Source organism: Neorhizobium sp. T6_25 (assembly GCF_002968555.1).
Lineage (GTDB): Bacteria > Pseudomonadota > Alphaproteobacteria > Rhizobiales > Rhizobiaceae > Neorhizobium.
This window is the reverse complement of the sequence record NZ_PVBL01000012.1, coordinates 1-115343: the sequence shown is the minus strand read 5'-3', so window position 1 is coordinate 115343 and position 115343 is coordinate 1. Positions and strand designations below refer to the sequence as shown.

At 62.6% G+C, this 115343-nt stretch carries 91 protein-coding genes, 1 tRNA gene, 2 pseudogenes and 2 riboswitches (1 of these 96 running past the window's edge); of the genes and pseudogenes, 58 read left to right on the top strand and 36 right to left on the bottom strand.

Annotated elements, in window-relative coordinates; all coding sequences use genetic code 11:
- Nucleotides 1-4551: the 3' portion of an alpha-2-macroglobulin family protein gene (locus C5L10_RS17655; protein ID WP_105430727.1), read on the top strand. Its footprint begins 897 nt before the window's first position; only the last 4551 of its 5448 coding nucleotides appear in the window; its start codon lies beyond the left edge, outside the window; the stop codon is at nucleotides 4549-4551.
- A gap of 16 nt (nucleotides 4552-4567) precedes the next feature.
- Nucleotides 4568-6649 carry a penicillin-binding protein 1C gene (gene pbpC / locus C5L10_RS17650; protein ID WP_105430726.1) on the top strand — a complete coding sequence of 694 codons (2082 nt, stop codon included), beginning with the start codon at nucleotides 4568-4570 and terminating at the stop codon, nucleotides 6647-6649.
- Nucleotides 6650-7525: 876 nt separating this feature from the next.
- Here pbpC and C5L10_RS17640 read toward each other — a convergent pair.
- The 5 genes from C5L10_RS17640 to C5L10_RS17620 all read right to left on the bottom strand — a co-directional run bounded on the left by C5L10_RS17640 (nucleotide 7526) and on the right by C5L10_RS17620 (nucleotide 12937).
- Nucleotides 7526-8380, bottom strand: coding sequence for a dipeptide ABC transporter ATP-binding protein (locus C5L10_RS17640; protein ID WP_245448030.1), 855 nt, complete (start codon nucleotides 8378-8380; stop codon nucleotides 7526-7528).
- Nucleotides 8377-9234 carry an ABC transporter ATP-binding protein gene (locus tag C5L10_RS17635; RefSeq protein WP_105423287.1) on the bottom strand — a complete coding sequence of 286 codons (858 nt, stop codon included), beginning with the start codon at nucleotides 9232-9234 and terminating at the stop codon, nucleotides 8377-8379. The genes C5L10_RS17640 and C5L10_RS17635 overlap by 4 nt, the downstream gene beginning before the upstream one ends.
- A 2-nt stretch (nucleotides 9235-9236) precedes the next feature.
- Nucleotides 9237-10103 (bottom strand): ABC transporter permease subunit, encoded by an 867-nt coding sequence (locus tag C5L10_RS17630; RefSeq protein ID WP_046637453.1) that lies wholly within the window; start codon nucleotides 10101-10103, stop codon nucleotides 9237-9239.
- Between the two features lie 77 nt (nucleotides 10104-10180).
- On the bottom strand, nucleotides 10181-11185 hold the full coding sequence (locus C5L10_RS17625; protein ID WP_046637329.1) for an ABC transporter permease subunit: 1005 nt from the start codon (nucleotides 11183-11185) through the stop codon (nucleotides 10181-10183).
- 156 nt (nucleotides 11186-11341) lie between these two features.
- Nucleotides 11342-12937, bottom strand: a complete 1596-nt coding sequence (locus C5L10_RS17620; protein ID WP_046665194.1) for an ABC transporter substrate-binding protein — start codon at nucleotides 12935-12937, stop codon at nucleotides 11342-11344.
- A gap of 530 nt (nucleotides 12938-13467) precedes the next feature.
- On the opposite strand from C5L10_RS17620, the gene C5L10_RS17615 reads away from it, so the two are divergent.
- The 6 genes from C5L10_RS17615 to C5L10_RS33715 all read left to right on the top strand — a co-directional run bounded on the left by C5L10_RS17615 (nucleotide 13468) and on the right by C5L10_RS33715 (nucleotide 20200).
- Nucleotides 13468-14901, top strand: a complete 1434-nt coding sequence (locus C5L10_RS17615; protein ID WP_105430725.1) for a M20 family metallopeptidase — start codon at nucleotides 13468-13470, stop codon at nucleotides 14899-14901.
- 133 nt (nucleotides 14902-15034) lie between these two features.
- Entirely contained in the window at nucleotides 15035-16390 is a 1356-nt protein-coding gene (locus C5L10_RS17610) for an aspartate aminotransferase family protein (RefSeq protein ID WP_105430724.1), read from the top strand.
- 75 nt (nucleotides 16391-16465) lie between these two features.
- Nucleotides 16466-17926 carry a cardiolipin synthase gene (gene cls / locus C5L10_RS17605; protein ID WP_105403814.1) on the top strand — a complete coding sequence of 487 codons (1461 nt, stop codon included), beginning with the start codon at nucleotides 16466-16468 and terminating at the stop codon, nucleotides 17924-17926.
- A gap of 63 nt (nucleotides 17927-17989) precedes the next feature.
- Nucleotides 17990-18820: an endonuclease/exonuclease/phosphatase family protein gene (locus C5L10_RS17600; RefSeq protein WP_105430723.1), complete on the top strand. Its 831-nt coding sequence runs from the start codon at nucleotides 17990-17992 to the stop codon at nucleotides 18818-18820.
- Between the two features lie 89 nt (nucleotides 18821-18909).
- Nucleotides 18910-19884 carry a threonine/serine dehydratase gene (locus tag C5L10_RS17595; protein WP_105430722.1) on the top strand — a complete coding sequence of 325 codons (975 nt, stop codon included), beginning with the start codon at nucleotides 18910-18912 and terminating at the stop codon, nucleotides 19882-19884.
- A 178-nt stretch (nucleotides 19885-20062) separates the two neighbouring features.
- Complete coding sequence (locus C5L10_RS33715) at nucleotides 20063-20200, top strand: hypothetical protein (RefSeq protein WP_172717064.1); 138 nt, start codon at nucleotides 20063-20065, stop codon at nucleotides 20198-20200.
- Between the two features lie 98 nt (nucleotides 20201-20298).
- Here C5L10_RS33715 and C5L10_RS17590 read toward each other — a convergent pair whose 3' ends face one another.
- Nucleotides 20299-21462 (bottom strand): M20 aminoacylase family protein, encoded by a 1164-nt coding sequence (locus C5L10_RS17590; protein WP_245448029.1) that lies wholly within the window; start codon nucleotides 21460-21462, stop codon nucleotides 20299-20301.
- A gap of 433 nt (nucleotides 21463-21895) precedes the next feature.
- Between C5L10_RS17590 and C5L10_RS17585 the strand changes: the two genes are divergently transcribed.
- Nucleotides 21896-30400 carry a GH36-type glycosyl hydrolase domain-containing protein gene (locus C5L10_RS17585; protein ID WP_105430721.1) on the top strand — a complete coding sequence of 2835 codons (8505 nt, stop codon included), beginning with the start codon at nucleotides 21896-21898 and terminating at the stop codon, nucleotides 30398-30400.
- A 106-nt stretch (nucleotides 30401-30506) separates the two neighbouring features.
- Here the strand turns inward: C5L10_RS17585 and C5L10_RS17580 are convergent, their stop codons facing one another.
- Nucleotides 30507-32279: a glucan ABC transporter ATP-binding protein/ permease gene (locus tag C5L10_RS17580; protein WP_105430720.1), complete on the bottom strand. Its 1773-nt coding sequence runs from the start codon at nucleotides 32277-32279 to the stop codon at nucleotides 30507-30509.
- A 311-nt stretch (nucleotides 32280-32590) separates the two neighbouring features.
- Between C5L10_RS17580 and C5L10_RS17575 the strand changes: the two genes are divergently transcribed.
- The 6 genes from C5L10_RS17575 (at nucleotide 32591) to C5L10_RS17550 (ending at nucleotide 41619) form a co-directional block, all read left to right on the top strand.
- Nucleotides 32591-33331, top strand: coding sequence for a LuxR family transcriptional regulator (locus C5L10_RS17575; protein WP_105430719.1), 741 nt, complete (start codon nucleotides 32591-32593; stop codon nucleotides 33329-33331).
- 119 nt (nucleotides 33332-33450) lie between these two features.
- Nucleotides 33451-36912 (top strand): pyruvate carboxylase, encoded by a 3462-nt coding sequence (gene pyc, locus C5L10_RS17570; protein WP_105430718.1) that lies wholly within the window; start codon nucleotides 33451-33453, stop codon nucleotides 36910-36912.
- A gap of 248 nt (nucleotides 36913-37160) precedes the next feature.
- On the top strand, nucleotides 37161-38351 hold the full coding sequence (locus C5L10_RS17565) for an MFS transporter (protein WP_105430774.1): 1191 nt from the start codon (nucleotides 37161-37163) through the stop codon (nucleotides 38349-38351).
- Nucleotides 38352-38477: 126 nt separating this feature from the next.
- Nucleotides 38478-39728 (top strand): flavodoxin-dependent (E)-4-hydroxy-3-methylbut-2-enyl-diphosphate synthase, encoded by a 1251-nt coding sequence (ispG, locus tag C5L10_RS17560; protein WP_046626272.1) that lies wholly within the window; start codon nucleotides 38478-38480, stop codon nucleotides 39726-39728.
- A gap of 3 nt (nucleotides 39729-39731) precedes the next feature.
- The gene (hisC, locus tag C5L10_RS17555; protein ID WP_105430717.1) at nucleotides 39732-40796 is read left to right on the top strand and encodes a histidinol-phosphate transaminase; all 1065 of its coding nucleotides are present in this window, start codon (nucleotides 39732-39734) and stop codon (nucleotides 40794-40796) included.
- Nucleotides 40797-40959: 163 nt separating this feature from the next.
- Nucleotides 40960-41619, top strand: a complete 660-nt coding sequence (locus tag C5L10_RS17550; protein WP_105430773.1) for an OmpA family protein — start codon at nucleotides 40960-40962, stop codon at nucleotides 41617-41619.
- Nucleotides 41620-41648: 29 nt separating this feature from the next.
- Here the strand turns inward: C5L10_RS17550 and C5L10_RS17545 are convergent, their stop codons facing one another.
- Both C5L10_RS17545 and C5L10_RS17540 read right to left on the bottom strand, forming a co-directional pair.
- Complete coding sequence (locus C5L10_RS17545; RefSeq protein ID WP_105430716.1) at nucleotides 41649-42290, bottom strand: LysE family translocator; 642 nt, start codon at nucleotides 42288-42290, stop codon at nucleotides 41649-41651.
- 19 nt (nucleotides 42291-42309) lie between these two features.
- Nucleotides 42310-43224, bottom strand: coding sequence for a polyprenyl synthetase family protein (locus C5L10_RS17540; protein ID WP_105430715.1), 915 nt, complete (start codon nucleotides 43222-43224; stop codon nucleotides 42310-42312).
- Nucleotides 43225-43354: 130 nt separating this feature from the next.
- Between C5L10_RS17540 and mtgA the strand changes: the two genes are divergently transcribed.
- The 4 genes from mtgA (at nucleotide 43355) to C5L10_RS17520 (ending at nucleotide 45704) form a co-directional block, all read left to right on the top strand.
- Nucleotides 43355-44101, top strand: coding sequence for a monofunctional biosynthetic peptidoglycan transglycosylase (gene mtgA / locus C5L10_RS17535; protein ID WP_371411947.1), 747 nt, complete (start codon nucleotides 43355-43357; stop codon nucleotides 44099-44101).
- A 75-nt stretch (nucleotides 44102-44176) separates the two neighbouring features.
- Complete coding sequence (locus C5L10_RS17530) at nucleotides 44177-44824, top strand: glutathione S-transferase family protein (RefSeq protein WP_105430713.1); 648 nt, start codon at nucleotides 44177-44179, stop codon at nucleotides 44822-44824.
- A 149-nt stretch (nucleotides 44825-44973) separates the two neighbouring features.
- The gene (gene rpmF, locus C5L10_RS17525) at nucleotides 44974-45159 is read left to right on the top strand and encodes a 50S ribosomal protein L32 (protein ID WP_038546808.1); all 186 of its coding nucleotides are present in this window, start codon (nucleotides 44974-44976) and stop codon (nucleotides 45157-45159) included.
- 137 nt (nucleotides 45160-45296) lie between these two features.
- On the top strand, nucleotides 45297-45704 hold the full coding sequence (locus C5L10_RS17520) for a hypothetical protein (protein WP_046637345.1): 408 nt from the start codon (nucleotides 45297-45299) through the stop codon (nucleotides 45702-45704).
- Between the two features lie 14 nt (nucleotides 45705-45718).
- Here the strand turns inward: C5L10_RS17520 and phaR are convergent, their stop codons facing one another.
- Nucleotides 45719-46294 (bottom strand): polyhydroxyalkanoate synthesis repressor PhaR, encoded by a 576-nt coding sequence (gene phaR / locus C5L10_RS17515; RefSeq protein WP_046665178.1) that lies wholly within the window; start codon nucleotides 46292-46294, stop codon nucleotides 45719-45721.
- Nucleotides 46295-46554: 260 nt separating this feature from the next.
- Between phaR and C5L10_RS17510 the strand changes: the two genes are divergently transcribed.
- On the top strand, nucleotides 46555-47736 hold the full coding sequence (locus C5L10_RS17510; protein ID WP_105430712.1) for an acetyl-CoA C-acetyltransferase: 1182 nt from the start codon (nucleotides 46555-46557) through the stop codon (nucleotides 47734-47736).
- A 141-nt stretch (nucleotides 47737-47877) separates the two neighbouring features.
- Nucleotides 47878-48606 carry a beta-ketoacyl-ACP reductase gene (locus tag C5L10_RS17505; RefSeq protein ID WP_046665176.1) on the top strand — a complete coding sequence of 243 codons (729 nt, stop codon included), beginning with the start codon at nucleotides 47878-47880 and terminating at the stop codon, nucleotides 48604-48606.
- Between the two features lie 251 nt (nucleotides 48607-48857).
- Here C5L10_RS17505 and C5L10_RS17500 read toward each other — a convergent pair whose 3' ends face one another.
- The gene (locus C5L10_RS17500) at nucleotides 48858-49115 is read right to left on the bottom strand and encodes a YMGG-like glycine zipper-containing protein (RefSeq protein WP_046665175.1); all 258 of its coding nucleotides are present in this window, start codon (nucleotides 49113-49115) and stop codon (nucleotides 48858-48860) included.
- A 41-nt stretch (nucleotides 49116-49156) separates the two neighbouring features.
- Nucleotides 49157-49312, bottom strand: coding sequence for a DUF3309 family protein (locus C5L10_RS17495; RefSeq protein ID WP_007775119.1), 156 nt, complete (start codon nucleotides 49310-49312; stop codon nucleotides 49157-49159).
- 724 nt (nucleotides 49313-50036) lie between these two features.
- On the opposite strand from C5L10_RS17495, the gene C5L10_RS17490 reads away from it, so the two are divergent.
- The 5 genes from C5L10_RS17490 (at nucleotide 50037) to C5L10_RS17470 (ending at nucleotide 56343) form a co-directional block, all read left to right on the top strand.
- Nucleotides 50037-53249 carry a helicase-related protein gene (locus tag C5L10_RS17490; RefSeq protein WP_245448032.1) on the top strand — a complete coding sequence of 1071 codons (3213 nt, stop codon included), beginning with the start codon at nucleotides 50037-50039 and terminating at the stop codon, nucleotides 53247-53249.
- Nucleotides 53250-53254: 5 nt separating this feature from the next.
- On the top strand, nucleotides 53255-53668 hold the full coding sequence (locus C5L10_RS17485) for an RNA-binding S4 domain-containing protein (RefSeq protein ID WP_105430710.1): 414 nt from the start codon (nucleotides 53255-53257) through the stop codon (nucleotides 53666-53668).
- A 202-nt stretch (nucleotides 53669-53870) separates the two neighbouring features.
- Complete coding sequence (gene fdxA, locus C5L10_RS17480) at nucleotides 53871-54209, top strand: ferredoxin FdxA (RefSeq protein ID WP_046637350.1); 339 nt, start codon at nucleotides 53871-53873, stop codon at nucleotides 54207-54209.
- 387 nt (nucleotides 54210-54596) lie between these two features.
- Entirely contained in the window at nucleotides 54597-55169 is a 573-nt protein-coding gene (locus C5L10_RS17475; protein ID WP_046605164.1) for a CarD family transcriptional regulator, read from the top strand.
- Nucleotides 55170-55476: 307 nt separating this feature from the next.
- Entirely contained in the window at nucleotides 55477-56343 is an 867-nt protein-coding gene (locus C5L10_RS17470) for an RNA polymerase factor sigma-32 (protein ID WP_037081362.1), read from the top strand.
- Between the two features lie 14 nt (nucleotides 56344-56357).
- On the opposite strand, the gene C5L10_RS17465 is transcribed toward C5L10_RS17470, so the two are convergent.
- The gene (locus C5L10_RS17465; protein ID WP_080950993.1) at nucleotides 56358-57872 is read right to left on the bottom strand and encodes a M48 family metalloprotease; all 1515 of its coding nucleotides are present in this window, start codon (nucleotides 57870-57872) and stop codon (nucleotides 56358-56360) included.
- Nucleotides 57873-58196: 324 nt separating this feature from the next.
- Between C5L10_RS17465 and C5L10_RS17460 the strand changes: the two genes are divergently transcribed.
- Both C5L10_RS17460 and C5L10_RS17455 read left to right on the top strand, forming a co-directional pair.
- The gene (locus C5L10_RS17460) at nucleotides 58197-58709 is read left to right on the top strand and encodes a helix-turn-helix domain-containing protein (protein WP_105430709.1); all 513 of its coding nucleotides are present in this window, start codon (nucleotides 58197-58199) and stop codon (nucleotides 58707-58709) included.
- Nucleotides 58706-60121 carry an MATE family efflux transporter gene (locus C5L10_RS17455; protein ID WP_105430708.1) on the top strand — a complete coding sequence of 472 codons (1416 nt, stop codon included), beginning with the start codon at nucleotides 58706-58708 and terminating at the stop codon, nucleotides 60119-60121. Before C5L10_RS17460 ends, C5L10_RS17455 begins: the two co-directional genes overlap by 4 nt.
- Here C5L10_RS17455 and C5L10_RS17450 read toward each other — a convergent pair whose 3' ends face one another.
- From C5L10_RS17450 to C5L10_RS17425, 6 genes are all read right to left on the bottom strand, one after another.
- Entirely contained in the window at nucleotides 60122-60829 is a 708-nt protein-coding gene (locus C5L10_RS17450) for an ATP-binding cassette domain-containing protein (protein WP_105430707.1), read from the bottom strand.
- A complete protein-coding gene (thiP, locus tag C5L10_RS17445) occupies nucleotides 60822-62441 on the bottom strand; it encodes a thiamine/thiamine pyrophosphate ABC transporter permease ThiP (protein ID WP_105430706.1) in 1620 nt (539 codons plus the stop codon). Before thiP ends, C5L10_RS17450 begins: the two co-directional genes overlap by 8 nt.
- A 4-nt stretch (nucleotides 62442-62445) precedes the next feature.
- A complete protein-coding gene (gene thiB / locus C5L10_RS17440) occupies nucleotides 62446-63456 on the bottom strand; it encodes a thiamine ABC transporter substrate binding subunit (protein ID WP_105430705.1) in 1011 nt (336 codons plus the stop codon).
- Between the two features lie 39 nt (nucleotides 63457-63495).
- Nucleotides 63496-63603: riboswitch (TPP riboswitch) on the bottom strand.
- Between the two features lie 77 nt (nucleotides 63604-63680).
- The gene (locus tag C5L10_RS17435; RefSeq protein WP_046637357.1) at nucleotides 63681-64130 is read right to left on the bottom strand and encodes a response regulator; all 450 of its coding nucleotides are present in this window, start codon (nucleotides 64128-64130) and stop codon (nucleotides 63681-63683) included.
- Nucleotides 64131-64289: 159 nt separating this feature from the next.
- A complete protein-coding gene (locus C5L10_RS17430; protein WP_105430704.1) occupies nucleotides 64290-66113 on the bottom strand; it encodes an ABC-F family ATP-binding cassette domain-containing protein in 1824 nt (607 codons plus the stop codon).
- A 3-nt stretch (nucleotides 66114-66116) separates the two neighbouring features.
- Nucleotides 66117-66773: a thiamine diphosphokinase gene (locus C5L10_RS17425; protein WP_205837062.1), complete on the bottom strand. Its 657-nt coding sequence runs from the start codon at nucleotides 66771-66773 to the stop codon at nucleotides 66117-66119.
- A gap of 95 nt (nucleotides 66774-66868) precedes the next feature.
- Here C5L10_RS17425 and C5L10_RS17420 point away from each other — a divergent pair, with 95 nt between their 5' ends.
- From C5L10_RS17420 to C5L10_RS17400, 5 genes are all read left to right on the top strand, one after another.
- Nucleotides 66869-67708, top strand: a complete 840-nt coding sequence (locus C5L10_RS17420) for a MoxR family ATPase (protein WP_105430702.1) — start codon at nucleotides 66869-66871, stop codon at nucleotides 67706-67708.
- A 53-nt stretch (nucleotides 67709-67761) separates the two neighbouring features.
- Nucleotides 67762-67839, top strand: a riboswitch (SAM riboswitch).
- A 58-nt stretch (nucleotides 67840-67897) separates the two neighbouring features.
- On the top strand, nucleotides 67898-68818 hold the full coding sequence (gene metA / locus C5L10_RS17415) for a homoserine O-succinyltransferase (protein ID WP_046637362.1): 921 nt from the start codon (nucleotides 67898-67900) through the stop codon (nucleotides 68816-68818).
- An 11-nt stretch (nucleotides 68819-68829) separates the two neighbouring features.
- On the top strand, nucleotides 68830-70011 hold the full coding sequence (locus C5L10_RS17410; protein ID WP_105430701.1) for a VWA domain-containing protein: 1182 nt from the start codon (nucleotides 68830-68832) through the stop codon (nucleotides 70009-70011).
- Between the two features lie 83 nt (nucleotides 70012-70094).
- A complete protein-coding gene (locus C5L10_RS17405) occupies nucleotides 70095-71117 on the top strand; it encodes an aldose epimerase family protein (protein ID WP_105430700.1) in 1023 nt (340 codons plus the stop codon).
- Nucleotides 71118-71417: 300 nt separating this feature from the next.
- Complete coding sequence (locus tag C5L10_RS17400; protein ID WP_105430699.1) at nucleotides 71418-73544, top strand: methyl-accepting chemotaxis protein; 2127 nt, start codon at nucleotides 71418-71420, stop codon at nucleotides 73542-73544.
- A 63-nt stretch (nucleotides 73545-73607) separates the two neighbouring features.
- Here C5L10_RS17400 and C5L10_RS17395 read toward each other — a convergent pair whose 3' ends face one another.
- The 5 genes from C5L10_RS17395 to C5L10_RS17375 form a co-directional block, all read right to left on the bottom strand.
- Nucleotides 73608-75413, bottom strand: coding sequence for a PAS domain S-box protein (locus C5L10_RS17395; RefSeq protein ID WP_105430698.1), 1806 nt, complete (start codon nucleotides 75411-75413; stop codon nucleotides 73608-73610).
- Nucleotides 75414-75634: 221 nt separating this feature from the next.
- Nucleotides 75635-75709: transfer RNA gene (locus C5L10_RS17390), tRNA-Gly, on the bottom strand.
- 193 nt (nucleotides 75710-75902) lie between these two features.
- Complete coding sequence (locus C5L10_RS17385) at nucleotides 75903-76556, bottom strand: Isoquinoline 1-oxidoreductase subunit (RefSeq protein WP_105430697.1); 654 nt, start codon at nucleotides 76554-76556, stop codon at nucleotides 75903-75905.
- A 13-nt stretch (nucleotides 76557-76569) separates the two neighbouring features.
- Nucleotides 76570-78723: a xanthine dehydrogenase family protein molybdopterin-binding subunit gene (locus tag C5L10_RS17380; protein ID WP_105430696.1), complete on the bottom strand. Its 2154-nt coding sequence runs from the start codon at nucleotides 78721-78723 to the stop codon at nucleotides 76570-76572.
- Nucleotides 78724-78726: 3 nt separating this feature from the next.
- Nucleotides 78727-79185: a (2Fe-2S)-binding protein gene (locus tag C5L10_RS17375; protein ID WP_037081390.1), complete on the bottom strand. Its 459-nt coding sequence runs from the start codon at nucleotides 79183-79185 to the stop codon at nucleotides 78727-78729.
- Nucleotides 79186-79497: 312 nt separating this feature from the next.
- Between C5L10_RS17375 and C5L10_RS17370 the strand changes: the two genes are divergently transcribed.
- From C5L10_RS17370 to C5L10_RS17355, 4 genes are all read left to right on the top strand, one after another.
- Nucleotides 79498-80007: a prolyl-tRNA synthetase associated domain-containing protein gene (locus C5L10_RS17370; RefSeq protein ID WP_105430695.1), complete on the top strand. Its 510-nt coding sequence runs from the start codon at nucleotides 79498-79500 to the stop codon at nucleotides 80005-80007.
- Between the two features lie 58 nt (nucleotides 80008-80065).
- The gene (trxA, locus tag C5L10_RS17365) at nucleotides 80066-81040 is read left to right on the top strand and encodes a thioredoxin (RefSeq protein ID WP_105430694.1); all 975 of its coding nucleotides are present in this window, start codon (nucleotides 80066-80068) and stop codon (nucleotides 81038-81040) included.
- Nucleotides 81041-81190: 150 nt separating this feature from the next.
- Nucleotides 81191-81868, top strand: coding sequence for an LON peptidase substrate-binding domain-containing protein (locus C5L10_RS17360; RefSeq protein WP_046665156.1), 678 nt, complete (start codon nucleotides 81191-81193; stop codon nucleotides 81866-81868).
- 11 nt (nucleotides 81869-81879) lie between these two features.
- Complete coding sequence (locus C5L10_RS17355; RefSeq protein WP_046637372.1) at nucleotides 81880-82068, top strand: Trm112 family protein; 189 nt, start codon at nucleotides 81880-81882, stop codon at nucleotides 82066-82068.
- Between the two features lie 15 nt (nucleotides 82069-82083).
- Here C5L10_RS17355 and C5L10_RS17350 read toward each other — a convergent pair.
- A pseudogene (locus C5L10_RS17350) lies at nucleotides 82084-83301 on the bottom strand (ubiquinone biosynthesis hydroxylase); the annotation flags it as partial.
- 84 nt (nucleotides 83302-83385) lie between these two features.
- Here C5L10_RS17350 and tesB point away from each other — a divergent pair.
- The 6 genes from tesB to C5L10_RS17320 all read left to right on the top strand — a co-directional run bounded on the left by tesB (nucleotide 83386) and on the right by C5L10_RS17320 (nucleotide 90879).
- Nucleotides 83386-84270: an acyl-CoA thioesterase II gene (gene tesB / locus C5L10_RS17345; RefSeq protein ID WP_105430692.1), complete on the top strand. Its 885-nt coding sequence runs from the start codon at nucleotides 83386-83388 to the stop codon at nucleotides 84268-84270.
- Between the two features lie 224 nt (nucleotides 84271-84494).
- Nucleotides 84495-84833, top strand: coding sequence for a P-II family nitrogen regulator (locus C5L10_RS17340; RefSeq protein WP_007773854.1), 339 nt, complete (start codon nucleotides 84495-84497; stop codon nucleotides 84831-84833).
- 29 nt (nucleotides 84834-84862) lie between these two features.
- Nucleotides 84863-86290 (top strand): ammonium transporter, encoded by a 1428-nt coding sequence (locus C5L10_RS17335; RefSeq protein WP_046665152.1) that lies wholly within the window; start codon nucleotides 84863-84865, stop codon nucleotides 86288-86290.
- Between the two features lie 243 nt (nucleotides 86291-86533).
- A complete protein-coding gene (locus tag C5L10_RS17330) occupies nucleotides 86534-89233 on the top strand; it encodes a DNA translocase FtsK (RefSeq protein ID WP_105430691.1) in 2700 nt (899 codons plus the stop codon).
- Between the two features lie 74 nt (nucleotides 89234-89307).
- Nucleotides 89308-89964, top strand: coding sequence for an outer membrane lipoprotein carrier protein LolA (locus tag C5L10_RS17325; protein WP_105425805.1), 657 nt, complete (start codon nucleotides 89308-89310; stop codon nucleotides 89962-89964).
- A 111-nt stretch (nucleotides 89965-90075) separates the two neighbouring features.
- Nucleotides 90076-90879, top strand: a complete 804-nt coding sequence (locus C5L10_RS17320) for an exodeoxyribonuclease III (RefSeq protein ID WP_105430690.1) — start codon at nucleotides 90076-90078, stop codon at nucleotides 90877-90879.
- Between the two features lie 167 nt (nucleotides 90880-91046).
- Here the strand turns inward: C5L10_RS17320 and C5L10_RS17315 are convergent, their stop codons facing one another.
- Both C5L10_RS17315 and C5L10_RS17310 read right to left on the bottom strand, forming a co-directional pair.
- Nucleotides 91047-91502 (bottom strand): cyclic nucleotide-binding domain-containing protein, encoded by a 456-nt coding sequence (locus tag C5L10_RS17315; RefSeq protein WP_105430689.1) that lies wholly within the window; start codon nucleotides 91500-91502, stop codon nucleotides 91047-91049.
- 9 nt (nucleotides 91503-91511) lie between these two features.
- Nucleotides 91512-92195, bottom strand: coding sequence for a response regulator transcription factor (locus tag C5L10_RS17310; protein WP_046637381.1), 684 nt, complete (start codon nucleotides 92193-92195; stop codon nucleotides 91512-91514).
- 213 nt (nucleotides 92196-92408) lie between these two features.
- On the opposite strand from C5L10_RS17310, the gene C5L10_RS17305 reads away from it, so the two are divergent.
- On the top strand, nucleotides 92409-92960 hold the full coding sequence (locus C5L10_RS17305) for a L,D-transpeptidase (protein ID WP_105430688.1): 552 nt from the start codon (nucleotides 92409-92411) through the stop codon (nucleotides 92958-92960).
- A 256-nt stretch (nucleotides 92961-93216) separates the two neighbouring features.
- On the opposite strand, the gene leuC is transcribed toward C5L10_RS17305, so the two are convergent.
- Nucleotides 93217-94626 (bottom strand): 3-isopropylmalate dehydratase large subunit, encoded by a 1410-nt coding sequence (gene leuC / locus C5L10_RS17300; protein WP_105430687.1) that lies wholly within the window; start codon nucleotides 94624-94626, stop codon nucleotides 93217-93219.
- A 322-nt stretch (nucleotides 94627-94948) separates the two neighbouring features.
- On the opposite strand from leuC, the gene ppk2 reads away from it, so the two are divergent.
- On the top strand, nucleotides 94949-95863 hold the full coding sequence (ppk2, locus tag C5L10_RS17290; protein ID WP_046665142.1) for a polyphosphate kinase 2: 915 nt from the start codon (nucleotides 94949-94951) through the stop codon (nucleotides 95861-95863).
- 85 nt (nucleotides 95864-95948) lie between these two features.
- Here the strand turns inward: ppk2 and C5L10_RS17285 are convergent, their stop codons facing one another.
- Nucleotides 95949-96767: an amino acid ABC transporter permease gene (locus tag C5L10_RS17285; RefSeq protein WP_105430686.1), complete on the bottom strand. Its 819-nt coding sequence runs from the start codon at nucleotides 96765-96767 to the stop codon at nucleotides 95949-95951.
- Nucleotides 96768-96771: 4 nt separating this feature from the next.
- Complete coding sequence (locus tag C5L10_RS17280) at nucleotides 96772-97566, bottom strand: transporter substrate-binding domain-containing protein (RefSeq protein WP_105430685.1); 795 nt, start codon at nucleotides 97564-97566, stop codon at nucleotides 96772-96774.
- Between the two features lie 167 nt (nucleotides 97567-97733).
- Here C5L10_RS17280 and C5L10_RS17275 point away from each other — a divergent pair, with 167 nt between their 5' ends.
- Together C5L10_RS17275 and C5L10_RS17270 are read left to right on the top strand one after the other, a co-directional pair.
- Nucleotides 97734-99014: an MFS transporter gene (locus C5L10_RS17275; RefSeq protein WP_105403856.1), complete on the top strand. Its 1281-nt coding sequence runs from the start codon at nucleotides 97734-97736 to the stop codon at nucleotides 99012-99014.
- 124 nt (nucleotides 99015-99138) lie between these two features.
- The gene (locus C5L10_RS17270) at nucleotides 99139-99651 is read left to right on the top strand and encodes a nuclear transport factor 2 family protein (RefSeq protein WP_205837060.1); all 513 of its coding nucleotides are present in this window, start codon (nucleotides 99139-99141) and stop codon (nucleotides 99649-99651) included.
- Between the two features lie 65 nt (nucleotides 99652-99716).
- Here the strand turns inward: C5L10_RS17270 and rplS are convergent, their stop codons facing one another.
- Nucleotides 99717-100271: a 50S ribosomal protein L19 gene (rplS, locus tag C5L10_RS17265; RefSeq protein ID WP_046605196.1), complete on the bottom strand. Its 555-nt coding sequence runs from the start codon at nucleotides 100269-100271 to the stop codon at nucleotides 99717-99719.
- 264 nt (nucleotides 100272-100535) lie between these two features.
- Here rplS and C5L10_RS17260 point away from each other — a divergent pair, with 264 nt between their 5' ends.
- Entirely contained in the window at nucleotides 100536-101282 is a 747-nt protein-coding gene (locus tag C5L10_RS17260; protein ID WP_046665137.1) for a sulfite exporter TauE/SafE family protein, read from the top strand.
- A gap of 7 nt (nucleotides 101283-101289) precedes the next feature.
- On the opposite strand, the gene trmD is transcribed toward C5L10_RS17260, so the two are convergent.
- The 5 genes from trmD to ffh form a co-directional block, all read right to left on the bottom strand.
- Complete coding sequence (gene trmD, locus C5L10_RS17255) at nucleotides 101290-101979, bottom strand: tRNA (guanosine(37)-N1)-methyltransferase TrmD (RefSeq protein ID WP_105430684.1); 690 nt, start codon at nucleotides 101977-101979, stop codon at nucleotides 101290-101292.
- Nucleotides 101980-101984: 5 nt separating this feature from the next.
- Nucleotides 101985-102551: a ribosome maturation factor RimM gene (gene rimM / locus C5L10_RS17250; protein ID WP_105430683.1), complete on the bottom strand. Its 567-nt coding sequence runs from the start codon at nucleotides 102549-102551 to the stop codon at nucleotides 101985-101987.
- 119 nt (nucleotides 102552-102670) lie between these two features.
- Nucleotides 102671-103036, bottom strand: a complete 366-nt coding sequence (gene rpsP / locus C5L10_RS17245) for a 30S ribosomal protein S16 (protein WP_046665134.1) — start codon at nucleotides 103034-103036, stop codon at nucleotides 102671-102673.
- 78 nt (nucleotides 103037-103114) lie between these two features.
- Entirely contained in the window at nucleotides 103115-103429 is a 315-nt protein-coding gene (locus C5L10_RS17240; protein ID WP_046665132.1) for a chorismate mutase, read from the bottom strand.
- Between the two features lie 14 nt (nucleotides 103430-103443).
- On the bottom strand, nucleotides 103444-105024 hold the full coding sequence (ffh, locus tag C5L10_RS17235; RefSeq protein ID WP_105403861.1) for a signal recognition particle protein: 1581 nt from the start codon (nucleotides 105022-105024) through the stop codon (nucleotides 103444-103446).
- A 256-nt stretch (nucleotides 105025-105280) separates the two neighbouring features.
- On the opposite strand from ffh, the gene C5L10_RS17230 reads away from it, so the two are divergent.
- The 10 genes and pseudogenes from C5L10_RS17230 to C5L10_RS34165 all read left to right on the top strand — a co-directional run.
- On the top strand, nucleotides 105281-105562 hold the full coding sequence (locus C5L10_RS17230; protein ID WP_309493812.1) for a type II toxin-antitoxin system VapB family antitoxin: 282 nt from the start codon (nucleotides 105281-105283) through the stop codon (nucleotides 105560-105562).
- Complete coding sequence (locus tag C5L10_RS17225) at nucleotides 105562-105999, top strand: type II toxin-antitoxin system VapC family toxin (RefSeq protein ID WP_046637393.1); 438 nt, start codon at nucleotides 105562-105564, stop codon at nucleotides 105997-105999. The genes C5L10_RS17230 and C5L10_RS17225 overlap by 1 nt, the downstream gene beginning before the upstream one ends.
- Before the next feature lie 63 nt (nucleotides 106000-106062).
- Complete coding sequence (locus C5L10_RS17220; protein WP_105430682.1) at nucleotides 106063-107157, top strand: MBL fold metallo-hydrolase; 1095 nt, start codon at nucleotides 106063-106065, stop codon at nucleotides 107155-107157.
- Between the two features lie 238 nt (nucleotides 107158-107395).
- The gene (locus C5L10_RS17215; RefSeq protein ID WP_105430681.1) at nucleotides 107396-107926 is read left to right on the top strand and encodes an RNA polymerase sigma factor; all 531 of its coding nucleotides are present in this window, start codon (nucleotides 107396-107398) and stop codon (nucleotides 107924-107926) included.
- The gene (locus tag C5L10_RS17210) at nucleotides 107919-108848 is read left to right on the top strand and encodes a FecR family protein (RefSeq protein ID WP_105430680.1); all 930 of its coding nucleotides are present in this window, start codon (nucleotides 107919-107921) and stop codon (nucleotides 108846-108848) included. Before C5L10_RS17215 ends, C5L10_RS17210 begins: the two co-directional genes overlap by 8 nt.
- Before the next feature lie 138 nt (nucleotides 108849-108986).
- Nucleotides 108987-111563 (top strand): TonB-dependent receptor, encoded by a 2577-nt coding sequence (locus tag C5L10_RS17205; protein WP_105430679.1) that lies wholly within the window; start codon nucleotides 108987-108989, stop codon nucleotides 111561-111563.
- 22 nt (nucleotides 111564-111585) lie between these two features.
- Entirely contained in the window at nucleotides 111586-112176 is a 591-nt protein-coding gene (locus C5L10_RS17200; RefSeq protein ID WP_105430678.1) for a biliverdin-producing heme oxygenase, read from the top strand.
- A gap of 359 nt (nucleotides 112177-112535) precedes the next feature.
- Entirely contained in the window at nucleotides 112536-113453 is a 918-nt protein-coding gene (gene dapF / locus C5L10_RS17195; RefSeq protein WP_105430677.1) for a diaminopimelate epimerase, read from the top strand.
- Nucleotides 113450-114736, top strand: a complete 1287-nt coding sequence (gene mtaB / locus C5L10_RS17190; RefSeq protein WP_105430676.1) for a tRNA (N(6)-L-threonylcarbamoyladenosine(37)-C(2))-methylthiotransferase MtaB — start codon at nucleotides 113450-113452, stop codon at nucleotides 114734-114736. The genes dapF and mtaB overlap by 4 nt, the downstream gene beginning before the upstream one ends.
- 15 nt (nucleotides 114737-114751) lie before the next feature.
- Nucleotides 114752-115343 (top strand): annotated as a pseudogene (locus C5L10_RS34165) (signal recognition particle-docking protein FtsY); the annotation flags it as partial.

The window sequence follows — 115343 nt, the reverse complement described above, 5'->3', positions numbered from 1 at the left end:
CTCAACGGCCAGGCGCCGAAGGCGATGGAAGCCAAGGGTAACCAGATCTGCGTCGAAGGCCTCACCCATGGACAGCGCTACAAGCTGTCGCTGCGCCGGGGCCTGCCGTCTTCCGTCGACGAGCCGCTTGTTGCCCAGGCCGATATCGACATCTACGTCAAGGACCGCTCGGCGTCCGTGCGGTTCACCGGCGACAGTTTCGTGCTGCCCTCGACCGCGCGCCGCGGCATTCCGATCGTCTCGGTCAATACCGAAAAGGCCAATCTGAAACTCTACCGGGTCGGCGACCGCAGTATCGCCCCGCTGCTCGCCAATTCGCAATTCCTGACCCAGATGGACGGCTATAACGCCACCCAGATCGAGGAGCAGAGCGGCGAACTGGTCTGGCAGGGCACGATCGATATCGCCCAGGACCTGAACAAGGACGTGGTGACCAGCTTTCCGGTCGACGAGGCTCTGCCGACCCGCAAGCCCGGCGTCTACATGCTGACGGCGGCCGCCGCCAATGCGACGAGCCAGGAATACGATGCCAAGGCGACCCAATGGTTCGTGGTGTCCGATATCGGGCTCACCACCTATGCCGGCACGGATGGCCTCAATGTCTTCGCCCGCTCGCTCGGCAGCGCCAAGCCGATGGCAGGGGTCGATCTGCAGCTTCTCGCCAAGAACAACGAAATCCTCGGTACGGCGAAGACCGATGCGGATGGCCGCGCGGTGTTCACCGCCGGCCTGATGCGCGGCACGGCGGCGATGGTGCCGGCGGTGCTGGCGGCCCAGAACAACGGCCAGGACTACGTCTTCCTCGACATGGCCCGTGCCGGGTTCGATCTGTCCGACCGTGGCGTGACGGGTCGCCCCGCACCCGGCGCGATCGACATCCTGCCCTGGACGGAGCGCGGCATCTATCGCCCCGGCGAAACCGTGCATGCCTCGGCGCTTGCCCGCAATATCGATGCGACGGCGATCGAGAACCTGCCGCTCACTTTCGTCTTCCTGCGCCCGGATGGCGTCGAGGATCGGCGGATGGTCAAGAACGGCTCGCTCGGCGGTTATGCGCTCGACCTGCCGCTGCTGGCAACCTCCATGCGCGGCACCTGGACGATGCAGATCTTCACCGATCCCAAGGGGTCGGCAATCGGCGAAAAGACCTTCCTCGTCGACGACTTCGTGCCGGACCGCATTGAATTCGACATGACCAGCGACGCCAAGGATATCGCGGTCGGGGAGCCGGTGCCGGTCAATATCGACGGCCGATATCTTTATGGCGCGCCGGCGGCAGGCCTCAATCTCGAAGGCGAGATCGCGCTGAAGACGACGCGCGAAAACCCCGCCTTCCCGGGCTACCAGTTCGGCCTCGTCGATGAAGAGGCGAGCGAAGCGGTTCGTATTCCGCTCGAGGAGCTCGAACCGCTCGACGACGACGGCAAGGCAACCTTCGACGCGACCGTTGCCGAAGCGCCTTCGACGACTCAGCTTGTGAACGCCGATATCGTGGTGCGGATGCAGGAGGCGGGCGGCCGGGCGATCGAGCGTTCGATCACCCTGCCGGTCAAGGCGGAAGGTGCGCGGATCGGCATCAAGCCGGAATTCTCCGGCGATCTCGGCGAAAATTCGGTCGGCAACTTCACCGTGATCATGGTGGACGCGGCCGGCAAGAAACAGGCGGTGCAGAACCTGCCCTGGAAGCTGATCAAGATCGACCGCGACTATCAATGGTATCGCGACGGCTCGTCATGGCGGTATGAGCCGGTGACCCGCACCAGCCAGGTTGCCAACGGCATGGTGAATGTCACGGCAGACGGCGGCAAGGTTTCCGTGCCGGTCAACTGGGGCCGCTACCGGCTCGAGGTCGAAACTGCCGATATCGGCGGGCCGACGTCCAGCGTCGAGTTTGATGCGGGCTGGTTCGTGGCCGCGACCTCGACCGAAACTCCGGATGCGCTTGAAATTGCGCTGGACAAGCAGAGCTACAAGGTCGGCGAGACGGCCAAGCTCAAGGTGTCGTCGCGTTATACCGGCGAGCTGATGATCACGTCGGGTTCCGAGAGCCTGATTGCGGTCAAGACTGCGAGCATCAGCGCGAATGGCGGCGAAGTCGACATTCCGGTCACCGCCGCCTGGGGGGCCGGTTCCTATGTCACGGCGACGCTTTATCGTCCGGGCCAGGCGCAGGAAAGCCGCATGCCGATGCGCGCCATCGGCGTCACCTGGCTGAAGGTCGATCCGGAAAGCCGCGATCTGCAGGTGCAGATCACCGCTCCGGAAAAAACGCTGCCGCGCCAGCCGCTGAATATCTCGCTGCAGGTTGCCGGAGCGGGCGCCAACGAGGACGCCTATGTCACCGTTGCTGCGGTGGATGTGGGCATCCTCAATCTCACGCGTTACCAGCCTCCCGCCCCGGATGACTGGTATTTCGGCCAGCGCCGCCTCGGCCTCGAAATCCGCGACCTCTACGGTCGCCTGATCGACGGCTCGCTCGGCGCCACCGGACGGCTGCGCACCGGCGGTGACGGCGGCAGCACGGCGCTGCAGTCGAGCCCGCCGAAGGAAAAGCTGATCGCCTTCTTCTCGGGTCCTGTAAAGCTCGACGCGCAGGGCAAGGCGAATGTCTCCTTCGACATTCCGCAGTTCAACGGCACGGCGCGCGTCATGGCGGTCGCCTGGTCGAAGACCGGCGTCGGGCATGGCGTCAAGGACGTGGTGATCCGCGATCCGGTCGTGATCACCGCCAGCCTGCCGCGCTTCCTGGCGCCTGGCGACCAGACCAATCTCAGGATCGATATCGCCAATACCGATGCGCCGGCCGGCGATTACCAGCTCGCTATCACCACCAACAAGCCGGTCGCCGTCGATCAGAAGGGGACCGGAAAGATCACGCTGGCCGCCGGCGGCAAGTCGGATGTCACGCTCGCGCTTCGCGGTGTCGAGCCGGGCGACGGGTCGATCCTGGTCCGCCTTTCGAATGCGTCGGGCATGTCGCTGGACCAGGTGCTCGATATTCCCGTGCGGCCTGCCGCCATGCCGATCACCCAGCAGCGGCTTGTCCAGCTGAAGCCGGGCGCCAGCGTGACCGTCGATGCCAACCTGCTTGCCGACAGCATCCTGCCGGGTGCCTCGGTCAGCGTGAACGTCAGCCGCTCGACCGCCTTCGACATTCCGGCGCTGCTGATGAGCCTCAGCCGTTATCCCTATGGCTGCGCGGAACAGACGACAAGCCGGGCCCTGCCGCTTCTCTATCTCAGCCAGATGGCGGTGCAGAACGGCCTTGCCGACGATACGGAAGTCAAGAAGCGGGTCCAGGATGCGATCTATCGCGTGCTGTCCTACCAGTCCTCGGCCGGCAGTTTCGGCCTCTGGGGTCCGGGCGGCGGCGATCTGTGGCTCGATTCCTACGTGAGCGACTTCCTTAGCCGGGCCCGTGAGCAGGGCTACGACGTGCCCGAACAGGCGCTCGTCCAGGCTCTCGACAGCCTGCAGAACTCGCTCGGCTTCACCAACAACGTCAAGGATCAGGGCAACGAGATCGCCTATGCGCTCTATGTGCTCGCCCGCAACCGCAAGGCCGCGATCAGCGACCTGCGTTATTACGCCGACACGATGCTGAACGACTTCCCGACGCCGCTCGCCAAGGCCCATATCGCCGCGGCGCTGGCGCTTTATGGCGATGCGCAGCGGTCAAAGAACATCTTTGCAGCCTCGCTGCAGATGTCGGAAGCAGCGCAGATCCAAAGGGTCAGCCTGTCGCGTTCGGACTACGGTTCGTCCTTGCGTGACGGTGCCGCGGTTCTGGCGCTTGCCGCCGAAAGCCGGCCGGTGCCGCCGATCGTTCCGGCGCTCGCCACCATCGTCGCCAAGGAATGGGGGCAGAAGAAATATACCAGCACCCAGGAACAGACCTGGATGCTGCTCGCCGCCCGCGCGCTGCAGAACGGTGACGACGGCCTGCGCCTGCAGGTCAACGGCGCCGACCATCGCGGCACGCTGATGTCGCAGATGACCGGCGATGCGCTGATCGGCCATCCGCTGACCGTCAAGAACAACAGCGCCGATCCGCTGGCTGCCTCAATCACCACGGTCGCGGCACCGGCTCAGCCGCTGCCTGCCGGCGGCGACGGGTTCCAGATCACCCGCACCTATTACTCGATGGACGGCGAGGAGACGAATGTCAGCGAAGCGCAGCAGAACCAGCGTTACGTGGCCGTGATCACCATCACCGAGAGCAACAGCTGGCCGTCGCGCATCGTCGTCACCGACCTTCTGCCGGCGGGGTTAGAGATCGACAATCCGAGCGTCGTCAACAGCGCCAGCCTCGCCAATTTCGACTGGATCGAGGACGTGCAGGCGGCCCATACCGAATTCCGCAACGACCGTTTCGTTGCGGCCTTCGACCGGAGTTCCGGCGACAACCGCGAGATCACGCTTGCCTATGTGGTCCGCGCCGTGACCCCCGGCGTCTACGATCATCCGGCTGCGCAGGTCGAGGACATGTATCGTCCGCAGTTCTCGGCCCGTACCGCAATGGGCAAGATGGAGGTGCTTGCCGCCCAGTAAGCGGCAGCTTGTTCCGATGAAGCTCAGGTGGAAACTTTCGATCGGTCTGGGTATCGGCCTCGGCGCAGCGGCGGGGCTGGTGGTCGGCCTCGATGCGGCCGACAGGGCCTATCCCCCGCCGCTCGAAAAGGCGCGGGTGGTTTCCGCCGAAGTGCTGGATGCGGATGGCGAACTGCTGCGCGCCTTCGCGACGCCCGAGGGGCGTTGGCGGCTTCGCACGAACACCGAAAACGTCGATCCGCGCTTCCTGAAAATGCTGGTCGCCTATGAGGACCAGCGTTTCTACGAGCATGGCGGCGTCGATCCGTGGGCGCTCGGCCGAGCGATGCTGCAGCTTGTCACCAACGGTCGCGTCGTTTCGGGCGCTTCGACACTGTCGATGCAGGTGGCGCGGCTGATCGAGCCGCGCGAGAGCCGGTCTGTCGCAGCCAAGCTCCGCCAGGTCGTCCGGGCCGTCCAGATCGAGCGACGGCTATCCAAGAGGGAAATCCTCGAACTCTACCTCACTCACGCGCCCTATGGCGGCAATCTGGAGGGCGTGCGGGCCGCGAGCCTTGCCTATTTCGGCAAGGAGCCGCGGCGGCTGACGGTGGCGGAAGCGGCACTTCTGGTCGCCCTGCCGCAATCCCCGGAGGGCCGGCGGCCGGACCGGCATTTCAAGGTTGCTCAGGCGGCTCGCGAACGGGTGCTGATGCGTTCGGCGGTTGCCGCGGTGACCGGCGACGGCGAGTCGGAGCGGGCGGCACGCGATGGCATCCCGGCACGCCGGCTGCAATTGCCCGCCTATGCGGCGCATCTCGCCGAAGCGGCGATCCGCAAGCAACCGAAAATCGAGCAGCACAAGACGACGCTGAGGCGCGGCATTCAGCAGGGGCTGGAACAGGTGGCGAGGGAGGCTTCGGTCAAGCTCAGCCCGAAGGTCTCTGTCGCCATGGTGATGGCGGATATCACGACGGGCGCGATCGTCGGCGAGGTCGGTTCGGCCGATTATTTCGATGCGAGCCGCTCCGGCTGGGTGGACATGACGCGGGTCAACCGCTCGCCAGGCTCGACGCTGAAGCCGTTCATCTACGGCCTCGCCTTCGAGCAGGGGCTGGTGTCCCAGGAAACGATCATCGAGGACCGGCCGGCGGATTTCTTCGGTTACCGGCCGAAAAATTTCGACATGACCTATCAGGGCGATGTCAGCGTCCGCCAGGCGTTGCAGCTTTCGCTCAACGTGCCGGCCGTGCGGCTGCTCGATGCCGTCGGCCCGTCGCGGCTGATGATCCGTTTCCGCCGTGCCGACGTGCGGCCGGTCCTGCCGGTCAACGAGGCGCCGGGCCTGGCGATCGGCCTCGGCGGCGTCGGCATCACGCTCAAGGATCTGGTGCAGGCCTATGCGGCGCTCGCCAATCGCGGCAATCCGATGCGAATCGGCAATGGCATCGAGGACCAGCCGGGCATGATCGACGGCGAGCCGCTTCTCGATCCGCAGGCGGTGTGGAACGTTACGGACATTCTGTCCGATGTGCTGCCGCCGCAGGGCAGCCGAAGGCTCGGCATCGCCTACAAGACCGGCACGAGTTACGGTTATCGCGACGCCTGGTCGGTCGGGTTCGACGGACGTCATGTGCTGGGCGTCTGGGTGGGGCGGCCGGACAATGGCGCAGTGCCGGGCATTGCCGGTTATCAGACCGCGGCGCCGATCCTGTTCGAGGCGTTTTCCAAGTCCGGCGTGCCGATCACGCCGCTGCCATCCGCGCCGTCGGGTGCCGTCCGCATTGCGCAGGCCGAACTGCCGATCAGCCAGAGGCGGTTCTCGATGACCGCGAACGGGCTTTTTTCCGCCTCGACGCGGGAGCCGGCACCACAGATCGTTTATCCGCCGGAAGGCGCACGGGTCGATCTCGGGGCGTTATCGGGCGATATCTCGCCGCTGGTCCTGAAGCTGCAGGGCGGCCGCGCGCCGTTCCGCTGGCTCGCCAACGGCAAGCCGCTCAGCGAGCTGTCCCGCCGCCGGACCAGCGAATGGAAACCGGATGGTGCCGGTTATTCGACGCTGACGGTGATCGACGCCGCCGGCCGTGCCGCGAGCGTTCGGGTTTTCGTGGAATAGAAATGTTGGAGCTTCCGCGAGGAAGGCGTTCAAGCGTTGGCTTGGCTTCGGCCAACACTTTGGAGCCCGCGCAGTCGCCTGCCGTGGTTTTCAAAGATCGGAGAGCCCACACGAATGCGGAACCTCATTTTGTTTAGTATGTGTGGCTCCGCATTCGCGTGGCCTTCGGCGTCTTTTCGGGGCTTCCGGCCCCTACAGGTGATCATCTCGCCTCGCTGCGTGGCTTTATTCGCGCCCATCCTTTCGGGACAGGCCCGCCACTTGCACGGCTCAACCGAACCGGACATGGCTGTCCGGGGGAGGCTTGATAGGCGGCGCGGTTTGAAGACCTTGCCGCCATGGCTTTCACCTCTTCCACCTTTCCCGCACGTTACGGTTCCGATGAAAGCGCCGGCCTCCGCCTGCCCGCGAACGTCTCGCGAAACACTCCGGCGACGGGAGCGGGGGGATTGTAGGCACGGGCTGGGAAGGTGGGGATGATGAGGCGGTTAAGTCATTGGCGATGCTGGAAGGCGACGATCAATTATCCACGGGCGAAAGCCAGAAGTGATCGGAGGTGTGCCTCGTCATACCCCCCTCTGTCCTGCCGGGCATCTCCCCCTCAAGGGGGGAGATCGGCCAGAAGCGAGGTCTTACCCAACCAAAAGCCTTGAGCTTGCCGAACTCTCCCCTGCCAGCTTCCTACCGTCGCACAATCAGAGAGAGACCGCAGAGCATGCCTCCTTCGATCTCCCCCCTTGAGGGGGAGATGCCCGGCAGGGCAGAGGGGGGTGCCTCCCGGAACAACCTCTCTCAAACCGCCCAGCGACCGGACCGCTCAATATTCCCGAAAAATCGGCTTTTCGGAAGCATGATGCGGTCGCTTCGAAGGGCGTCCTAAGCTGCCGCCGTCGCCTTTTTCTTCGCCACGCGGGCACGGATCGACTCGATGTCGGCCTTCGGCGTGGCCTTGAAAAGCGTGCGGGTATAGTCGTGCTTCGGGTCGGAAAACACCTCTTCGCGGGTGCCGTATTCCACGGCCTCGCCGAAATACATCACCATCACCTCGTCGGCGATGTAGCGCACGACGGAGAGGTCGTGGCTGATGAAGACGTAGGTGAGGTTGAACTCGTCCTGGAGATCGGCGAGCAGGTTCAGCACCTGGGCCTGTACCGAGAGGTCGAGCGCCGAAACCGGTTCGTCGAGCACGAGAAGCTTCGGGTTCATCATCAGCGCGCGGGCGATCGCGACGCGCTGGCGCTGGCCGCCCGAGAACATATGCGGATAACGGTTATAGTGTTCCGGGCCGAGGCCGACTTTCGTCAGCATCTCGCTGGCGCGGTCGCGGCGTTCGCCGGCCGACATGTCGGTGTTGATCGCCAAGGGTTCGCCGAGCACATCGCCGATCTTCTGGCGCGGGTTCAGCGAGCCATAGGGGTTCTGGAAGACGATCTGCACCTTCTGGCGCATTTCCTGGGTCAGGTGGCCCGGGCGGGTATCGACCTTCTTGTTGTCGATCAGCAGGTCGCCGCCGGTCGGCTCGTCGATGAAGGTCAGCATGCGGGCAAGGGTGGATTTGCCGCAGCCGCTTTCGCCGACGATCGCCAGCGTCTTGCCGCGTTCGAGCTTGAAGGAAACGCCCTTCACCGCATGGATGATCTTCTTCGGCTTGAAGAGGCCGCCCGGCAGTTCGTAATCGCGCTTGATGTCGCGCACTTCGAGCATGGTGTTATCGGTCATATTATTGCTCATGCGCGTGCCTCCGGCGCGGGTTCCGGATTGCCGTCGAAGAAGGCGGAAACGGTGGTCAGGCGGTCGCCGGTCGCGTTTTCCGGCAGGGCCGCCAGCAGCGCCTTGGTATAGTTGCTCTTCGGGCTCTCGAAGAGGGAAAGCACGTCGGCCTCCTCCATCTTGCGGCCCTTGTACTGCACGATGACGCGGTCGGCTGTCTCGGCGACCACGCCCATGTCATGGGTGATCATGATCAGGCCCATGCCGTTCTTCGCCTGCAGCGCCATGATCAGGTCGAGGATCTGCTTCTGGATCGTCACGTCGAGCGCGGTGGTCGGCTCGTCGGCGATCAGCAGTTTCGGATTGCAGGCGATCGCAATCGCGATCATCACGCGCTGGCACTGGCCGCCCGACATCTGGTGCGGAAAGTGGTTCAGCCGCTCTTCCGGGTTGGGCAGGCCGACCTGGCTGAACAGCTCGATTGCGCGGGCGCGACGGGCCTTGCTGTCCAGGCCGAGATGGATGCGCAGCACTTCCTCGATCTGGAAGCCGACCGTGAAGCACGGGTTGAGGCTCGCGACCGGCTCCTGGAAGATCATCGCGATGTCCTTGCCGATCAGTTTGCGGCGCTCGGCCGGGCTGATGTTCTGGATGTCGCGGCCTTCGAAGAGCATGCGGTCGGCGGTGATCTTGGCGGTCCACGGGAGCAGTCCCATGACGGCAAGCATGGCGACGGACTTGCCGGAGCCGGATTCACCGACGATTGCCAGAACCTCGCCCTTTTCGACCGAGACGGAGACGCCGTCGACGGCGCGGAACCAGCCGGTTGCGGTTTCGAATTCGACGATGAGGTTGTCGATTTGCAAGAGTGCCATGATCAGGACCTCTTCAGTTTCGGGTCGAGCGCATCGCGCAGGCCGTCGCCCATCAGGTTGATGGCGAGAACGGTGACGAGAATGGCAACGCCGGGGAAGGTGACGACCCACCAGGCGCGCAGGATGAATTCACGCGCTTCGGCAAGCATCGTGCCCCATTCCGGTGCCGGCGGCTGGGCGCCCATGCCGAGGAAGCCGAGAGCGGCTGCATCGAGAATGGCGTTCGAGAACGAGAGCGTCGCCTGGACGATCAGCGGCGCGGTGCAGTTCGGCAGGATGGTGCGGAACATCAGGCGCAGCGGGCCGGCGCCAGCAAGCCTTGCGGCGGTCACATAGTCGCGGGACTTCTCGGCCATCACTGCGGCGCGGGTGAGGCGCACGAAATGCGGCTGCAGGGTGAGCGCGATGGCGATCATGCCGTTGGTGAGGCTCGGGCCAAGGATCGCGACGAGCACGAGGGCGAGCAGCAGCGACGGGAAGGCGAGGATGATATCCATCAGGCGCATGATGACGGTATCGATCCAGCCGCGGTAATAACCGGCGATCAGGCCGACGATGATGCCGCCGGTGAGCGACAGCGTCGTCACGAAGACGCCGATGAACAGCGAATACTGCGCGCCATAGATCAGGCGGGACAGGATGTCGCGGCCGACAGGATCGGTGCCGAGCAGATAGGACGGGTTGCCGCCCTCGGCCCAGGCCGGCGGAAGCAGGGCGAAATCGCGATACTGCTCGAACGGCGAATGCGGGGCGATGAACGACGCGAAGATCGCCACGATGACGAGGGCGACGAAAATGACGAGGCCCAGAACGGCGCCGCGATTTTCGGAAAAGTAGAACCAGAACTCGCGGAGCATCTGGCGGCGCATCGCGGCGCTGGAAACCGGTTCGGCGATCTTGGTAACAGTGGTATCGGCCACGGGATTTTCTCCTTCTTGATGCCGGATCAGTGTCGGATTCTGGGGTTGATCAGGCCGTAGAGCAGATCAACGATGAGATTGACGAACATGATGATGGCCGCGATCAGGAGCAGGCCGCCCTGGATGACGGCGTAGTCGCGGCGGAAGACGCTGTCGACCATCCACTTGCCGATGCCCGGCCAGGAGAAGATCGTCTCCGTCAGGATGGCGCCGGCGAGCATGACGCCGATCTGCAGGCCGATCGTGGTGATGACCGGGATCATGGCGTTGCGCAGCGCATGGATGCCGACGACGCGGAAGGGCGAGAGGCCCTTGGCGCGAGCGGTGCGGACATAATCTTCCGAGAGCACTTCCAGCATGGCGGAGCGCGTCTGGCGGGCGATGACCGCGAGCGGAATGGTCGCAAGCACGATCGACGGCAGGGCAAGATGGCTGATCGCCGAGGCAAAGGCGCCCTTCTGTCCCGACAGCAGCGAATCGATCAGCATGAAACCGGTGACCGGCGGGAAGAAGAACATCAGCGAGATGCGGCCGGAAACCGGGAACCATTGCAGGGTTCCGGAGAACAGGATGATCAGCAGCAGGCCCCACCAGAAGATCGGCATCGAATAACCGACAAGCGCGATGCCCATCAGCCCCTGGTCGAAGATCGAGCCGCGCTTGATCGCGGCGATCACGCCGGCCGGGATGCCGAGCGCGACGGCGATGACGATGGCGCAGAAGGAAAGTTCCACGGTCGCCGGAAACAGCGCCCAGAACTGGTCGAGGATCGGCTTCTTGGACACGATCGACGACCCGAAATCGCCGGTCAGCACGCCGCCGAGATAATCGAAATACTGGACGACCAGCGGCCGATCCAAGCCGAGCTGTGCACTGATCTGGGCATGCCGCTCCGGCGACATGACACGTTCGCCGGAAAGAAGCGCAACCGGATCACCCGGCAGAAGTCGGATAAATGAAAAAGCAATGATCGAGACCCCGATGAAAGTCGGGATCAACACGGCGATACGCCGCAACAGGAAGCCAAACATTCGAAACCTTCGTGGTTTTTGGTTCGTGGCCGATTCACGGTTTTGTCAAGCCATGAAGACGGCAATCGTGGCGTCTTCGCCAAATTTTGGCGTCTCATAAGAAAATGCCGCGGGAAACGCAACGCGTCCCGCGGCAAAATCGTCGTGAAGCAGAAATTACTGCGCGATATCGACCGCTTCGAAGGTGAAGTCGCCGAGCGGGCTCTGGGTAAAGCCGGTCACGCCCTTGCGCATCGGTACGACCGAGAGGGAGTGATCGATGGTTGCCCAGGGAGCGTCCTTCTTGAAGATCGCCTGAGCCTCTTCGTAGAGCTTGGTGCGCTCGGCCAGGTCGGAGACGACCTTGGCCTTCTTCACCAGGGCGTCGAACTCCTTGTTGCACCACTGAGCGCGGTTGTTGCCGCCGACAGCATCGCAGCCGAGCAGCGTATCAAGGAAGTTGTCCGGATCGCCGTTGTCGCCGGTCCAGCCCATGATGGCGGCGCCATCGCGGTTCTTGTCCTTCGAACGCTGCAGGTATTCAGCCCATTCGAAGGAAACGATCTCGACCTTGACGCCAATCTTGGCAAAGTCGTCCTGGATGATTTCGGCCGCGCGGCGGGCATTCAGCATGTAGGGACGCGAAACCGGCATCGCCCAGACCTTCATGGAAAGGTCCTTGACGCCTGCGTCGGCGAGCATCTTCTTGGCCGCTTCGAGGTCGTACGTGTCGTCCTGGGTGGCCTTGCTGTAGGACCACATGGTCGGCGGGATCGGGTTGACGGCAGGTGTCGCCATGCCCTGGAAGACGGAATCGACGATCGCCTTCTTGTTGATCGCCTTGTTCAGCGCCTTGCGGACTTCCAGCTTGTCGAACGGAGCCTTGGTCGTGTTGTAGGCGAGATAGGCGACGTTCAGGCCTTCCTGCTCCAGAACCTGGAGGCTCGGATCAGCCTTCATGGCCTTCACGTCGGCGGCGTTCGGATAGGGCATCAGGTGGCATTCGCCGGCCTTGAGCTTCTGGTAACGAACGGCAGCGTCGGTGGTGATCGCGAACACGAGGTCGTCGATCTTCGGAGCCGGGCCCCAGAAATCGGCGTTCTTCTTGAAGCGGATGACGGCATCCTGCTGGTAGCCGACGAAGGTGAACGGACCGGTGCCGACCGGCATCTGGTTCAGCTGTTCCTTCTTGCCGGCCTTGTCGAGGCTGTCGGCATATTCCTTCGACACGATCGAGGCGAACGGCATGGCGAGGTTGGCGAGGAACGGTGCTTCCGGACGGTTGAGCGTGACCTTGACGGTCAGGTCGTCGACCTTCTCGATCGACTTGATGAGCTTCGGAAAGCCCATGCCATCAGCATATTCCCAGGTCGCGCCGGAAATATACTTGTTCCAGGCGTTCTTCTCGTCGATCTGGCGGCCGATCGAGAAGACGACGTCGTCGGCGTTCAGGTTACGGGTCGGTTTGAAGAAGTCGGTCGTCTGGAACTTGACGTTCGGACGCAGCTTGAAGGTGTAGACGGTGCCGTCAGCGGAAATCTCCCAGCTCTGGGCGAGGCCTGCTTCCGGCTGGGTGGTGCCCGACTTGAACTCGAGCAGGCGGTTGTAGATCGGATGCGCCGAAGCGTCGAAGGTCGTGCCGGCGGTATAGATGCCGGGGTCGAAGCCTTCCGGAGAACCTTCCGAGCAATATACGAAGGTCTTGGCGCTGGCGCCGCTTGCGAAGAATGTTGCCGACAGCAGCGCTGCGGCAAGGGTGAGTTTGTATTTCATTTGGATCTCCCGATGACCTGTGGCCGGCTTATACGCCGTGCCCGGTGGATGTCTTCAGCTGGAATGGCGCGTATATAGCGCCCAACGACTGGTATTCCCGTGTTCACCTCCTGGCCGGCGATATTTCGCTGCGGCCGGCCTACAAAATGCGTTTCTCCTGGCGGGTCCGCGACGGCCTTCAGGCCGTGCATGCCCCTGTTACCTGATTCCGATCAACGGCCTCCCGCCGTATCGAATTTCACGCCCGCTTCTTTCTTTAGAAAATTTTCCACAAAATTGGCCAAATCTCGGTGCATTTTTATTAGCTTCGGCGCGTTTCGTAGATTTGCCTGCGGGCCGTGGCGCGGGAGCATAACGATTATGGTCCGGTTGTCGAGATACTAACATTCGCGTGCCAATCACATCCGCATTCCTTCCCCTCCATCCCTCCGCACAGCCTGTTTTTGCTGCAATGCCGCATTGCCATCGGCCAGGAATTGGCTACGGTTCGGGCCTTCCGACCAGCATAGATCTATCGAGGCAATGGTTTCATGACGACAGGCAATTCCAATCTCCCGCTCGTTTGGGATTTCATCGACCGCAAAAAAGAGGTCTTCACGGAACTCGCGGACCGCGTCTGGGAGACGCCGGAAACCTGCTACATGGAGACGCTTTCGGCTGCCGCGCACCGCGAGATGCTGGAGGCGCAGGGCTTCAAGATCACCGAGAACGTCGCCGGCATTCCGACCGCGCTGATCGGTGAGGCGGGCGAAGGTGGTCCGGTGATCGCCTTCCTCGGCGAATACGATGCGCTGGCCGGTCTCAGCCAGAAGGCCGGCGTCACCCGGCATGACCCGACGACCCCTGGTGCCAACGGCCATGGCTGCGGCCACAATCTTCTCGGTTCCGCATCGCTGCTGGCCGCGACCGCGCTGAAGGATTGGCTGGAAAAGACCGGCACGCCCGGCCGCGTGCGATATTACGGCTGCCCGGCGGAAGAAGGCGGTGCCGCCAAGGCGTTCATGGTGCGGGCCGGTGCCTTCGAGGATGTCGACATCGCAATCAGCTGGCATCCGAGCAATTTCGCCGGCGTGCAGCGGGAGACCTCGCTTGCCAACTGCCGGATCGACTTCACCTTCACGGGCCGCGCCGCGCATGCGTCAGCGGTGCCCGAACTCGGCCGCAGTGCGCTCGATGCCGTCGAACTGATGAGCGTCGGTGTCAATTATATGCGCGAGCACATGCCGTCCGAGAGCCGCATCCACTATGCGGTCCTGGACAGCGGAGGCATCTCGCCGAACGTCGTGCAGGCGCATGCCAAGGTGCGCTACGTCGTCCGCTCCGCGGATCTGCCCGGCCTTTTCACGCTGATCGAACGGGTCAAGAAGGTCGCCGAAGGTGCGGCGCTGATGACCGAGACCAAGGTCGAGAGCACGATCCTGGCCGGCGTCTCCAACCTCGTCGTCAATACGCCGCTGATGGACGTCATGCAGGACGTCTGGGACAGCATGGGCCCGCCGCCGTTCGACGCCGCGGATATCGAGTTTGCCGAACAGATCCGTGCCACGCTGACGCCGGAAGACATTGCCGCAAGCTGGAACCAGGAGCGCCTGGAACAGCGGGATATCCCGCTTGCCGACTTCATCCTGCCGGCGCACACCGAAAACCGCCAGATGGGCGGTTCGACGGATGTCGGCGATGTCAGCTGGGTCGTGCCGACCGTGCAGGCCTATGGCGCGACGCTCGCCGTCGGCACCCAGCTTCATACCTGGCAGGTGGTGGCGCAGGGCAAGAGCCCGCTTGCCCACAAGGGCATGGTTTCCGTCGCCAAGGCGATGGCCGCGACCGGACTGGCCGCCATGACAAGCGATCAGCTCCGCGAGGCGGCCTGGGCCGATCTCAAGAAGCGGCGCAAGGGACAGGACTACAAAAGCCCCATTCCGGCCGGCGCCGAACCTCCTGTCGCGGCAATGACGCTGAAATGACCAAATAAACTGATCGACGCGTCAACTATTTTGAACGGTCGGCCTCTCTGAAAACGGCGATTTGGGCTGTCCAATATCGCCGTTTCCGCCTATGAAATTTATGCGCCGTTGCGTGTCTCACAGGAGGTCCGTCGTGACTATTCAGCCCAATTCCATCGAAGCCCGGGACAAGGCTTACCAGCTCCACTCCTACACCAATGCCCGCGCGCTGGAGCGTGACGGATCGCTGGTGATCGACCGCGGCGAGGGCATCTATGTCTACGACGTGAACGGCAACAAATATATCGAGGGCATGGCCGGGCTCTGGAGCGTCGGCGTCGGTTTCGGCGAAAGCCGGCTCGTCGAAGCGGCCGCCAGGCAGATGGCGAAGCTCCCCTATTACCATACCTTTACGCTCCGCAGTCACGGCCCGTCGATCGATCTTGCCGAGAAGCTGATCCAGATGGCGCCTGTGCCGATGTCGAAGGCCTATTTCACCAATTCCGGTTCCGAGGCCAACGACACCGCCATGAAGATGGTCTGGTATCGCTCGAACGCGCTCGGCAAGCCGGAAAAGAAGAAGATCATTTCGCGCATCAAGGGCTATCACGGCGTCACGATCGCCAGCGCCAGCCTGACCGGCCTGCCGAACAACCACCGCTCCTTCGACCTGCCGCTCGCCGGCGTCTTCCACACGACCTGCCCGCATTACCGCGCCTTCAGCGAAGAAAACGAGACGGAGGCGGCCTTCGTCGAGCGCTGCGCCAAGGACCTCGAAGACCTGATCCTCAGGGAAGGGCCGGAAACCGTCGCCGCCTTCATAGGCGAGCCGGTCATGGGAGCGGGCGGCGTCATCGTTCCGCCGGCCGGTTACTGGGATGCGATCCAGAAGGTGCTCAGGAAATACGATATCCTGCTGATCGCCGACGAGGTGATCTGCGGCTTCGGGCGCACCGGCGAGATGTTCGGCACCACGACCTATTCCCTGCAGCCGGACATCATGACGCTGTCGAAGCAGATTTCGTCGTCCTACCAGCCCATCTCGGCGCTGCTGATCAACGAGAACGTCTACGGACCGCTTGCCGACGAATCGGCGAAGATCGGCACGTTCGGCCATGGCGTAACCGCGGCCGGCCACCCGGTTGCCGCGGCGGTCGCGCTGGAAAACCTGGCGATCATCGAAGAACGCGACCTCGTCGGCAATGTCCGGGCGCTGGCACCGAAGTTCCAGAGCCGGCTGAAGGCGCTGGAAAGCCATCCGCTGGCGATCGAAGCGCGCGGCGTCGGCCTCATCGGCGCCCTGGAACTGAAGCCACGCGACGGTTTCGCGGCCGGCCAGCTCGGTCCCAAGCTGCTGGCGATCATGCTCGAAAAAGGCCTGATTTCGCGGGCGATCGGCGACTCGCTGGCGCTCTGCCCGCCGATGATCATCAACGAGCAACAGATCGACACGATCTTCGACACGTTCGAAGCTTCGCTCGAGGTCTTCGAGAAGCAGCTCGCCGCCTGATACCTGCCGGAGCCGCGCTAACCTATTGGTGCGGCTCCGATTGCGATTGCGCGAAGCGCGCCTATATTGCTCGCCATGCTCGATCTCATCGAACCCTACTGGCCGCATATCCTCTTCGTTTTGTCGGTCCTGATGGGGGCCGCAGCTGCGATTCACGCAGCGATGACCAAGGAAGAAGTCCGCTCGGCGATCGGCTGGGTCGGCGTCATCGTTCTGTCTCCGATCGTCGGCGCGCTGCTTTACCTGGTCGCCGGGATTAACCGCATCCGACGTTCGGTGATCAGCGACCGCCGCGCGCTGCTGCAGGGAGAAATCCGCGCGCATGTGGTTTCCTATGACGCGACGAACAACCTGATCATCGAGGATTTCGGACACCGCTTCCGGGCGATGAAGACGCTCGGCGACCGGGTGACGCGCCACCGGCTGACGACCGGCAATACGATCGTCGCGCTCGATACCGGCGACGAAGCCTATGGGGCGATGCTGAAGGCGATCGCCAAGGCGAAACGCAGCCTCATTCTCGAGACCTATATCTTCGACCGGGACAGGATCGGCATCCGGTTCGCGGAAGCCCTGATTGCCGCGGTCAAGCGCGGCGTCGAGGTGCGCGTGCTGATCGATGCGGTCGGCGCCCGATATTCGGTTCCGAGCGTGCTCGGCATGCTGAGAGACGGCGGCGTCACCGCCGATGTCTTCAACGGCAACGTCATCATGGGGCTGCGGCTGCCTTATGCGAACCTGCGCACCCACCGGAAGATCCTGGTCATCGACGGCCGGGTGGCGTTTACCGGCGGCATGAACATCCGCGAAGGTTTTTCGAGCGAATTCAGCGGCAACAAATGTTCGTTCGACACCCATTTCAAGGTAACCGGGCCGGTTGTCGCCGACCTGTTTGCAATTGCCGCCGCCGATTGGCGATATGCCGCCGACGAGGCGTTGGAGGGCGCGGCCTGGGCGCTGCAGGCGCCTGAGACGGAGGCCGGTTCGCCGGTCATCATGCGCGCCGTTTCTTCCGGACCCGACCGGAGCGTCGAGACGAACCACAAGATGCTGATGGGCGCGTTTTCCGTGGCGCGTTCCTCGATCCGCATCGTATCGCCGTATTTCCTGCCGGACCGCGAACTGATCACCGCGCTCGTCACGGCTGCCCGGCGTGGGGTGGAGGTCGATATCGTGGTGCCGACCGCCAACAATCTCGTTCTGGTCGATCGGGCGATGACCGCGCAGTTCGACCAGATGCTGAAGAACTACTGCCGGATCTGGCGGGCATCCGGGCCGTTCAACCATTCCAAGCTTCTGGTGATCGACGGGCGCTGGGCCTATGTCGGCTCCTCCAACCTCGATCCGCGATCTCTCCGGCTCAATTTCGAGGTCGATCTCGAAGTCTTGGACTGCCCTTTCGCGGAAGCTTTGGAACGAAGGATCGACCTGGCCATTTCTTCCGCAACCGAAGTGACGCTCGATGGGTTGATGGCAAGGCCCTTCCTCGTGCGTCTCATCGAACGCGTGTTCTGGCTGGGGTCCCCCTATCTCTAGTTGCTGGATAGATGGGCCGCTTGCCCTATAAATTTCATTGATCGGCGAATAGTCAAAAGAACCATGCGGGAAAAACGTCCCAATCTTCCAAAAAGCATTCTGGCTTCCATCCGGGCTCGAAGGAACCGCGGCGCCGGAACGCATGAGGGGCGCGAACGCGGTCACGGCATGCTGATCGCCTCCTACAACGTTCACAAATGCGTGGGTATCGACGGCAGGTTCGATCCTGGCCGCACCAGCCATGTGATCCGGGAGATCGGCGCGGATGTGATCGCGCTGCAGGAAGCGGATTCCCGGTTCGGCGAGCGGCGCGGCCTGCTCGACCTCGCGTGGATGGAGCGGGAGACGGGGCTTTTCCCGGTGCCGGTCTCCGGTGTCGCCAAGGCGCATGGCTGGCATGGCAATGTGATCCTCTTTCGCGAAGGCCTGGTGCGCGACGTTCATCAGGTCAAGCTGCCGGGGCTCGAGCCGCGCGGTGCCTTGATCACCGAACTGGAGCTCAAGGACGGCAGCGCATTTCGGATCATCGCGGCCCATCTCGGCCTGCTCAACCGTTCGCGTCAGCAGCAGGCACGCATGATCCTCGACATTCTGCGTTCGCGTGACGAACAGCCGACGGTGCTCATGGGCGATCTCAACGAATGGCGGCTTGGCGACCGCTCTTCCCTGAATACGCTTGCGACCGTGTTCGGTCTCCCGGCTGCGGTGCCGAGCTTCCCATCACGGCTGCCGGTGCTGGCGCTCGATCGCATCATGGCGAACCAGCCCGGGCTGATCGATGCCGTCGAAACCCATGACAGCCCGCTTGCGCGGCTTGCGTCCGACCACCTGCCCATCAAGGCGGTGGTAAAGCTCGGTTCCCTGCCGTTGTCTCAAGGAGCGGAAGCCGGCTGAGCCGATCCTTTTCCGGTCTTTACCGAAACGGAAACCGCCGATAGGTTTGCGGCCTCACCGCCTCGCCCCTCCGAAACGGAATTCCCCGCATGACCGATATCGCCATGATCGAAGCCGCCCGTGCCCGTCTTAATGGCCACGTGCGCCGCACCCCGCTATTGTCCTCGCCCTTCCTCGACGACATCGCCGGGCGGCGCATCTTCGTGAAGCCGGAATGCCTGCAGCACACCGGTTCGTTCAAGTTTCGCGGCGCCTGGTCGGCGATCTCGGCGCTGTCGCCCGACGTCCGGGCCAAGGGCGTGATCGCCTTCTCGTCGGGCAACCATGCCCAGGGCGTGGCGCTGGCGGCGAGGATGCACGGCATTCCGAGCGTGATCATCATGCCGTCCGACGCGCCGCGCATCAAGATCGAGAATACCCGCGCCTATGGCGCCGACGTCGTGCTCTATGACCGCCTCAACGAGGATCGCGATGTGATCGGCGCGCGGCTGTCGCAGGAGCGCGGCCTGACGCTGATCAAGCCGTTCGACGAGCCGCTGGTGATCGCCGGCCAGGGCACGACCGGGCTCGAAATCGCCGAACAGGCCAGGGAGGAAGGCATCGAGAAGGCCGATGTGCTGGTGCCGACGGGCGGCGGCGGCTTCATTTCCGGCATCGCGCTGGCATTGAACGCCAAGGCGCCGGGTTTCGTCGTCCACCCCTGCGAGCCGCAAGGCTTTGACGACGTGACGCGGTCGCTGGCTTCCGGACAGATCGAACGTAATGCGACCCAGGGCGGTTCGCTCTGCGACGCGATCGTCACGCCGCAGCCAGGCAACATCACCTTTCCGATCATGTCGCGGCTCTGCGGCGCGGGTCTGGTGGTGACCGACGACGAAGCGCTGCATGCGGTGGCGCTTGCCTTCAGCCGGCTGAAGATCGTCGTGGAACCCGGTGGCGCGGTGGCATTGGCGGCCGCTCTTTTCCATGGCGAGACGCTGGGCGATACGGTGATTGCCGTCTGCTCGGGCGGCAATATCGACCCGGATATCTTCCGTCTGGCGCTGGATCGTTTTGGCGCCTGAAGGGCTCGCAAGGGGCTTGGGTATAATAAACCGTTAAACACCCGGAAGGGCCGTTAAGAAAAAAGGATTTTCTACGGAACTGGTGGCAGGTTGGAACATTATCTCTATCGGCTTGGTAGAGATAAGCTAGCATAGGTCAACGTCCGAAAAGGGCGAAAGCAGAACCCGGGAGACATCCATGCGTCATATCGAGCATCAGACACGGTCTTTCGCAAACCGCGGTATCGCGGGCAAATGGCAATGGGCGGCGAACACCGCCCTGGTGACGGCAGCCTTCATCTTTGTTGGCGCCGTGACACTCGGCCTTTTCCCCTGAGGCCTTCGGGCTTCGCCTTTTGAAATTCGGGCTTGGTCCTCCCAAGACCGAAAACACCTCCCGCGCTTGCCGCCCGGGAGGTGTTTTTGTTTAAGGGCCTATTTGGCCGGGAGATAGGCTTCGGCAAGCTCCACCCAGAAGCTCGTTCCGATCGGCAGTGCGTCGTCGTTGAAGTCGAAGCGCGGGTGGTGCAGCGGCGGGTCGTTGTCGGTGCGCCTGGTGCCGAGCAGGAAATAGGTGCCCGGCCGCTCCGCCAGCATATAGGCGAAATCCTCGGCGCCCATGGACGGGCGGGGCAGGTCGACGACCTTGTCCTCGCCGACGACACGACGGGCGAGGTCGCGGACGAAATCCGTTTCCGCCTTGTGGTTGACGGTCGCTTCGTAGCCGCGCTTGTAATCGAGCGTGACGCTCATGCCGTAGCTCGCGGCCTGGCCCTCTGCGACCATCCGGATGCGCCTTTCGAGCTCGTTGCGGACGTCCGGGTCGAAGGAGCGGATGGTGAGCAGCATTTCCGCCCGCTCGGGGATGACATTGCTCGCCATGCCGGCATGGAAGGCGCCGACGGTGATCACCATCTGGTCGAGCGGGTGGATGTTGCGCGAGGCGATGGTCTGCAACGCCATGATGATGCTCGCGCCGCAGACGATCGGATCCGACGTATCCTGCGGCTCGGCGCCATGGCCGCCGTGGCCATTGACCGTGATGCGGCATTCGTCCACCGCGGCCATCATCGGGCCTTCCTTGACGCCGATCTGCCCGAAGGCGAGGCTGGGATCGTTATGCAGGCCGAACACGGCATCGCATGGGAAGCGCTCGAAGAGGCCGTCCTCGATCATCAGTCTCGCGCCGCCGAAATTCTCCTCCGCCGGCTGGAAGATCAGATGGATCGTGCCGTCGAAATTCTTCCTGTCGGCAAGGATCCTGGCGGCACCCAGCAGCATCGCGGTGTGGCCGTCATGGCCGCAGGCATGCATCAGGCCCTTGTTCCTGCTGGCATATTCCGCGCCTGTCTCTTCCTCGATCGGCAGCGCGTCCATATCGGCACGGATGCCGATCGACCGGCCGCCGGTGCCGTTCCTCAACGTGGCGACAACGCCCGTCCTGCCGAGGCCGCGGGTGACCTCATATCCGAGGTCCGTGAGCTGCCTGGCAACGAAATCGGATGTGTTGAACTCCGACAGGCCGAGCTCCGGATATTGATGAAGGTAACGGCGGGTGGCCACCACGTCGGCCATGTCATTGGAAAACTGGATCGTCATTGCTCAAAACACCGAAAGTTCGATTGGATTGGTTGCGGGGCACGACGAGATCGCCCTTGTACCATGAGATGAATAGCAGCGCGGCCCTTGGAAGGTAACCCTCGGTGTTAAATTTTGCCTGGTTCAGCTACCGTAAGAGGTTCTGGCAGGCCCGTTGCGCAAGGGCGGAATTCCTCGGATTATCAAAGGCCTGCTTCCGTTCAGGTTTCATTCAGGCTAGGCTCGATAGAGCCGGAACATGTGTCAATCCGCAGGAAGTGAGCAATAGATTCCAGTCAGTCATTTGCAATATCCGGACTGCTCTCTATTTCCCATCCTCGCGGGTTTGCATCCGGCCGGTCACCATAATCCAAATGATGACTGGCGCTTCCGATGCAGGCCGAGTAAGGCGAGGCCGACAAACCCTTAGAGTTTTCAGCAGAAGCCCGTATCCATGTCATTTCACACTCCGCCGTCAGCTTCCTCGCGCGAAACCGAAGCCAAGCAGATCGATCACAACGATTCGATCCGCTCGACCTATTTCAACATCGATGCATTGCGGGAATGCGGCGAGAAACTCGGCAAGGAGGGCACGCCCAGCTTGCCGGGCCTGATGGAGTTCGAGTTCTTCAAGCGGCACCATGAAAATGAGAAGGAAATCCTGCGGGTCTATCGGGCGACCGCTACCGACGTCGATGCCGGCGCGTCGATCACGCCCGCCGCCGAATGGCTGCTCGACAATTATTACATCGTCGAAGAGGCGATCCAGGAAGTCCGCCGCGACTTCCCGAAAAAGTTCTTCCGCCAGTTGCCCACGATGACGGTCGGCGGCCAGGAGTTGCCGCGTGTGCTGGTGCTCGCCTGGCTCTATGTCGCCCATACGCACAGTAGCGTTTCCCGCGAGGCGCTGGCCGCCACGGTCGACTGTTTCCAGGTCAAGGAGCCGCTCGAGATCGGCGAACTCTGGGCGCTGCCCTCGTTCATCCGTTTCGTGCTGATCGAGAACCTGCGCCGCATCGCGACCCGCGTCGATCGCTCGCGCAACATGCGCCGCCGCGCCAACGAGACCGCCGACGAGATCATCCGCCTCAATAACGAGGAGGCGAGCGCCGATGTCCTGAAGGGCATCGAGAACCTCACGAACGACAATACGTTCACGGCACAGTTCCTCTATCGCCTTCGCAACGCCTCGCAGACATCGGGGTTTGCCGTCGCCTGGCTCGAGCAGCGTCTCGAACAGGCGGGCACCGACGTCGAAGAGGTGATGCTCGCCGAGCAGAACCGCCTTTCGTCCGGCAACGTGACGATGGGCAACATCATCAAGAGCCTGCGCGAGATCGACGATACGGAATGGAGCGTCTGGTTCGAAGACGTCTCGCAGATCGACAAGATCTTCCGTCTTCGCACCGATTATCAGGCGCTCGATTTCGGCTCGCGCAACGCCTATCGCAACCGTATCGAACAGATTGCTCGCCGCTCACGCAAGAGCGAGGCCGAGGTTGCGGAAGCTGCCATCCAGCTCGCCGAAAAGGCCGCGGCGGAAGAAAATGCCGACCCGCGCGAGACCAATGTCGGCGCTTTCGTCGTCGGCCGCCGCCGCCGGGAACTGGAAGCGGCAGTCGGCTACGATCTGCTGTTCGTCCAGAGGTTTGTCCGGCTTGTCCGCCGCCTCAACTGGTTCGCGATCGCCGGCCCGGTCATCTTCATTACCGTTCTCGCGATGGCGATTGCCGGCTGGTTCCTGGTGCAGGCGGATATTCCGCTGCCGGTCGTCTTCTTCTTCCTGCTGATGTTCGCGCTGCCGGCTTCCGAAGGCGCGACCGGCCTGTTCAACACGCTGGTGACCTATGTGGTGAGGCCAGCCCGGCTGGTCGGCTACGAATTCAAGGAAGGCATTCCGGAAGCGGCCAGGACGCTGGTTGCCGTGCCCTGCCTGATCACCGACCGCGACACCGTGGACGAGCTCGTCCGCAACCTCGAAGTCCATTATCTCGCCAATCCGCATGGCGAGATCTATTTCTCGCTGCTCAGCGACTGGCGCGACAGCAAGTTCGAGGAGACCGATACCGACCTCGAAATCCTCGATTATGCGAAGCGCGAGATCGCGGCGCTCAACGCCAAGTATGGAGAAGACGGCAAGGCGCGCTTCTATCTGCTGCATCGCCGCCGTCTGTTCAATCCGAACGAAGGCGCATGGATGGGCTGGGAGCGCAAGCGCGGCAAGCTGCATGAGCTCAACATGCTGCTGCGTGGCGATCGTGACACCAGCTATCTTCCGGGTGCCAACATCGTTCCGCCGAACGTCCAATATGTCATGACGCTCGATGCCGATACGCGCCTGATGCGCGATGCGGTGAGCAAGCTCGTCGGCAAGATGCACCACCCGATCAATCAGCCGGTGCTCGATCCGACAACCAACCGCGTCATCCACGGCTACGGGCTGATGCAGCCGCGCGTGACGCCGTCGCTGACGACCGGCAAGGAAGCCTCGGTCTTCCAGCGCGTCTTCTCCGTCGGTCGCGGTCTCGACCCCTACGTCTTCACCGTCTCCGACGTCTATCAGGACCTGACCGGCGAAGGCAGCTTCACCGGCAAGGGCCTCTATCACGTCGATGCCTTCGAGGCCTCGCTCAAGGGCCGGATCGACGAGAACTCGGTCCTCTCGCATGACCTTCTCGAAGGTTCGTTCGCACGCTGCGCTCTCGTCACCGACGTGGAACTGGTCGAGGACTTCCCGGTCCGCTACGAGGTCGAAGTCTCGCGCCAGCATCGCTGGGCCCGCGGCGACTGGCAGCTCCTGCCCTACATCCTCGATCCCAAGCGCGGCGTGACCGCGCTCGGCCGCTGGAAGATGATCGACAACCTGCGCCGGTCTCTGACCCCGATCGCCTGGTTCTTCGCTTCCGTGCTCGGCTGGTACTTCATGGATCCGCTCGGCGCTCTCGTCTGGCAGATCCTGCTGATCTTCTCGCTGTTCGTCGCGCCGACCCTCAGCCTGGTTACCGGCCTCCTGCCGGGCTCCACCGATATCGTCCCGGGCGCGCATTTCTATTCCGTCTGGTCGGACATGCGTTCCGCCAATGCGCAGGTCGCCCTCCGTGTCGTCTTCATCGCGGATTCCGCCTGCATCATGACCGATGCGATCGCTCGGTCTCTCTATCGCCTGTTCTTCAGCCGCAAGCTGATGCTGGAATGGCGCACCGCCGCCTCGATCCAGTCGAGCGCGCAAGGGAGCCCGCAGGATTACTACAAGACGATGTGGCATGCGCCGGCCATCGCCGTGCTCAGCATCATCCTGGCGGCCATGCCGGGCGACAATGCGTTCCTGGTCGGCATCCCGTTCGCCGTGCTGTGGATCTTCTCGCCGCTCGTCGCCTGGTATGTCAGCCAGTCGGCCGAGACCGAAGACCGGCTGTTCGTGCCGGAACCCGTGTCGGTCGAATTGCGCAAGATCGCGCGCCGCACCTGGCGGTATTTCGAGACCTTCGTGACGGCGGAGCAGAACTACCTGCCGCCGGACAATTTCCAGGAGAAGCCGAACCCGGTCATCGCCAAGCGCACGTCGCCGACCAATATCGGCGTCTACCTGCTGTCGACGATCTCGGCGCGGCATTTCGGCTGGATCAGCTTCACCGACACGATCGAGCGCATCGAGCAGACGATCTCGGCGGTTGAAAGAGCCGACAAGTTCCGCGGCCACATGTACAACTGGTATCATACCGACACGCTGCAGCCGCTGATGCCTCGCTACGTCTCGTCGGTCGACAGCGGCAACTTTGCCGGCCATCTGATCGCCATCTCGTCGGCCTTGCGCATCTGGGCCGAGGCTCCTTCCGCGCACCTTCAGGGCAATCTCGACGGCATCGGCGACGTTTGCGGCATTCTGGCCGAAACGCTGAAGGCTCTGCCGGACGACCGCAAGACCGTGCGCCCGCTGCGTCGCCGTCTGGAAGAACGTATCGTCGGCTTCGGCAACGCGCTTGCCGCGGTGAAGCGCGAGCATGAATTCGCCTCGATCCGGATCATCAACCTCGCCGTGCTTGCCCGCGACATCCAGAAGCTCGCGGTCAACCTCGACCAGGAAGTCCGTTCGGCGCAGAGCGACGAAGTTACCCGCTGGTCCGCGTCTCTCGTCGCCGCCTGCGAGGCGCATATCGCCGATAGCGTCTTCGACAATGCCAATATCGAATCGCTGCGGGAGCGGCTCGGCGTGTTGCGCGACCGAACCCGCCGCCTCGCTTTCGCGATGGATTTCAGCTTCCTGTTCCGCAAGGAGCGCCGCCTTCTGTCGATCGGCTATCGTGTCGAAACCAATGAGATCGACGAGGCCTGCTATGACCTGCTCGCATCTGAAGCCCGTCTGACCAGCCTGTTCGGGATTGCCAAGGGCGACCTGCCGACCGAGCACTGGTACAAGCTCGGCCGCCAGGTGGTGCCGATCGGTGCGCGAGGCGCCTTGGTCTCCTGGTCCGGCTCGATGTTCGAATACCTCATGCCGCCGCTCGTCATGCAGGAGCGCCAGGGGGGCATTCTCAACCAGACCAACAATCTGATCGTGAAGGAACAGATGAACCATGGCCGCCGCCTCGGCACGCCATGGGGCATCTCGGAAGCGGCGTTCAACGCTCTCGACCATCAGATGTATTATCAATATTCGAACTTCGGGGTGCCGACGCTCGGCCTCAAGCGCGGTCTCGGGCAAAACGCCGTCATCGCTCCCTATGCGTCGATCCTGGCCAGCCAGTACGACCCGATCGCTGCCTCTGAAAACCTCACCGAACTGCGCTCGCTCGGAGCACTCGGGGTGTTCGGCTTCTACGACGCGGTGGATTTCACGCCGACCCGGGTACCGGAAGGCAAGCGCTATGCGGTGGTGTTCAACTATTATGCCCACCACCACGGCATGTCGATCGCCGCGATCGCCAACGTTGTGATGAACGGCCTGCTGCGCGAGCTCTTCCATTCCGACCCGACCATCGAGGCTGCCGAACTGCTGCTGCAGGAAAAGGCGCCGCGCGATATTCCGGTGATGAGCGCCAAGCACGAAGAAACCCCCGGCAAGGGCCAGGGCGAACTGTTGCGCTCGGAAATCCGCACCATCACCAACCCGGCCACCAAGGACCGGGAACTGGCGCTGCTCTCCAACGGTCACTACTCGGTCATGCTCACCGCGACCGGCTCGGGATATTCCCGCTGGAACGGACTGTCTGTCGCCCGCTGGAAGCCCGACCCGACCGAAGATCGCTGGGGCCAGTTCCTGTTCCTGCGCGACACCACGAACGGCGAATGGTGGTCTGCCACCGCGGAGCCGCGCCGCATCGAAGGCGAAAAGACCAGGGCGATCTTCTCCGACGAACGGGCTGAATTCCACAAGACGGTCGGCGACCTCACGAGCACGGTCGAGTGCATCGTCGCCAGCGAACACGATGCCGAAGGCCGCCGCCTGACGCTGCTCAACATGGGTACCGAGGATCGCTTCATCGAAGTGACGTCCTATATGGAACCCGTGCTGACCACCGAGGACGACGACAACGCCCACCCGGTCTTCCAGCGGATGTTCGTCCACACGGAAATCGGCCGCCGCGGCGACGTCATCCGCGCTTGGCGCAACAAGCGCGCGCCGAACGAGCCGGACATGGTGATCGCCCATCTGGCCGCCGACAATGCCGGTTCGGCTCGCCCGACCGAATTCGAGACCGACCGCCGCAAGTTCCTCGGCCGCGGCCGCACGCTTTCGGAAGCTGCAGCCTTCGATCCCGGCGCGACGCTGTCGGGTACCGACGGCTTCACGCTCGACCCGATCCTGTCGCTGCGCCGCGTCGTGCGGGTGCCGGCCGGCAAGAAGGTGAGCGTCATCTTCTGGACGATCGCAGCGCCCAAGCGCGAGGAGCTCGACCAGGCGATCGAACGTTATCGCCATCCGGATGCCTTCCAGACCGAGCTCACGCAGGCCTGGACGCGCACGCAGGTGCAGATGCGCCATCTCGGCGTCTCGTCGCAGGATGCGGCGGCGTTCCAGCACCTGGCGCGCTATCTCATCTATCCGGACATGCAGCTGCGCGCCGACCAGGCGACCATCCACGCCGGCATGCAGCAGCAGTCGTCGCTCTGGCCCTCCTCTGTTTCGGGAGACTTCCCGATCTTCACGCTGCGCATCAACGACGACAACGATATGCCGGTCGCCAAGGAAGCGATGAGCGCCCAGGAATATCTGCGCTCGCGCGGCGTCATCACCGATCTCGTGATCTTCAACGAGCGGGCGGCCTCCTACGCGCAGGAAATGCAGCAGGCGCTCGAACATCTCTCCGAGAGCGCCCGCCGCCTCAGCCAGCAGGAAGGCCAGCGCCAGCATGTCTTCTCGCTGCGCCGCGACATCATGGACGACGAGGGTTCGGAAGGCCTGATCGCCGCATCCCGCGTGGTTCTGCACGCCCGCAACGGCAAGATCAGCGACCAGCTCAACCGCACGGCGACGATCTTTGCGCCGCCGAAGGACCAGCAGATCGAAGTCGATCGCCGCCCGCTGCTGAACGGCGAGATCTTCCAGCTTCCGGCGCCGATCGAGGCACCGGCGGATCTCGATTTCTGGAACGGTTTCGGCGGGTTCACCAAGGACGGCAGCGAATATGTGGTGCGCCTGCACGGCGGCCAATCGACGCCGCAGCCGTGGATCAACATCATCTCCAACGACAAGTTCGGCTTCCACATTTCGGCGGAAGGTTCAGGCTTCACCTGGGCCAAGAACTCTCGCGACTATCAGCTGACGACCTGGACCAACGACATGGTCATCAACCGTCCCGGCGAGGCGTTCTACATCGCCGACCGGGATAACGGCGCTGTCATGACGCCCTTCGCGGTTCTGTCGCGCAAGCCGGAGGTCAAGTTCGAGGCCCGGCACGGCCTTGGTTACTCGGTCTTCTCGAGCGAAGAAGAAGGCCTGAAGATCAGGCTGACCCAGACGGTCGACAGGACACGGGCGGCCAAGGTCTCGTCCATCCTGCTCCATAACGGCGGTTCGGAAACCCGCAGGCTGCGCGTCTACGGTTATGTAGAATGGCTGCTCGGCGCCAATCCGGCCCGGTCCATCCCGTTCATCCTCTCCAGCCGAGACGAGGAGACGGGGACGCTCTTCGCCACCAACTCCTACAGCATCGACTACCGCCGCTTTGCCTTCATGGGCATGAAGGAGACGCCGGTCGGCTTCACGGCGAGCCGCCGTGAATTCATCGGCCGCTTCGGTTCGGTCCAGATGCCGGCGGCGGTGATGTCCGCTTCGGCGCTCGGCAATGCTCTCGATCTCGACGGCGACCCCTGCGCGGCGCTCGCCTACGACATCGAGCTCGCGCCGGGCGAAGAGCGGACGGTGACCTTCTATCTCGGCGATGCCGATACGAAGGAAGAGGCTCAGGCGCTGGCGGCCCAGCTGCGCGGCGAGGAGTTCGCTCCGATCCTCAAGGCGAACCGCGACTTCTGGACCGGCTTTACCGGCCGCCTGAAGATCTCGACGCCGGACAAGTCGCTCGACAACATGGTCAACCATTGGCTGCCCTACCAGGCGCTCGGCTGCCGCATCATGGCCCGCACCGCCTTCTACCAGGCATCCGGCGCCTTCGGTTTCCGCGATCAGCTGCAGGATACCTTGGCTTTCCTGGTGCACGAGCCGTCGCTCGCCCGCCGCCAGATCGTCAACGCGGCCTCGCGGCAGTTCAGGGAAGGCGACGTGTTGCACTGGTGGCTGCCCGGCTCCGGCGCCGGCGTCCGGACGATGATCTCCGACGACGTCGTCTGGCTCGCCTACGGTATCCACCAGTATGTCTCGGTAACCGGCGATGCATCGCTGCTCGACGAAGAGCTGGCGTTCATCGACGGGCCGGTGCTCGAAAAGAACAAGCACGACTCCTTCTTCCAGCCGACCGTGTCGACCGAGACCGCCACCCTCTACGAGCATGCGGCAAGGGCGCTGGACCTGGCGATCACGCGAACCGGGGACAAGGGCCTGCCGCTCATCCTCGGGGGCGACTGGAATGACGGCATGAACCGCGTCGGCATCGGCGGCCGCGGCATGAGCGTCTGGCTCGGCTGGTTCCTGGCCGCGGCGCTGCGCAACTTCCTGCCCTATGCGGAAGCCCGCAAGGACAAGAAGCGCATCCAGCGCTGGACGGATCATATCGAGACGCTCAAGCAGGCGCTTGAAAAGGCCGGCTGGGACGGCACCTACTATCGTCGTGGCTATTTCGACGACGGCTCACCGCTCGGCTCAAGCACCAGCGACGAATGCCGCATCGACTCGCTCGCCCAGTCCTGGAGCGTGCTCTCGGGCGAAGGCGATCCGGAACGTGCCGCCCAGGCCATGGATGCGGTGCTTGAAAAGCTGGTCGACAGCCAAGCGGGCATCATCCGCCTGTTCACGCCGCCGTTCCAGGATACCCGCAAGGATCCGGGCTATATCAAGGCCTATCCGCCGGGTGTTCGTGAAAACGGCGGCCAGTATACCCATGCGGCGATCTGGGTCGTGCTGGCTCTGGCAGCGCTGAAGCGGGGCGACGATGCCTGGAAGTGCTTCCAGATGCTGAACCCGATCAACCATGCGCTGGACCGCGACTCGGCCGAGACCTATCGCGTCGAACCCTATGTGGTCGCGGCCGATGTCTATGGTCACGGTTCCCATACCGGTCGCGGCGGCTGGACCTGGTATACGGGTTCTGCGGGCTGGCTCTACCGTGCGGCGACCGAGGGCATCCTCGGCATCCGCCGCCAGGGCGACCGGCTGTTCGTCAATCCGGCGCTGCCGACAGGCTGGGATGGCTTCACCGCCGAACTGACCATCGACGACACGGTGCACAAGATCACCGTCGAGGGCGACAAGGTCACGATCGACGGTCAGGCGGTCAATGAAACGGAAGGTTTCCTTCTCGCCGGAGCCACTGCCAAGCGACTGCCGGAGCCGGCCAATAGCTGAGACCTCGGCTGACCGGGAAACTGGAAGCTGTCAAAAGAAAACCCGCCGCCATGCGAATGGCGGCGGTTTTTTTATTGAGTTCCCTTAGCGATCAGGCGGGGAGCGATCAGGCGGGCTGTGCCACCGAGCCGCCTGGGTCCGCTGCTTCGTCGTCGTCTGTCAGGATGCCGCTTGCCTTCAGCAGCGAGGCGAAGCGCCCGCCGCTCTCGCTGAGTTCCTCGTAACTGCCCATTTCGGCGACGCGTCCGTTCTCGAGGAAGATCACCTTGTTCGCATCGCGGACGGTCGAAAGCCGGTGGGCGATGATGAAGGTGGTGCGGTTTTCGCGGAGGCGGTCTATGGCCGTCTTGACGCGGGCCTCGGTCTCGACGTCCAGCGCACTGGTAGCCTCGTCGAGGACAAGGATCGGCGCGTTCTTGAGGATGGCGCGGGCAATGGCGATACGCTGGCGTTCGCCGCCGGACAACCGGTTGCCGCGCTCGCCGACCGGAGTCTCGTAGCCGTTCAACCGCGTTTCGATGAACTCGGCAGCGGCGGCGGCTTCTGCCGCCCTGGTGATTTCCTCCTCGCTCGCGCCCTCGCGGCCGAGGCGGATGTTCTCGCTGATCGACCGGTTCAGGAGCCCTGCATCCTGGAAGACGGTGGCGATAGAATGGCGCAGCGATTTTCGCGTCACCGTGCCGATATCGATACCATCGATCAGGATCTTGCCTTCCTGGGGGTCGTAGACACGCTGCAGGAGGTTGATGAGCGTGGTCTTGCCGGCGCCGGTCGGCCCGACGATGGCGACGGTCTCTCCGGCCTTCGCCGTAAAGGAGACGTTGTGGACGCCTTGGCTCGTGCTGGCAAAACCAAAGGAGACATCGCGGAATTCCACCTCGCCGCGAACCTCGCCGAGGTCGGCCGCATCTGCCGGCTCGGCGCGCTCTTCGACGGAATCCTCGAGGTGGAAGAAATCCTCGAGCTTGGCGCGCGCTTCGAAGATCTGGGTGGCGAACTGGCGCAGGAGGTCCAGTCGGCCGATCAGCAGGTTGGCGAAGCCGATGAAGGCCACGACATCGCCGACCCGGATTTCGCCGCGCTGGACCAGAAGCGTGCCGATGACCAGGATGACACCCATGGAGACGGTGGAGGCCGTGCGGTTGAGGGCACCGGCCAGAGCCCACCAGTCGAGCACCGGATACTGGGCGGCAAGCAGGTCCTTGGTATAGTCCTTGAGCGCCAGGGTCTCGGCCTCGATGCGATTGTAGCTGTGCAGCACCGATACGTTGCTGATCGCGTCGCTCACATGGGAGAAGACCATGTGGTAGTGGTTTTCGACCGACGCCTGCCCCTCCTTGGTGCGGTTCATCACGGTCACGCCGATGATCCAGTAGAGGATGCTCAGCACCAAAAGGACGAGGCTGAGCCGCCAATCCATCGAGATCGCAGTGGGGACCAGCAGGACGAGCGCCACTGCGGTGGCCAGGTGGGTACGCATGAATTCGAGCCACAGCCCGAACAGGCTCTCGGCCGCACGCAGCAGGGTGTGCAGCGCGTGAGAGGTGCCACGGGTGTGGTGCCAGGCGAGCGGCATGGAGATGATTCGTCCGAAAGCCTCGGTCAGCAGCGACGCGCGTCGGCCATGGGCGAGCCTGTCGGCCTCACGGGCGACAAGCACGTAGGCAACGGTATTGAAGACACCGAAGCCGGCCCATAACATCAGTACCGGCGTGACGGTACTGCCGGAGGAAATGGCATCGATGATCCGGCCGAAAAGGATCGGTTCGGCAATGGTGATGACGGCAAGCACGACATTGGCGACGACGACGGCGGCGACACGCCATTTGTTCTTCGCCAGATATTGGAGCGCTCGTGCGTAAACCTGGAACAGCGTCAACTGGCGTAACCTCTTTCATGTGGAGCCGCCATCGGGGCGGCGCCGGTAATCTAGTGATCGGAAACGGCAATTCCGCGACGGAAGCCGGAGATAATACCCTTCTGCCAGAAATGTTTCATGAAGGGCAAGGCTTCCCGCATTCAGTGTCTTGAACCAACCCACGGCTTATTGCACAAAGCCGTCAAGGGCTAGATTTCGCGGTATACCTTCAACGAATGATAACTATGCTAATCGATTGTGAATGAGGGAAGTTACTGAAATTTAACATAAAGACAAGAATCGCCCGAAAAGAACGCGGCGGGGAGCAAGCCTTGAATATTCAGCTGGTCGTGCAACTCTTGGTACTCGTGGGGGAAATCAAGACCGAGGCGGAGCTGACTGCCCAGCTCGAATCTCTGCTGAAGGCCTATGGATTCGAATATTACGGACTGGTCATCCGGCCGCGCTCCCTTCAGAATCCGGGCGGCCTTGTCCTGGCCGGCCGCTGGCCGAAAGGCTGGCAGGAAATCTACGAAGCCCGCAAATATGCTCTGGTCGATCCGACGGTACGAATGCTCAGCATCGCGCAACGGCCGTTCCGCTGGCGGGATGCGGTGCTCAGGCTCCGGAACGATCCCCATCGGCAGCGCATGCAGCGGATGATGCAGGAAGGGACACGTCACGGCCTCCAGGACGGCTACCTGTTTCCGGTCCACGGCCGCAACGGCCTGCTTGGCAACATGACGCTCGGCGGCCGCCCCGTGGATCTCTCGCCCGCTGAAATGGCGCTGTTCGATGCCGCCGCCAAGAAGGTGTTCTGGCGCTTTCTGGACCTGCGCGGACAGGCGGAAGAGCTGGAGGCCATCGCCAAGGTGGACACCCAGCTTACCCGCCGCGAGATGGAAGTCATCGTGCTGCTCGCCGACGGCCTGACCTCCAACGAGGTCGCGAAGTCGCTGGATATCTCCAGCCATACGGTCGACTGGTACATCAACGGGCTTCAGGAGAAGCTGCGCGCCAAGAACCGCCAGCACGTGGTCGCTTCGGCATTTCGCCTCGGCCTCATCGCCTGAGCGATTGGTCTCGTTGCGACACATCCGGTCTCCCCGAGAAATTGCGCTTGCCTGATTAAGGCAATACTGATTTCTTTGCAGTGCAGCATTATTCTCGATGGCGTCTGAGGAGATCCGTCTTGCCCATTTCCAAGATCCTAGTTGCCAACCGCTCCGAAATAGCGATCCGGGTCTTCCGTGCGGCCAATGAGCTCGGCATCAAGACTGTCGCGATCTGGGCGGAAGAGGACAAGCTTTCGCTGCATAGGTTCAAGGCCGACGAGAGCTATCAGGTCGGCCGCGGCCCGCATCTTTCCAAGGACATGGGGCCGATCGAAAGCTATCTGTCCATTCCCGAAGTGATCCGCGTCGCCAAGCTTTCCGGCGCCGACGCCATCCATCCGGGATACGGCCTGCTTTCCGAAAGTCCGGAGTTCGTGGAGGCCTGCAACGATGCAGGCATCATCTTCATCGGCCCGCGGCCGGACACGATGCGCCAGCTCGGCAACAAGGTTGCGGCTCGCAACCTGGCGATTTCGGTCGGCGTGCCGGTGGTGCCGGCGACCGAGCCGCTGCCGGACGATATGGCCGAAGTCGCCAAGATGGCCGAGGAGATCGGTTATCCGGTGATGCTGAAGGCGTCCTGGGGCGGCGGCGGGCGCGGCATGCGCGCCATTCGCGATCCGAAAGACCTCGCCAAGGAAGTCGTGGAAGCCAAGCGCGAGGCGATGGCCGCTTTCGGCAAGGACGAAGTCTACCTCGAAAAGCTCGTCGAGCGCGCCCGGCACGTGGAGAGCCAGATCCTCGGCGACACGCATGGCAATGTCGTGCATCTCTTCGAGCGCGACTGTTCGATCCAGCGCCGCAACCAGAAGGTCGTGGAACGGGCGCCGGCTCCCTATCTGTCGGAAGCCCAGCGGGCCGAGCTTGCCGCCTATTCGCTGAAGATCGCGGCGGCGACCAGCTATGTCGGTGCCGGCACGGTCGAATACCTGATGGATTCCGATACCGGCAAGTTCTACTTCATCGAGGTCAATCCGCGCATCCAGGTCGAGCATACGGTGACCGAGGTCGTCACCGGCATCGATATCGTCAAGGCGCAGATCCATATCCTCGAAGGTTTCGCGATCGGCACGCCTGAATCCGGCGTGCCGGCTCAGGGAGACATCCGCCTCCACGGCCACGCGCTGCAATGCCGGATCACCACCGAAGACCCGGAACACAATTTCATCCCGGATTACGGCCGCATCACCGCCTATCGTTCGGCCGCGGGTTTCGGCATCCGTCTCGACGGCGGCACCGCCTATTCCGGCGCTGTCATCACCCGCTATTACGATCCGCTGCTGGTCAAGGTGACGGCTGCCGGCTCGACGCCGGCCGAAGCGATCAGCCGGATGGACCGGGCGCTCCGGGAATTCCGCATCCGCGGCGTGGCCACCAACCTGACCTTCCTCGAAGCGATCATCGGCCATCCGAAATTCCGCGACAATTCCTATACGACGCGGTTCATCGATACGACGCCGGAACTGTTCGAGCAGGTGAAGCGGCAGGACCGCGCCACCAAGCTTCTGACCTATCTCGCCGACGTCACCGTCAACGGCCATCCGGAAACCAAGGGCCGGCCGGCACCGTCCGAACATAGTGCCAAGCCTGTCCTGCCCTATATCAACGGCCCGGTCCCGGACGGAACCAAGCAGCTTCTCGACACGCTCGGTCCGAAAAAGTTCGGCGAATGGATGCGCAACGAAAAGCGCGTGCTGATCACCGATACGACGATGCGCGACGGCCATCAGTCGCTGCTGGCCACCCGCATGCGCACCTATGACATCGCGCGGGTCGCCGGCGTCTATGCGCGGGCGCTGCCGAACCTGTTCTCGCTGGAATGCTGGGGCGGGGCGACCTTCGACGTCTCAATGCGCTTCCTCACCGAAGACCCGTGGGAACGCCTGGCGATGATCCGCGAGGACGCGCCGAATCTTTTGTTGCAGATGCTGCTGCGCGGCGCCAACGGCGTCGGCTACAAGAATTATCCCGACAACGTGGTGAAGTATTTCGTCGCCCAGGCCGCCAAAGGCGGTATCGATCTCTTCCGTGTCTTCGACTGCCTCAACTGGGTCGAGAACATGCGCGTCTCGATGGATGCGATCAACGAAGAGAACAAGCTCTGCGAGGCGGCGATCTGCTACACGGGCGATCTCCTGAACTCCGCGCGCCCGAAATACGACCTCAAATATTACGTCTCGCTGGCCGAAGAGCTGGAGAAGGCGGGCGCCCATATCATCGCGCTGAAGGACATGGCCGGTCTCCTGAAGCCGGCTGCCGCGCGGGTGCTGTTCAAGGCGCTGCGCGAGGCAACCTCGTTGCCGATCCATTTCCATACCCACGACACGTCCGGCATCTCGGCCGCGACCGTGCTTGCGGCAGTGGACGCGGGCGTCGACGCTGTCGATGCGGCGATGGATGCGGTGTCCGGCAACACGTCGCAGCCCTGCCTCGGCTCGATCGTCGAAGCGCTGTCCGGCTCCGAGCGCGACCCGGGCCTCGATCCGGAGTGGATCCGTCGCATCTCCTTCTATTGGGAAGCGGCGCGCGGCCAGTATGCCGCCTTCGAAAGCGACCTCAAGGGGCCGGCCTCGGAAGTCTATCTGCATGAAATGCCGGGCGGCCAGTTCACCAACCTCAAGGAACAGGCCCGCTCGCTCGGGCTTGAAACCCGCTGGCACAAGGTCGCCCAGACCTATGCGGACGTGAACCAGATGTTCGGCGACATCGTCAAGGTGACGCCGTCGTCCAAGGTGGTGGGCGACATGGCGCTGATGATGGTCTCCCAGGACCTCACCGTCGCCGATGTCGAAAACCCGGCAAAAGACATCGCGTTTCCGGATTCGGTCGTATCGATGCTGAAGGGCGATCTCGGCCAGCCTCCCGGCGGCTGGCCGCAGGCGCTGCAGAAAAAGGCGCTGAAGGGCGAGGCGCCCTACACCGCGGTGCCCGGCTCGCTTCTCCCGCCGGCCGATCTGGCCGCGGAGCGAAAGGTCATCGAGGACAAGCTGGAGCGCAAGGTCGACGACTTCGAGTTCGCTTCCTACCTGATGTATCCGAAGGTGTTTACCGACTTCGCGCTGGCCTCGGACACTTACGGCCCGGTCTCGGTTCTGCCGACGCACGCCTATTTCTATGGTCTCAAAGACGGCGAGGAAATGTTCGCCGACATCGAGCGGGGCAAGACGCTTGTTGTCGTCAACCAGGCGATGAGCGGCACGGACGCGCAAGGCATGGTCACCGTGTTCTTCGAACTCAACGGCCAGCCGCGCCGTATCAAGGTGCCGGACCGGGCCCATGGGGCTTCCGGCAGTGCGGTGCGCCGCAAGGCAGATATCGGCAATGCCGCTCATCTCGGCGCGCCGATGCCGGGCGTCATCAGCCGCGTCTTTGCGACAACCGGCCAGGCGGTCAAGGCCGGCGACGTGCTGCTCTCCATCGAGGCAATGAAGATGGAAACGGCGCTGCATGCCGAAAAGGATGGAACCATCGCCGAGGTCCTCGTCAAGGCCGGCGACCAGATCGACGCCAAGGATCTGCTGATCGTTTATGGCGGCTGATTTCAGCCACCTTCCCCAGCTGCCCAATCTTTCCAGCCGAGCCCTTCGCCGAAGATGAGCATCAGGCCGGCGCCGTCCTGCAGGATTGCGCCGGACCCCATGCTGGCCTGCGTCAAATGCTGCGGCCTCGAACTTTTTCCGCGTTGCAGGTTTCGCCTCGATACAATTTGTGAGAGGGAGTGGTTCTTCGCGGCGTTGCAAATTCAATCGATTTAAATATGTTCGCGGCGATCGAAAGGAACCTATCCATGGACAGTCGCGCACCCTCAAACGCTTCCTCCAGCTCCCGAGCTTTCTTCACCCGCGAAAGGGCAGGCGTGTCGCTGCTCTTCCTGATGAACGGCTTCATGATCGGCGCATGGGCGCCGAAAATCCCGGAATTTGCGAGCCGCCTGAGCTTGAGCGAAAGTGCGCTCGGATTGATGATCCTGACGTTTGGTCTCGGTTCACTGCTGATGATGCCGCTAGCCGGCAGCCAGATCGCCCGCTTCGGGTCGAGCCAGGTCTCGAAATATACCTCGGTATTGCTGACCCCGACATTGCTTCTTCTCACCTGGGTCGGCAGCGTCTGGTCAGGCGCCGTGGCAATCTTCCTGTTCGGCGGCCTGATCGGCGCGATGGACGTGGCGATGAATGCCAACGCGGTCTCGGTCGAGAAGAGCATGCGCCGCGCGATCATGTCGTCCTGCCACGCGTTCTGGAGCCTCGGCGGGCTGCTCGGCTCGTCGACGGGCGGTTTCCTCATCGAACATATCGGTGTCTCCGCGCATGCCATCCTGGTCACGGTGCTGGCCGCGGTAATGATCGTCGCCGCCTGGCGGATCGTCCTGCACGACGCGCCGCATCCGGACGAAGCCAAGCATGGCGGAAGCCGCCTGCCGCGTTCGCCGCTACCCTGGCTGATCGGCATCATGGCGCTGTTCTGCATGATTCCAGAAGGCGCGATTCTCGATTGGGGTGCGCTCTACCTCCGCAACGAGCTTGCAGCTTCCGTCACGCTCTCCGGCTTCGCATTCGCCGCCTTCTCGCTCACCATGGCGGTGATGAGGTTTGCCGGCGACCTGATCCGCGACCGTTTCGGCGCGGTGATGACGCTGCGCGTCTGCGCCGTCATCTCGATCTTCGGCCTGCTGCTGATCGGCTTTGCCCAAAACGCGCCGATGGCGATCGCCGGCTTCGCGCTGACGGGCATCGGCATTTCCAACATCGTGCCGATCGCCTTTTCGGCGGCCGGCAACCTGCCGGGCATGGCAGCCGGCGTCGGCCTCTCGGTGGTCACCACCATGGGCTATTCCGGCATCCTGGTTGCGCCCTCCGCCATCGGCTTCATCGCCGAATATACCGGCCTTGCCATCATTTTCGCCGGCCTGTCGGCGCTGATCGTCGTGGTCCTCCTGCTGTCATCGCTCGCCAAACATGCGGACACCGCGCATCACTAGGTGCGTCAGTCTGCCGGGCTGGAACGGGAAAGGCCGGTGCGATAAAGTGAGCGTCGCGGCGGTTGACAAGCCGCGAGCCATACGCCACCTGAAAGGCGCTTCATTCCCAAGGCGACGAGACTTCCGATGACCGCACCCATCGACTACGACCCGAAACCGCGCCGTGCCACAGTCGCCGTCGATGTCGGCGGCGTTATTGTCGGCGGAGGTGCGCCTGTCGTCGTGCAGTCGATGACCAATACGGACACTGCCGATATTGACGGAACGGTCGCCCAGGTCGCGGCGCTCTACAAGGCAGGCTCCGAGCTGGTGCGCATCACCGTCGATCGCGACGAGAGTGCCGCCGCGGTGCCAAAAATCCGCGAGCGACTGCTGCGTCTCGGCATGGACGTGCCGCTGATCGGCGATTTCCATTATATCGGCCACAAGCTGCTCGCCGATCATCCTGCCTGCGCCGAGGCGCTGGCGAAATACCGCATCAATCCCGGTAATGTCGGTTTCAAGGACAAGAAGGACAAGCAGTTCGCCGACATCATCGAGATGGCGATCCGCTACGACAAGCCGGTGCGCATCGGCGTCAACTGGGGTTCGCTCGACCAGGACCTGTTGACCACGCTGATGGACCGCAACGCGGCGGATGGCTCGCCGTTGTCGGCCCGCCAGGTCATGCATGAGGCGATCGTCCAGTCGGCGCTGATTTCCGCCGAGCTCGCCGAACAGATCGGCCTGCCGCGCAACCGCATCATCCTGTCGGCCAAGGTCAGCCAGGTCCAGGACCTGATCGCCGTCTATTCGATGCTCACAGAGCGCTCCAACCACGCGCTGCATCTCGGTCTCACCGAAGCCGGCATGGGCTCCAAGGGCATCGTCGCCTCGTCGGCGGCCATGGGCTACGTGCTGCAGCACGGGATCGGCGACACGATCCGCGTTTCGCTGACCCCTGAGCCGAACGGCGACCGCACCCGCGAAGTGCAGGTGGCGCAGGAACTGCTGCAGGTCATGGGTTTTCGCCAGTTCGTTCCCGTCGTCGCCGCCTGTCCCGGCTGCGGGCGGACGACCTCAACGGTGTTCCAGGAACTTGCCCAGAACATCCAGAACGACCTGCGCAAGAACATGCCGGTCTGGCGCGAGAAATATCCAGGCGTCGAAGCGCTCAACGTCGCGGTGATGGGCTGCATCGTCAACGGTCCGGGCGAGAGCAAGCATGCCGATATCGGCATTTCGCTGCCGGGCACCGGCGAAACGCCGGCAGCACCTGTCTTCATCGACGGCAAGAAGGCGCTGACCTTGCGCGGCGTGAACATCGCCGCCGATTTCGAGAAGCTGGTCATCGACTATATCGAGCAACGCTTCGGCCAGCGCACGGCTGCCGAATAAATCATGAGCCGATACTGGTCGCCGATCGTCAGCACGCTGAAACCCTATGTCGCGGGCGAGCAGCCGCGCATCCAGAACCTCGTCAAGCTGAATACCAACGAGAACCCCTACGGGCCGTCTCCAAAGGCGGTCGCCGCCATCCATGCTGCGGCGGACGATGCGCTGCGGCTTTACCCCGATCCGTCGGCGACGGCATTGCGCGAAGCGATCGCTGTACGTTTCGGCGTGCAATCGGATCAGGTCTTTGTCGGCAACGGTTCGGACGAGGTGCTGGCGCACACGTTCCAGGCGCTCTTGAAGCATGACAAGCCGCTACTCTACCCGGACATCACCTACAGCTTCTATCCGACCTATAGCCGGCTCTACGATATCGACGTCGTCGAAATCCCGCTCGATGAAGGCTTCCGGATCAGGCTTGCCGACTACGACCGGCCCTGCGGCGCGATCATCATCCCCAACCCGAACGCACCGACCGGTATCGGCTTGGCCCTCCCGGAGATCGAGGCGCTGGTGGCCGCGCATGCCGACGTGCCGGTCGTGGTGGACGAGGCCTATATCGATTTCGGCGGCGAGACGGCTGCCGGCCTGATTGCCCGCTATCCAAATCTCCTCGTCATTCAGACGCTGTCGAAATCCCGTTCGCTTGCGGGGATGCGCGTCGGTTTCGCGCTCGGCCAGCGGCATCTGGTCGATGCACTGGAACGGGTGAAGGACAGTTTCAATTCCTACCCGCTCGACCGGCTGGCCCAGGTTGCCGCGACCGCTGCGATCGAGGATGTCGCGTGGTTCGAGACCTGCCGGCAGCAGATCATCGCGACGCGTGACCGCGTCAGCGACGAATTGCTCGCGATGGGTTTCGATGTGCTGCCGTCGCAGGCGAATTTCGTCTTCGCCAGGCATCCGGCCCTGTCGGGCGCCGAAGTCTATTCGGCCTTGCGGGCCGAGGGCGTTCTGGTGCGCCACTGGAACAAGCCGCGCATAGAAGACTATCTGCGCATTTCGATCGGCACGGATGCCGAATGCGACCGGCTGCTCGACGTCCTGAAGAACCTGCCGGCGGGTGGCTGATCGCAGCTCTTCTTTCGCTGCATCGGGTCTCTTTGGGGGTGTCTTGATCGGCCCGGTTCCGGCCGGGCTCGTGGTCAATGACGAAGATATGCCGGCCTCCTCGCTATTGCCGCAATTCATGGTAAATGAGGTGGCACCACTGACGACGGGGACATTTGTTTACATGCTGAAGAAAATCGCAATCGTCGCACTTTGCGCGACCTATCTTTCCGCCTGCACCACGACCGACCCTTATACGGGCGAGCAGAAGGTTTCCAACACGGCCGGCGGCGCTGCCATCGGCGCGGGCCTCGGCGCGCTTGCCGGCGGCTTGACCGGCGGGCGCCATGCAGGCCGCAATGCGCTGATCGGTGCCGGTATCGGCGCGCTCGCCGGTGGCGGCATCGGCGCCTACATGGACAATCAGGAAGCGGAACTGCGCGCCCAGCTGCAGGGTACCGGCGTTTCGGTGACCCGCGTTGGCGACCGCATCATCCTCAACATGCCGTCGAACATCACGTTCGCCACGGATCAGGACCAGGTCATCCCGCCGTTCTACCGGACGCTGGATTCCGTCGCGATCGTGCTGAACAAGTTCAACAAGACACTCATCGACGTCAACGGCCACACGGATTCGACCGGCAGCCTGCAGCACAATCAGGCTCTCTCGGAGCGCCGCGCCGCTTCCGTCGCGAACTATCTCGGTAGCCGCAGCGTGGACCAGCGCCGCATGTCGACGATGGGCTTCGGGCCGTCGCAGCCGGTTGCTTCCAACGCGACCTCGGACGGTCGCGCGCAGAACCGCCGCGTCGAAGTGGCGATCGCGCCGATCACCCAGGGCTGATCACAAAAGTCTGATGAAAGGCGAGCCGCTCAGATGCGGCTCGTCAGCAGCTTCAGGCCGGCGACGCTGTAAAAAACCGCCATCGTTCCTTCGATCCAGCGCCTTGCGGCCTTGTAGCCGCGCAGCGCGTGGGATGTCGAAAACACCATCGCATAGGTGGTGAAGATCAGCAGGCTCGAGCTCATGCAGACGGCGATGATCAAAAGGATCGCCGAGGTCGGCGCATTTTCCGGCAGGCCGAGCGAAATGATCGCCAGCCATGCAAAGATCGCCTTCGGATTGGTGACGTGGACCGCATAGCCGCGCAGCCAGAGCTGGCGGGCGGTATAGTTCGTCCGGGCATTGCCGAGGGCGACCTTGGAATCCGGCAGGCGCGCGGACTTGTAGGCCTTCCAAGCCAGGTAGATCAGGTAGATGCCGCCTAGCACCTTCATGATCTCCAGCGCGATCGCATAGTTGCGCAGCAATGCCGCAAGACCGAGCGCTGCGGCGCAAGCCCAGGTGAAAGAACCGCAGGCGATGCCGAGCGCCGTGATCAGACCGGCGCGGCGTCCTTGCGAGATCGAGGTGCCGATGATGGCGAAATTGGCCGGGCCCGGGCTCGCGACATTGATGACATAGGCCACATAGGCCGGCCACATGTAGGGCAGATAGCTCATGACATCCGGCATTCTCGTTTCCTATCCCTGTCTAGTTTTCCCGGCTGGCGATGAAGCGCGCAGTCTCCTGCAGAATGGACGCCCTTTCGCCATAGGGCGCAAGCAGTTCCACGGCCTCGGCCGTCAAAACGTCCAGCCGGTCTTCCGCCCAGCCGATGCCATGTAGGGCGACGAGGGTGCCCTTGCCGCGGCCGGCGTCCTTTCCGGTTGCCTTGCCCATGGTTTCGGCATCCGAGGTCAGGTCGAGGAGATCGTCGGCGAGCTGGAAGGCAAGGCCGATCTTCTGGCCGAAGAGCCGCAGCCGCTGGCGATGCTCCGGCTCGGAGCCGGCGATGATTGCACCCGCTTCGCAGGCAAACCGCAGAAGGGCACCTGTTTTCATCGCCTGCAATGTGGTGATGCCCGCCTCGTCGGGCGGCGATTTCTCCGCCGCGAGATCGAGCGCCTGGCCGCCCGCCATGCCGCCCGGTCCCGCGGCGCGGGCAAGCGACAGGACGAGTTCCGTCTTCAGCCGGTCGGCGAGCATGGTCTCCGGTGCGGCGACGATGTCGAAGGCGTAGGTCAGCAGACTGTCGCCGGCAAGGATGGCGGTCGCTTCGTCGAAGGCCTTGTGCACGGTCGGCTGGCCGCGGCGCAGGTCGTCGTCGTCCATTGCCGGCAGGTCGTCATGGATCAGCGAATAACAATGCAGGCATTCCAGTGCCACTCCGACCCGAAGTGCTGCCTCTGCCGGGCCGCCGAGCAACGCCGCGCTCTCGCGCACCAGGAAGGGCCTCAGCCGTTTCCCGCCATTCAGCGACCCATGCCGCATGGCGGCCGTCAGCTGCGCCGGGCGGGTCGTCTCGTCGGAAAGAGGGGTATCGGACAGGAGAGACGAAAGCAGGGCTCCCGTCTCGGCGGCGCTCTGCCGCAGGCGTGTTTCGAATGCCGTTTTCGCGTCCGTCATGGCCGCTCTTTGGCATGCCGATGGTTGGCTGGCAACGGCGATTTACCAGGACGTGCGAAGTTTTCGGCGCCAGACTCGCCTTGGCCACGTTGAACGGTTATGAAACTCAAAACGAGGGACGAGTGCGATATTGGACATCACACCCGAACAGCAGTTGCAGGAGGAGGAGCCCGTGAGGGCCGGGTGGAGACGGCGCCGGGTGTCCGGCAATCTGATCCGCCGGATCGTGCTGATCGCGATCGCGCTGGTGGTGTTGCCTTATCTGTTGATTTTCGTCTACGCGCTGCCGTTCACCCGCCCGGTCTCGACGCTGATGCTGTCGGAACTCGCGCTGTTTCGCGGATACGACCGGCGCTGGGTAAGCCTCGAAGAGATTTCGCCCAACCTCGTCCGATCGGTGATGATGTCCGAGGACGGCCAGTTCTGCTTCCATGGCGGCGTCGACTGGAACCAGATGCGCGGCGTGGTCGAGGATGCGCTCGACGGCGAAGCGACGCGGGGTGCGAGCACCATTCCGATGCAGACCGCCAAGAACCTGTTCCTCTGGAACGGCCGTTCCTTCATCCGCAAAGGCCTGGAACTGCCCCTGGCACTGGGCGCAGACCTCGTCCTGTCGAAGTGGCGGATGATGGAGATCTATCTGAACATCGCCGAGTGGGGGCCTGGCATCTATGGGGCGGAGGCGGCCGCGCAATATCATTTCAAGGTGCCGGCTTCGAAACTGAGCCCCCGGCAGGCGGCGCTTCTGGCCGTGGCGCTTCCCAATCCGATCACCCGCGTCGCAAGCAGGCCGAGCCGCGGCGTGCAGCGGCTTGCCGGTGTCGTCGAGCGCCGGGCGCGGGGATCCGGCGACTACATCAAATGCATTTATGAATGAGGTTCATCGATTTCATTGGTCGCGTCAGGCCAAGGCGATTATGAGGCTGGGTGAACCAACCGGAGATGTGGCCTCATGGAAAAGCTTACCCTTTATATCGGTAACAAGAATTACTCCTCGTGGTCCTTCCGTCCCTGGATCGCGCTGACGGCGGCCGGCATTCCCTTCGAGGAAGTGCTGATCCCGTTTGATTTTCCCGCCGGCAATCCGAAATTCAAGCCGATCTCGCCGACCGGCAAGGTGCCGGTGCTGCACCAGGGAGACATCCGGGTCTGGGAATCGCTTGCGATCATCGAATATGCCGCCGAGCTTTTCCCGGACAAGGGCATCTGGCCGGAAGCTGCCGCCGATCGCGCGGTCGCGCGCTCCGTCTCGATGGAAATGATTTCCGGCTTCCGGGCGCTGCGCAATGCCTGCCCGATGAACATGCGCCGGCCGAGGGGCCGGATCGCGCTTGCCGACGGAGTGATGGACGACGTGGCCCGCATCGAGACCATCTGGCGCGAACTCAGGGCGAAGTCCGGCGGGCCATTCCTGTTCGGCGAATTTTCCGGAGCGGACGCAATGTTTGCGCCTGTCGTCAATCGTTTGGACGTCTACGACTTGGCGATCGATGCCGAGACGCTCGCCTATATGACGGCGATGAAATCGCATCCGGCCTGGCTCAAGTGGCAGGAGGCAGCGCTTGCCGAAACCTGGATCGTGCCGGAGGACGAGGCTTAGGTCGCATATTTCTCAAAAAATCCGGGCAGGGACTGGTCAAAGCCCGGTAGGGCATGTATAAGCCGCCCAAATTTCCGAGATCGAGACATGTCCAATCGGCCTCAGTTCCGGCCGGGGATTATGTTTTGCACGCAAGTGGAGTAACGAAAATGGCTGTACCGAAGAGAAAAACGAGCCCGTCGAAGCGCGGTATGCGCCGCTCCGCAGACGCACTCAAGGCTCCGACCTATATCGAAGACAAGAACTCCGGCGAACTGCGCCGTCCGCACCATGTCGATCTGAAGACCGGCATGTATCGCGGCCGTCAGGTTCTGACGCCGAAGGAAAGCGCATAAGCGTTTTCGTTCTATTGCATCAAAGGTCGGCTCCGCCGGCCTTTTTTGTTACGCGAAGACTTGTTTTGCAGCGCCGAAGACTTGCGAAAGCAAGGCAAGCACGTACAGTCCGGCCATATCGACTGGAGTCCGAGACCATGCTTGCCGCATTGCCGCTGATGATCATCCCGTTCATTCTCTATAACCTGGGCATGCTCGGCATTCTGGGCGGCGGCGGGGTCGCGTCGCTCGGCAACGTCATCAGCTCGCTTCAAATGCTGTCGGGTGCCGTCTGGACCATGACGCTCGGCGACGTGATCATCGTCATCTCGCTGGTCTTCCTGTTCGTGGAAATCCTGAAAGCCAGCCGCAACGGCCGCGGTTCGCTGATCAACCACATGCTGTCGATGCTGGTCTTCATCGCCTATCTGGTCGAATTCCTGCTGGTGCGGGATGCGGCGACGCAGATCTTCTTCATCCTGATGACGATCACTTTCGTCGACGTCATCGGCGGCTTTGCGGTAGCAATCCGCTCGGCCGGCCGCGACGTATCAATTGGGCTTTAGGCGCCCTTCAGGTCTCAAAGATTATCGAGGCGGCTCTGCAGGTTGCGGAGCTGTTCCTTCAACTCATCGATATCCTTGGCGTCGGTCTTCTTGGCGGCGGGCGCCTGGGGCTGTCCCGCAAACGGCGAGAACATCTGCATGGCCTGGCGGAACATGTCCGTGTTGCGGCGCACGTTTTCTTCCATCATCTGAATCGGCATCTGCAGGTTCTTGCTGAGCGGCGTATCCCCGAAGGCGCGCGTCATCTGTTCGCGCATCTGAACCTGCTGGTCGGTAAAGGCCTTCATCGAGTGTTCGAGGAAGGTCGGAACCACCATCTGCATCTGGTCGCCGTAGTAGGAAATCAGCTGCCGCAGGAAGGAAATCGGCAGCAGCGTGTTGCCGGTCTTCGATTCCTGCTCAAAGATGATCTGCGTCAGAACCGAATGGGTGATATCGTCGCCGCTCTTGGCGTCCTGAACGGTGAAATCTTCACCCTTCTTCACCATCTTCGCCAGGTCTTCCAGCGTCACATAGGTGCTGGTGCCCGTGTTGTAGAGGCGCCTGTTGGCATATTTCTTGATTATGATTTCGCCTTCGGTCTTTGCCATGATTGCCTCCTGCTCCCGTCAATATGGTTTGGTCATTATCGACTGCCATGCTTCTCCCGACAGGAATGTAAGCCTAAATGACGAGGACTTACAAACGATTTGTGCGGCGCGGCGACGGGTTTGTTGCGCAGCAAACCCGTGAAATCTAACGGGCATTTTCGAAACGCCCGGCGGGTTGGCAGCGGCGTTCGGCTGCCGTTTGACTCTCGGCTCAAGCTTTGCCAGTCTCGCAGGCAAATAACGGATAAGAGGAAACGTCCATGTCCAATCCATCCATCGTGATCGCAGCCGCTGGCCGTACCGCGGTTGGCTCCTTCAACGGCGGCTTTGCCAATGTGCCGGCGCATGAGCTGGGTGCGGCGGCGATCAAGGGTGCGCTGGCGCGCGCCGGCGTCGAGGCGGGTGAGGTGGACGAGGTCATCCTCGGCCAGGTCCTGCCGGCGGGCGAGGGCCAGAACCCGGCCCGACAGGCGGCCATGAAAGCCGGTGTGCCGAAGGAAGCCACCGCCTGGGGCATCAACCAGCTCTGCGGCTCGGGCCTGCGCGCCGTAGCCCTCGGCATGCAGCAGATCGCGCTCGGCGACGCCAGGATCATCGTTGCCGGTGGCCAGGAATCGATGTCCATGGCGCCACATTGCGCGCACCTTCGCGGCGGCGTGAAGATGGGCGATTTCAAGATGATCGACACGATGATCAAGGACGGCCTGACCGACGCGTTCTACGGTTATCACATGGGCATCACGGCGGAGAACATCGCCCGCCAGTGGCAGCTCTCCCGCGAGGAGCAGGACCAGTTCGCCGTGTCTTCCCAGAACAAGGCGGAAGCGGCTCAGAACGCCGGCCGCTTCAAGGACGAGATCATCCCCTATATCATCCAGACGCGGAAGGGTGACGTGACCGTCGAGAACGACGAATACATCCGTGCCGGCGCGACGCTGGATTCGATGGCCAAGCTGCGACCGGCCTTCGACAAGGAAGGCACCGTCACGGCGGGCAACGCATCCGGCCTCAACGACGGTGCGGCGGCTGCCGTGCTGATGACGGAAGCCGAAGCCGTCCGCCGCAGCATCACGCCGATGGCCCGTATCGTCTCCTGGGCGACTGCCGGCGTCGATCCGCAGATCATGGGAACGGGCCCGATCCCGGCTTCGCGCAAGGCGCTCGAGAAGGCCGGCTGGCGCGTTGCCGACCTGGAGCTCATCGAGGCCAACGAGGCGTTCGCGGCCCAGTCCTGCGCCGTCACCAAGGATCTCGGTTTCGATCCGTCGCTCGTCAACGTCAACGGCGGGGCGATCGCGATCGGCCATCCGATCGGCGCATCGGGTGCCCGCATTCTCAACACGCTTCTTTTCGAGATGAAGCGCCGCAACGCAAAGAAGGCACTCGCGACGCTCTGCATCGGCGGCGGCATGGGCGTCGCCATGTGCCTCGAAGCCATGTGACGCGATAGGATGATTGTGGATAATCCCGCCGGCGTTGCAAAACTTCGCGGCGGGCCTATCTCCCCGACGGAAGCATGTCAAACTAGGTAAGTATCCAGTCACATAGAAGGACCGGATCACAACTCAAAAGGGGAAGACCGCATGAGCAGGGTTGCATTGGTTTCGGGAGGAACGCGTGGGATCGGGGCCGCCATCTCCGTCGCGTTGAAGGCGGCAGGTTATCGTGTCGCGGCAAATTTTGCGGGCAATGAGGAAAAGGCGAAAGCCTTCCACGACGAGACCGGCATTCCGGTCTTCAAGTGGGATGTCTCCAGCTATCAGGCCTGCGTCGAGGGAATAGCGAAAGTGGAGGCCGAGCTCGGCCCGATCGAGGTGCTCGTCAACAATGCGGGCATCACCCGTGACGGCATGTTTCACAAGATGACGCCTGAGCAGTGGAACGAGGTGGTCGGCACCAACCTGACCGGCCTTTTCAACATGACGCATCCCATCTGGAACGGCATGCGCGACCGCGGGTTCGGCCGGGTCGTCAACATCTCGTCGATCAACGGCCAAAAGGGCCAGATGGGCCAGGTGAACTATTCGGCGGCCAAGGCCGGCGATCTCGGCTTCACCAAGGCGCTGGCCCAGGAAGGGGCTTCAAAGAACATCACCGTCAACGCCATCTGCCCCGGCTACATCGCCACAGAAATGGTGCGGGCGGTGCCGGAAAAAGTGCTGAACGAGCGGATCATTCCGCTGATCCCGGTCGGGCGCCTCGGCGAGCCGGAAGAGATTGCCCGTTGCGTCGTATTCCTCGCCTCCGACGATGCCGGCTTTATCACCGGTTCGACGCTGACGGCGAATGGCGGCCAGTTCTTCGCGAGCTGATCTCCGGCATTAACCTTTGAGCAGATTTCGGCGCATGGTCGTGCGCCGAAATGCTCGGTCTCTATGGTTAACAAATTGTTTTTGCACGACATCTTGCGGTGAACAAACCGCGAAACGGGTGATGTCGCCGATTCGTCGGCGATTCGTTCCGGCTTTGGCCAAGGGTTAATGCCGACGGTCTTTCAAGGCAAAACAAAACCGGCGCCGATTGCTCGGGCGCCGGTCCTGAGGGACTGGATTGTTGCTCGCGATTAGCGGCAACGGGCCTCGTAACGGCGGCCGTAACGGTCGCGATAGATGCAGTAGCCGCGGCGTTCCGAGGACTGGCCGATCGCAGCGCCGACAAGGCCGCCTGCAACTGCGCCAACCGCCGCGCCACCCCAGCTATTCGTCACGGCGCCGCCGATAACGGCACCCGAGCCGGCGCCGATTGCGGTGCCGCGTTCAGTTGCAGTACAGGAGGCGAGCGTGCCGATCATGCAGCCCGCAATCAGAATCTTCTTCATCATGTCAGTTTCCCTTCCCTTTGGTACACACGGCTACGCCGCTTTTAAATCCTGCCCATCAGCAGCAGGATAATGATGATAAGCACTACAAGGCCCAATCCGCCCGACGGACCATAGCCCCAGCCTCGGCTATAGCCCCAATTCGGCAACGCGCCAATGAGTAGCAGGATGAGGATGACGAGCAACACGGTTCCGAGCATGATTTTCTACTCCGCTAGACAATCCAGTATGGATTTGGCGAGGAAACGTAGCGCCGTGATTTTTGTTCCATCGGCCTGCAAACGTGTGCTCTCACGTGTGGTTAAACTGCGTTAGCCAATGTTAATGGCACCTGAACACATTCGCTTCCGAAGTCTTTACCGCGACGATTTTCTTGCGGGTCTCTCGTGATGAGACCTACCATATCTTGTGAGAACAAATAGCGAAGACAGAGATGTCTGTGATTCGTCGGCGATTCGTTCCGCCTTTGGCCTGAATCTTAATTTCGTGCTTGAAGCAGGGCGGAACAGCCTGAATAGGTTGATGAAACATTAACCATATCAATGCATTGACTCTTCCGATTCTTCGTGAAAGCGCAGCTTCGGGATGAATCCTGCGGTTGCATGCACCCAATCTTGGTGCAGATTCACGATGTCGTGTGGAAGTCTCGAGCTGCATCAATATATAGCGGTGAACAAAAGCTGAATCGTCTTGAGTCTGCGATTCGTCTCCGATTCGTTCGCGTCTGTTCCTTTACGTTTAAAATTCGAATCGCCGAGCGTTGATTTGCGGCCTTCAACGATCACTCTTCGGCGGCAAAACCATTCTTCAGGCTTGCGTTTGCCTGACTAGATCGCCATGTGTTGCATGGCTTTGAGTTTTGGGCGGAGGCGCGAGACCCAAGCCGTATGTGATGCGCGGAACCAGGCATTGAATTTCCAGCCCATGATGTTCAGCGGGCGCGGCGTCACCGCCGTCCTCGGACCCACCAATACCGGCAAGACCCATTATGCCATCGAGCGCATGGTGGCGCATGGCACCGGTGTGATCGGCCTGCCGCTCCGGCTGCTGGCGCGCGAGGTCTATACGCGCCTTGTCGAGAAGGTCGGCGTCGCCCAGGTGGCGCTGGTCACCGGCGAGGAAAAGATCACTCCGCCGAATGCACGCTTCTCCGTCTGCACCGTCGAGGCCATGCCGCGCGAGACGAAGGCCTCGTTCGTCGCGATCGACGAGGTGCAGCTCGCGGGCGATCTCGAGCGCGGCCATATCTTCACCGACCGAATCCTGCATTTGCGCGGGCGCGATGAAACGCTGCTCCTCGGTGCGGCAACCATGCGGCCGATCCTCGAAAGGCTGTTGCCGGGAATAACCATCGTCGAGCGGCCGCGCCTTTCGCAGCTCTTCTATTCCGGCCAGAAGAAGATTACCCGCCTGCCGCAGCGGTCCGCGATCGTGGCGTTTTCAGCCGACGAGGTCTACGCGATCGCCGAGCTTATCCGCCGCCAGCGCGGCGGCGCGGCGGTGGTGCTGGGCGCGCTCAGCCCGCGTACCCGCAACGCCCAGGTCGGCCTCTACCAGTCCGGCGACGTCGAATATCTCGTTGCGACCGATGCGATCGGCATGGGGCTCAATCTCGATGTCGATCACGTGGCATTCGCTCAGGACCGGAAATTCGACGGTTATCAGTTCCGCAGCCTCAATCCGGCAGAACTGGCGCAGATCGCCGGCCGCGCCGGGCGGCATGTAAGGGACGGGACGTTCGGCGTGACCGGGCAGGTCGCGCCTTTCGAGGACGAATTGGTCGAGCGAATCGAAAGCCACCACTTCGATCATGTCAAAGTGCTGCAATGGCGGTCGAAGAACCTCGATTTTTCGTCGCTCAGGGCTCTGCGGGAAAGCCTTGATGCTTCCCCGATGCTGCAAGGATTGACACGGGCGCTTCCGGCGACCGACAGCCAAGCCTTTGATTATCTTTCGCGTTATCCTGAAATCAAGGACATCGCGACGACCCCCCAGCGGGTCGAGAAGCTCTGGGAGGCCTGTGCCCTGCCGGACTATCGACGAATTGCGCCGGCGCAGCACGCCGACCTTATTTCGACTCTTTTTTCCGATCTTGTACGCTTCGGGACGGTGAATGAAGAATTCATGGCGGAACAGGTCCGCCGCGCCGACCGCACCGACGGTGAAATCGACACATTGTCGGCCCGCATAGCGCAGATCCGGACCTGGACCTACGTCTCTAATCGCCCTGGTTGGCTTGCCGATCCGACACACTGGCAAGAAAAGACACGGGAAATAGAGGATAGGTTATCGGACGCGCTACATGAAAGGTTGACGAAACGCTTTGTTGATCGCAGGACATCTGTGCTCATGAAGCGCCTGAGAGAGAATGCGATGCTGGAAGCTGAAATCAGTGTGAATGGCGATGTCTTTGTAGAGGGACATCACGTCGGGCAATTGGCCGGTTTCCGGTTCACGCCCGTTTCGGGAACCGAGGGACCCGACGCCAAGGCGGTGCAGGGTGCCGCTCAGAAAGCGCTGGCGCTCGAATTCGAGGCGCGGGCCGCGAGGCTTTATGCCTCCGGCAACAGCGATCTGGCGGTCGGCTCCGACGGGTCCGTTCGCTGGCTCGGCGAGCCCATTGCCCGTCTTGCGCCGACCGAGCATGTCATGCGGCCGCGCGTCATCCTGCTCTCCGACGAGCAGTTGACCGGCAATGCCCGCGAACATGTGCTCGCCCGCCTCGAGCGCTTCGTCAACCATCACATCGCCACGGTCCTGAAGCCGCTCGACGATCTGTCGCGCGCCGAGGACCTGCAGGGCCTCGCCAAGGGCCTCGCCTTCCAGCTGGTTGAAAGTCTCGGCGTGCTGTTCAGGCGCGACGTCGCGGACGACGTGAAGTCGCTCGATCAGGACGCGCGCGCCTCGATGCGTCGCTACGGCATCCGTTTTGGCGCCTATCACGTCTTCATGCCGATGCTTCTGAAGCCGGCACCGGCGGAGCTCATCACGCTCCTCTGGGCGCTGAAGAACGATGGCCTCGACAAGCCCGGTTACGGCGATCTCATCCCGGCGCTTGCCGCAGGACGCACTTCGGTGGTCGCCGATCCGACGTTCGAGCGGATGTTCTACAAGCTTGCGGGTTTCCGCTTCCTCGGCAAGCGCGCCGTGCGTATCGACATCCTGGAACGACTTGCCGATCTCATCCGTCCGCTGCTGCAGTGGAAGCCGGGCTCGACGCCGCGTCCGGAAGGGGCATATGACGGCCGCCGATTCACCGCCACGACCGCGATGCTCTCCATTCTCGGCGCAACGCCGGACGATATGGAAGAAATTCTTAAGGGCCTCGGATATCGTGCCGACGCCGTGAAGCCGGAAGAAGCGCAGGCATTCCTGGCGGGCCAGGATGCAGGTTCCGTGAGCGCTGTTCCTGCCGCCGCTTCGGCTTCGGCAGGAGACGCGCCGGAAGCCTCCGACGGCGATGACGCCGATGCGAGCGACGCTTCGGCCGAGACAACGGCAGAAGCCCCTTCGGCAGACGTTGCGCCTGAGGCCGCCCCGGCAGAGGCCGTGGCTGATGCTGCGCCGGCTGAGACGGCTACTGCAGAACCGGTTGCTTCGGAAGAAGCTCCCGCTGAGCAGGCTGCGGCTGAAGACGTCACGGACGAGGCAAAGGCTGCCGAGACTGGAGAGCCGAAGCCGGTCCTGCTGTGGCGTCCGGGCGGCGGCCGTGAAAACAACCAGCGCGGTGGCCGGCCTCAGCATGGCGATCGCCGTGGCCATGGCGGCCAGCGCAACAACGCCGGTGGCGAAGCCGGCCAGCCGGCCCAGGGCCGTCGTGATGAGCGTCGCGACGGTGGTGGCGAGCGGCGTGATGCGCGCCCGGCCGGCGAACGCGGTGGCGAACGCAAGGACGGCGGCAAGCCGAACCGCGACAACAACCGCCGGCCAGACAACAACAATACCAACAACCGCGGGGGCGATCGCCCCAACCGCGGGGAGCGCCACGAAGGTGGCCCGCGTCCGGACCGCAACGACCGCGGCAAAGGGTCGCAGCCTGCGCGCTTCGAGGCCAAGCCGCCCCGCAAGGAGAAGCCGATCGATCCGGATTCGCCCTTTGCAAAGCTTGCAGCTCTCAAGGAGCAGATGAAGAAGTAAGGCCCATGACGGAAAAACAGCCACAATCCGGTTCGCGCCAGCGCATCGACAAGTGGCTGTTTTTTGCCCGCATGGCGAAGTCACGATCGATCGCCCAGGATCTCATCCGCTCGAACCACGTGCGGGTGAATGGAGATCTGGTGTCCCAACCCAGTTCCCAGGTGAAGCCGGGGGACCGTATCGACCTCAAGCTCGAGCGTCGCGATCTCGTGCTGGTGGTCAAGGCCGGCGGGGAAAGGCGAGGGCCTTTCGAAGAGGCCCGGCTGCTCTACGAAGATCTCAGTCCTCCTCCGGAAGAAGCCAAGAGGCTGACGCTGTTCGAACAGGCGCAACGCGCGCAGGGAAGCGGCCGGCCGACCAAGAAGGAGCGCCGCGAGACCGATCGGCTGTTTCCTGGTATGGACGCGGACCTAGATTAGAAAAAACGACCCGCTGCGCTCAGGTTTTCAGCACGGATATCCTTGCTAAGCCAAGCCAAAGGCTTTACCTGACTGTCGAAAAGCCGGATCGCCTACCTCCTGTCATTTTTGCAGTTGGGTTTTCGCCTCTCCCGGCTTTCCGGTGTGCCGGCGCTTTCCATCCGTCGACGTGCCGCTGATCCGCGAAGTCCTGGAGTGCCGCATGACGTATGTCGTGACCGACAATTGTATCCGCTGCAAATATACCGACTGCGTCGAGGTCTGCCCGGTCGACTGCTTTTATGAAGGCGAAAACTTCCTCGTCATCCATCCCGACGAGTGCATCGATTGCGGCGTCTGCGAACCGGAATGTCCCGCCGAGGCGATCAAGCCGGACACCGAGCCAGGCCTCGACAAATGGCTCAAGATAAACACCGAGTTCGCTCAGATCTGGCCTAACATCACGGTCAAGCGCGATGCGCTGCCCGAGGCCAAGGAGATGGACGGCGTCACCAACAAGTACGAGCAGTATTTCTCCGCCGAACCCGGCAAGGGCGATTGAGATTTGCTCCGACGGAATGGCTCGGAAGCTGTTTCGAATCACTTTGCCTTTTTGTTGGGCAGAGCGCGGCTATAGCGCTCTGTGCACGTGCAAAAGCAAATTATTGATTTCCGCACTTTTTTGTGGTAGACAATAAGAACTGTTCCACAAGGCGGCACGTGCGTGCCCAAAAAACATCACGAAAGCAACAGACCACCCAAAGCGCGGTTTCCGTGACATTGCAACGCTTGAATGTTGTCGGTCGCAGTACCCCGATGGGTGTTTTTTCGCTCGCGTTGGTCGGACCAGTATGGAGTGACCCGACGGTTTCCCCCGTCTCATCCGGGCCTGACAGACCCGGTTCCCCCGACCCGGCAATGGGTGAGTAACAGGGAGTTTGTGAAACGAATGACGACTCAGCAGAAAAAGACTTCTCCCGCACGCCAGGGCTTCAAGACTGGTGAATCGATCGTATACCCCGCTCATGGTGTAGGCACTATCTCTGCGATTGAAGAGCAGGAAGTTGCCGGCATGAAGCTCGAGCTTTTCGTAATCGATTTCGAAAAGGACAAGATGCGCCTCAAGGTGCCAGTCGCAAAGGCCGTCAGCATCGGCATGCGCAAGCTGTCCGAAACGGATTTTGTCGAACGCGCGCTCAAGGTTGTTCAAGGCAAGGCCCGCGTGAAGCGCACCATGTGGTCGCGCCGCGCCCAGGAATATGATGCAAAGATCAATTCCGGAGATCTGATCTCGATCGCGGAAGTGGTTCGTGACCTCTATCGCGCTGACAACCAACCGGAACAATCCTATTCCGAGCGTCAGCTTTACGAAGCCGCTCTCGACCGCATGGCTCGTGAAATCGCGGCCGTGAACAAGATGTCCGAAACCGAAGCCGTCCGCCTTGTCGAGGTCAATCTCGCCAAAGGTCCCAAGCGCGGCAAGAACGTAGAGGAAGATGAGGCGCAGGAAGAAGCGGCCTGATCATCCATCCATAGTTCTCCCAAAAACCCGGCCTTCGAGCCGGGTTTTTTATTGGAACTTTTTCCCCGCCTCCGCGTTAATCCGCCGGAACGGCGAACTGATGTGCGTCGGTTTGCGTTCGGGACAGCTAAGTGCGGGGCGGAAGATCGGTCTCTTGAGCCGGTTGTGAATCCCCGCGGAACATAAGACGAGGGGAGCAAACGCGGCAGGATATTCATTCCATCATCGTTCGGGCTTGTCGCGTGCACGGTGTCCCTGGTTTATGCCTCGCTGTTTTTGTCGGATCAGACCGTTCACGGAGAACACCATGACAGCCATGTCCGCAGACCGCACGATGATCAAGATAGCAATGTCCGCTCCATATCTCGCCCGCGAGGAGGAGCGCGATCTGGCGGTCCGCTGGAAGGACGATCAGGACCAGGATGCCCGTAACCAGATTGCCCTTGCGCATATGCGTCTGGTGATCGCGATGGCTTCGAAGTTCCGTGGCTTCGGATTGCCGATGAGCGACCTCGTACAAGAGGGCTATGTAGGGCTGCTCGAAGCGGCGGCAAGGTTTGAACCGGCTCGCGACGTGCGTTTTTCCACATATGCCAGCTGGTGGATCCGAGCCTCGATGCAGGATTACATCCTTCGAAACTGGTCGATCGTGCGGGGCGGCACCAGTTCTGCGCAGAAAGCGCTGTTCTTCAATCTTCGCCGGCTGCGCGCCAAGCTCGCCCGCGGCGATTCCAATCTCACCGCCCGGGCAATTCACGAGGAGATCGCCGTGGCGCTCGGCGTCAGCGTCTCCGATGTCCAGACCATGGATGCCCGCCTTTCCGGCAACGATTCCTCGCTGCAGGCGCCGTCGATCGCCGGCGATGCGGATAGCGGCGAACGGCTCGACATGCTGGCCAGCGCCGAACCGCTGCCGGATGAGCAGGTTTCCGGGATGATCGACGGTGAACGGCGGCTGAAATGGCTGCAGGGCGCGCTCACCAAGCTCAACGATCGGGAAAAGAAGATTATTCGCGCCCGCCGCCTGACGGACGATGGCGCGACGCTCGAAGCGCTGGGCGCCGAACTCGGCATTTCAAAGGAACGTGTGCGGCAGATCGAAAGCCGGGCGATCGAAAAGCTCAAGTCGGCGCTGGTGTCGGCCAATCCGCAGATGGCTGCGGCCGCCTGCTGAGGCGGCCCCCGATCTCATTCGGAGATAATCTTGAACTTCTGGCCCGGGGAGATCGTCGCCCCGGCCGGCAATGCGTTGATCATCTTGAAAAGATCGAGCTTGCGATCCGTTCCCATCACCCGCGCCGACAGCGATGCGATGGTGTCGTCCTTGGTTGCGGTGACGATGCGTACCCGCAGCGGCTTCAGCGTCGCGATTTCCGGAGGCGTCATCCGGCGGAAGGTCGAACGGAGAATCTCGGCTGTTGTATCGAGCGCCGGACTGCCCTTCGGCACCGCCGTCAGGAAGCGGAAGATTTGATTGTCGACGCGGATGACGGTCACATCGAAATCCCAGCGTTCGGCGGAAGCCCGTGCGGTTGCTGCGGGCATGCCGTTCACCTGGATCTCCCGCACCGTCTCCGGCTGCAGACCAGCGACCCAGCCGCTCGTCAGATAATTCGGGAGATTGTCGTTATCGCCTGCGGCAACGCCGTCGAAGCGGATCGCCGTTTCGCCGGGACCGGTCGCCAGCACCGCTTCCACCTTATTGTCGATCCGGAAGTCCGGCGGCACGTCGAAACGGATGCCGAGGCCGCCATGCAGGAAAGTCTGGCCGCGGACGTAGCCCTCCTGCGGGCTGTCGCCATAAAGCAGGCCGTCGATGCCGGCGATGTAATAGTCACGGCCCTTGTCGCCGACGGTGCCTTCCTGGCCGAAATTACGAGCATGGCGGCGGGCGAGATCGACGCGCTGGGTGGAGTTCGGATGGCTCGACAGGAAGTCGAGGCTCTGGTCGCTGTCCGGATCGACCGCCGAATAACGGGCATAGGCCGCCATCGAATCGAGGAAACGCGCCGCCGCATAGGGGTCGTAACCCGCTTCGCCGAGCATCCGGACGCCGATCACGTCGGCCTGCAGTTCCTGCTGGCGCGAGAATGCCGCCAGGCGAAGCTTGCCGCGGGCCAGCGCCTGCTTGCCGGCAAGGTCGCTGGAGAGGACTTCGGCGACGACGCGGCTGGCGATCACTTCCGCCTCTTCGCGGCGCTGGCGTTCGATGCCGTGGTTGGCGGTGACGTGGCCCATCTCGTGGGAAAGCACGGCTGCGACTTCCGATGCGTCATTGGCAAGCGCCAGGAGGCCGCGCGTCACGTAAAGATAACCGCCCGGCAGCGCGAAGGCGTTGATCGCCGGCGAATTCAGGATCGTGATGCGGAAGGACTGGTTGGGGTTTTCCGAAACGGCCGTCAGGGCGCCGGCGATGCGGGCGACCAGCCGCTCGGTCTTGGCGTCGCGATATTCGCCGCCGTAGCTCGCGACGATGCGCGGATGCTCGCGCGCGCCCATCTGCGCCCGCGGATCGTTCTTCTGCACTTCGTCGACGATCTGCGGCGAATCGGAGGGAGAAACATTAGGCGTATAAGCCTGGTCGAAGAGCGATTGGCAGCCGGAAAGGATCGCACCGCTGAACAGCAGGGCGCCCAAGGCCCGCCAACCGGGCAGGGCACGGACAATCGTCCAGACAGCCGGGATCGGTGTGTCGCGCCTCATCGTCCTCGTCTTCCGCACCATCATTCCCAAGGTCTGCCATCCGGCTTGGCAGAGGTCCTCTCGATCCAAGCCGGCTCCTTCTCTATGTCGCTTAGCGATTTTCGGGTCGAATGCACAGATGCTCTTGTTGAAATATGTCTTCCTGGTGCGTTTGCAATGAAAATCCCCGCTGCCTTTCCGCGATGCCATCGCGGCACGTCCAAATTGTGGCGAGTTCCATAACGGTCCGGCCGTCCCCGTCGCCAAACGTGATCACGCAAATAGTGACTTGCAAATTGCAAGTTACTTATGCCACAAGGCTTCGTCTTCCCGGAGAAGGAACCCATGAAACGGACAGGTCCCATCGACACCGGATGCCCGGTGCTGCGCAGTCTCAAACATGTCGGCGAGGTCTGGAGCTTCCTGATCCTGCGCGATGCACTGGGAGGTGCAACACGTTTTGACGAATTCCAGCGCAACCTCGATATCGCCCCGAACATCCTGACCAGCCGGTTGAATTCGCTTGTCGAATCCGGGCTGATGGAACGCTGGCGTTATTCCGAACGGCCGCCGCGGGACGAATATCACCTCACGCAGCTCGGCCGCGACTTCAAGCCCGTGGTGCAGGCGCTGCTTGCCTTCGGCAACCAGCATTTCGCGCCGGAGGGGGAAAGTGTGGTGATCGTCAACAGGGAGACCGGCGAGCAGGCCGAACCGGTGATGATCGACCGCCGCAGCGGCAAGCTGTTGAGCGATCCGGTCTTCACCAGCGCGGCCGGCCCGGCGGCGAGCGAGCGCATCCGCCGCCGTTACCCGTCCATGAACGAGCTAATGCAGCATAGAGAGGCTGATCGATGAGTGCCGTGACCACCGAAGCCGTCGAGGCGACACCTACCTTCGACGACGCCAGCGCGGCGCCGATCAATCCGCGGACCCGGCAGCTGCTGCAGGATCCCATCCTGCCGATGCTGATCCGGCTCGCATGGCCAAATATCCTGATCATGCTCGCCCAGGCATCGACAGGCCTTATCGAAACCTGGTGGATTTCGCATATGGGCACCGCTGCGCTGGCGGGCATGGCCCTGGTCTTTCCGGCCGTGATGCTGATGCAGATGATGTCTGCCGGCGGTTTCGGCGGAGCTATTTCCTCGGCAATCGCCCGCGCGCTCGGTGGCGGCCGGCGTGACGATGCCGACCTGCTTGCCTGGCATGCCGTCGTCGTCAATGTCGCGATCGGGCTGTTGTTTTCGGCGGTCATGCTGGCCTATGGCCGGCCGATCTATCGGGCGCTTGGCGGCGAAGGCGCGGAACTCGAGGCTGCGCTCGTCTATTCCAACGTGGTGTTCGGCGGCATGGTCTTCGTCTGGCTGATGAACGGCCTGGCGAGCGTCGTGCGCGGCACGGGCAACATGCTGTTCCCCGCGCTGGTTACCTGCGTCGGTGCTGCACTCCTCGTGCCGGTATCGCCGCTTCTCATCTTCGGCTTCGGCCCGTTCCAGGGGCTCGGCATTGCCGGTGGCGGTCTGGCACTGGTGCTCTACAGTTTCGGCGGCACCGCGGTGCTTGCCTGGTACATCCTCTCCGGCCGCAATCTCGTTCGCTTCGGCGTCGGCCCGCTTCGCTGGGCGATGTTTCGCGATATCGTCCGCCTCGGCGCTGCCGCGGCGATCAATTCCGTTCTCACCAATGTGACCATCGGCATTGCCACGGCTCTGGTGGCGACCAAGGCCGGTGTCTCTGCCGTCGCCGGTTTCGGTACCGGCGCGAGGCTCGAATATCTGCTGATCCCGGTGATCTTCGGCATCGGCGCGCCGATGGTGGCGCTTGTTGGCACCAACATGGGCGCCGGCCAGAAGGATCGGGCGATGCGCATCGCCTTCACCGGTGCCGCCATTGCCTTCGTCATCACCGAAGTGATCGGCCTGATCGCGGCGATCTTCCCCGTCGCGTGGATTTCGCTGTTCAGCGAGGAGCATGAAGCGATCGATGCGGGAGTCGCCTATCTGCATATCGTCGGGCCGGTTTATGGTTTCTTCGGCGGCGGTCTGGCGCTCTATTTCGCCTCTCAAGGCGCGGGCCAGCTACTCTGGCCGCTTGCCTGTGGTTTTCTGAGACTCGCCATTGCAGGTCTCGGGGGCTGGCTGGCGCTGGAATTTACCGGATCGCTCAACGGTCTGTTCTTTGCGCTGGCGGCCGGGCTGGTAGCCTATGGTGGGATCCTGTTCCTCGCCATCCGCTCCGGTGTCTGGTTCCGCGGAAAGGCTGCCTGATCAGCCGGAAAGAAATCCGGCGAGTGCCGGAATATCGCGCCGGGCGAGGAATTCCTCGGCCGGCGCCTGAAGCAGGATCTGGCCGTGGTCGATGAAGATCGCATGGTCGGCCAATCGGCCGACCTCATCCGGATCGTGGGTGACGATCAGCACCGTATTGCCGGTCTCGCGATGCAGATCGACGAGCAGGCTGGCCATCGAAAGCCTGAGCCCGGGGTCGAGCGCCGCGAACGGCTCGTCCATCAGCAGAACCGGTTTCTTGCGCACCAGAGCCCGTGCGAAGGCGGCCCGCTGCCTTTCGCCGCCGGAAAGCGTCCCCGGCATCCGCTTCTCAAAACCACCCAGCCCGACGCGCTCCAGCGCCTGCGAGATCGCCGTCCGGTCACTACCGGAAAGTCTGAGCGATGGGCTGATGCCCAGGCCGATATTGGTGGCGAGGTCCAGATGGGCGAAGAGATTGTTGTCTTGAAAGACCAGCGATACGGGACGCTCGGAGGGGTGTTTTCCCGTGACGTCCCCGCCCGCGATCAGGATATGGCCACGGTCCGGCGTCTCGAAGCCGGCAACGAGGTTGAGGAAGGTCGATTTGCCGGAGCCGGACGGGCCGGTAATCGCCGTCACGGCGCCGGCTGGCAAAGCACAGTCGAAGCGGAATTCCTTCGTGCCGAGCTTCAGTTCGACCTTGTTCAGCGCGATGCCGTCAGCCATGGCTCGGTTCCCTCCGGCCGGCGGTGCCGACCATCGTCAGCGCCAGGCAGATGATGCCGAGGATGAGCGCCAGCCCGTCCGCGTCATTGGTTCGATAGCTGGATAGCCGGCTATAGACAAGCCAGGGAACGGTGGTGAGATCGCTGGAGCCGAACAGCGCCACCGCGCCGAGATCGCCCAGCGACAGCGCCATGGCGAAGGACAGCGCCGTCAGCAGCGGCCTTGCCAGAACCGGCAGATCGATCCTCCATGCCCGTGAAAAGCCGGACAGGCCGAGGCTTGCCGACAGCCTGTCTGTCCGCTTGCGGTGGGTTTCGACGGCCGGCGCGAGGACGCGCATCACGAAGGGCAGCGCCATCAACATGTTGATGATCGCCACCAGCGCCGGGGCGAAGCGAGCGACATCGCCGAACGGCCGCAGCATCAGGAACCAGCCCGTCCCCAGCACGACCGGCGGAACGAGCAGTACCAGCGAGGACATTCCACCCAAGGACACGGAAAACGCCCTGGCGGTTCCGCCGTGCCTCTTCATGTCTGCAATTGCGCCGCGCCCGGCAATGATAGCCAAGGAGATCAGCACGGCCAGCAGACCGGCGGAAAGCGCGATCGTAAAACTGGTCCAGGCGGCGCGCAGGAATGCAGGGCTGTTGGCGAGGTTCCAGAGATTGGCCTGGACGCCCGCGCCGACGATCGAGGCGAGCGGCAGGATCAGGAATATCGTGGCAAGCAGGATCGCCAGTACATCCCAAAGCCGCGCGGGCAACGTTCGGCCATCGAACCGGCGGGTCGCCCGACCGGCCGTGACGCCAGCGTCGTCAGGGGCTGGAAGCAGCGAAATCGCGATCAGGATCAGCGCCGTCATGCCGATCTGCAGCAGCGACAGCGCTATGGCGCGGGGCGGATCGAAATCGAAACGCAGCGACTGGTAGATCGCCACCTCGAGCGTGGTCGCGGCCGGCCCGCCGCCGAGCACTAGGACGAGCGTGAAACTCGTGGCGCACAGCATGAAGATCAGGCCGGCAATGCCGGGAATGACGCGGCGGGCCGCAGGCCACTCGATGAAACGGAAAACGGAGAAGGGCTTCATCCCGAGGCTGGAGGAGAGCAGCCAATATTCCGCCGGCAGGCGCTCCAGCGCCGCAAGCAGCAGTCTCGCGGCGAGCGGCAGGTTGAAGAACACATGTGCCAGTAATATGCCGGAAAGCCCATAAATGCTGACCGGCTGTTCGAGGCCAAGCTTCAATAGCAGGCTGTTCATTACCCCCTGCCGCCCCCAGATGCCGATCAGGCCGAGCGCGCCGATCAGCACCGGCAGGCCCATCGGCAAGGCCATCAGCCGAATGACCCACACACGGCCCGGAAAGCGGGGGCGGCGTGCAAGCGCGAGTGCGACGGGAAGCGCGAAGGCGACCGACAGCAGCGTCGAAAGAACCGCCTGCAGCAGGGTGAACCGCAGAATTAGCCAGGTATAGGCGGTGAACAGCCGGCTTTGGGTGTTGCCGGCGTCCCAGGAGAGAAGCGCGGCGACTGCGATGCCGACGAAGAAGGCGATTCCGCCAAGGCTCAGCAGCCCCCAGCCTATCCCGCGTCTCCGCTCCGCCCGCGTCTGCATGGGATCAGTTCATGCTCATGGCGGTCAGCCATTCGTCGATCCAGGCCTGCCGGTTCTTGGCCACCTGGTCCGATCCCATCAGGAAGGTATTGGCCGGCTGCACCAGGTTGTTGAATGCGTTGGGGAGTGGCTGGGAGGTCTTGGCGGCCGGCATCATCCAGTTGGTGGTCGGGATGACGTCCTGGAAGGCCGGCGAGACCATGAATTTCAGGAACTGTTTCGCCAGGTCCTTTTCCTTCGCCCCCTTCAGCATGCCGGCAACTTCGATCTGGATGTAATGGCCTTCGGAGAAGGAGGCAGCCTGGTAGCGCTCCGTCTTCTCCTCGACCATGTGATAGGCGGGCGAGGTCGTGTAGGAAAATACCATCGGCACTTCGCCCTTGGTGAACAGGCCATAGGCCTCCGACCAGCCGGGCGTGACGGTCAGCACACGTTTCCTGAGCTTGGCCCAGGCCTCCGGTGCCTGGTCGCCATAGACCGATTTCACCCAGAGCAGCAGGCCGAGGCCCGGTGTCGAGGTGCGCGGATCCTCGATGGCGATCTTCTGCGCCGGGTCGCCTTCCACCAGTTCCTTCAGGCTTTTCGGCGGGTTCTTCATCGCCTGGGTGTCATAGACAACGGCGAAATGGCCGTAGTCGTAAGGGATGAAAGTGTCGTCGCTGTAATTGCCGGGGACCTTGGCCGCCGAAGCGTCGAGCCCGTGCGGCTCGAACAGGCCGGTCGCCTTCGCCTCGGAGATCAGGTTGGTATCGAGGCCGAGCGCCACATCGGCGTCGGTGCCTTTGCCTTCCAGCTTCAGCCGCGTGAGAAGCGCCACGCCATCCGCCACGCCGACGAAATTGAGTTTGCAGGCGCAGGTCTTTTCGAACGCCTCTTTCACCTTGGGACCCGGTCCCCAGTCCGAAATGAAACTCTCATAGGTGTAGACGGTCAGCGTCTTTTCCTGCGCTTCGGCCGGCCCGGAAAGGGAAAGGGCGGCAGCGGCCGCGAATATCGAAAGAATGGTGCTGCGCATCGGCGTCTCCTCTTTTTGTTAACAAGGGGAATAGGCGCTGATGAAGAGCCGTCTAATCCCTCCGCCGGTGTTAACCGGATCAGGTTCCGCGGGTTGGCCAAAGGCCTCTCAGCCGCGTGAAAACACGCGGCACCCCGTTAGAGCGAGATCAGATTTAGCGGTGAGGCGAATGGCTGGCAAGAGGCGCATTCGGCAGGAGCAACGTTGGCTCGGTGGTTCATTGCTCAGTGGTTCTGCGGAAACACTTTCAGTTCACGCGGAACGATCGCCATGCCGCCGAGTCGGTTGGCAACGGCGTAGTCGATCGTCTTCTCGACCACATCGGGCATGACCGGTTTGGTGAGAACGCCGAGCGAGCCCTTGACGCCGGCTTCCACATCGTCCGGATTACCCGTCATGAAGACCACGGTGATGCCGTATTGCTCCGCAAGCTCCCGGCCGATCTCCGGACCGGTCCGGCCGTCCGAAAGATTGACGTCGACCAGCGCGATATCGGCATAGGCGGCGAGCGCCAAGGCGTGTTTGCGGGCATTGGCAAAACCGGCGACTTTCAGGCCCATGGCTTCGATCGTCTCGGCAACATCGAGCGCGATCAGAAACTCGTCTTCGACAATCATAACTCTCTGATTCATCGCCTCAGTGGCCAGCCGACGACGCGTAACATTTGTCAGCATTGGATGTCCCCATTCGGTTGATCGGTTCCTGGCAGGCCGATGCGTCCCCGGGACATTTCGACCACTACTCACACCCAGAACGCCCCTGGACCTCATATGTTCCGCTCCGCGACAAATATTTTTTCAGCTAACTATTTGTTAAGCTTAACAAATCGCAAATTAGCCTTCGATTTCCTCACGCAGCATTTCGAGTTCCAGCCATTCTTCTTCCATTTTGCTGATGCTTTGGCGCAGCTTTTCCATCTCCGCGGCCAGATTGTTGAAGGCGGCGGGATCCTTGGTGAAGAGGTTGGGGTCGGCCATTTTCTTCTCGCGGGCGGCGATCTCGGCTTCGGCTTTGGCCATTTCCTTCGGCAGGTTCTCGAGCGCGAATTTCTGCTTGAAGGAAAGCTTGCCTTTGCCCTTGGGGGTGCCGGAAACCGGTGCCGCAGCGTCGGTTTTTGCCCTGTCGGCTTTTTCCGTGCGGCGCCGTTCCTCCAGCGCGCCCTTGCGCTGTGCCAGCATATCCGTGTAGCCGCCGGCATATTCGATCCAGCGGCCGTCCGGTGCATCCGGGTTGGCGGGGGCGATGGTCGAGGTCACGGTGCGGTCGAGAAAATCGCGGTCGTGGCTGACGAGGATGACGGTGCCGGTATAGCCGGCGACGATTTCCTGCAGCAGGTCCAGCGTCTCGATGTCGAGGTCGTTGGTCGGTTCGTCCAATATCAGGAGGTTGGACGGCCGGGCCATGATGCGGGCGAGCATCAGCCGGGCGCGCTCGCCGCCGGACAGGTTCTTGATCGGTGTCCTGATCTGCTCCGGCTGGAACAGGAAATCCTTCATGTAGCCTGCGACATGCCGCTGTTCGCCGTTGACCAGCAGCGTTTCGCCGCGTCCATCCGTCAGATAGTGGGACAGCGTGTCCTCGGGGTCCAGGTCCTCGCGCTTCTGGTCGAGCGTGGCGATTTCCAGGTTGGTGCCGAGCTTGACGGTGCCGGTGTCGGGCGCCAGCTGGCCGGTCAGCATCTTCAGAAGCGTGGTCTTGCCGGCACCGTTCGGGCCGACGAGACCGATGCAGTCGCCGCGATGCACGCGGATCGAGAACGGCGCGACGATGATCCGCTCGTCGTAGCTCTTGGTGATGTTTTCGGCCTCGATGACCAGCTTGCCGGATTCACGGCCTTCGCTGACGCTCGCCTGCACCGTGCCCTGCGGTCCCTTGTGGCCGCGGTAATTGCCGCGCATCGTCTGCAGCTCGCCGAGGCGGCGCATGTTGCGCTTGCGGCGCGCCGTCACGCCGTAGCGCAGCCAGTGCTCCTCGCGCTCGATCGCCTTGCCGAGCTTGTGCTGTTCCAGCTCTTCCGCCTCCAGCACCTCGTCGCGCCACGCTTCGAACTCGCCGAAACCGCGGTTGAGGCGTCGCGACGTGCCGCGATCGAGCCAGACGGTGGCATTCGAGACCTTTTCGAGGAAGCGCCTGTCGTGCGAGATCACCACGAGCGCGCTTCTCGTCTTGCGCAGCTCCTCTTCCAGCCATTCGATGGTCGGCAGGTCGAGATGGTTGGTCGGCTCGTCGAGCATCAGGATGTCCGGTTCGGGCGCCATGACGCGGGCAAGTGCTGCGCGTCGGGATTCTCCGCCGGAGAGCGTGTTCGGGTGTTCCTGGCCGGTGAGGCCCAGATGTTCGAGCAGATAGGTGACGCGATAGGGATCGTCGCCCGGGCCGAGGCCTGCTTCGGCATAGGCCTGTACCGTCGAATAATCGGCGAAATCCGGCGCCTGTTCGAGATAGCGGATGGTCGAGGACGGATGGCGGAACACCTCGCCCGACTGGGGCTCGACCATGCCGGCGGCGATCTTCATCAGCGTCGATTTGCCGGAACCGTTGCGGCCGACGAGGCAGATGCGGTCGCCCGGCTCCACCTGCATGCCGGCGCCGGCGAGAAGCGGCGCGCCGCCGAAGCTCAGGAAAATATCGTCAAGTTTCAGAATTGGGGGCGCCAACAGTCAGGCTCCTGTAAAGTCGTGGGGGCGGGCGAGGATCATCGCCTTGCCTTTCCTCAAATGGAATTCCACCCGGCCTTCTGCAACGTTCGAGACGGTGCGCGAGGAGCCGAAGGGGAGTGAGAAGTTGTCGAGCGGATAACGTGCGCCGATGATATCGAGCCCCTCCAGGTCGGAAAAGCCGATGACCGAAAACAGCGAACCCTTGGGCAGGTCCAGTGTCCTTATGCCCGGCAGCAGCGGCACGGCCTCCTCGTCGCCCGACGTCAGCAGGATGTCGAGGTCGCGTTCGGCCAGGCTCATGGCGTGAAAGAGATGCTGAAGCGCGTGGTCGCTGCGCTCGCCGCCGAGCGCGCCGGCAAGGATCAGCCCTGTCGCGCCGCGTTCGATGGCTTCGGCCGTCGCGATCTCGCCGTCAGTCTCGTTCTTGGCCGGCGGAAAGGCCTGCCGTTCGACCTGCGGGAACTGCGCGATCAGCGCGGCGTCGGAGGAATCGAAATCGCCGACCCAGAGTTCCGGCTTCACGCCGAGCGCTGCCGCATGGCGCATGCCGCTATCGGCCGCGATGAAGCGGCTGCCGGCGATCGTGTCCCGCAGGCGGTCGGTGACGCGCAAGTTGCCGCCGAGCAGAATGGTGAAGGTCGAATGGGTCATGCGCATTGCCCATAGCGCAAAGCCGGTGGAAAGGGAAAGCTGTTGCGCCGTCACGGGTGAGCTTTTAGTTTGCGGCGCGTTTTACCGATCAGGATCACGAGATGCAGTTTCAGGGTACAGCGGACTATATTGCCGACAAGGATCTGATGGTGGCGGTCAACGCTGCGATCCGGCTCGAACGTCCGCTGCTGGTGAAAGGCGAGCCCGGCACCGGCAAGACCGAGCTTGCGCGGCAGATGGCCGCCGCCCTCGGGCTCGATCTGATCGAGTGGAACATCAAGTCCACCACCAAGGCACAGCAGGGGCTCTACGAATACGACGCCGTCTCGCGGCTGCGCGACAGCCAGCTCGGCGACGAACGCGTCCACGACGTGGCCAACTATATCCGCCGCGGCAAGCTGTGGCAGGCCTTTGCCTCCGAGAGGAAGCTCGTCCTGTTGATCGACGAGATCGACAAGGCCGATATCGAGTTCCCGAACGACCTGCTGCAGGAACTCGATCGCATGGAATTTCATGTCTACGAGACCGGCGAGATGGTGCGCGCCAAGGTCCGGCCGATCGTCATCATTACCTCCAACAACGAGAAGGAACTGCCGGACGCCTTCCTGCGCCGCTGTTTCTTCCACTATATCCGCTTCCCTGACGTGGATACGCTCGCCCGCATCGTCGAGGTCCATTATCCCGGTATCAAGCAGGCGCTGGTGCGCAACGCGCTGACGCAGTTCTACGAGATCCGCGAGATGCCGGGGCTGAAGAAGAAGCCCTCGACCTCCGAAGCGCTCGACTGGATCCGGCTGCTGGTCTCGGACGATGTCGATCCGTCGGACCTGCGTGGCGACGTCAAGACCGCGCTGCCGAAGCTGCATGGCGCTCTCCTCAAGAACGAGCAGGACGTGCATCTCTTCGAGCGGATGGCCTTCCTGGCGCGGCGGGAGCGCTGAGCGGAAGATTATGCTCCCATTGACGCCGGTCGTAGCAAGGCGTATTTGAGCTTTCGAGAATTCGTGGTGATTTGGCCGGCCGGCTTGCAGCCACGTTAAAAAAGTCGCTAAAGGGCCGCGAGAAGATGTCTTCCCACGGACCGGTCGCGATTTATTTTGCCGCCGGTTTTATTTTTGTTGGGTTGAGACATGCCGATCAAAATTCCCGATACGCTGCCCGCATTCACTACGCTCGTTTCCGAAGGCGTGCGGGTGCTGACCGAAACCATGGCTGTACGCCAGGACATTCGTCCGCTGCAGATCGGGCTCCTCAATCTCATGCCGAACAAGATCAAGACCGAGCTGCAGATGGCGCGCCTCGTCGGCGCCTCGCCCCTGCAGGTCGAGTTCTCGCTGATCCGCGTCGGCGGCCACAAGGCCAAGAACACCTCGGAAGATCACCTCCTGTCCTTCTACGAGACCTGGGAAGAGGTGAAACACCGCAAGTTCGACGGTTTCATCATCACAGGCGCGCCGATCGAGACGCTTCCCTTCGAGGACGTCACCTATTGGGACGAGATGAGACAAATCCTCGACTGGACGGCGACCAACGTACATTCGACCATGAATGTCTGCTGGGGCGCGATGGCGGCGATCTACCATTTCCATGGTGTGCCGAAATACGAGCTCAAGGAAAAAGCGTTCGGCGTCTATCGCCACCGCAACCTGGTGCCGTCCTCGATCTATCTCAACGGCTTTTCGGACGATTTCCAGGTTCCGGTGTCGCGCTGGACGGAAGTCCGCCGCGCCGACATCGAGAAGAACCCGGACCTCGAAATCCTGATGGAATCCGAGGAAATGGGCATCTGCCTGGTGCATGAGAAAGCCGGCAAGCGGCTCTACATGTTCAACCATGTGGAATACGATTCGACCTCGCTGGCCGACGAATATTTCAGGGACGTCAATGCCGGCGTGCCGATCAAGATGCCGCATAACTACTTCCCGCATAACGACGATACGCTGACGCCCTTGAACCGTTGGCGCAGCCATGCACATCTTCTGTTCGGCAACTGGATCAACGAGATCTACCAGACGACCCCTTACGACCTGGAGAAGATCGGTACCGAATAGGTTTCGACGCGATGTTCATTCCCTTCTTCCTTCACCTCAAGGAAGCGAAGATCCCGGTGACGCTCCGGGAGTTCCTCGACCTTCTCGAAGGCATGGAGGAAGGGATCGCGGATTTCGATGTGGAGGCCTTCTACTTTCTCGCCCGCACCGCGCTGGTGAAGGACGAGCGGCATATCGACAAGTTCGACCGGGTCTTTTCGTCCTTTTTCCGCGGGCTCGAGGCGGTCTCCGGGGAGCCTGGCCTGGACGTCGCCAATATTCCCGAAGAATGGCTGCGCAGGCTCACCGAGAAACATCTGACCGACGATGAGAAGAAGCTCGTCGAATCGCTCGGCGGTTTCGAGAAGCTGATGGAGACCTTGCGCCAGCGGCTGGAGGAGCAGAAGGGCCGGCATCAGGGCGGCTCGAAATGGATCGGCACCGGCGGCACGTCACCTTTCGGTGCCTACGGCTATAATCCGGAAGGTGTGCGGATCGGCCAGGACCAGTCCCGCCATCGCCGGGCGGTAAAAGTGTGGGACAAGCGGGAGTTTGCCGATTTCGACGACAAGGTGGAGCTCGGCACCCGCAACATCAAGCTGGCGCTGAAGCGGCTGCGCCGCTGGGTGCGGGAGGGGGCGGTCGAGGAACTCGACCTGGCCGGCACGATCCGCTCCACCGCCGAACACGGTTATCTCGACGTTCAGACCCGGCCCGAACGGCGCAACGCCGTGAAGCTGCTGATGTTCTTCGATGTCGGCGGCTCGATGGACGACCATATCCGGGTAGTCGAGGAGCTGTTCTCGGCAGCCCGCGCCGAGTTCAAGCATATGGAGCATTTCTACTTCCACAACTGCCTCTATGAAGGCGTGTGGAAGGAGAACGGCCGCCGATCCGACCGGACGCCGACGCTCGACCTGATCCGCAGCTATGGCGCCGACTACAAGGTGATCTTCGTCGGAGATGCCTCGATGAGCCCCTATGAGATCACCCATGCGGGCGGCTCCGTGGAGCACTGGAACCAGGAGCCGGGCGAGGCCTGGATAAGGCGCGTCACCGAGCATTTCCACCGCTGCGTCTGGCTCAACCCGGTGCCGCAGGACCATTGGAGCCATACGACCTCGATCGGCTTCATGCGGCAGCTGATGACCGAGCGGATGTTCCCGCTGACGCTCGGTGGACTGGAACAGGCGACGCGTGCGCTCACGCGCTAAAGCCTTTTTTCTTCTCCGCGGCGTTGCGGGTCGCCGCCAAATCGCGCAGGTTGCCGCAAACATATCGGTGGAGGAGCAATCTCATGGCGGACCAGAATTTCGAAGTTTTCGGCACCACGGAAAAGGGCGAAACCGTCTATCGTGTCAGGATCTCCGGCGGCGGGCTCACTGCGAGCGTCATCACCTGGGGCGCGGTGATCCAGGACCTCAGGCTCGACGACCACCAGCCGCCGCTCGTGCTCGGCTTCGAACAGTTTGACGATTACCTGAACCATTCTCCCTATTTCGGCGCGACGCCCGGCCGTTCGTCCAACCGTATCGGCGGTGGTCGTTTCACGCTGGACGGAAAGCAATATCAGCTGGAACTGAACGAGCGGGGCGTGACCCATCTCCATGGCGGTTCGGACGGCATCGGCCGCAGCAACTGGACGATCGTCGAACATGCTGCCGACAAGGTGGTGCTGAGGATCACCGATCCCGACGGCCGTGCCGGCTATCCGGGAGACTGCACGGTCACGGCGACCTACCACCTCAAGAGCGACGGCGTTCTTTCCGTCGTCTACCAATCCACCACGGATCAGCCGACGCTCGCCAATATCTGCCAGCATACCTATTTCAATCTCGACGGTCGCGAGGACGCACTCGATCACGACATCATGATCGCCGCCGACCATGTGCTCGTCTTTGACGACAAGCAGGTGCCGACCGGCGAGCTGATGGCGGTCGCAGGCACGCCCTTTGACCTGCGCGACATGGGGCCGATGAAACGGTTCGACGGCGATGCCCAGGTCCTGTTCGATCACAATTTCTGCCTGTCGCCGGAACGTACGGCCAAGCGTTCCGTGGCTTTGGCGCGCAGCATCCATTCCGGCGTGTCGCTGGAAGTTCGCACCACCGAGCCGGGCGTGCAGCTTTATGCCGCCTTCAAGCTGCAGCAGATACCCGCAGAGGGTCTCGATGGCCGCCACTATGGTCCGTTCGCCGGGTTCTGCCTCGAAACCCAGGTCTGGCCGGACGCCATCAACCATGCCGATTTCCCAAATGCCGTGCTGCGCCCGGGCGAGGTATTGCTGCAGGAAACCGACTATGTCTTTTCAAAGCAATGATCGCCGCCGGCCTCGTCCGGGTCGGGATTATCTGCGGCTGAGCAAATAACCCTGATCATACAGGCCCGGCTTGCTTCGGTGTTCATGTAAAATTGGTAAGCTGCGGATTCCATTTGCAATTCTATCGTTGCGCAAGGTTCCCGAAGCCAAGTTACCGCTGCCCGTTTTACATTGTGGAACGCAGTTGGATTTTGATATTAGCTAAATTTCAACTGATTTCGGCATAGTTTTCTTCAGGATTGGCATGGCCGCCCGCCGGGCGGCTGCCCTCCGCCTCCGCGGAGCACATTCGAGGGACATATGAACGAGATCAGCATCAGGAAGCCACTGTCGAGAAGGCTTACCTTCTTCGGTTTTGCAGCCGTGCTTTTCGCGAGCGTGGTGATCGGCGGGCTTGCCTGGGAACGGCAGTCGAGCATGACCGAGCAGGCGCTGCAGACGGAGCTCGACAGCGATCTCGCGGTCATCCAGGACGACATGGCGGCCCAGGGGCGTGCCGCATCCGCGCTGGCGCTGACGATCGCGTCCCTGCCGGAAACCTCCCCGCTCATCCTTGCCAACGATCGGCAGGGCCTGCTCTCGCGCTACTCCAACATGAAGACCGTGAAGGAGGCGAGCGGCCTTGAAATGATCACCTTCGTCACGGCGGCGGCCGATGTCGTTGCCCGCGTTCACGATCCGGATGTCTTTGGCGACAACGTTAAGGCGCGCCGCAAGATGGTCGCAACCTCTCTCGGCGACAAGAAACTGGTTGTCGGCATCGAGACCGGCCGCACTGCGGTCAGCCTGTTCGCAACCGCGCCGGTCGTCACGGACGGCAAGGTCATCGGTGTCGTGGACGTCGGGCTGAAGCTCGTCGATGCCTATTTCTCCCGGCTGACCAAAGAAGTGAACGCCCATGTCACCCTCTATACCAAGGGTGCCGACAAGTTCGACAAACAAGCCTCCACCCATGGCGGCAATCCGATCCTGACGGCGCCGGAGCTGCAGGAGGCCTATGACAAGGGCGCCGTGCGACGCTACGTGGACATCGGCGACAAGCATTATGCCGTCGAGGCGGTGCCGCTCCTCGACTTCTCGGGAACCAAGGTCGGCGTTCTCGAAATCGCATCGGATATCACGCCGCTGGTCGCTGCCAGCGAAACCGCATTGTGGATGACCGCGCTCGGCACCGTCGTCGTTTCGATCCTGTCGCTGATCGGATTCCTCGTGTTTGCCCGGTCGCTCGGCGGCACCGTCCGGCGCCTGACCGTGACGATGACGAAACTTGCCGCCGGCGATCTCAGCGCCGGTGTGAGCGGCCAGGAACGCCAGGACGAACTCGGTGCGATGGCAAGGGCCGTCCAGGTCTTCAAGGCGTCAGCCGAAGAGAATATCCGGCTCGAACAGCAGGCATCGGAGGCCCGCGAGGCGCAGGAACACCAGCGTCAGCGCCAGTCGGCGATCGACAATGCCAAGGGCGAGGACCTGCGCGCCTTCGTGCATGCGATCGAGGAAGGCTTCAACCGGCTTGCCGGCGGCGATCTGACAGTCCGTATGGACCGTGCCGTCGCGGCGGAGTTCGAGCCGATCCGCGCCAAGTTCAACAGTTCGGTCGGCAATCTCGAAGAGGCGATCGGCTCGGTCGTCGGAGCCGTCGGCACGATCCGCGCCGGCCTGCAGGAAATCTCGATTGCCTCCAACGACCTTGCCAAGCGTACCGAACAACAGGCCGCCAGCCTCGAAGAGACCGTCGCCGCTCTCGGCCAGGTGACGTCGGCTGTCAACGACAGCGCCAGCGGCGCAAGCCGCGCCCAGGGCGTCGCATCGCTTGCCCAGCAGAAGGCCCAGCGCGGCGGCGAGATCGTCGCCAGTGCGGTCGCTGCCATGGCGGCGATCGAAGGCTCCGCCGAGCAGATCAACCGCATTATCGGCGTGATCGACGACATCGCCTTCCAGACCAACCTTCTGGCGCTCAATGCAGGCGTCGAAGCCGCCCGTGCTGGCGAAGCCGGCCGCGGGTTCGCGGTCGTCGCCCAGGAAGTCCGTGGGCTCGCCCAGCGCTCGGCCGATGCCGCCAAGGAAATCAAGGCCTTGATCTCCACCTCGTCCGCCCAGGTCAAGCAGGGCGTCGAGCTCGTCACCGCTTCCGGAAAATCGCTCGACGACATCGTCGGCGAAGTCGCGCAGATGAGCACGTTCGTCAACACGATCACCTCGAGCACCAGCGAACAGGCGATGAGCCTGCGCGAAGTGGCGGCTTCCGCCGACCAGATGGACAAGGTGACCCAGCAGAACGCCGCGATGGTGGAAGAAACTACCGCTGCCGCCCAGAGCCTGACGCAGGAAACCGACAGCCTCGCCGACATGATGGCCCGCTTCAAGACGACGGCGGGGACGCCCTCCCAAAGCTATGCTTCCGGCGGTTATCGCTCGCGCGCAGCCTGATCGGGCTTTTCCGAATTGACGACGCCGTCGGCCCGAAAGCCGGCGGCGTTTGCCGTTTTCCAGTTATATCGGCTGGATCATGCGGCGCAGTTCGCCTTCCAGCAGCGCCATGTTCACCGGTTTCCGGATGGTCGTCCGGTTTCTGAAACTGTGGTGATCGTCGAGCTGCTCATATCCGGTGCAGAACAGGAAGGGCACGCCATGGGTCTGCAGCCATTCCGCAAATGGGTAGACGGGTTTTCCCCCGAGATTGACATCGAGGACGGCGATGTCGGGAAGTTGCGCGCCGTCGACCAGGCGCATGGCTTCATCGGCAGTTGCCGCCGGTCCGACGACTTCCCAGCCGCGCGACTCAAGTTCGCTGCAGAGCTCCATGGCGATAAGGGTCTCGTCCTCGACGACAAGTATCCTGCCCGCCGAGCCGGGTTCCGATGACCTCGGCGCGACCTCATCGCCGGGGACCACGCCGGCTGAAATGTCGGGCCGATAGACAGATCGGGGCAGCGTCGCGATCAGGCGCATGCCGGTTGCGGGCCAACTTATATCGAGTTCGCCCGCCAATTGACGGGTGGCGACTTCCCTCACCAAGGTGGAGCCGAAACCCCTGGATTCCGGCTTCTGCACCGCCGGCCCGCCGGTCTCGGCCCAGCGGAGCTCCAGTTCCAGGGAGGGCAGGATGCGCCAGGAGACATCGACGCGCCCTTCCGTGACCGACAATGCCCCGTATTTGACGGCGTTGGTAGCAAGCTCGTGGATGAGGAGGCTGACCGGCTGCACGGCATTGGGGGTGAGAGTGACTGAAGGCCCGCCAATCATCAGCTGGTTGACGCTCTGGTAGGCCCGGGTTTCCTCGGTGAGGACGGCTGCGAAATCTCCGCCCTCCCACCGGTTCTGAGCGAGCAGCGAATGGGCGCGGCTCAGCGCGGAAACTCGGCCCCGAACTGCAACGATGAAAGCCTCTTTGGTTTCGGCACGGGTGAGGGAGACCAGGGCCTGCACCACCGCCAGGGCGTTCTTGGCCCGGTGATCGACCTCGCGGGCCAGCAACTGGCGGGAATCCTCGTTGGCCTTGCGTTCGGTGATGTCGCGCAAGATGACCGTTGCCAGCTTTCCGTCGCCGATCTGTACCTGCGAGATCGATGCCTCGACAGGGAATTCCTCGCCATTGGCGCGCAGGCCGCTGATCGCCCCCAATGCACCCATCCGGCGGTTTGTAACGCCGGTCTCCTTGAAGAGGCGGATATGTGCGGCATGCCCATGCCGAAACCGCTCGGGGATGAAGCGTTCGATCGGCGAGCCGATCGCATCCTCACCCGCGATGCCGAACATGCGCTCGGCGGCCGGGTTGAACAGCACGATTCGCTGGCCTTCATCGACGGTAATCAGCGCGTCCATCGCCGATTCCACAATCCCTTCCATGCGTCGCCGGCTTTCCAGCAGAGCATCCTCGGCGGCCTTTCGCTCGGTGATGTCGCGCAGGATGACGGTGGCCAGCCGTTCGCCGCCGATCTCCACCTGCGAAATCGACGCCTCGATCGGAAATTCCTGGCCGTCGGCGCGCAAGCCGCTGATGGCACCCAGCGATCCCATCTGGCGGGTGGTCACGCCGGTTTCGGTGAAACGATGAATGTGCGCCGCGTGGGTCGGGCGATGGCGTTCCGGCATGAAACGGGAGATGTGCTGGCCAAGCGCCTCGTTGGCCGGCAGGCCGAACATGCGCTCTGCCGCCGGGTTGAATAGGATCACCCGTTGCTCGTCATCAATGGTGATGATCCCGTCCATTGCGGAGGCGACGATGCCCTCGAGCCGTTGCATGGTCTCAACGGCGGTTTTCTGACTCAGCTTTTGGTGGTGCGGGCGAGATTCCATGACGGCACATCTCCAGTTCAACCCCCGAATCACCGGTGCGAATTGCGCGGGTGGTTGCAACCAGTATGGCATCTCCCGCATTTGGTGAATATGCGGAAGTTGTCAAATTCATGGGGAGAGGTGGCGGAATGGAAGCCGCTTTGCATGGGCGCAGAGGGCGAAGCTGTCTCTCAGGCTCGTCGTGAGCCAGGTCGGCTTCGTAAGATCTTGAAGAGGAGATTTGGAGCGGGCGAAGGGATTCGAACCCTCGACCCCAACCTTGGCAAGGTTGTGCTCTACCACTGAGCTACACCCGCTCATCAATCCACCGGTCCGTGGTAGTGAAGCTTGACCGTGGCGTCGTGGCTCGTTGCCGGCGACGGGCGCTATATGGCCCAGTCCTTTTTCAAATGCAACAGGGAAATGACGATTGGCGCCAAGAAAAATCGCGATCCCGCCAAAGCCCCTACAAACCGCCGGTTCCGGCTGGAACCGGCGGTTGCTTCATTCTCAGGAGGCCGGACAGGCCGCTCCGGATTTCACCCACGCGCTGATCAGCTCGCCGAATTCGGCCTGCGTGCCCGGCACCGGTTCGCGTCCGGCACCCGGGTTCCAGCCCCAGCCGACCAGTTCGTCATGCGCCATGTGCTCGACGATCTGATCCATGGTCTTGCCGCCGTTGCGGGCCGGGTCCTTGATCTGCTGGCAGATCTGGCCGAGCGATTTGCCGACCCAGGCCATTTCGATCGGCGCGAGATGCCAGGCGGGATTGCCCGGAATGCTCTTGATCGTGTCGGCCTGGCCGACAACGGGCGTGTTTTCCGCGCTGTGGCAGGTGGTGCACTGCATGCCGGGCAGGCCCATGCCGCCGTCGCCGCGGACGACCGGCGGCTGGTGCGGGTGCATGTTGATGCCCTGCAGCGGCCGGTCGGTCGCCGGGTGACAGTTGACGCAGCGCGGGTGCTGAATGACCTTGCCTGCCTCCTGGAAGAGCGCCACGGAGCGTTCACGCTGGTTGGCGATCGACTGGAAGGAGGCGGCGGGCTTCAGCGTCTTGGCGTCTGTCTTGGCATCCCGGGCGACCGAGGTGGGCGACAGCAGCGTGCCGGCACCCACGAAAAGACAGAGGGTAGCGACGCCGGTGATAGCGAGTTTCCAATTCATCGGGGTTTGATCCTCAGGACGAAACGATGTTGACGATAGGCAGCTGCCGGACCGGCGCTCCCGTCAGGCGACGCCAGGCATTGGCAACCGCCGGACCGACAGGCGGCACGCCAGGTTCGCCGACGCCACTCGGCTTTTCGCTCGACTTGATGATCTCCACCGCCACGTCCGGCATCTCGTTGATGCGGATGGAGCGATAGTCGTGGAAGTTCGACTGCACGATCTTGCCGCCCTTGGCCAACGTCACCGCGTCGAAGAGAACCGCGCCGAGGCCGTAGCCGATGCCGCCTTCCATCTGCGCCTTGATGACGTTCGGATTGACGGCGACGCCGCAATCGACCGCACACCAGACCTTGTGGACACGCGGCGCGCCCTCCGGCCCGATTGAGACTTCGACGATCTGGCCGACGAAGCTGCCGAAGCTCTCGACCACCGCAACGCCGCGGGCGCGGCCTTCCGGAGCCGGCGAGCCCCAGTTCGCCATTTCAGCAGCCTTCCTCAGCACGCCTGCATGACGCGGCTTTTCGCCAAGCAGCGCAAGCCGTCCCTCGACCGGATCCTTGCCGATCTTCTGGAACAGTTCGTCGACGAAGGTTTCCACTGCAAAGCCGGTATGGGTGTGGCCGACCGATCGCCACCAGAGCGGCGGGATAGAGAGCAGGACGTTGTGGGCGCTGACCTTCAGGTTCGGGATCGTGTAGGGCAGGTTCGAAGCGCCTTCGACGGAGGTCTCGTCGAGATCCGCCTTGCCCATGATCGACTGGCCGACGATCACCTGTTCCCAGGCGGTGATCTGGCCCTGCGCATTGATGGCGCCACGCATCCGGTGGGCATACATCGGGCGATAGAAGCCGCCGCGAATGTCGTCCTCGCGGGTCCACATGTGCTTCAGGGGGCGGCTGCGATCGGTTGCCGCATAGACGGCTGCCGCTTCCTGTATGTAGGGCGAGCCGAATTGCGCCTTGCGGCCGAAGCTGCCGCCGGCGAGCTGGGTGTTCACCCTGACCTTCGCCTCGTCGAGACCGAGGACCTTGGCGGCGACCTCCTGGTCCATGCCCGGGAACTGGGCGCCGTTATAGATATCGATCGATCCGTCCTGCGCCTTGATGAAGACTGCGTCGAGCGGCTCCATCGGCGCGTGCGCCAGGAAGGGGAAGACGATCTCGGCTTCCACCGTCTGCAGGCCGGGGCCCTTGAAGGCGTCGTCGACATTGCCGTTGTTGGTCGCTTCCAGCCCTTTCTCGCCGAAGAGCTTCCGGTAATCGGCGGAAAGTTCCTCCGAGGAGCGGGTCTCGGCCTTGGAGAGATCCCATTCGATGCTCAGCGCATCGCGGCCCTTGAGCGCCGCGAACGTGTTGTCCGCATAAACGGCAATGCCCGACGGCACCTGCTTCACGTCAACCACGCCCTGCACCTTGCGGGCTTCGGCATCGTCGAAGCTCTTCACCGTCGCGCCGAAATGCTCCGGATGGGCGACGACGGCGATCAGCAGGTTGTCCGGCGTGATGTCGAGCGTAAAGATCGCCGTGCCGTTGGTCTTGCCGTGGGTGTCGAGCTTCGGCAGGTCGGTGCCGATCAGCACGAAATCCTTGGGGTCTTTGAGTTTCGGCTCGGCGGGCGGCGTCTGGCGGGTCGCCTTTTCGGCAAATGCGCCGAAACCGCTCTCCTTGCTGGAGGCGGCGTGCCTGATGCGGCCTTTCTGGACCGTGATCTCGGAGGCCGGCACCTTCCAGTCTTCGGCGGCGGCCGCGACCAGCATCGCCCGCGCGGTGGCGCCTGCCTTGCGCATCTGCTCGTAGGAATTGGCAATCGCGCTCGAACCGCCGGTTCCCTGCAGGCCGAAACTCAGGTTGGCATAGACCTTGTTGTCGGTCGGCGAGTGGACGGCGCGCATCTGGCTCCAGTCGGCATCGAGTTCTTCCGCCACCAGCGTGGCAAGACCGGTGAACGGACCCTGGCCGAATTCGATGTGCTTGGAAAGCACGGTCACGGTGTCGTCGGTGCCGATCTTGACGAAGGCGTTCATCGGCGCAAGCGCCGGATCGCCGCCGGCGTGCACGCCGGTTTGGGCAGCGGAGAGCATTTTCGGCGCGATCGCGACGCCGATGACGAGGCCGGAGCCGGCGAGGAAGGCGCGGCGGGTGGTGTTGATGTCCTGGATGGTCATTGCTCAGCCCTCCATCGAATTGGCGGCGTTGTGGATTGCCGCGCGGATGCGATGGTAGGTGGCGCATCGACAGATATTGCCGGTCATCGCGCCGTCGATATCGGCATCCGTCGGCTTCGGCACCATCTGCAGCAGGGCGACTGCCGACATGACCTGTCCGGACTGGCAGTAACCGCATTGGGGCACATCGAGGCCCGCCCAGGCCGTCTTCACCGCATCGGCTTCCTTGCCGGAAACACCTTCGATGGTGACCACGTCCGAACCTTCGATCGTCGCGATCGGGGTCACGCAGGAGCGGCGCGGCATGCCGTCAAGATGCACTGTACAAGCGCCGCACTGGGCGACGCCGCAGCCGTATTTGGTGCCAGTGAGTTTTTCGAAATCGCGGATGACCCAGAGAAGTGGGGTGTCGGGGTCGCCGTCGAACGTTCTTTCCTGTCCGTTGAGCGTGAAGGTGACCATGAGGCAGACCTTTCAGTTAAGAAGCCGGGCGCTGCGCCGGCCTTGGAGATTGAGCGGCGAATATCGGCGGGGGCCGGTATCGAGGGGCGCGAAACACTGCGCGAAAAAACCTGAGTGAACTGGAGTAGTTATTATTTATCAATTGGCTACCGGCCGCCGATCGAATGCCGCAGACCGGTTCTCCACGTGTGATTAGATGGTCGGCCGTCAGACCAGGTCAAGCGCCTCACGAGATCGTGTGCACCTGCCTTGGCCGGCCCAACCATTCCGGTTATAGTCCGCCCGCCCGCCAACAGAGCCAATTCCATCAGCATGACAGAGACAAAGCCGAAAACCGCCGAGGATCTTTTCCGTTTCCTCGACAGCCTGAATATTCCCCATTCGACCAAGACGCACCCGCCGGTTTTCACCGTGGCTGAATCCGAAAGCCTGCGTGACGAGATCCCCGGAGGCCATACCAAGAACCTGTTCGTGAAGGACAAGAAGGACCAGTATTTCGTCCTGACGGTCGAGGAGCGCGCGACGGTCGACCTGAAGACCGTGCACAAGGTGATCGGAGCGTCGAGCCGCGTCTCGTTCGGCCGGCCCGAAATGCTTCTGGAATATCTCGGCGTGGTTCCCGGTTCGGTGACGGTATTCGGCGCGTTCAACGATACGGGCCGAAATGTTACCTTCGTGCTCGACGAAGACCTGCTGAAGCACGACATCATCAATGGCCATCCGCTGTCGAACGATGCCACGACCTCCATTGCCAGCAGCGATCTCATCCGCTTTCTGGAGGCGACCGGCCACGCGCCGCTTGTCTTGAAAGTGACAGACTGACATACGATCTTTGCAGCCTATATGGCAAAGATGCGAAAGCGTTCCCGGGAGAACATTCATGAGCGGCAGCAATAACCCCTATGGCGGTTCCTACGGCGGGCAGATGACTGCTTCGGCAAGCTTTGGCGCGACGCCGGCCGCATCTGGTCCTGCCGGGGTCTACGTATCCGACACCAGCACCGCCGGCTTCACCAAGGACGTGCTGGAAGAATCGCGCCGCCAGCCGGTTCTCGTCGATTTCTGGGCGCCCTGGTGCGGCCCCTGCAAGCAGCTGACGCCGGTGCTCGAAAAGGTCGTCAACGAAGGCCAGGGCCGGGTCAAGCTCGTCAAGATGAATATCGACGATCACCCGTCGATCCCGGGCCAGCTCGGCATCCAGTCGATCCCGGCCGTCATCGCCTTCGTCGACGGCCGTCCGGTCGACGGTTTCATGGGCGCGGTGCCGGAAAGCCAGGTTCGCCAGTTCATCGACAAGCTCGCAGGACCTCCGGGCGCCGACCAGGCTGCCGAGATCGAAGCGGCTCTCGCCGAGGCAGAGACCCTGCTTGCCGGCGGCGAAATCCAGGAAGCCGCCCAGCTTTACGGGGCCGTCCTGCAGGCCGACCCGGAAAATGCCAAGGCCGCCGCCGGAATGATGCAGTGCCTGATCGCCATGGGCGAGACGGCGCGTGCCAGCCAGATGCTCGCCTCCCTGCCGGAAGAGCTTGCCAAGGAACCGGCGATCCAGGCGGTTGCCAAGAAGCTCGAGCAGATCGACGAAGCCCGCAAGCTTGGCGATCCCGTGGCTCTCGAGCACCAGCTCGATGCCAACCCGGACGACCACGACGCCCGCCTGAAGCTCGCCAAGATCCTCAATGTCCAGGGCGAACGCGACAAGGCTGCGGAGCACCTGCTGACGATCATGCGCAAGGATCGCACGTTCGACGACGACGGTGCCCGCCGTCAGCTCCTGGCATTCTTTGATGTCTGGGGACCGAAGGATCCGGCGACGATCGCCGCCCGCCGCCGCCTGTCCTCCATCCTGTTTTCGTAGACCGGGCCGGTTTTCCTACACACGGGCCTGTGTTCGCAGCCAAGGCCAATCCTCAAGGATTGGCCTTGCGTTCTCCGGTAGGTGCCCCACATTATTCCGAGCAGCGAATCTTTGGTCTGAGCCAGTGGTCGTCTGGGAGGTGTCGGACCCATGCATGTGGGAAATGCGAGATATCTGAAGCGTGAGGATCTGCCGGAGACGGTACCTGTCTTTCCTCTTACCGGCGCATTGCTTCTGCCGGGCGGACAGTTGCCGCTCAACATCTTCGAGCCACGTTATCTCGCCATGTTCGACGCAGCGCTTGCCGGCAACCGGCTGATCGGTATCGTACAGCCGTCGCTGCTCGAATCCGGCGAGGCCGTCGAAGGCCCGCGTGCTCCGCTCTCGACGGTCGGCTGTATCGGCCGCATCACATCGTTTGCCGAAACCGGCGACGGCCGGTACATCACCTCGATCAGCGGCATCTGCCGGTTCCGGCTCATCGAAGAGGTGGGCCAGGGTCATCCCTACCGCACATTCAAGATCGCACCGATGATGACGGACCTCTCCACCGAGGACGACGAGGGTACGGTCGACCGCGCCGAATTGCTGCGCGTCTTCCGCGCCTATCTCGACGCCAACAAGCTTGAGGCGGATTGGGAAAGCGTCGAGCGCGCCGGCAACCGCACGCTCGTCAACTCCCTGTCGATGATGTCGCCTTTCGGGCCTGCCGAGAAGCAGGCTCTCCTCGAAGCGCCGGACCTGCGCACACGCGCCGAAACGCTGATCGCCATCACCGAAATCCTGCTGGCGCGCGATTTCGGCGATTCCGACACTGTCCTCCAGTAAGGCTCAAGCGCATGGACGAGAAAGTCAGCAAGGTCGATCCGAAACTGCTCGACCTGCTCGTCTGCCCGCTCTCCAAGAGCCGGCTGTCCCTCAACCGGGAGACCAACGAGCTCATCTCCCAGAAGGCGCAGCTAGCCTATCCGATCCGCGACGGTATCCCGATCATGCTGATTTCCGAAGCCCGCAAGATCGAGGACTGAGGGGCTGACGGGCGTTTAAATCGCCTCGCCCGTCAACAGCTTCGGGCCGTCTTCGCTGCTCTTTCCGGCCGCCTGGTCGATGAAGAAGGTCTTCAGCTTCGGGAGCTTTTCGACGATGCCGAGGCCGAAGTCGCGGGCGATGCGGATCGGGGTGATGTCGTTGGAGAACAGCCGGTTCAGCACGTCGGTGGTCACCCCCATGCGGAATGTATCGAAACGCCGCCAGGACTGGTAGCGCTCCAGCACGTTGAGTGCGCCGATGTCGAGGCCGAGGCGGTCGGCTTCGACCACCGTCTCGGCGAGTGCCGCGACGTCCTTGAAGCCGAGATTGAGGCCCTGGCCGGAAATCGGGTGGATGCCGTGCGCCGCATCGCCGGCAAGGGCGACGCGCGGGGCCACGAAGGCGCGCGCGAGCGTCAGTCCGAGCGGGAAGGCACGTTTGCCGCCGACCACCGTCAGTTCGCCGAGCTTGTGGCCGAAACGGCGCTGAAGTTCTTCCTCGAATACCAGATCGTCCGCGGCGACCAGCCGGTTGGCCTCCGCTGTCCGCTCGGTCCAGACGAGCGAGGACCGGTTGTTGGTGAGCGGCAGGATGGCAAACGGACCGGACGGCAGGAAATGTTCTTCCGCCACGCCTTCATGCGGCCTCTCGTGGGCAACCGTCGCGACGATGCCCGACTGGCCGTAATCCCAAGTGACGGTCTTGATGCCGGCCATGTCGCGCAGTTTGGAGCGCACGCCGTCGCAGGCGACCAGAAGGCGGGTCTCGACGGCCGAGCCGTCGGAGAGCGACACGGTGCAACGGGTGCTGCCGGACTGGAAGCCGGTGGCGGAAAGTCCGTGACGGATGGCGATCCCGAGGCGTTCGGCGGCGCCGCGCAGTGCCCGCACCATGGCGACGTTCGCCACCATGTGGGCGAACGGCCTGCCTTCCTCGATTTCGCCGTCGAAGGTGAGGAAGACCGGCCGCACAGGATCGGACGTGCGGCTGTCGGTGACGACCATCCGGTTGATCGGCTGGGCATCGACGGCAATCTCGTTCCAGACGCCGATGACGTCGAGCATGCGGGTAGCGGCGGCGATGATGGCGGAAGCCCGCTCGTCCTTTTCCCAGACGCCGGCAGGAGCCGCCTCGATCACCTCGACCTGCAGATGCGGCGCCGCCTGCTTGACCGCGACAGCGGCGGCGAGACCCACATAACCGCCTCCAACAACCAGCATGTCCAGCATTTGCCTAAACTCCCGTGAGACTTGAGAATATCATGTGGTGGATATAGATCATCCGACAGCCGCTTCCTATCGCCGGAGTTCGTCATAATGTCGCGCCAGACCGAATCCCCCTCCGCCATGGAACAGCTCATCGCCACGCTCGACCTCGAGAAGCTCGAGGAGAACATCTATCGCGGCACCAGTCCCGATGTCGGCTGGCAGCGGGTATTCGGCGGCCAGGTGATCGCCCAGGCCCTGATGGCCGCCCAGCGGACCGTCGAGGCCGATCGTTTCGTGCATTCGCTGCATGCCTATTTCATGCGCCCCGGCGATCCTTCCGTTCCGATCCTCTATCAGGTGGAGCGTATCCGCGACGGGTCAAGCTTCACCACCCGCCGGGCGGTGGCGGTGCAGCACGGCAAGGCGATCTTTGCCATGTCCGCATCTTTCCAGGTGGAGGAGGGCGGTTATGAGCACCAGATCGACATGCCTTCGGTGACGCAGCCGGAGGATCTGATGGGGGAGAAGGAGTTCAAGGAACTCTTCCTCAAGAAGGCGCCAGAGAACGTGCGTCGCTACTGGAGCCGTGAGCGGCCGATCGAGGTGCGCCCCACCTCGCTCGTGCACTATCTGACCAGGGAAAAGCTCGAACCGCGACAGGACATCTGGGTCCGGACCGTCGGCGAGGTGCCGTCCGACCGCCACTATCAGGCAGCCGTGCTCGCATATCTCTCCGACATGACGCTGCTCGATGCGTCGCTCTATCCGCACGGCACGTCGATCTTCGATCCGACGCTTCAGGCGGCGAGCCTCGACCACGCCATGTGGTTTCACAGGCCCGCCACATTCGACGACTGGCTCCTCTACACGCAGGACAGCCCGAGCGCTTCCGGCGCCCGCGGAATGACCCGCGGCAGCATTTACACCCGTTCTGGCACACTGATCGCCTCGGTCGCCCAAGAAGGACTGATTCGGAAAAAGGCAAATGATTAATAGTTGTGCAATTTTTCAATTTTGCCCAAGTTTTGGGCGTATTTGCGCCATCCAAATGCCCGTTTTTTGAGACCTGCGATGTGAACCTTTACATTTCAATAACTTATAGGCGTCATCGAAACTGGCACGCCCCTTGAATGTATCTCGTCAGTCGTTGTCATTATCTTGACCTCGATGAGGAGAGTCGGCCTTGGCCGAGGACAAACAAAGGATGGGAAAGCCAGATGAAAATCGTGATGGCCATTATCAAGCCGTTCAAGCTGGATGAGGTGCGCGAAGCCCTCACGGCTGTCGGTATCCAGGGCCTGACCGTGACCGAAGTCAAAGGTTACGGGCGCCAAAAGGGACACACCGAAATCTACCGCGGTACCGAATATGCCGTAAGTTTTCTGCCAAAGCTGAAGATCGAAATCGCAGTCCCCTCCGACCTCGTCGAAAAGGCCGTGGATGCGATCGCTTCGGCCGCCAAGACTGGCCAGATCGGCGATGGCAAGATCTTCGTCTATTCGATCGAGCAGGCCGTGCGCATCCGTACCGGCGAAACCAACACAGAAGCGCTTTAAGCACGGCTTGACAGGGGAGTTTTTTAGCTATGCAATTTAATAGGATTTCCACTCTGGGACGTCTGAGTGCCGCTGCCGCGGCGCTTCTCGCGCCCGCCGTCGCTTTTGCGCAGACGGCTGCCGCACCGGCCGCGGAAGCTGCAGCCGCAGCTCCGGCCATGACGGTCGACAAGGGCGATACGACCTGGATGCTGATTTCTTCCATCCTTGTCCTTCTGATGATCGTGCCTGGTCTGGCACTGTTCTACGGCGGTCTCGTTCGCGCCAAGAACATGCTCTCGGTTCTCATGCAGGTCATGATGATCGCCGCCGTGGCGATGATTGTCTGGGTCACCTACGGTTATTCGCTCACCTTCACTGACGGCGGCTCGATCAACAGCTTCATCGGCGGCTTCTCCAAGATGTTCCTTGCAGGCGTCGATACGACGACGATGTCGGAAAGCTTCACCAAGGGTGCGGCCATTCCGGAACTCGCCTTCGTTTGCTTCCAGATGACCTTCGCAGCTATCACTCCTGCGCTGATCATCGGTGCGTTTGCCGAACGTATCAAGTTCTCGGCAGTCATCCTGTTCACCATCCTGTGGCTCACCTTCGTCTACTTCCCGATGGCCCATATGGTCTGGTTCTGGGGCGGCCCGAGCGCCTATTCCGGCCCGACCGGCCTGATCTTCGGCTTCGGCGCGATCGACTTCGCAGGCGGCACCGTCGTCCACATCAACGCTGGTATCGCAGGTCTCGTCGGCGCCATCATGGTCGGCAAGCGCACCGGCTTCGGCAAGGACATGATGGCTCCGCACTCGATGACGCTGACCATGGTCGGTGCAGCACTTCTGTGGGTTGGTTGGTTCGGCTTCAATGCCGGTTCGAACCTCGAAGCCAATGCCTACGCAGCCCTTGCAATGATGAACACCTTCGTTGCGACCGCTGCCGCTATCGTTGGCTGGGCCCTCGTTGAAACCTTCGCTCGCGGCAAGGCTTCCATGCTGGGTGCTGCTTCGGGTGCTGTTGCCGGCCTCGTCGTGATCACCCCGGCTGCCGGTTTCGTCGGCCCGATGGGCGCTATCATCATGGGTCTGATCGTCTCGCCGGTCTGCTACTTCTTCGTCTCGACCGTCAAGAACAAGTTCGGTTACGACGATACGGCTGACGTCTTCGGCGTACACGGCGTCGGTGGCATCATCGGTGCGATCCTCACCGGTGTGTTCGTCAATCCGGCTCTCGGTGGCGCAGGCATCGTCGACTATTCGACGGCTGATTTCGCTGCCAGCTATGCCGGCACGGCAACCCAGGTCTGGGCTCAGTTCAAGGGCGTGATCGTCACTGTCCTGTGGTCCGGCATCGGTTCCGCGATCCTCTACAAGATCGTCGATCTGATTGTTGGCCTGCGCGTCACCGTCGAAGCCGAACGCGAAGGTCTCGACCTCGCGACCCACGGCGAAGCCGCTTATCACTCCTGATCAACGATTCACGGCGGCGGGCAACCGCCGCCGCGGCACATTGCACCGCAGCTTCCGCATGAGCTGCATTGGCCCGGGTTTCGACCCGGGCTTTTTTATTCATGTTTTCAGCCTTCGCCCGGCCTGTTGTGGTTAAAGGGACATTAACCACCGTCGCGCTATTCTCCGCTGGAATTGCGTGAATCAGCTCTCAGCTTGCCGATTCGCGCCTGGAGTTGCGTTCAAGGACGGCGGGCAGACACGATGGGCAGAAGCAGTTCAGCGGCTATGGCAAACCGGTCCACCCGCCTGGTGCTCACCGCCTTCGTGTGGCGCCAGGCGCTGGCGCTCGCCGGTTTCGGGATATTCTTTGCTTTGGCGCTGGCGGTCGCTGCATTGGCGACCTGGAACGTCGCCGACCCGAGCTTCTCCTACGCGACCGATAACGCGCCGACCAATATTCTCGGCTTTCCGGGTGCGGCCTTCGCCGACCTGATGATGCAGTTCCTCGGGCTTGCAAGTCTCGTCGCCCTGCTGCCGGTACTCGCCTTCGCCCTGGCTCTGATCGCCGGGCGCAAATACGACCGCGTTCCGGCGCGCCTTGCGGCCTGGGGCGGCGGCACACTACTCGCCTCGGCAACATTGGGCTGCTTTCCCGCACCGCTCACCTGGCCGATCCCGAACGGCATCGGCGGCGTCATCGGCGACATGATCCTGCGCTTCCCGGCGTTGTTCGTCGGCGCCTATCCGACGGGTACCGTGGCTATGGTGCTCGGCTGCCTGTTCATCATTCCCTGCGCCTGGCTGATGCTGTTTGCCTCCGGCCTTGTCGGTGAAGCCTTCGAGGAGGATGCCGAGGACGACGACCAGCCGGTCGCGGCCGCCAAGACCCGTTCCAAGCGTGAAGAGGTCGAGGAAGAGGACGACGAGGACCGGTTTGCCGGTTTCCTGGCGTTCGGCGCCATCGCTCACTACTGGTATATCGCCCAGGCCAGATTGCGACGCCTTGCCGGCATCAAGCCGCGCAGCCGGATGGATTTCGACCAGCCCTACGATTTCAACGAGGATGAATTCGGGACGCTGAACGAGCCGGTCCGCGCGAGAGCGGCATCCGTGGCCCCCGGCCGTCGCATGGAGCCCTCGCTCGATGGTCCCGCCGAGCGGGCTACCTCGCCGCGTCGGGTGGTGGCGGCTCCACCGATTTCCCGCCATGACGAAGACGACGACTACGATCCGCCCTTCGACCTGGACGACATGCCGCCGCGTCCGGCCGGCATCCTGGCCGATGACGACGAGGACGACGACGCGCCGTTCGTCGCCTCCCGCGCACCGCAGACCGTCAACGGCGTTCGCGTCCAGCAGCGTGTCGCGCCCTCGGCCGCGCCGCCGAAGCCGAGCGCCCGCGTTGCCCGCGAAGCCCAGGGCTCGTTCATCGCGCCCGACGGGTTCCAGTTGCCCTCCGTCCATCTGCTGAACGAACCGAAGGCCGTCGCCCGCGACGCTTCGCTGTCGGCGGATGCGCTGGAGCAGAATGCCCGGTTGCTCGAAGGCGTTCTTGAGGACTTCGGGGTCAAGGGCGAGATCATCCATGTCCGCCCCGGCCCGGTCGTCACGCTTTACGAACTCGAGCCCGCGCCGGGCATCAAGTCGTCGCGCGTCATCGGCCTTGCGGACGATATTGCCCGTTCGATGAGTGCGATCGCTGCCCGCGTCGCCGTCGTCCCCGGCCGCAATGCGATCGGCATCGAGCTGCCGAACCGCACCCGCGAGACGGTCTATCTGCGCGAAATGATCGGCTCCAAGGATTTCGAGGGCAGCAAGGCGAAGCTCGCCCTGGCGCTCGGCAAGACGATCGGCGGCGAGCCCGTCGTGGCCGACCTCGCCAAGATGCCGCACCTGCTCGTCGCCGGCACCACCGGTTCGGGCAAATCCGTCGCCATCAACACCATGATCTTGTCGCTTCTCTACCGTTACACGCCGGAGAAGTGCCGCCTGATCATGATCGACCCGAAAATGCTCGAACTCTCCGTCTATGACGGCATCCCGCACCTGCTGTCGCCTGTGGTCACCGACCCGAAAAAGGCCGTTGTCGCGCTCAAGTGGACCGTCCGCGAGATGGAAGAGCGCTACAAGAAGATGTCGAAGATCGGCGTGCGCAATATCGACGGCTTCAACAGCCGCGTCGAGCAGGCGCTGGAAAAGGGCGAGGTGCTGACCCGCACCGTGCAGACCGGTTTCGACCGCCATACGGGCGAAGCCATGTACGAGACAGAAGAATTCGATCTCCAGCCGATCCCCTATATCGTCGTGATCATCGACGAAATGGCCGACCTGATGATGGTCGCCGGCAAGGATATCGAAGGCGCCGTACAGCGCCTGGCGCAGATGGCGCGTGCCGCCGGCATCCATGTGATCATGGCGACCCAGCGCCCGTCCGTCGACGTCATCACCGGCACGATCAAGGCCAATTTCCCGACCCGCATCTCCTTCCAGGTCACCTCGAAGATCGACAGCCGCACCATTCTCGGCGAGCAGGGCGCCGAACAGCTGCTCGGCATGGGTGACATGCTCTACATGGCCGGCGGCGGCCGCATCCAGCGCGTCCACGGGCCTTTCGTCTCCGATACCGAGGTCGAAGACATCGTCGCCTACTTGAAAACTCAAGGGCACCCCCAATATCTCGATGCGATCACGGCCGATGACGACGAGGACGGTGACGGTTCCGGCCCGGCCGGCATGTCCAACCTCGCGGAGTCGGACGACCCTTACGATCAGGCGGTGGCGATCGTGCTGCGGGACGGCAAGGCGTCCACGTCCTATGTCCAGCGCCGTCTCGGCATCGGCTACAACCGTGCCGCTTCGCTCATCGAGCGGATGGAGCAGGAGGGGCTGATCGGGCCGGCCAACCACGCCGGCAAACGCGAAATCCTGGTGCCGACCGAGGGCGACATCCTCGAACGGTAAGGCTTTCGTGATCGCCACGGGCCGGCCATCAAGCCGCCGCCTTTGGTGCGGAGGAGTAACGAAAGGAGACCAGAATGAAGAACGAAAAGACCATCCTTTCAAACGTCAATTCCAGCGCGCTCGGCCGCCGGCAATTTTCGCTGGGGCTTGCGGGCCTGGCCGCGGCCGCCTTTGCGCCCAACCTCGGTTTCGCCCAGAGCGCCGGCAGCGCGGCAGCCCAGAAGATCGCGGACCATTTTTCCTCGGTCAAAACCATGATGGGCGAATTCGTGCAGTTCGGGCCGCGCGGCGAGCAGACCGGCGGCAAATTTTTTATCGAGCGTCCCGGCAAGCTGCGCTTCAATTTCGAGGATCCGTCGCCGATCCGCGTCATCGCGGACGGCAATAACGTCGTCATCGGCAATATGAAGCTCAAGACCTGGGATATCTATCCGCTCTCCAAGACGCCGCTCAGCCTGCTGCTCGCGAGCCGCATCGACCTCGGCAACCAGATGGTCCGCAACGTCAAGGAAGAGTCCGATCTCACCACGATCGTGCTGGGCAACAAGACCGTGTTCGGCGATTCGACCATCACCATGATGTTCGATTCCAAGACCTACGATCTGCGCCAGTGGACGATCACCGATGCCCAGAACAAGGATACGTCGGTGATGATCTACAACGTCCAGAACGGGGTCAAACTCGACGATAAGGTCTTCATCATTCCCTATGAGGACGTCCGCAAGGGCTGACCGCGGCAGGACCTGAAATCAATGAAGGGCTGCGCTTGATTGCGCGGCCCTTTTCGCTTCTCAGGGGCCACAAAATTTCCTAAAGCTCGCGGCAGAGCCCCGAGGGATATCATGACATTTTCGATCACGACCTGGAATATCAACTCCGTGCGGCTGCGCATGCCGATCGTTCAGCAGTTCCTCGTCCGTCACAAGCCGGACATCCTCTGCCTGCAGGAAATCAAGTGCCAGGAGCCGGAGTTTCCGCTGCAGCCGCTGAAGGATCTCGGTTACCAGCACATCATCATCCACGGCCAGAAGGGCTATCACGGCGTCGCCATCGCTTCGAAAGTGCCGCTCCTCGAAGACCATCGCCAGAACTACTGCAATGTCGGCGATGCGCGGCACATCTCGGCGCTCTTCGAGCGCGGCTCGCGGCGGATCCGCCTGCATAATTTCTACGTGCCCGCCGGCGGCGACGAGCCGGATCGGACGATCAATCCGAAATTCGGCCACAAGCTGGATTTCATCGAGGAGATGAAGGCGCTGAAGGCCGACGCCATGCCCGGTATTTCCTCGATCCTCGTCGGCGACCTCAATATCGCGCCGCTGGAGCACGACGTCTGGTCGCACAAGCAGCTCCTGAAGATCGTCAGCCACACGCCTGTCGAGACCGAGGGCATGAAGGAGATCATCGCCAAGGGCGGCTGGCTCGACCTGATGCGCCAGCACACGCCGGAGCCGGAGAAGATCTACACGTGGTGGAGCTACCGCGCCAAGGACTGGGAAGCAGCGAACAAGGGCCGCCGGCTCGACCATATCTGGTCCTCGCCCGACCTCGGCCCGTTCCTCGATCACATCGACGTGCTGAAGGAGGCCCGAGGCTGGAACCAGCCTTCGGACCATGTGCCGGTGACGGCGGTGTTCAAGTTCTGACGTCGTGCCCGGCCTGTGGATCCTCGGGTCAAGCCCGAGGATGACGAAAACAAAGGATGTGCCTTACCGTCAAATCCGCCTGAGGAGCATCAAGGTCGTCATCCTCGGGCTTGACCCGAGGATCCAGACACGAGGCTGGACGATCAAGGGCAAAGCTCTTCCGCTTCTCAGGCAAACCGGTCCTGCATTGCCGCCGCCGCCTTGGCAAGGCCGGCGATATTGTCGCGGATGCGGTTCTCGATTACCCGGCCGACCTGCGGATATTCCTCCAGCAGGCGGTGGAACAGCGAGCGGCTGATCTTCAGGGCTTCGGAATCCTCGATCGCGATTGCGGTGAACTTGCGCTCCACCATGGTCACGAGCGCCAGCTCTGACAGCAGAGTACCGGGGCCGACCGTCGCTTCCACCTTCATCTCGCCGCTGCGGTCCGCCATCAGCAGTTCGAAACGGCCCCTGGCGACGATGAAGGCCGATTCCGCCGGGGATTTCTCCCGGAACAGCTGCTGGCCGGTCGTCACCTGCCGACGCTCGGCACCGAAGGCGACGAGGCGCAGCTGGTCGTCGTTCATGTCCCGGAACAGCGGAACCTGCGAAAGCAGGCGGATATCTTCGGTCAGCGACATCAGGGCCCTTTACGGTACGATCTTGTAGCCGCCGTTTTCAGTGACCAGGATTTCGGCGCTCGACGGATCGCGCTCGATCTTCTGGCGAAGACGGTAGACATGGGTTTCCAGCGTATGCGTAGTCACGCCGGAATTATAGCCCCAGACTTCCTCCAGGAGGACATCGCGGGTCACTACCTTCTGGCCGGCGCGATAGAGGTAGCGAATGATCGCCGCTTCCTTTTCGGTCAGGCGAATCTTCTTGCCGTCCTCGGTGGTCAGCAGCTTCTGACTCGGCTTGAAGAGATAGGGGCCGACCGTGAAGGTGGCGTCCTCGCTCTGCTCGTACTGGCGAAGCTGGGCACGAATGCGGGCAAGCAGCACGGCGAAGCGGAAGGGTTTCGTCACATAGTCGTTGGCGCCGGCTTCGAGGCCGAGAATGGTGTCGGAATCGGTGTCGTGGCCGGTCAGCATGATGATCGGCGCCTTGAAGCCGTTCTTGCGTAGCAGCTTCACCGCCTCGCGGCCGTCCATGTCCGGCAGGCCGACATCCATGATCAGCAGGTCGATCTGGGCATTCTTGGCGGTCTGCAGCGCCTTGGCCGCATTCGCCTCCTGGAGGATTGCGAACTCGTCATAGAACGACAACTGCTCGACAAGCGTCTCGCGCAGATCGTCGTCGTCGTCCACCAGGAGTATCGTGCGCGCTGCCATGCGTTCTTGCCTTTCGTCTCGCCGTTGCGTCCAGACTGCTGTTGCAGCCAATCGAAGCGCATTTAGGGCTCCTCGACCTAAATCCCTACAGCATCGACCCAAAAATCGGAATCGATTTTCGGAAAGTACGATGTTTCGATTCAATATGCGCAGCGCTTTAGTGTGCTATGAATTCAAACGAAATCATATTCAAAGCAAAACCTTGTGAGAGAAATGCAGCGTTTTCGCGAGGGAAATCACAAAAACACTGCCGTCGTCACCGTTCGCACCGCGCCGCGTGACCGGGGCCGTGCGATCGTCTCCTTCGGCGGCATCACCGTGCCGGCGGCACTCGGGCGGTCCGGCACCTCTCCCTTCAAGCGGGAAGGGGACGGCGCAACGCCGATCGCGCCGATGCGCCTCCTCAACGGCTATGTCCGTGGGGACCGCGTGACGCTGCCCCCGACGCCGCTTTCGATGACGCGCATCGGTAAAGACCTGCTGTGGTGCGACCAGCCGGAGCACCCGTCGTATAATCGCCCGGTGAGGGCACCGTTCCGGCCAAGCCATGAGGAGATGATGCGGGCCGACGGGCTCTACGACATCTGCCTCGTGCTCGACTGGAACGTCACCTCGCGAGCCCGCAACCGCGGCTCGGCGATCTTCTTCCACCTGATCAAACCCGGCTACCAGCCGACCGCCGGCTGCATCGCCGTCAGTCTCCCCGACATGAAACGGCTGATCCGCTTCATGCGCAAAGGGACGGTGGTGAGGGTGCTGGGATAAGATAGCGGCCTGCCCCCTCACCAACAAAATCTAAGACTTAGCTGCGCTAAGATCTTGATTTTGTAACCTCTCCCGCAAGGGGAGAGGTAGGCTGCGGCAGCGCGGCTGCTCTATCTCTCCCCTTGCGGGAGAGAAAGCGATTTCAACATCTTAGCTTCAGCTAAGTGTTAGAAATCGCAAGTGAGGGGACCGTTTGCCCGAAACGAAAATGCCCGGCGCGGAGGCCGGGCATCTCGAAGTCAAATTCTTAAAAAGCCTACTTCCACTCGCGGATATCGACGAAGTGACCGGCGACCGCGGCTGCGGCGGCCATGGCCGGCGAGACGAGATGGGTGCGGCCCTTGTACCCCTGGCGGCCTTCGAAATTGCGGTTCGAGGTGGAGGCACAGCGCTCGCCCGGCTTCAGGCGGTCGTCGTTCATCGCCAGGCACATCGAGCAGCCCGGTTCGCGCCATTCGAAACCAGCATCCTTGAAGATCTTGTCGAGCCCCTCGGCTTCCGCCTGTTCCTTGACGATGCCGGAGCCCGGGACGACCATGGCGGACACGGTCGAGGCGACGGTGCGGCCTTCGACGACCTTGGCTGCGGCGCGCAGGTCTTCGATGCGGCCGTTGGTGCAGGAGCCGATGAAGACGCGGTCGATGGCGATATCGGTGATCTTGGTGCCCGGCTTCAGGCCCATGTAATCCAGCGCACGCCATTTCGAGGTGCGCTTGGTTTCGTCCGGGATATCGTCCGGGTTCGGAACGGAACCCTCGACCGAGATGACGTCTTCCGGCGAAGAGCCCCAGGAGACGATCGGCGGCAGGTTGGCGGCGTCGAGCACGACGACCTTGTCGAAATGCGCGCCTTCGTCCGTCTGCAGGGTCTTCCAGTAGTCGAGCGCCATGTCCCAGGCCTTGCCCTTCGGGGCGCGCGGCTTGTCCTTGATATACTCGAAGGTCTTTTCGTCCGGCGCGATCAGGCCGGCGCGGGCGCCGCCTTCGATCGTCATGTTGCAGACCGTCATGCGGCCTTCCATGGAGAGCGCGCGGACCGCCTCACCGGCGAACTCGATGACGTGGCCGGTGCCGCCGGCGGTGCCGATCTCGCCGATGATGGCAAGGATGATGTCCTTGGCGGTGACGCCCGGCGGCAGTTGGCCGTCGACGCGCACCAGCATGTTCTTCGCCTTCTTCTGCACCAGCGTCTGGGTGGCGAGCACGTGCTCGACTTCAGACGTGCCAATGCCGTGCGCCAGCGCGCCGAAGGCGCCGTGCGTCGACGTGTGGCTGTCGCCGCAGACGATGGTCATGCCCGGCAGGGTAAAGCCCTGTTCCGGGCCGACGATGTGGACGATGCCCTGGCGGACGTCCTTTTCCGAATAATATTCGACGCCGAAGTCGCGGGCGTTCTGGGCAAGCGCTTCCACCTGGATGCGGCTTTCCTCGTTCTTGATGCCTTCGTGGCGGTCGGCCGTGGTCGGGACGTTATGGTCCACGACGGCGAGCGTCTTTTCCGGTGCACGGACCTTGCGGCCGGCAATGCGCAGGCCCTCGAAAGCCTGCGGCGACGTCACCTCGTGAACGAGGTGACGGTCGATGTAGAGAAGACAGGTGTGGTTCTCATCCTCGGAAACGACGTGGTCGTCCCAGATCTTGTCGTAAAGGGTGCGGGGTGCGCTCATGGCTGCTGTCCGTAAAGCTGACTGAAACAGGAAATGGGTGTCCGGCAGCTTAGGGCTGCCGCAAGCTGAGGCAATCAGCTAAGTCGGTCGCAAAGCGCCCCGGATACCCGCGCGAAAAACCGTGCCGGCAGACGTTTGTGGTCCTGCAGCACGACGATATGGTTCGCGAGGCATCCGAATTTCGATCCCATGGCCGCTGCAATAGCAGTTTCCGAAGAAATCGGCAATCGAATTGCTTCGCAGAAAATCTGTCGCATCTCTGTCATAAAGCTTTCGCGGAAACGTGGTTGATCTGAGTTTCCATAAAGGAGGAATGCCCACCATGTCCGAACCCATGCAAGACCAGCTCAGCCGCATCAAGGAAGAGATCGCCGACAGCTTCGATGAAGAGCTCGAAATGCAGATGGAAGAGGACCGGCTCGACGAGCTGGTCGCCGAGGGCATGTCTGAGCCCGCCGAGGCGACGATCGACCGCCGAATCTATTTCCGCGAGCTTTTCCGCCTCCAGCACGAACTCGTCCGCCTGCAGGACTGGGTGCAGTACAAGAAGCTGAAGATGGTCGTGCTGTTCGAAGGTCGCGACTCGGCCGGCAAGGGCGGCGCCATCAAGCGCGTCACCCAGCGCCTCAACCCGCGTGTCGCCCGCGTCGTCGCGCTGCCCGCGCCGACCGAGCGCGAACAGAACCAGTGGTATTTCCAGCGCTACGTCCCGCACCTGCCGACCGCCGGCGAAATGGTGATGTTCGACCGCTCCTGGTACAACCGCGCCGGCGTCGAGCGGGTGATGGGCTTCTGCACCAAGGAGGAGCTGGAAGAGTTCTTCCGCTCGGTGCCGGAATTCGAACGCATGCTGGTCCGCTCGGGCATCATCCTCGTCAAATACTGGTTCTCGATTACCGACGAGGAGCAGGAATTCCGCTTCAAGATGCGCATCCACGATCCGCTGAAGCAGTGGAAGCTGTCGCCGATGGATCTCGAAAGCCGCGTCCACTGGGAAGAATATACCAAAGCGAAGGAAGAGATGCTCCAGCGCACCCACATTCCGGAAGCGCCGTGGTGGGTGGTGCAGGCCGTCGACAAGAAGAAGGCGCGGCTCAACATGATCTCCCACCTTCTCGCCCAGGTGCCTTACGAGACCGTGCCGAAGGAGCAGATCGACCTGCCGGGCCGCGTCCGGAACGACGACTACATCCGCCATCCGGTGCCGGCGGACATGTACGTTCCGGAAGTGTACTGAATAAACTGCGCTCTGCCGTCGTTGACGCTGCGGGGCGCTCGGCAGGGACTGAAACGGCGAGGCGGCCTTCGGGCCGCCTTTTGCGTTAGCGCTCCGTCCTACTCCGCAAACGTCCTTCGATGCCGCGCAGGGCCAGCGACAGGCCAATCGTCAGCAGCAGGTAGATATAGGTGACGATCGAATAGGTCTCGAAGAAGCGGAAGGAGCCGGCCGCATAGACCTTGGCCATCTGGGTGATGTCGGCGACGCCGAGGACCGAGACGAGCGATGAATCCTTCACCATCGAGACGAAGTCGTTGGAAAGCGGCGGCAGGATCACCCGCATCGCCTGGGGGAAGACGATCAGCCGGAAACGCTGCCAGCGGGTCAAGCCCAGCGCCTTTGCCGCCTCGATCTGGCCGATATCGACGGCCTGGAACCCGGCACGAAAGATTTCGGCGATGAAGGCTGCATAACCGATCGTCAGTGCGATGATCGCCCGCCAGAGCAGCGAGACGTCGCGCACCAGAAGCGCCTGGGCCCAGCCGCCCTCGATCAGCGGCGCCAGCGCCCAATTGTAGAGCGTCACGAAGGCCGGTGCGCCGACGAAGGCAATGTAGAAGAGCAGCACGAGGATCGGGATGCCGCGGACGAGCTCGATATAGAATCGCGCCGCCTGCCTCAGCACGACATTGCCGGAAAGCCCAGCAAGCGCGATGCCGAGCCCGAGCAGCGTCGCCAGGAGAAAGGCGGCGAGCGTCACGCCGACCGTGATGCCGATGCCCTTGGCGACGACATTGAAGACCTGGGAATAGAGGTCGTTGAGGGCGATGACCGCCGCCAGGCCGAGGCAAAGTATCGCGAAGGCGACCAGCCACCAGGGGAAATCCTGCGGCTGGGACGTTCTGCGACGCAAAGGCGCCATGCCTCTACTGGCCCATCGTGTAATCGAGGAACCACTTCTTGTTCAGCGTATCGAGCGTGCCGTCGGCTTTCAGCGCGGCGATTGCGGCGTTGACCGGCGCAACGAGATCCGAACCCTTCTTGAAGATGAAGCCGAAATCCTCGGTGCCGAGCGGCTGGCCGATCAGCTTCAAGGAACCGCCGGAAGCCTTGACGTACCCGTCACCGGCGGTGCTGTCCGTCAGCACCAGGTCGACGTCTCCCGCCTTCAACGCCTGCACTGTCGCGCCGAAGGTCTCGAACAGCTTGATCCGCGGGTTCTGCTCGTTGCCGTCGAGGATCTCGTAGACCGCCGTGTAGAACGGGCTCGTCCCGGGCTGTGCGCCGATAAGTCCGGTCCCTAGGGCGCCAAAACTCTTGGCGTCGGTGAAACGCTTCTCGTCGCCGCGCACCAGCATCAACTGCTGCGAGCGCATATAAGGATCGGAGAAATCGACCTTCTCCTTGCGGTCGTCCTTGATGGTGATGCCGGTCATGCCGATGTCGTATTGCCCGTCGGAAACGGCCTGGATCATCGCGTCCCAGCTGGTGCCCTGGTATTCGAGCTTAAAGTTCAGCCGCCTGGCGATCTCGTTCATCGCATCATATTCCCAGCCAATCGCCTTGCCGCTCTTCGGATCGACGAATTGCAGCGGCGGATAGGCGTTTTCCGTGACCACGACAACCGTCCGGCCCTTCAGGTCCGGCAGTTCGGCGGCGCTGGCGGCGGGTGCAAAGGCAAGGGCGGCAAGGCCGGAGATCAGCATACGGCGTGAGAGCATTGTGGCACTCCTGACAAATGGCTGGCGAATCCCTCTCATGAAAAGCCGGCCGATAGCAAGCGGCCGGCAGCGGGCATCTTTTTCTTGCCGCGCATGAGGGGGTCCCCTACATCCCCTTCACCGAAATACGCTGCTTCCTCTGCGGCAAATGCTTTGGAGTAAATAATTTGGTTCAGGAAAAAGAGCTAATTTCAAAGATCGTTTGGCGGCTTATGCCGTTCCTCGGCGTCCTTTATCTGATTGCCTATATCGACCGTCAGAACGTCAGCTATGCCAAGCTGGAAATGGTCGGCGCGCTCGGCATGAGCGAATATGCCTATGGTCTCGGCGCCTCGCTTTTTTTCATCGGCTATTTTCTGTTCGAGGTCCCGAGCAACCTCTTCCTCAACCGGTTCGGCGCAAGCCGCTGGTTCGCCCGCATCATGATCACCTGGGGCATTGTAACCGTGGCGCTCGCCTACACGCAGAACGCGACGATGTTCTACATCCTCCGTTTCCTGCTCGGCGTTGCGGAAGCAGGCTTCTTCCCGGGCGTCCTGTACCTGCTGACGCTCTGGTTCCCGAAGGATTATCGCGGCCGCATGGTCGGCCTGTTCATGATCTTCAGCGCGCTGGCCAATGCCGTGGGCGCCCCGATTGGCGGCATGCTGCTCGATCTCAACGGGCTGCTTGGCCATGCGGGATGGCAATGGGTCTTCCTGGCGACCGGCATTCCGGCGGTGCTCGCCGGGATCGTCACTTTCTTTTATCTCGACGACACGCCGGAAAAGGCGAAATTCCTGACGGAGGATGAAAAGCGCTGGCTGCACGATCGGCTGGCGCGTGAGAATTCCGGAATGGAGGAGCATGCAGACAACGGATTCAAGGCGCTCGTCAATCCGCGAGTGCTTCTGATGGCGCTCTGCTATATCGGCTTTCCGCTCGCTGCCTACGGCCTCAGCTACTGGCTGCCGACCATCGTCAGGGGGTTCGGCGTCTCGAACACGACGAACGGCTTCATCAACATCATTCCGTGGGTAATCGTCGCGCTCGCGCTATGGGTGGTGCCGGCCGCCGCAGACCGGGCCGAGAGCAAAACTCCCTATATTGTCGGTCCCGCCTTCGTCGGCGCGATATGCCTGGCGCTTTCGGCGCTCGTCACCTCGCCGACCTTGCAATTCACTTTCCTTTGCGTCGCCGCGGCCGGCATTTTCGCTGGCCAGCCGGTCTTCTGGAGCCTTCCCTCACGCTTCCTCAGGGGGGCGGGCGCAGCGGCCGGCATCGCGGCGATCAATTCGGTCGGCAATCTCGGCGGCTTCGTCGCACAGAACGTCGTCCCCTGGATCCGGGATTCGACCGGCAACGATATCCTGCCGATGGTCTTCCTGGCCGTCTGCCTTGCCGTCGCCGGTGTGCTCGTCATCATCGTCGGCCGAATGTTGGCGGCGAGACAGGCGATCTCCGTCTGACCGGACGTTGCCGCCATTGGTTCCCTCTGCGGAACCAATGGCGGCAAAACTGCCTGCTTCCGCGTCATCGGCGTTTCTCCTATGTCTTTGGGCAAGCCAGATCAAAACGCTTGGGAGAACGTCGATGATACGAGTCTTGAAACCTGCCGCTCTGGGTTTGGTCCTGTTCGGGGCCGCGATGGGCACGCTTGCCACGCCGTCGCTGGCACAGGAGCCGGTGTTGGCCGCCGCGGACAAAGACGCGCTTTTCACCAGCACGGACCCCAAGCTGCATGCAAACAAGCAGGTTGCCTACGGTATCGTCCGCGACCTGCTGGAAGCCAATCAGTGGGACAAGGCCGACCAGTATCTCACTGAACGTTACATCCAGCACAACCCGAATGCCGCGTCAGGACGCGAGGGCGTGGTGCGCTATTTCATCGACGTCCTGAAGCGGAAGCCGAGCCCCACTCCGACCAAGATAAAAACGCCGGTCGTCTTTGTCACAGCGGAGGGCGATCTGGTGACCGTGGGGACGGTGCGCGAAATGAAAGATCCTCTCGATCCTTCGAAGAGCTATACCAGCACCTGGTACGACACATGGCGTATCGTCAATGGCAAGGCGGACGAACACTGGGATTCGGCCGTCAGGAATTAAACCTGTATCGCGCAACGAAAAAAGGCGGCTCGAAGGCCGCCTTTTCCGTATTCGATATGAAAAGCTTATTCGGCAGAAGCTTCAGCGGCCTTGGCGGCTTCGGCTGCTTCAGCAGCTTCCGCTGCGGCCTTTGCTTCAGCGGCTTCCGCTGCTGCCTTTTCGGCGGCGAGAGCCTGGGCTGCTGCAACCTTCTCGGCCTCGATACGTGCCTTCTCTTCGGCAACGGCCTGGCGCTCGGCGTCGTTCAGCTTGCGGGCGCGAACGCCGGTGTCTTCAACGATACGGGCCGACTTGCCGCGACGATCGCGCAGGTAATAGAGCTTGGCGCGACGGACCTTACCGCGGCGAACGATTTCGACGCTCTCGACCATCGGCGAGTAGACCGGGAATACGCGCTCGACGCCTTCGCCGTAGGAGATCTTGCGAACGGTGAAGCTTTCGTTGATGCCGCCGCCGGAACGGGCGATGCAGACGCCTTCATAAGCCTGTACGCGGGTACGGGTACCTTCCGTGACCTTCACGTTGACGCGGACGGTGTCGCCAGCGGAAAATTCCGGAAGCGTGCGCTTGGCTGCAATCTTGGCGGCCTGTTCGGCTTCCAATTCCTGGATGATATTCATCGTCTCAAACCTTTGGTTCTTCTGAAACAGCCAGAGCGCTCGGATATGTCCCTTTGGTCAAAGCCTCGAGGATTTGCCTTTTCGGCAGAGCGAATTCACCATTCTTTGTTGCTGGTCGACGGGATGTTTCCCATTTCCGGCTGGGCCAATACACGAAAGACATGGGTTTGTCATCCCGTTGATTGCGATTTTGTGACGAAAAAGCCCGCTATTGCCGCGTTTCGCCGAAGCCGCTATCTGGTGGCCAGGGATGAGGAAACATCAATGACAATTACAATGATAGCCCTGCTCGCCGCGGCGGGCTTCCTGTCCGGCGCGGTCAACGCGATCGCCGGCGGCGGGACTTTTCTGACCTTCGGGGCGATGACGCTTGCCGGCGTTCCGCCGATCCTGGCCAATGCGACGTCCTCGATCGTACAGTTTCCGGGCTACGTCACGTCGACGATCGCCTATTGGGACGAGATTTCCAGCCGCTGGCGCAGCGCGCTTGTATTGGCGCTCGTTTCGGTCGTCGGTGCCTTCGCCGGCGCTTTCCTGCTGCTGTCGCTCGACAATCCGTCCTTTCGCGCACTCGTGCCCTGGCTGCTGGCGGCCGCGACGGCGGTGTTTGCCGCAGGTCCCTGGCTGAAACCCAAGGCATCGGCGGAGCGCCCGGCCAATTCTCCCGGTTCCGTCATCGGGCAGTTCCTGACGGCGATCTATGGCGGGTTCTTCGGCGCCGGCATGGGCATCATGATGCTCGCCGTGCTCGGCGTCACCACCGGCGGCAGTTATCATCACCTCAATGCGTTGAAAAACATGCTGGCGATCCTGATCGCGGCCGTCGCCATCGTCGTCTTCGTCGGCGGTGGCGTCATTGCCTGGCCGGAGGCGCTGGTGATGATCCCGGCCGGCGCGCTTGGCGGTTATGCCGGCGTGTGGATGGCGCGGCGGGTGCCGCAGGCCGTGTTGCGCTGGTGCGTGGTGGCCGTCGGCGTCGGGTTGACGATCTATTATTTCGTGACGGGATGAGAGGGGGTTACTGTGCCCTACCCGGAAATAAATCCGGGCGCCGCTCCGCCGTCAGCTTCTTTGCTTCTTCCAGCCGCCATTTCTCGATCGCGGCATGATTGCCGGAGGTCAGCACGGCCGGGATCTCGCGGCCTTCGAACACCTGCGGCCTCGTATATTGCGGATGTTCGAGCAGCCCGTTCTCGAAGCTTTCATGGGTGCCGGACAGCGCATTGCCCATGACGCCCGGCAGGATGCGCACGACCGCGTCGAGCAGCGTCAGCGCCGCGGGCTCGCCGCCGGACAGGACGTAGTCGCCGATCGATACTTCCTCGAGATTTCGACCATCGATCACCCGCTGGTCGACGCCTTCGAACCGGCCGCAGACGATCACCACGCCGCTGCCGGCCGCCAGCTCGCGGACCTTTTCCTGGGTCAGCGGTTTTCCGCGCGGGCTCATCAGCAGGCGCGGACGGCTGTCACCTTCGGAGAGGTTGTCGATCGCCTTGGCCAGGATATCCGGCTTCAGCACCATTCCGGCGCCGCCGCCGGCCGGCGTGTCGTCGACGGTGCGGTGCCTGTCCTGCGCAAAATCGCGGATCTGTACCGTATCGAGCGTCCATTGTCCGCGCTCCAGCGCCTTGCCGGCCAGGGACAAGGCCAGATGTCCCGGAAACATTTCCGGGTAGAGCGTCAGGATGGTAGCGCGGAAGGTCATCGTTGCTATTTGCCCTTTTTGGGCAGGCCCGGTGCCGGACCGTCGTCTTCCGGATTTTCGGCAAGGCCGGCGGCCTGCGGATCGATGACGATCTTGCCGCCTTCGAGGTCGATCTCCAGCACTGCCGCCTCGGAGAAGGGGATGAGGGCAGGGCGGCGGCCGGGGCCTTTCAGCTCCAGGAGATCGCCGGCGCCGAAATCATAGACGGCGCTCACCGTGCCGTAACTCTTGCCTTCCTCGTCGACTGCTTCGAGGCCCTCAAGGTCGGCATAATAGAACTCGTCTTCCTCGAGTTCGTCGTCAGGCAGGTTGTCGCGCTCGATGAAAAGTTCGAGGCCGGCCAGCGCCTCGGCCGCGTTGCGGTCGTTTATGCCGCGGAAACGGACGATTGCTATGTTCTTGGCTTCGCGGATTTCGAGGATCTCGAAGATCCGGCCATCCTCGCTGTGGAGGTTGCCGTATTCGCCGAGCGCCGTCGGATCGGCCGTATACGTGCGCACCCGCACCTCGCCTCTCAAGCCTTGGGCGGCGCCGATGGTCGCCATCAGAACGGGGTTTTCGAGCTTGGTCATGCGGGTCGTGATCTCGGTTGCCGTGCGCTCATTTAAGCTTTGCGCGATCAAAAGCAAACAGCAAAACGGGCAGCGCGTTGCCGCGCCACCCGTCGATTGCGAAAGAATTTTCGCGAAGCTTACGCTTCGGCGGCAGCGGCTGCTGCGTCTTCGGCCTTCTGGGCGCGTTCCTTGACGCGTTCCTGGGCCTTCTTGCCCGGCAGTGCCTTTTCCGGGTTGTTCTTGGCAGCGCGCTGGGCAAGGCCGGCTTCTGCGAGGAAGCGCAGAACGCGGTCGGTCGGCTGGGCGCCGTTGTCGATCCAATGCTGGATGCGCTCGGCATTCAGTTCGACGCGCTTGGCATCGTCCTTGGCGAGCATCGGGTTCCAGGAACCGAGCTTTTCGAGGAAGCGGCCATCGCGCGGCGAACGGGCGTCGGCAACGACGACGGTGTAGTACGGACGCTTCTTGGAGCCGCCGCGGGCAAGACGAATTTTCAGGGACATTGCAATTACTCCTAGGTTTTTCTGGGCCGCCGTCGGCGGGCCGGGGTTCTTGTTGTACCCGCCGTCAGGCGGGCTGATTCATGCTGTCTTCGTGCCGACGTGTTCGGCGGCAATGGCTTCATGGTGCCGGATGACTTCCTTGATGACGAAGTTCAGGAACTTCTCGGCGAAATCCGGGTCCAGATGCGCTTCCTTCGCCAGGCGGCGAAGTCGCTCGATCTGGAATTCTTCGCGCGCCGGGTCGGCCGGCGGCAAATCGTACTGGGCTTTGAGGACGCCCACTTCCTTAGTGCAGCGGAAACGCTCCGCCAGCATGTGCACGAGCGCCGCGTCGATGTTGTCGATCGACTGGCGGTAGCTTGAAAGCTTGGCCTTGACCTCAGGGTCAATCATCGGCGTGTCCTCCCTCACTTCTTCTTCGGCAGGCCCGGAAGACCCGGGAAACCGCCGCCGAGGCCGGGCAGCTTGGGCGCGCCAAGTCCCGGCATGCCACCGCCCGGCATGCCCGGCATCGAGCCTGGCTTGAAGCCTGCGGCCTCTGCCTGCTTCTGCAGCGCTTCGAGCTGTTTCGGATCGAGCTTGGAAAGATCGGGCATGCCGCCCATTCCACCCATTCCGCCGCCCATGCCACCAAGGCCCATCTTCGAGGCAAGGCCGCCCATCATCTGCTTCATCATGCCGCCCTTGCCCTTGCCGCCCATCATTTTCATCATGTCGGCCATCTGGCGGTGCATTTTCAGAAGCTTGTTGATTTCGGCCGCATCCGTGCCGGAGCCGGCGGCGATGCGCTTCTTGCGGCTGTGCTTCAGCATGTCGGGATTGGCGCGCTCGGCCCTGGTCATCGACTGGATGATGGCGATATGGCGGGCGAACGTCTTGTCGCTCATGCCGGCGGCCGAAAGCTTGTCCTTCATGCCGCTCATGCCGGGCATCAGTCCCATGATGCCGCCCATGCCGCCGAGCGACTGCATCTGCTTCAGCTGTTCGGCCAGATCGTTGAGGTCGAACTTGCCCTTGGCCATCTTTTCGGCCATGGCGCGCGCCTTGTCGGCGTCGATATTCTCCGCGGCCTTCTCGACCAGCGAAACGATGTCGCCCATGCCGAGAATGCGGTCGGCGATGCGGCGGGGATGGAATTCTTCCATCTCCGTCATCTTTTCACCGGTACCGATCAGCTTGATCGGCTTGCCGGTGACGGCACGCATGGAGAGGGCCGCACCGCCGCGGCCGTCGCCGTCCATGCGGGTCAGCACGAGGCCGGTAATGCCGACGCGCTCGTCGAAATTGCGGGCGAGGTTGACGGCGTCCTGGCCGGTGAGGCTATCGGCGACCAGCAGGATTTCATGCGGGTTGGAGCGCCGCTTAATCTCGGCCATCTCCGCCATCAGCGGCTCGTCGATATGGGTGCGGCCCGCAGTGTCGAGGATGACCACGTCATGGCCGCCGAGCTTGGCGGCCTGCACGGCGCGGGCGGCGATCTCGGTCGGCGACTGGCCGGCGATGATCGGCAGCGTATCGACGCCGGTCTGGACGCCCAGCTGGCGGAGCTGTTCCTGGGCGGCCGGGCGACGCGTGTCGAGCGATGCCATCAGCACCTTCTTGCGCTCGCGATCGGTCAGGCGCTTGGCGATCTTGCCGGTCGTCGTCGTCTTGCCGGAGCCCTGCAGGCCGACCATCATGATCACCACCGGGGCGACCGCATGCAGGTCGATGCCCACCCCTTCGGAGCCGAGCATCTCGATCAGCTCGTCATGGACGATCTTGACGACCATCTGGCCCGGCTTGATCGACTTCAGGACTTCGGCGCCGACGGCCTTTTCGCGCACCTTGTCGGTAAAGGAGCGCACGACTTCCAGCGCCACGTCCGCTTCGAGCAGCGCACGGCGAACCTCGCGCAGAGCGGCGGACACATCCGCTTCGCTCAATGCGCCACGGCCGGTCAGTCCACTCAAGATGGAGCCAAGACGGTCCTGGAGGCTTTCGAACATCGTTTCTTCCTTCTCGCGTTTCGGATGACCGAAACGTCGGGTTCTCATCCGCCAAAAACAAGAGACAAAGCCAAAAAGCACCCGAGGGCGCAACGCGCTGTCGGGTGTTGACCTCCGGGCTCAGTCTATCGGCCCCGGTCGGCGGCTCCAAGTCGTAACTTGTCAGCAGATGGGCGGGCTTAAACAGCAAGCGGGCGGGAAAGTCAAGTCTGCCGGCCGGTGGGCGGTCGGTGCCTCGCCTTGCGGGAATATTCAATTGCTCTATATTGAATATTCAAACCTGTGGATGGTAGCCATGTCCCTCTATATACGCGACGCCAAAGTGAATGAGCTCGCTGATGAAGTCATGCGGCGTCTTGGCACGAAGACCAAGACGGAAGCTGTGCGGGTGGCACTGGAGAACGAGCTGAAGCGGGCTGGGGAGAAGCTGTCGCTGGAGGAGCGTATCCGACCTTTGCAGGATCGTATTGCGGCGCTCGGACCAAAAGATCCGAACTTCGATGAAAAGGCCTTCATGGACGAGATGTGGGAAATCTGATGTTTCTCGATGCGTCCGCAATCGTCGCAATTTTGGGTCGGGAACAGGTAGGGGCGTCCTTGCTCGGCAAAATCAGAGCTGCTGAGGCCCCTGTTTATTATTCCTCGATGGTTGTGTTTGAGGCAGTCATCGCTTTGGCCCGTCAGAGAAAGATCGCTGTATATGGCGAGCATGCACCGACGCCGAAATATCTGATCGAAGAGGTGCAGGCGGTTGTCGCTGATTTCTTCGGACAGATCGGTGCTGTCGAAGTCGCTCTTCCATCTGGTCTTCATGACTCGGCACTGGCCGCTGCAAAGATCTATGGCCGTTTCGTCGGCCATCCCGCAAAATTGAACTTCGGCGATTGCTTCGCTTATGCCGCTGCAAAGACGCTCAAGTCTCCACTACTCTTCGTTGGCGACGATTTCTCCAAAACGGATATCGAAGTCGCGTAAATGTGTTCTTCGCACACGCAACGTCTCTTCCCAGGTGTAAGAGCACGCTGATAGACATCTCCCATGAACCGACGAAAATTCCTGAAATGGTCCGGCATCGGTGCGATCACCGCCCTCGTGGGCGGGTTCGCGGCAAGGGGAGCCATGGCTGCCAACAAGTACTACTCCGGTCCGGCCTCCGATCATTTCGACGGAACGTATTTCTTCAATCCGGGTGGCGAGCAGCCGCGCGGCGGGCTCGACCTGCTGCGCTGGAAGCTCGGGGGCAACAACATCGCCTGGCCGGACAGTTTTCCGAGCCCGTTTGCTCAGGCCGTTCCGGAAACGCGGGTGTCCGGCGACCGGTTGACCGTCACCATGGTCGGGCATGCGGCGATGCTGATCCAGGTGGCCGGCCTGAACATCCTGACCGACCCGGTCTGGGACGATCGCGCCAGCCCAGTGCGTTTCGCCGGCCCGAAACGGGTCAATCCGCCCGGCATCCGCATCGGCGATCTGCCGCCGATCGATATCGTGCTCGTCACCCATAACCACTACGACCATATGGACCTTGAGACCCTCTGGGTGCTGCAGAGCCGCGACAAGCCGCATTTCGTCACGCCGCTCGGCAATGACGCGCTCATCCGCTCACGTGTCGCGGATGCGAAGATCACGGTGATGGATTGGGGCGGTCGCGAGGAGATCGCCGCAGATATCGGTCCTGGCATCGTCCTGCATTGCGAACCCTGCCATCACTGGTCGGCGCGCGGCGTAGGCGACCGGCGCATGGCGCTCTGGGCCGCCTTCGTTTTCGAAACCCCAGCGGGCAAGATCTACCATATCGGCGATACGGGCTTCCACCAGGGCATCAACTACCGCGCCGCGCGGGAAAAGCACGGGGCTTTCCGGCTCGCCAATCTGCCGTTCGGCGCCTACGAGCCGCGCTGGTTCATGCAGGCGCAGCACCAGAACCCGGACGAGGCGGTGGAGGGCATGCTTCTTTGCGATGCGGCTTTCGTGGCGGGCCATCATTGGGGCACGTTCAAGCTGACCGATGAAGGGATCGAACAGCCGCTGGCGGCGCTTCATGCCGCTCTCGATGCACGCCGCGTTTCCCGGGACCGTTTTCGACCCATGCGCCCCGGCGAAGTCTTCGAAGTGCCGACAATTTCCGTATGAGCACGCCGGAACTGTTGCGAAAACGCGACAGATGGCCGGAAGCGGCAAAAATTCCAGTCTCTGCCGCTGCCAATGCCCGGCTGCCCAACATGCTGATTTCACATTAAAACATGAGTGTGCTTATCATCTTATAGGATGTTCTTTGGATCTATTCCAAATCATTGATGTTGCGCCCCTTTTTAGGCGGCGCTAAACGCGGAGCCGTTGGTCGGGCAGGTTCGGCCTTGGGGTTACGGACTTGGACATCAGCCTTATCGAGCAGTTGCAGCAGACCGAGGAGGGGAAGCTGCGGCGGTTCTTTCTTCGGCGCCTGCGCAACAGGGAGGATGCGGCGGACGCGACACAGGAGACCTTTCTGCGGCTGCTGACGGCATCGCCGAAGGAGGATCTGCGCAATCCGCATGCCTACCTTTTCCAGGTCGCCCGGTCCGTCGCCCATGGCATCACCGCCCGGCTGATGCGCGACAGCGCGCTTTTCGACGATGAGTTGGACCAGACGCAGGTGGCTGACGAAGCGCCAAGCCCGGAGCGCGTGGTCGCCGCCCGCCAGCAGCTCGGGCTTCTGATAGAGACGATTTCCTCCCTGCCGCCGAAATGCCGGGTGGTGTTCGTGCTCAGCCGGCTCGAAGGGCTTTCCAACGGAGAGATCGCGACCAAGCTCGGGATCTCCCGAAACATGGTTGAAAAACACATCATCCGTGCACTCATGGCTTGCCGCCAGGCCCGCCTTGCGGCATTGCCTCCCGCCGGGGGGATTGCGCATGACTAATGTTTCAGACAAGGCGCGTGAGGACGCCATTGCGGAGGAGGCGGCAGGCTGGGTCGCGCGGCTCGGCTCCCGCGACGCGACCGATGCCGATCGCCGCCGCTTCGAATTCTGGAAAATGCAGGACCCGGCTCACGCGGCGGCCTTTGAAGAGATGAGCGCTCTCTGGGGCGATCTTGCGGCGGTGCCGAAAACGGTCGTGCCACGCCGACGCCGGATGGTCGGGGGCGGTATTGCCGCCCTGCTTCTGATGGGCTGTCTTGGCATCATCGCCAACGAAACCGGCCTCATCGCCCGGTATCGTTCGGATTTCTACACGCCGGTCGGCGTCATCCAGCGCATCGACCTCGACGACGGGTCGGTGGTGACGCTCAACACCGATAGCGCGATCAAGGTGCGATACGGCCAGACCGAGCGCCGGATCGTGGTCCTGCGCGGCGAAGCCTTTTTCGATGTCATCCCGAACCCGGCACGGCCTTTCGTCGTCAGCGGCGACGAAACCCAGGCGATCGCGCTCGGAACCCATTATGCGGTGCGGGTCGGCGAGCGCGACGAGGTGATGGTCGAGGAGGGACATGTGGCAGTGACCACCGGTTCCCAGCGCGCGGTGCTCGAAACCGGCGGCACCGCGCATCTCGGCGCCGATGGCCGCCTGACAACCGGCTCCGGCGATGTCGCCGATCTGACGAGCTGGCGCAGCGGCAAGCTGGTCTTCTCCGGCCGGCCACTCGGCGAGGTGCTCGGCCAGATCGGCCGTTACCAGCGGGGCCGCATCATGGTGCTCGACGACCAGGCCTCGCAGCTGCGGGTCAGCGGCGTGTTCGCCGCCACCGATCTCGACCAGGCTTTCGCGGCTCTGCAGGAGAGCCTGCCGATCCGCATCATCCGGGTTTCCGACTGGGTGACGCTGGTCCGTTCGCGCTGAAGACATGCTCATCGGGAAAAATTGAGAATTAATTCATCTTTTTTCGAAAACCGACGTCAGGAGTTGGAGCCCCCTTTCACTCATAACCATCAGGGCCGCGATCAGAGCGGCCCCGAAGTTCGAGTGCAGGGGGTTGAAATGAGTTTGAGGGGACCGCTTTTTTCGCGGCATGTCCGGATCGCGCTTGGCTGCGCATCCTGGCTGGGCGGCATGGCTCCGGCCGTCGCACAGCAGCCGACGCAAGGTGTCCAGTCGCAGCAGGTCGCTATTTCCATTCCCGCCGGGCCGCTTGAAAGCGCACTTCTAGCACTTGGCCGCCAGACCGACCTGCGTCTCGTCTATCGCAGCGAAATCACCGCCGGAAAGACCACGGGCGGCGTCACCGGTTCGCTGACGCCGTCTGCCGCCCTGTCGCGGCTGCTCTCCGGCACCGGCGTTTCCTTCCGGTCAAGCGGCGGCAATACGGTGACGCTGGAGGCCGGTACGTCTTCGGTCGCAGCGACCGGCGGCGACCCGGATACGACGCTCAAGCCAATTGTTCTGCGCGACGGTAATAGCGAGGGCGTGGATACGCCTTACGAGACGGCGGGCTCCACCAGCTACATCACCGCCGAGCAGATCGAGCGGTTTCGCGGCTCGACGGCCGGCGACATCTTCAAGAACACCCCCGGCGTCATCTCCGCCAACAACCACAACGGCGGCGCCGTCAACGTCAATATCCGCGGCCTGCAGGGGCAGAACCGCGTGCGCGTCGCCATCGACGGAACCCAGCAGACGACCACGACATGGCGCGGTTATGCCGGCGTCGACGACCGCACCTATATTGACCCGGACCTGATCGGCGGCGTCAGCATCTCGAAGGGCCCGTCCGGAGGTGCCGCAGGCGCCGGCGTCAACGGCGGCGTCGTCGGCATCCGTACGCTCAACGCGAAGGATGTCGTCGAGGACGGCAAGGAATATGGCGGGCGGATCAAGATCGGCGCGCAGGACAATACGACGTCCGATTTCACCATCAATGCGATTGTTGAGCAGACCGACCAGGCCGAGTTCTTTGACTTTACGAACGGCAACGGTTCGGTCGCGTTCGGCACGGTGCAAGACGATTTCGATCTGGTGATCGCCGCAGCGCGCCGTTATCGCGGCAACTACTTCGCTGGCACGAAAGGCCCGACGACCTACCGCTTTAACAATAGTGACCTCAGGCTTTCCCTCACCAAGCCCGGCGAGGAGGTGTGGAACACGTCGAGTGAATCAAGCTCCTTCCTCGCCAAGGGGACGATCCATATCGACGACGACCAGAGCCTCGAACTCGGCTATGTCCATTTCGAGGCCGAATACGGCGAGGCGCTGCCGTCGCTGCTCTTCAGCCAGCCCGAGACATTCCGCCAGGCGCCGCTCTCGAACGTGACCACGGACACGTTCACGAGCCGCTACCGTTACAATCCAGACGATAGGATCGACCTCAAAGTCAATGCCTGGATGAGCATCGTCGACCAGATGGACATGTCGACCGGCCTTGCCTTTTACCTGCCGCAGTACAATCTCACGCCGGCCACCAGACCGCCCGGCGACGATCCGCGCTATGCTATGACCCATACCTATGGCGGCGACATCTCGAATACCAGCAAGTTCGAGACGGACTACGGCAAGGTCGTCGTTAACTACGGCATTTCCTACCTTTTGGAAGACATCGACGCCCGGCGCTACGAAAGTCGCACCTACGCCGATTTGCGCGGCGTGCCGATGAACCCGAGCATCGGCAGCCGCTCGATCGCCAGCGCCTTCACCTCAGGCGAATGGGAGGCGACCGATTGGCTTAAGCTCAACGCCGGCCTGCGCTACGACCATTATTGGCTGAGGGACGACGGCGTAACCCCCGACACCACCGTTCGCAACCGCGACGGCGGCCGCCTCAATCCCTCGATCAGCGTCACGATCGAGCCCATCGACGGGCTTCAGTTCTATGCGCTCTATGCGGAAGGCGTTCGACCGCCAACCATGCGAGAAACTATGGGCAGCGACGGCAACGCCAGGCCCAACCCCTACCTCAAACCTGAAGCCGCCAAGAACTGGGAAATCGGTGTCAACCTAAGTAAAGACGGGCTGGTCACCGAGAGCGATTCCGCTAGGTTGAAGCTCTCCTATTTCAACAACAATTATACGGACTACATCTCCCGCGTTCCTACTGCGGGAATGCCTCCCGCTCCTCCGGGCATGCCGAATTATGTCTTCACCTTCGACAATCTGAGAAAGGCGAAGTTTTCCGGCATCGAAGTCACCGCCTCCTACGACCTGGGCTTTCTCTATGCGGAGGGGTCGCTCACTTACTATACCGATTACATGTTCTGCCGCACCCTTTCGACATGCTCCAACACGACGGAAGAAAACGACTACGCCGCCAACCACATGCCGCCTGAGATCATGAAGCGGCTAACCGTAGGCACGCGGCTCTTCGAGGACAAGCTGACCGCCGGCATCCGCATCACCCAAGCCGGGCCTCGTATGTCGCCGGTCACCCAGGGTGCGCGCATGTACACCGGCATGTGGGTCCCCTATACGACCGTCGACGCCTTCGCGACCTACAAGATCACGGAAAACTTGACATTCGACCTCCAGGCCGAAAACTTGACCGATCGTTTCTACATTGATGCCCTGGATGGCTGGAACCCTGCGCCGGGACGGACGATCCGGGCAACGCTGTCCGCTAAATTCTAAAATATTCGAAACGGAAAACATAATGCAGATCGAACTCGAAACACCCGCCGCACCGACCCGGATCCAGCGTCTGAAGGCTCTCACCGATGCCACCCATGAGCGCCTCGACACGCGCATCATGGCGGCCGATCCCTTCGCCAACCGCGAGCGTTACGCGCTGTTCCTCGCCGTGCAGCATCATTTCCATGCGGATGTCGATCCGCTCTATCTCGATCCGCGGCTCAACCGCATCGTCCCCGATCTTCCGAGCCGGGTCCGGCTCGAAGCGCTGCGCCAGGATATCGCCGACGTGACCGGAAATGCGCCGGCCGTCCTCACCGCCGGCACGGGCGGGCTCGGCATCCCGGCCGCACTCGGATGGCTGTACGTCGCCGAAGGCTCGAACCTCGGCGCCGCCTTCCTCCTGAAGCAGGCGGCAAGGCTCGGCCTGTCGGAAGAATTCGGCGCCCGCCACCTCGCCGGCCACCCCGCCGGCCGCGGCCTGCACTGGCGCACTTTCGTTGCTGCTTTCAACGGGTTCGAGATGTCCGAGGCGGAGGAAACGGACATGGCCGAAGGCGCCAAGTCGGCATTTCGGCGGGTGCATGCGCTGGTGGATGAATTTTTCGTCTGATGGGGGATGCGTGGATCCTCGGGTCAAGCCCGAGGATGACGGCGTTGGGCGTTTTCAAGGGGGTGGTAAACTCGGGGTAAGGTCTGGGGTCAGTTCAATTTAGGGCATATCCCTCACTCAACGACGAACGTCTGTCCGCGCCGACGATTGTTTTTGGGCACCCTTCGTCCTCTCCGTCGTCATCCTCGGGCTTGACCCGAGGATCCAGGGGCGGCGTGTTCCGGCGCGCATGGCCGGTTCCCTCTCCCTGCCTGCCGACCACCGCGGCACAGAGGCATACCACCCACTGGTAATTCCCTGCCTTTTCCGCCATATACAGCCCAATAGGCGGGCATTCGGCCCGGAATGGATTGGGCGTCATGACGGAACTGGTGGAATTCGCGCGGATGAACGGGCTTGGCAACAAGATCCTGGTCGTCGACATGCGCGGACGCACCGACAAGGTGACGCCGCAGGCTGCTATCGCGCTCAATGCCGATGCGGCCACCCAGTTCGACCAGATCATGGCCATCCACGATCCGAAGGCTGAAGGCACCGATGCCTGGATCGACATCCTCAATTCCGACGGCACGATGGCGCAGGCCTGCGGCAACGGCACGCGTTGCGTGGTGCAGGCGCTGAGCGCCGAGACAGGCCGCAAGACCTTTACCTTCCAGACCGTCGCCGGCATCCTCAATGCCGTCGAGCATGAGGACGGCACGATTTCGGTCGACATGGGCAAGCCGGTCTTCGAGTGGGACCGCATACCGCTTGCCGAGGAGTTTTTCGATACGAGCCGCATCGAACTGCAGATCGGCCCGATCGACGCGCCGATTCTGCATTCGCCGTCTGCCATGTCGATGGGCAATCCGCATGCGATCTTCTGGGTCGACCGCGATCCGATGAGTTTTGACCTCGAACGGTTCGGGCCGCTGCTCGAAAACCATCCGATGTTTCCGGAAAAGGCCAATATCACGCTGGCGCAGGTCACCTCCAAGTCGTCGCTGCGCACCCGCACCTGGGAACGTGGCGCCGGCCTGACGCTCGCCTGCGGTTCGGCCGCCTGCGCTGCCGCCGTTTCCGCCGCCCGCACCGGGCGCACCGGGCGCACGGTGACGATCGACGTCGCCTCCAGCCCGATCCGCCAGCCGCTTACCATCGAATGGCGCGGGGACGACCATGTCGTCATGACCGGGCCCGCCGAATGGGAATGGTCCGGCAGGGTCGATCCGACGATCGGAACCTTTACCCGTGACACAGTGCAGGACGCAGAAGGCCCGGAGGCTCGGGTCAATTGAGCGGGGTCGAGGTCATCACCTTCGGCTGTCGGCTCAATACCTATGAATCGGAAGTGATGCGGGCGGAGGCCGAAAAGGCCGGGCTCAACAACGCGATCCTCGTCAATACCTGCGCCGTGACCGGCGAGGCCGTGCGCCAGGCCCGCCAGGCGATCCGCCGGGCCAGGCGGGAAAATCCGCATGCACGCATCATCGTCACCGGCTGCGCCGCCCAGACCGAAAAAGAGACCTTTGCCGGCATGGCGGAAGTCGATGCCGTGCTCGGCAACGAGGAGAAGCTGACAAGCGCCTCTTATCGGGCGCTGCCGGATTTCGGCGTTTCGGCGGAAGAGAAACTCCGCGTCAATGACATCATGAGCGTGCGCGCCACCGCGCCGCAGATGGTCCGGCATATCGACGGCCACGTGCGCGCCTTCATCCAGGTGCAGAACGGCTGCGACCATCGCTGCACCTTCTGCATCATTCCCTATGGCCGCGGCAATTCCCGCTCGGTGCCGATGGGCGCCGTGGTCGACCAGGCCCGGCGGCTGACGGAAAGCGGTTATCGCGAGATCGTGCTGACCGGCGTCGATGCTACCAGCTATGGCGCCGATCTCCCCGGCCAGCCGTCGCTCGGATATCTGGCCAAGACGCTGCTTCGCCAGGTGCCGGAAATCCTGCGCCTGCGCCTGTCCTCGATCGACAGCATCGAGGCGGACAAGCATCTCTGGGACCTGATCGCCGACGAGCCGCGTTTCATGCCGCATCTGCACCTGTCGCTGCAGCATGGCGACGACATGATCCTGAAGCGGATGAAGCGCCGCCACTCGCGCGCCGAGGCGCTCGCCTTCACTGAGCAGGCCCGGCGCCTGCGCCCGGAGATCGCCTTCGGGGCGGATATGATCGCCGGTTTCCCGACCGAGACGGAAGACATGTTCGAGAACGCCGCGACGCTGGCGGAGGAGGCCGACATCTCGTTCCTGCACGTCTTTCCCTACAGCCCGCGTCCGGGCACGCCGGCTGCGCGGATGCCGCAGGTGGACCGGGCGGTCGTCAAGGACCGGGCGGCACGGCTGCGGGCGCGGGGCGACGTGCTGCATCGTGCCCATCTCGATCGCATGGTCGGCACCGAGCAGGCGATCATCGTCGAGAACAACGGCATGGCGCATACGGAAAACTTTTCGCTGGTGGCCGTGCCTCGCCTTGTTCCCCGCGAACTCAAGCGCGTTATGATTACCGGCCATAACGGCAAACATCTGGAAATGCAGGTCGCGTCCGCCCTTGTCCCGTCTCGGGCGGCGTAACCGGAACAGGTTCTCATGGCATTGAGCTTCATCAAACGCGTCTTCACCTTCGGCAAGCCCGCCGAGGAACCGGCACCCGATGCCGTAAGGCCGGAGGACGTCGCCGCCATCCAGGCGGAACTGGAGCCGAAGTCGCGCGACGAAGACCTGCCGGTCTCGCCCGTCGATCCGGTCGCACCGGCGGAGATCGAGACGGCCGGCGGGCCTGTCGCGGATGTGGCGGCGGAGAATGTCGAGCTGGCCGAGCCGGAGGCTGCCGAAGAGGATGAGCCGGCGCTGCTTTCGGGTGTCGAAGCCGCATCCGAGATCGGGATGGTGCCGTTGTCGCTATTGCAGGCGGAAGCAGAAGCAGAAGAAGAGGGCGTTGCAGCCGCGGAAGCGCCCCCCTCTGTCCTGCCGGATATCTCCCCCTCAAGGGGGGAGATTACGGATGAGCCGTCGGCTCAGGCATCCGATATCGGCGATATGGACTCTGGTCCGGCCGCCACGGGTTCCGGATTCACTTTGGAGCGGAAAGTCCCCCAAGAGTCGATCTCCCCCCTTGAGGGGGAGATGTCCGGCAGGACAGAGGGGGGTACCGTTCCGGGTGAAACGCTCCGCCCAGAAC

Coding starts and splice junctions, on each gene's coding strand:
- C5L10_RS17505 (WP_046665176.1), top strand. CDS start 47,878: ATGAGCAGGGTTGCATTGGTTTCGGGAGGAACGCGTGGGATCGGGGCC.
- C5L10_RS17360 (WP_046665156.1), top strand. CDS start 81,191: ATGCATGTGGGAAATGCGAGATATCTGAAGCGTGAGGATCTGCCGGAG.
- tesB (WP_105430692.1), top strand. CDS start 83,386: ATGTCGCGCCAGACCGAATCCCCCTCCGCCATGGAACAGCTCATCGCC.
- C5L10_RS17450 (WP_105430707.1), bottom strand. CDS start 60,829: ATGGCTGACGGCATCGCGCTGAACAAGGTCGAACTGAAGCTCGGCACG.
- rimM (WP_105430683.1), bottom strand. CDS start 102,551: ATGACCAAGCTCGAAAACCCCGTTCTGATGGCGACCATCGGCGCCGCC.
- C5L10_RS17315 (WP_105430689.1), bottom strand. CDS start 91,502: ATGTCGCTGACCGAAGATATCCGCCTGCTTTCGCAGGTTCCGCTGTTC.
- ppk2 (WP_046665142.1), top strand. CDS start 94,949: ATGTCCGAACCCATGCAAGACCAGCTCAGCCGCATCAAGGAAGAGATC.
- C5L10_RS17455 (WP_105430708.1), top strand. CDS start 58,706: ATGAGTGCCGTGACCACCGAAGCCGTCGAGGCGACACCTACCTTCGAC.
- C5L10_RS17590 (WP_245448029.1), bottom strand. CDS start 21,462: ATGACGATCCAGTTTTCCAATGACATGGCCGACGTGGTGGCCACCCGC.
- C5L10_RS17550 (WP_105430773.1), top strand. CDS start 40,960: ATGCTGAAGAAAATCGCAATCGTCGCACTTTGCGCGACCTATCTTTCC.
- phaR (WP_046665178.1), bottom strand. CDS start 46,294: ATGGCAAAGACCGAAGGCGAAATCATAATCAAGAAATATGCCAACAGG.
- C5L10_RS17585 (WP_105430721.1), top strand. CDS start 21,896: ATGTCATTTCACACTCCGCCGTCAGCTTCCTCGCGCGAAACCGAAGCC.
- ispG (WP_046626272.1), top strand. CDS start 38,478: ATGACCGCACCCATCGACTACGACCCGAAACCGCGCCGTGCCACAGTC.
- C5L10_RS17405 (WP_105430700.1), top strand. CDS start 70,095: ATGGCGGACCAGAATTTCGAAGTTTTCGGCACCACGGAAAAGGGCGAA.
- thiP (WP_105430706.1), bottom strand. CDS start 62,441: ATGCAGACGCGGGCGGAGCGGAGACGCGGGATAGGCTGGGGGCTGCTG.
- C5L10_RS17205 (WP_105430679.1), top strand. CDS start 108,987: ATGAGTTTGAGGGGACCGCTTTTTTCGCGGCATGTCCGGATCGCGCTT.
- C5L10_RS17420 (WP_105430702.1), top strand. CDS start 66,869: ATGCAGTTTCAGGGTACAGCGGACTATATTGCCGACAAGGATCTGATG.
- metA (WP_046637362.1), top strand. CDS start 67,898: ATGCCGATCAAAATTCCCGATACGCTGCCCGCATTCACTACGCTCGTT.
- C5L10_RS17280 (WP_105430685.1), bottom strand. CDS start 97,566: ATGCTCTCACGCCGTATGCTGATCTCCGGCCTTGCCGCCCTTGCCTTT.
- C5L10_RS17485 (WP_105430710.1), top strand. CDS start 53,255: ATGACGGAAAAACAGCCACAATCCGGTTCGCGCCAGCGCATCGACAAG.
- leuC (WP_105430687.1), bottom strand. CDS start 94,626: ATGAGCGCACCCCGCACCCTTTACGACAAGATCTGGGACGACCACGTC.
- C5L10_RS17200 (WP_105430678.1), top strand. CDS start 111,586: ATGCAGATCGAACTCGAAACACCCGCCGCACCGACCCGGATCCAGCGT.
- C5L10_RS17370 (WP_105430695.1), top strand. CDS start 79,498: ATGACAGAGACAAAGCCGAAAACCGCCGAGGATCTTTTCCGTTTCCTC.
- C5L10_RS17225 (WP_046637393.1), top strand. CDS start 105,562: ATGTTTCTCGATGCGTCCGCAATCGTCGCAATTTTGGGTCGGGAACAG.
- C5L10_RS17435 (WP_046637357.1), bottom strand. CDS start 64,130: ATGCTGACAAATGTTACGCGTCGTCGGCTGGCCACTGAGGCGATGAAT.
- C5L10_RS17620 (WP_046665194.1), bottom strand. CDS start 12,937: ATGAAATACAAACTCACCCTTGCCGCAGCGCTGCTGTCGGCAACATTC.
- trxA (WP_105430694.1), top strand. CDS start 80,066: ATGAGCGGCAGCAATAACCCCTATGGCGGTTCCTACGGCGGGCAGATG.
- C5L10_RS17380 (WP_105430696.1), bottom strand. CDS start 78,723: ATGACCATCCAGGACATCAACACCACCCGCCGCGCCTTCCTCGCCGGC.
- C5L10_RS17635 (WP_105423287.1), bottom strand. CDS start 9,234: ATGGCACTCTTGCAAATCGACAACCTCATCGTCGAATTCGAAACCGCA.
- rpsP (WP_046665134.1), bottom strand. CDS start 103,036: ATGTCCCTGAAAATTCGTCTTGCCCGCGGCGGCTCCAAGAAGCGTCCG.
- C5L10_RS17630 (WP_046637453.1), bottom strand. CDS start 10,103: ATGCGCCGCCAGATGCTCCGCGAGTTCTGGTTCTACTTTTCCGAAAAT.
- C5L10_RS17330 (WP_105430691.1), top strand. CDS start 86,534: ATGGGCAGAAGCAGTTCAGCGGCTATGGCAAACCGGTCCACCCGCCTG.
- dapF (WP_105430677.1), top strand. CDS start 112,536: ATGACGGAACTGGTGGAATTCGCGCGGATGAACGGGCTTGGCAACAAG.
- C5L10_RS17565 (WP_105430774.1), top strand. CDS start 37,161: ATGGACAGTCGCGCACCCTCAAACGCTTCCTCCAGCTCCCGAGCTTTC.
- hisC (WP_105430717.1), top strand. CDS start 39,732: ATGAGCCGATACTGGTCGCCGATCGTCAGCACGCTGAAACCCTATGTC.
- C5L10_RS17545 (WP_105430716.1), bottom strand. CDS start 42,290: ATGCCGGATGTCATGAGCTATCTGCCCTACATGTGGCCGGCCTATGTG.
- thiB (WP_105430705.1), bottom strand. CDS start 63,456: ATGCGCAGCACCATTCTTTCGATATTCGCGGCCGCTGCCGCCCTTTCC.
- C5L10_RS17335 (WP_046665152.1), top strand. CDS start 84,863: ATGCAATTTAATAGGATTTCCACTCTGGGACGTCTGAGTGCCGCTGCC.
- C5L10_RS17285 (WP_105430686.1), bottom strand. CDS start 96,767: ATGGCGCCTTTGCGTCGCAGAACGTCCCAGCCGCAGGATTTCCCCTGG.
- rplS (WP_046605196.1), bottom strand. CDS start 100,271: ATGAATATCATCCAGGAATTGGAAGCCGAACAGGCCGCCAAGATTGCA.
- C5L10_RS17410 (WP_105430701.1), top strand. CDS start 68,830: ATGTTCATTCCCTTCTTCCTTCACCTCAAGGAAGCGAAGATCCCGGTG.
- C5L10_RS17240 (WP_046665132.1), bottom strand. CDS start 103,429: ATGATTGACCCTGAGGTCAAGGCCAAGCTTTCAAGCTACCGCCAGTCG.
- C5L10_RS17615 (WP_105430725.1), top strand. CDS start 13,468: ATGACGACAGGCAATTCCAATCTCCCGCTCGTTTGGGATTTCATCGAC.
- C5L10_RS17220 (WP_105430682.1), top strand. CDS start 106,063: ATGAACCGACGAAAATTCCTGAAATGGTCCGGCATCGGTGCGATCACC.
- C5L10_RS17595 (WP_105430722.1), top strand. CDS start 18,910: ATGACCGATATCGCCATGATCGAAGCCGCCCGTGCCCGTCTTAATGGC.
- C5L10_RS17270 (WP_205837060.1), top strand. CDS start 99,139: ATGATACGAGTCTTGAAACCTGCCGCTCTGGGTTTGGTCCTGTTCGGG.
- C5L10_RS17495 (WP_007775119.1), bottom strand. CDS start 49,312: ATGCTCGGAACCGTGTTGCTCGTCATCCTCATCCTGCTACTCATTGGC.
- C5L10_RS17490 (WP_245448032.1), top strand. CDS start 50,037: ATGATGTTCAGCGGGCGCGGCGTCACCGCCGTCCTCGGACCCACCAAT.
- C5L10_RS33715 (WP_172717064.1), top strand. CDS start 20,063: ATGCGTCATATCGAGCATCAGACACGGTCTTTCGCAAACCGCGGTATC.
- C5L10_RS17625 (WP_046637329.1), bottom strand. CDS start 11,185: ATGTTTGGCTTCCTGTTGCGGCGTATCGCCGTGTTGATCCCGACTTTC.
- C5L10_RS17355 (WP_046637372.1), top strand. CDS start 81,880: ATGGACGAGAAAGTCAGCAAGGTCGATCCGAAACTGCTCGACCTGCTC.
- C5L10_RS17500 (WP_046665175.1), bottom strand. CDS start 49,115: ATGATGAAGAAGATTCTGATTGCGGGCTGCATGATCGGCACGCTCGCC.
- C5L10_RS17320 (WP_105430690.1), top strand. CDS start 90,076: ATGACATTTTCGATCACGACCTGGAATATCAACTCCGTGCGGCTGCGC.
- C5L10_RS17260 (WP_046665137.1), top strand. CDS start 100,536: ATGACAATTACAATGATAGCCCTGCTCGCCGCGGCGGGCTTCCTGTCC.
- C5L10_RS17400 (WP_105430699.1), top strand. CDS start 71,418: ATGAACGAGATCAGCATCAGGAAGCCACTGTCGAGAAGGCTTACCTTC.
- C5L10_RS17395 (WP_105430698.1), bottom strand. CDS start 75,413: ATGGAATCTCGCCCGCACCACCAAAAGCTGAGTCAGAAAACCGCCGTT.
- pbpC (WP_105430726.1), top strand. CDS start 4,568: ATGAAGCTCAGGTGGAAACTTTCGATCGGTCTGGGTATCGGCCTCGGC.
- C5L10_RS17385 (WP_105430697.1), bottom strand. CDS start 76,556: ATGAATTGGAAACTCGCTATCACCGGCGTCGCTACCCTCTGTCTTTTC.
- C5L10_RS17530 (WP_105430713.1), top strand. CDS start 44,177: ATGGAAAAGCTTACCCTTTATATCGGTAACAAGAATTACTCCTCGTGG.
- C5L10_RS17640 (WP_245448030.1), bottom strand. CDS start 8,380: ATGAGCAATAATATGACCGATAACACCATGCTCGAAGTGCGCGACATC.
- C5L10_RS17325 (WP_105425805.1), top strand. CDS start 89,308: ATGAAGAACGAAAAGACCATCCTTTCAAACGTCAATTCCAGCGCGCTC.
- C5L10_RS17510 (WP_105430712.1), top strand. CDS start 46,555: ATGTCCAATCCATCCATCGTGATCGCAGCCGCTGGCCGTACCGCGGTT.
- fdxA (WP_046637350.1), top strand. CDS start 53,871: ATGACGTATGTCGTGACCGACAATTGTATCCGCTGCAAATATACCGAC.
- C5L10_RS17375 (WP_037081390.1), bottom strand. CDS start 79,185: ATGGTCACCTTCACGCTCAACGGACAGGAAAGAACGTTCGACGGCGAC.
- C5L10_RS17210 (WP_105430680.1), top strand. CDS start 107,919: ATGACTAATGTTTCAGACAAGGCGCGTGAGGACGCCATTGCGGAGGAG.
- rpmF (WP_038546808.1), top strand. CDS start 44,974: ATGGCTGTACCGAAGAGAAAAACGAGCCCGTCGAAGCGCGGTATGCGC.
- C5L10_RS17340 (WP_007773854.1), top strand. CDS start 84,495: ATGAAAATCGTGATGGCCATTATCAAGCCGTTCAAGCTGGATGAGGTG.
- C5L10_RS17475 (WP_046605164.1), top strand. CDS start 54,597: ATGACGACTCAGCAGAAAAAGACTTCTCCCGCACGCCAGGGCTTCAAG.
- C5L10_RS17465 (WP_080950993.1), bottom strand. CDS start 57,872: ATGAGGCGCGACACACCGATCCCGGCTGTCTGGACGATTGTCCGTGCC.
- C5L10_RS17520 (WP_046637345.1), top strand. CDS start 45,297: ATGCTTGCCGCATTGCCGCTGATGATCATCCCGTTCATTCTCTATAAC.
- cls (WP_105403814.1), top strand. CDS start 16,466: ATGCTCGATCTCATCGAACCCTACTGGCCGCATATCCTCTTCGTTTTG.
- trmD (WP_105430684.1), bottom strand. CDS start 101,979: ATGACCTTCCGCGCTACCATCCTGACGCTCTACCCGGAAATGTTTCCG.
- C5L10_RS17425 (WP_205837062.1), bottom strand. CDS start 66,773: ATGCGCATGACCCATTCGACCTTCACCATTCTGCTCGGCGGCAACTTG.
- C5L10_RS17600 (WP_105430723.1), top strand. CDS start 17,990: ATGCGGGAAAAACGTCCCAATCTTCCAAAAAGCATTCTGGCTTCCATC.
- ffh (WP_105403861.1), bottom strand. CDS start 105,024: ATGTTCGAAAGCCTCCAGGACCGTCTTGGCTCCATCTTGAGTGGACTG.
- C5L10_RS17540 (WP_105430715.1), bottom strand. CDS start 43,224: ATGACGGACGCGAAAACGGCATTCGAAACACGCCTGCGGCAGAGCGCC.
- C5L10_RS17460 (WP_105430709.1), top strand. CDS start 58,197: ATGAAACGGACAGGTCCCATCGACACCGGATGCCCGGTGCTGCGCAGT.
- C5L10_RS17305 (WP_105430688.1), top strand. CDS start 92,409: ATGCAGCGTTTTCGCGAGGGAAATCACAAAAACACTGCCGTCGTCACC.
- C5L10_RS17310 (WP_046637381.1), bottom strand. CDS start 92,195: ATGGCAGCGCGCACGATACTCCTGGTGGACGACGACGACGATCTGCGC.
- C5L10_RS17470 (WP_037081362.1), top strand. CDS start 55,477: ATGACAGCCATGTCCGCAGACCGCACGATGATCAAGATAGCAATGTCC.